The organism is Marinobacter sp. DUT-3, from assembly GCF_050379435.1.
In the GTDB taxonomy this organism is placed as follows: Bacteria; Pseudomonadota; Gammaproteobacteria; order Pseudomonadales; family Oleiphilaceae; genus Marinobacter.
The window spans coordinates 1-115,343 of the sequence record NZ_JBNRMG010000011.1 but is presented as its reverse complement, the minus strand read 5'-3'; the positions used below and the strand labels follow the sequence as shown (position 1 = coordinate 115,343).

The window sequence follows — 115,343 nt, the reverse complement described above, 5'->3', positions numbered from 1 at the left end:
CTCATTATGGGAGTATCCTGTCATATCGGTGAAAGCCCGGTTGGCATAGATCACCGGGTTGTCCTGCTCCTTGTCGGCTTTGCAGATCACGATGCCATTGCTGCTTTCCTCAATCGCCCGGTCGTAAAGTTGCAGTTGCCGTGCCCGGCTCTCCAGTTGCAGATAAAGGCTCCGGTTTTCATAGACCCGCCCCGCCATAGCGGCGTGTGTGCTGCAGAGCCATTCGTCTTCTTCGCTGAAGTTCATACCGTCCAGTTTGTTAATCAGACACACCCAACCGTACACTCGGCTTGCAGACATGATTGGCGAAATAACGCAGGAGCGAACGAGCGGGTAACCCTGAGGTAAGCCAATGTTCAGCTCTGAATGATTTTCCGCATTCAGCCTGCGTGGCATTTTCTGTCGGAAAACTTCGCCGGGAACGCCCTGGAAAAGGTCCGGGCAAGGCAGTGCCTGCTCGCTGCCCTGGTTGAATCCGCTGAGAAACAGGCGGATCTGTTGTTCACCGATGTGGCTCTCATTAAGGCAGAGGATGCCATAACTGGCGCCGAGCAGGACGCGGGCATCACGACAGATGGTTTCCAGCATGCGCCCGGCATCCTGCATACCAGAAAGCTGCAGATTGATTTCTGTCAGAGCGGAAAGCCGGCGGTTGGCTTTTTCCAATTCGTCACTTTTGCGGGAAAGCACGTCTGTCAGAACCCGGGTATGCTCGGTGTCAAAGCCCTGATCATCGACCGGAATGCAGGTATTGGATTTTTTGGTGCCTTCTTGCAGTGATTCCTCGATGGTTTCCAGTATGTCTTCCGGTATGCAGGGTTTGTATAGAATGCGCCGGATACCCAGTTGCCGGGCCAGGTTGCGGGCTTCATCCTCCCGGTAGTTGGCTGTGTAAAACATGATTTCCGTGTGCGCGATTTCCGGGTCGTTGCGCACATGCCGCACAAATTCGTATCCGTCCATAACCGGCATCAGCAGGTCGCAGATCACCAGCTCCGGATGTTCTTTGCGGACGAGCGATAGCGCTTCCGCGCCGTCTTCCGCTTCGAGCACGTCATGCCCCAGGTAGCCCGCCAGTGAAGCCACCAGCTCACGGTTTGGTTGATGATCATCAACGATGAGTATCCTTGCCACTGTGCCTGGTCTCCCTGTTTCCGTTGATTACGACTGCAAATTCGCAGGCAACCAATGTTCAACGTGACTGACAAACTGTTCAGGATCTATGGGTTTGGATATGTAACCATTGAATCCGGATGCAAGGATTTTCTGCTCGTCACCTCGCATGGAAAATGCAGTGATAGCGACAATCGGTATGTCTGAATAGGAGGCATCTTTGCGCAACTCTGCCAATAGCTGGTAGCCGTCCATTATCGGCATCTGGATATCGCTCAGTATCAGGTCAGCGCTTGGTTGAAGGTTGCGGGCTACCTGAAGTCCCTGCTTACCGTCCTCCGCCCGGTGGACTTCATGACCGGCGTGTTTTAGCAGGTAAGTGGCAAGCTCAAGGCTGGCAAGGTCGTCTTCAACAACCAGAATCACCGCGCTCATGTTAGCCACCCGGAAGTTGCAAAGTGAATTCGGAGCCCTGGCCGGGTGTGCTGGCCAGGTGTATGGATCCACCCAGTTGTCCCGCCAGTTTCTGGCTGAGATACAAACCCAGGCCGGTACCTTCTGTACGGCGGGCGGAGAGCCCTCCCCGGGAAAACGGCTGGAACAGGTTGTGCTGCACCGACGGCTCAATGCCTGGCCCGGTATCCCGGACTGACACACACACAGACTTGTCAGCAGACGGAGCCAGAGTGAGGCAGACCTCGCCATTTGGAGTGAACTTCAGAGCGTTGCTGGTCAGATTCATGAGAATCTGGCTCAGAGCCCGCCTGTCGGTTTCTATATTGATAGGCTGACCGGGAAGCTCAAGGGTCAGTTGGAGCGCCTGTTCTTTGGCCTGAAGGCAGAAGGTGCCGTGAATTTCCTCTAGCAACTGATTGAGGTTGATCTGTTCCGGGTTGAGTTCCAGTTTACCGGCATCAATTTTCGCAACATCCAGAAGGTCATTGATCAGGGACAGCAGGTGTCCCGCGCTGGACTGGACTGTTTCCAGCTGCTTTTTCTGATCCTGATTGAGAGGGCCCGGCAACCCCATCAGCAGGGTGCCGGTAAAACCGATAATGGCATTCAATGGTGTGCGCAATTCGTGGCTCATGCTGGCCAGGAACTGGTCCTTGGCCTGGTTTGCCATGGCGAGTTCCTCGTTCTTTTCCTGCAGGGCCCGCTCGAAGTGTTTGCGTTCGGTGATGTCCCTGATTGCACTGGATACCAGGATGCCTTCCTCGGTTTCCAGCGGGCTCAGGCTGATTTCGATGGGAAACTCTATGCCCCCTTTGCGCAGCCCGAACAACTCCAGTCCGACCCCCATGGGTCTTACCCGGGGATCTGCAAAGAAACCGTCCCGGTGTCCTATGTGCTGGGAGCGATAGCGCTGGGGCATGAGAATTTCGACGTTTTCCCCAACCATCTCCTCCCTGTGGTAGCCAAACAGGGATTCGGCCTGGGAATTCACCAGCACAATGTGACCATCCTGTTTGACGATAACAATCGCATCCGGAGCGGATTCCAGGAGACCCCGGAATTTCTGTTCCGCTCTCCTTCGTTCGGAGATATCGCGGACGATGGTAACCACCAGCTGGTCACCCTGTATTTCAATCGGGCTGCGAATCACCTCAACGGGAAAGGAATAGCCGTTCCTGTGCCGGCAGAAGCCATCGTTGGTTACACTGGTGTTTTCGTGCAAGCGACCAAGTATGACAGGAGTGGCATTCTGGTCCGTCAGCTGGATCAGGTCACAGAGAGACTGTCCCATGGCATCTGCCCGCGAATACCCCAGAAGCTTCTCAGCTGCCGGGTTCCAGTCACATACCATCCCCTCAGGGGACAGCAGTACCACTCCGTCGGGGGGTGGTTGTTGAATACTATCGTGCTCGCTCCCCACTGGTCTGCGCTCCATGCATGATCGATCAAATGCCTTGTCCGATCGGGAAAGTATGGTCGAAAATTGGCAAGATGCCAGTGGGACAATAATTCAGATTGCCACTGCCCGTTCAGCCACCCAGTACAGGCTCACGGCGCCGACTGTCAGCAGCATGGCGGGTACGGCGGCGCGCTCGTAGACCCGGAACCGGCCACACAGGTAAAGCGCCGGAAACAGAATCACCAGCAATCCCAGCTGACCCAGTTCCACACCCAGGTTGAAGCCAGCCAGAGCGACAACGGTCTGCGACACTCCGGACGTCAGATCCCCCAGCACACTGGCGAAACCGAAACCGTGAATCAGCCCGAATCCGAACGCCAGTTTCCAGGTCTTGCGGCCGAGGATCGGCCAGAATACGTTCAGCGCAGCAACGGCAATGGACAAGGCAATTACCGTTTCCACCCAGGCAATGGGCAGTGTCACGATCTCCAGAGCCGCCAACGCCAGGGTAATCGAGTGGGCCACGGTAAAGGCGGTGACAATGCCTACCAGCTCAAGCAGGCGGGGTTTCAGATCGTGGCCCTGGCCAGAGTGCCCGCGAGACCGGCGGGTTTTCAGCGGCAGGGTGGCCGGTAGCATCAGCACCAGCAGAAACAGGATATGGTCGAGACCAATCAGCAAGTGGATGATGCCCTCGTATAGGAAGGTGCCAAACAGTTTCAGGCTGTTTCCGAGCGCACTGGCGCCGGTGCCCAGAGACATTGTCTGGTCATCGGGCGCCAACACGCCCAAGTGTTCGCCCTGGCGGTCAGTCACGCTGACCAGTGCGCGATGCAACGGGTCCTGTTCAAACAGCAGAGCGTATTTGAGGAACTCCGGTGCCTGGTTATCCGGACACGCAATCTGGTAACGCCCGGCAGCGTATGGGCCGTCGCTGTGGCGTGACAGCCCCCATTGCCTGCCGCTCAACTGGCAGGTACCGCTGGTGTTGCTGAGCGTCAGGCCCTGATCGACCAGGCGGGTGATGGCGTCCCTCCCTGAACGGACTTCGGCGCCGCTGAGTTTGCCATCACCATTGTTGTCGAGGGGCAGGATCAGTGCGAGATCCCTCAGGGCCAGGTCGATGCGAACCTGCGACTGGGTCTGGTCCACATAGATGAAGCTGTCACTGGCCTTGTGGGCCGATGCCGGCAGCGCGAGGATCAGTAGCGCGGAAAAAACGGAAATGAATCGAAGAACTGCAGGGATCATGAGCGCACCTCCGGATAGCGGGCATCGCGCTGGTCATGTTTGTCCAGCCAGGCCCGGACGTCCGCCGCAACCGGGTCGTTACCGGCGGATTCCGCTGCGCGGAGCAGCAGGCGGGTGTCCAGGGGCTCACGCTGGTCCTGCCAGTTGGCCAGAGCGTGGGTCAGGGCCGTTTCGGCATCGCCTTCAATCTCCAGGGCGTAACGTGCGAGATCCCGTTGGTGCAGCAGAGTGCCGCGCCAGCGAGCCTCGGTAAAGCGCTCCTCCAGCATGGCGGAGAGTCGGCCGGCGTCTGTATGTTTGTGGCGCTTCATGGCGATGGCGCGGATGACGGCGAGGGAGTCGACCTGTTCATACGCATCGGTCAGTTTTATCACAGCTTTGTTTTCGCCCCGTTCCAGCAGCCAGTCAGCCAGCTGTGTCCGTGTGTAAAGATCGTCCGGGGCCAGCGCGAGTACCTGCCGCCAGTGTTGTTCTGCCTCCGGCCTGCCCAGTTGCGCGGCAATGTCGGCCAGGGTGCCCAGGGCCCAGATCTGGCTAGTGGCGTCACTGGCGGGCGATTGGCGGGTCTGCGCATGCAGGGATTGGTAAGCCGTTTCCGCATGCCCGGTTCGTGCCTCTACCTGAGCCAGGCAGCTCGCAGCAATCAGGCCGGGGAAATCGTTTGCCAGTTGTTGGCAGTGGGAATGTGCCGATTCATAGTGGCCCTGCACCAGTTCCAGGTTGGCGAGGGTCAGCCGGGCCTGGGTGACCTGCTGGCGGTTACTGTTCGACTCGTTGAGAATGTCGGTCAGTTCCTCGCGGGCGGACTCGAAACGGTGAAGGCTCTGGTTGAGCGTGGCACGGAGAATCTTCAGCCGGTCAGTCATCCGGCTTTCGGGCCAGCGCTCAAATAGTGCCTGGGCATAGCCCAGGTAACGTGGGTCGCCCTGGGAGCGTGCCTGCAGCAGAAAGGCCTGAACCTGGTCGGCAAGTGCCGGGGCAGAATCTGGTGGAGTATCGGGTGTCAGGGCCTCAGAGGGCAGTGTGATCAGTATTTCCTGATCGTCAAACTCTGTCTCAATCGCTGCGGGGGCAGCCAGTGCTGTTTCCATGGCCAGTGCTGTAACCAGCGCGACGATGGAAAAAGCCCTGCGCCGCAGCGCAGGGTGGAGGGCCGTCAACCCAGGATCGGAGTCAGACTGACGGCGGAGCCCGCAGGATTCAAAACAGGTCGTCATAGGCCTGTTCGTTGTCCTTGTCATTGAAGCTGAACTCCAGTTTGTTGATGTTAACCGCATTGCGTTCGTCGTCCGTGCGCTTGATTTCATTCTTCACAAAGGTGGTGAAATCAACCGACAGGCCCGCGCCGCGATTGCTGGAGCCGTCAGAACAGCCCGCCAGCACCAGTGCGGCAACCAGGGTAATGCCTATTCGGAGTGTCATGGCTTTCCTCCCTTACAGACCGTTAGGTGAACCGGCGATCGGTGTCGCGAGGTATGGGAAGGAGGTTTTCAACTCCGCTGGGTCCAGCTGTACACCGTCGGTGAACGGCGCATCCTTGTTGGGAGCGTCTTCGGTCAGTGCCCCCATAACAACCCTGAGCGCAATGTCGACAGTGTCATCCACAGGACGGCGTCCATTGGGGAAGCCTGCGTTGTCAGCCCCAAGTACACCCAGATCGTTCTGTGCCCCTGCCGCCGTGGTGGCGATGTTCGGGTTAAGCCGCAACATTTCCGAAGCGGTGACGCCATCCGGGCCGTTCAGGTCAGGCACACCGGTCAGGAAGGCGGTGACAAGGTCGTTTCTTGGGAAGTTGTTGGGCGCTTCAGCTCCTTCGGCTGCGAACAGAATTTCCAGTAATTCGGGCAGCGTAGGATTGGTCACATAAGTCAGGAACTGGCCATCGTCCTTGGGCTCGCTGGCGTTAAAGGCATCCTTGTCTTTCAGGCCGATAACGACTTCGTTGACCAGCGGCATGCCCAGTCGTGAAACCTGGGTGTAGGCGCCGCCTTCCACGGTTGCGCCCTTGCCGTTGGCAGCCGGCGCCGGGTTCAGCACGCGAGCCTGACGCACGCTGGCGGTGGTCCAGCCGCCAATGACAGGGTCGCCCGAGGCTGTCTGGGCAGTGCCGGTCAGGCAGGCGGTGGGTACTTCCAGAGCGAAGGACGTGGTGTTCTTGTCCGCCAGATCCCCGGCACCTTCGCCATCACGTGGGCCGAGCGGGTCAGTGTTCACCAGGTCGAAAATCTCACCCAGGTTCACTGCAAAGGCTTCCTTGCGCTGACCCACGAATACCCGGCCCTCGGTACCGCATCCTGGAATGGCGATATCAAAGATATGCTGGTTGGCATAGGCTTCGTAGTCACCGAAGGATTTTCCGCCTATGTTGTCCAGTGGTTTGGCGAAAGTTTCGGTACCGGTGGTCGCGTTGGTGGCCGCCTGACGTGTGCCAGAGCGACGGTCCCCGCGGATGACGGTGACGGTGTACTCCTGTCGGAACTGGACATTGTCATTATTGGTGGCATCACCAATGTTTTTCAGCGGTACTGAGACCATTTCGCCACCGACGTCCAGCTGGATGTCGTTGAGGACGTCCTGCATCTGGAAGCGGAAGGTAATGTCTTCCTGGGCGTTGCCAGAGTTATCGATATGAATCTCGTAGATGGCGTCCTCGTCCAGGTCGAAGTAGTTCGGGCCGCCGTACGCGTCCTGAAGCGGGAGATAGTTGGCAATCAGGGTGACGAAGCTTTCCCGACCGCTTTCGTAGCTTCGGAACATGTAGAAGTCGGTGCCATCCACCTTGGGAACTTCGGTGATGAACGGCGCCTCGCGGTGGCTGGAGGCAGAGGCTGTACCTGCAGTCAGACAGATCCCGGCAATCGCGAGGGCGAGGCCGGAGCGTTTAATTACTGTGTTCATTCCGTTTTCCTCATCTATTGTTGGTGTTGCATGGGGAGAAACGGCATGGCTTTGAAAAAAGATGCAGGTCGCAAGCAAAAAAATGACTGGGTGTAAAATCAGTGGGTGTAATTGGGCGACGGTGCATCCTGAGCGGGCCGAAGAACGTAGTAGGCAATAGGTCAGTGGAAGGACAAGGTGCGGAGAACACAATGACAAATCCAGAGGTAGAACAAGAAGAGCTGATGACGCTGCTTGTGGCTGTAGCCCGTAGCGATCGGCAGGCGTTTCAGAAGCTGTATCAGAAGATCGCGGCACGGATGTTCGGTCTGTGCTTCAAACTGGCGGGTCAGCAGGAGCTGGCCGAAGAAGCCTTGCAGGATGCGTTTGTGCAGATCTGGCATCACGCCGGGGAATATCACAGTGATCGGGGGACGCCATTGAGCTGGATGTTGACCATTGCCCGTTATCGAACGCTGGATCTGATGAGGGCCAGGGCTGTGCGCAGAACCGCCGGAGATGAACACCTTCAGCATGTGGAGGATCCCCGCAGCGGCCCCCTGGACCATTCATTGCGACGTGCCGGAGCTGAGCAGTTGACTGGCTGTCTTGATGAACTCAGTGATGTTCAGCGAGACAGTATCCTTTTGTCTTACTACCGGGGATTCACCCATGACGAGCTTGCCCAGGCGCTGAGTTCGCCCATTGGCACCGTCAAAAGCTGGATTCGTCGTGGACTGATGGCGTTAAAGAGGTGCCTGGAACGATGAGAAAGACACCGGAAAGAATTGAGAGTCTCGCGGCAGAGTATGTTCTGGGCTCGCTGAAGGGCAAAGCAAGAAGCCGCTTTGAGCGCTGGATGATGGAGTCGGGCCGGGTCAGGCAGGAAGTCTGGTACTGGGAGGAGAAACTTGGCCAACTGGGTGACCAGGTGCCGGATCGGGAGCCCCCGAAATCTGTATGGCTGGCAATACAGAAGCGGCTGTGGCCGCAGGAAGAAAGGCACTCGACTTCGCCCAAACAGGCTGCAAACCGGATTTGGCCAGTCTGGAGTCTGTTCGCGACGGCGGCGGCACTGGTGCTGGCGGTCACGCTGGTTCAGCAGCCAACGCTCGAGCCGGATTCCCGGCTTTCTGGCGCCATTGTTCAGGCAGACGTCAGTGATCCGCTGTGGCTGGTCAGTGAATCCAGTCGTGACAGTCGTCTGCGATTGAGGTCTGTGGCGGCTACCTCGGCCGAGGCCGGGAAAGACTATGAATTATGGATCGTGCCGGATAACGGCAACCCGCTGTCCCTGGGCGTGATACCGGTCGGTGATATGTATCAGGTGGAACTCACGGACGAAGCCCGTGAAACCCTGAGCCAGAGCCGTACTCTGGCCATCAGTCTGGAGCCGCGGGGTGGCTCGCCCACCGGCGCGCCCACCGGCCCGATCCTGCACGTCACCAAGCTTTACGAGCTGTAACCGGGCCTCTCAGTTGGACGCGAGCAGCGTGATGCACAATTGGGCGTTCTGGACAAAGTGGCCGAAGGCGGTCAATTGTTCATCTGAGGGCACGTAATCACCGGCGGCGTTGTCGGCATAGAACAGACCGACCAGCCGCCCCTTGGCGGTCAGCGGGCCGATCAACGCCGGCACTTTACCCAGCCAGCGATCATAGGGTACGCCTTCGTCCGCTGGGCCGGGGCTGAATACTTCACAGGCGGCGTGGGGAAGCAGGTTGCCAAGGGGGCCAGTGCCATCCTTGGCAATGACAAAGTCTTCGCGCCAGTTTTCCGAGCCTCGTCCGCCTACTTTACGGGGGATTAACTGGTGGCCGGTTTTGTCGGTCATCAGCAGGGCCACCCGTTGCATGCCAATCGCCCGGTGGATGCCCTCGATCACCAGCTGGCACACCTCGTTGATATCCGGTTTCTCGGTCAGGCTCAGGGTCAGATCCCGAAGGATCTGCAATTGCAGCGCCGGATCCATATCCGGCGCCCGGGCGGACTGGCGGTCGGCGCTGTCCTCGTTGCCCGGCATCAGGGCGGTGACCTGGGGAATACCGAGGGAAACGGCCACCCTGGCGGCTTCCTGGGCGTTGACCTTGAGCTGATCGCGGATCGCGGCCGGTGTCTCGCCGGTATCTTTACCCAATCGCTCCAGCACCTTGTCCATCTCGGCGCCGCGCCAGCCGTTTTCCGACAGCCGGGCCATTTCCACCGAGTTGCGCACCAGGCTGGCGGCCTTGGAGTTGGCCTGGCCGGGAGAGACCACATCCTTGATGAACGGCCCCAGTGCCCAGGCGTCCACCAGGCCCCGGGTGATTTCCGTGAAAGTGCTGTGCAGTACCGATTTCTGCGCCTCTACCGGTGGCTCGTCCAGGCGCAGCCGCTGCTCCAGTTCGGTGGCCTGTTCGGTCTCGCAGGACCAGAACGCCAGTTCGCCAATGTTCATCAGCAAGGCCCCGATGAAGACTTCCTCCAGGGCGTTTTCATTGCGTTTGGGCATCAGGCAGCGGGCCTGAACGGCGGAATGGATAGCCCTGGCAAGACATCGAAGCAAGTGTGGCCGGTCATTGCGTTGCAGTAGCGCATCCACAATCAAGGAAGATATGGCCATGGATTTCACGGAATCGAAGCCAATCAGGGTAATCGCACGGCTGACCGTACTGACCTGGGTCCGGGTCTGGTTGTAGAACACGGTGTTGGACAACCGCAATACCTGGGAGGTGAGCTGGGCGTCGTTGAGTATCACGTTGGCCAGCTCATTGACCGTACTGTTTGTGCTGTCGGTCAGCTCGTTGATGCGTTTCAGGGTATTGGCCAGTACCGGCAGTTCAACCTTGCTGAGATAGGTCACCCATGCCTGGGTGGAGTTCATCCTTGAGGGCGGATTAACGGTTTTTGTTGTCACGTTATTTATTCACTCTGGTGCGCGCCTCGGGATTGAAAGGTTCTTTTAATACCTGAGTTTAGCGCAGGGCGATGGAGAGTGTCGGTAACAGAACGTGTACGGGGATGTACCAAGCGTCGTGAATTCGGGTTTGGCCGGGGATTAGGCTATAATGGCCGGTTTTAACATTGCACCCACAAGGCGCTGACAAGGCTGATCCGTGATTGTATTTGACCAGGTCCAGAAGTCATACCAGGTAGGCGGGCGGGCGATCCCTGCGTTGCATCCCACCAGTATGACCATTGAAACCGGCGAGGTGTTTGGCATCGTCGGTCACTCCGGCGCGGGGAAATCCACCCTGGTTCGCCTGATTAACCTGCTGGAGCCGCCCACCGGCGGTCGCATTCTTGTTGATGATGAAAACATCACCGACTACGACGCCGCCGAGCTGCGGGCTTTCCGTCGCAAGGTCGGCATGATCTTCCAGCATTTCAACCTGCTGTCGTCTAAAACAGTGGCGGACAACATTGCGTTCCCGATGAAGCTGGCGGGCATATACTCCCGCACCGAGATTCGCGAGCGGGTGGAGGAATTGCTGGCCCGGGTCAGCCTGGCGGATCACGCCAACAAGTACCCCTCGCAGCTGTCCGGTGGACAGAAACAGCGGGTCGGTATTGCCCGCGCCCTGGCCTGTCGCCCCACCATTCTGCTGTGTGATGAAGCCACCAGCGCTCTGGATCCCCAGACCACGCAATCGGTGCTGCGTCTGCTGGCGGATATTAACCGCGAGCTGGGCCTCACTATTGTACTGATCACCCACGAAATGGATGTGGTACGCCGTGTCTGCGATCGGGTGGCGGTCATGGACGCCGGTGAAGTGGTCGAAATGGGTGCGGTCAGCGATGTGTTTCTCCATCCGCAACATCCCACCACCCGGGACTTCGTGTTCGAGAGTGAAAATATTGATCACGACGAAATGCAGGAAGATCTGCAAAAAGCCAATGGCCGCATCCTGCGCCTGACGTTCCGCGGCGAATCCACCTACAAGCCGTTGCTGGGCAGCGTAGCGCGGGAATCCGGTGTGGATTTCAGCATCCTGTCCGGTCGTATTGATCACATCAAGGACACGCCCTACGGCCAGTTGACCCTGTCCCTGGTCGGCGGTGACCTGGACGTGGCGATGCAAGCGCTGGAAGCGGCAGAAGTTCACGTGGAGGTGGTACGCTGATGGAAGCTTTACTGAGTAACGTGGATTGGGCGGAAATCGGCATCGCCAGTTGGGACACCCTGGTGATGGTGGGTATGTCCCTGCTGTTCAGTGTGTTGATCGGCCTGCCGATTGGCGTGCTGTTGTTCCTGTTTGGCAAGCGTCAGTTGTTGGAGCAGCCGGTGGCTTACGCGGTGTTGTCGTTCGTGGTGAACGTGCTGCGCTCGGTGCCCTTCATCATCCTGCTGATTGTGATGATTCCGTTTACGGTAATGCTGATCGGAACGTCCCTTGGTGTCGCAGGTGCGATCCCACCCCTGGTGGCCGGCGGTGCGCCCTTCTTCGCCCGGTTGGTGGAGACGTCTTTGCGGGAAGTAGACCGAGGCATCATTGAAGCAACCCAGGCGATGGGCGCCAACGTGAGGCAGATTATTCTCGGCGCCTTGCTGCCGGAAGCGCTTCCGGGCATCATCGCTGGCATTACGGTCACGGCGATTACACTGGTCTCCTATGCGGCCATGTCCGGTGTCATTGGCGGCGGCGGTCTGGGTGACCTGGCGATCCGCTTCGGGTATCAACGATTCCAGACCGATGTGATGGTGATTACCGTCGCACTGTTGGTCATTTTTGTGCAACTGCTGCAGATGGCCGGGGATCGCCTGGTTCTGTATTTCAGCCGTAAATAACATCAAACGGGAGAACGTGTTTATGAACTTCAAGAAAGCCCTGGTGGCCCTGGCCGCCGTTGCAACCTTCTCTTCTGCTGTCTCCGCAGAAAAGCTCTCTGTGGCGGCTACCCCGGTGCCTCACGCGGAAATTCTGGAATTTGTGAAGCCGCAGCTGGCTGAGCAGGGTGTCGAGCTGGACGTAAAAGTGTTCACCGATTACATCCAGCCGAACATTCAGGTGGATCAAAAGCGGATGGACGCCAACTTCTTCCAGCACCAGCCGTATCTGGACGAATTCAACGATGGCCGTGGTACCGACCTGGTCACCGTGACCGGTGTACACGTGGAGCCGTTCGGCGCCTATTCCAGCAAGATCGACTCACTGGAAGACCTGCAGGAAGGTGCCGTGGTGGCCATCCCGAACGATCCCACCAACGGTGGCCGCGCTCTGCTGTTGCTGCAGAAAGCCGGGCTGATCAAGCTGGAAGATAAGAGCAAGATCACCGCAACGCCGCGCGACATTGCCGAGAACCCGAAAGATCTGGACTTCAAGGAACTGGAAGCTGCCACACTGCCGCGCATTCTGGGGCAGGTGGACGTAGCACTGATCAACACCAACTATGCGCTGGAAGCCGGTCTGAACCCGTCCGAAGATGCACTGGTGATTGAAGGCTCCGAATCGCCCTACGTCAACATTCTGGTTGCCCGTCCGGACAACAAGGACAGCGACGCCATGCAGAAACTGGCGAATGCCCTGAAGTCTGACGCGGTGAAGGATTTCATCATGGAGAAGTATGAAGGTGCGGTCGTTCCCGCCTTCTGATTTTTCCTCGGGTTTCTGAAAAGGCCGGGTTCCGTTGGAATCCGGCCTTTTTTGTTTTCGGGTTGGCCGAAATGACGCTGTCGGTGTCAACCATGTCATAGAGCCGTGTTGTTTATTCGGTGTACAAGTGTTCGCGGACGTAATAACAACAATCGCAAGGAATATGACGATGACACTGACAACACCCGGCCGGGGATGGTCCCGGCGACTTGTACCTCTTTTGTTCATTTCTCTTATTGCCATGGCGTTGCCCGCCCAGGCCGGCTGGTTCGGGATTGGCCAGGACGCCAGGGACACCAACCCCGGTAAAACCCGCCCGGTGATCTTCGTGGGTAATAATTGGGAAGGCACCATCGACGTTATTGATGCACAGAGCTACAACAAGGTCGGTCGCATCAACGGCATTCCTGACAAGCGCCAACGAATGACGGAAATCGTCCTCAATCCGGTGCGTCTGGTGTTTTTCCAGGCGGTTCGGCTGTTTATCGGTGAAGGCAACGACCAGTACGTGGATGATATGTACAGCACCCCCGATGGTCGCCTTCTGGTGGTATCCCGCCCCAGCTTTGCCGATGTGGTAGGCATTGATATTGTCAGTGGCGAGATCGCCTGGCGTTTCGAGGTGGACGGTTACCGCTCTGATCATATGGCGCTGTCGCCGGACGGGACCCAGGTCGCGGTGTCCGCGTCCACCGGCAATGTGGTGCATGTGCTGGATGTGGAGACCGGCGAGGAAGTGGGCCGTTTTCCGACCGGTAATTCACCCCATGAGAATGTCTATTCCGAGGACGGCAAGCGCATCTACCACGCCAGTATCGGCTATGTGTTCACGCCTCTGGACCAGGACCTGATGGAATTTACCAAGGGTGAGCGATTGTTTCAGGTCGTGGATGCGGAAAGCCTGGAGATCATCAAGCGGTTTGACCTGAAAGACAAGCTGGAAGCGGCCGGCTACAGTGACCTGAGCCCGGCGATCCGGCCCATGGCCCATACCCCGGACGAGCGTTTCTTCTATTTCCAGTTGTCATTCCTGCATGGCTTTATCGAGTACGACATGGAGGAGGATCGTATTACCCGCCTGGCGGAACTGCCGAACCTGATTCCTGATACACCCAGGGAGTTCTATATCAACGATTCCGCCCACCATGGCATCGCCATGAATGGGGACGGTGACACCCTGTGCGTGGCCGGAACCATGAGTGATTACATCGCCATCGTGGATCGCGAGACCTTCAGCCATGAAATCCTCACCGGGCTGGGGGAGAAGCCCTACTGGGTAACCACCAACGAAACCGGAGACCGGTGCTACATATCCTGGAGCGGTACGGACCAGATGTCGGTCATTGATATTGAAACCGCCAGTGAAATTGTCCGGGTGGACGTTGGCGATCACCCTCAGCGTATCCGCGAAGGCGGGGTGCCGAGGGACTGGTAACAAAAAAAGGCCGGGCGTGTGCCCGGCCCTGGCATTGCAGAGTAGCCTGGGGGTTATTCACCGCTCCAATTGGACGTGGGGTCCGGCGTCATCCGCAGGTAGGACTTCACCGCCTTGTAACCCTGCGGGAAGCGTTCCTTGATTTCGTCTTCGTCCTGCAATGATGGCACGATGACAACATCGCCCCCGCTTTCCCAGTTGCCCGGGGTCGCCACCTTGTGGTTGTCGGTTAGCTGCAGCGAGTCAATGACCCGCAACACCTCGTTGAAGTTACGACCGGTGCTCGCCGGGTAAGTGATCACCAGCCTGACCTTCTTGGCGGGGTCGATGACGAACAGCGAACGCACGGTCAGGGTCTCATTGGCATTGGGGTGGATCATGTCATACAAGCCGGACACCTTCCGGTCATGGTCTGCGATGATCGGGAAGTTCACGGCGCAGCCCTGGGTTTCGTTGATGTCCTTGATCCACTCATGGTGTGAATCGACCGGATCCACACTCAGGGCAATGGCCTTGACGTTGCGCTTGGCGAACTCGTCCTTAAGCTTGGCGGTCAGTCCCAGTTCGGTGGTGCAAACCGGCGTGAAGTCCGCGGGATGTGAAAACAGAACCCCCCAGCTGTCTCCAAGCCAGTCGTAAAAACGGATCTTGCCTTCGCTGGAGTCCTGTTCGAAATCCGGTGCGGTATCTCCCAGACGTAAACTCATGGCGTAACCTCCTTCGGTGAAGCTTGTGACAACATTCGGTGTGTCACCGGCATGATCAATCGCCGGAGTGTTTATATTGAGTCTATACGATAATCAGTGGTGATGGATGAGGTGAATACAAGGGGCCTTGATTTGCCTCATCCATCGTTGACCAGAACAATCTAGCGGTTATTTATAACCGCTGAAGCACTGGATCAATTGTTGACTCCGAGAGCCTTCTCCTTCTCGAAGTGTTCGCGGGTCAGCTTGAACACCACCGGGCTGAGGAACAGCAATGCGATCAGGTTCGGCAGTGCCATCATGGCGTTGAGAGTGTCCGCTAGCAGCCAGATGAACCCCAGGTTGATGGTTGCGCCGACCGGAATGGCGAGAATCCACAGCACCCGGTAGGGCACAATGGCTTTCACGCCAAACAGGAATTCAACACACCGCTCCCCATAGAACGACCAGCCAAGAATGGTGGTAAACGCAAAGATGGCCAGGGAAATCGCCACCACGTAGTTACCAAACCCGGGCAGACCACCCTCGAATGCCAGTGATGTCAGCGCCGCGCCGGTTTCGCCGGACGTCCAGGCACCGGAGGTGATGATCACCAGACCGGTAATGCTGCAGACGATGATGGTATCAATGAAGGTGCCCAGCATGGCCACCATGCCCTGGGTAACCGGGTTTTTGGTTTGCGCTGCGGCGTGGGCAATCGGAGCGGAGCCCAGGCCGGCTTCGTTGGAGAAGATGCCGCGGGCCACACCAAAGCGGATTGCTGCCCACACGGCGGCGCCGGCGAAGCCGCCCTCCGCGGCAACCGGGCTAAAGGCATGTTTGAAGACCAGGGCAAAAGCAGCCGGAATCTGATCCGCATTGACTGCCAGGGCAATCAGGCCGACTAATACATAGGAAATGGCCATCAGCGGAACCAGGGAACTGGCGACCTGGCCGATACGTTTGATGCCGCCGATCAATACCAGGCCCACCAGAACCATGAGGATCACCCCGGTCATCCAGTGAGGCAGGCCAAAGTTGGCGTTCAGTACGTCCGCGACTGAGTTGGCCTGTACCGTATTGCCGATACCAAACCCGGCAATGGCAGCAAAGATGGCGAACAGCACACCCAGCCAGGCCCATTTGCTGCCCAGGCCATTGCGGATGTAGTACATCGGGCCACCAACGTGGGCACCGCGCTCGTCCACTTCCCGGAAGCGTACGGCGAGAACCGCCTCGGAATACTTGGTGGCCATGCCCACCAGGGCGGTCAGCCACATCCAGAACAGCGCGCCCGGCCCACCGAGGAAGACCGCGGTGGCGACGCCGGCGATGTTACCGGTGCCCACAGTCGCGGACAGTGCTGTCATCAAAGCCTGAAACGGTGGGATCTCACCGTCGCTTTCCTCGCCGGAACGGCCTTTCCACATCAGCCTGAAACCCGCGCCGAGCTTGAGCACCGGCATCAGTTTCAGGCCGAGGCTGAGGAAAAGCCCCACACCGAGGATCATCACCAGCATGGGCGGACCCCAGACCAGTCCGTTTACTGCACCTACAAAGTTTTCAATGGCTTCCATGGGGATCTCCCTGAGTTATTGCCAAAGACTGTCGTTATGGTTTTACCCTTGTGAGGGTTAACTGATTGAGTTTAGTTGGATATTTCTATCTGTAAACCGGTTGTCCGGGGAATTTGCCGGTTCATCGTGTGAACCTGTCAACAAAGTGATTGGATTTGACAGGATTTGCGGTAGTGTTGATCGGGTAACCCCAGTTTGTTCATGAGGAAAACCGATGTCCCAGACCGCAGTTGCGCAGGCGAAACAGCAAACCGCGAACACCGCCCGGACGATCGATCATCGTTTTGTCGAGGCCAGCGGGCTGTCTCTCTGCGTCGAGACCCGGGGCAACCCGGAGGGTGAGCCGGTGTTGTTTATCATGGGCCTGGGCGCCCAGATGACGCTGTGGCCCGAGGCCCTGCTGGATCAGTATGCTGACGAGGGGTACTACGTAATCCGCTTTGATAACCGTGACATCGGCCTGTCTTCGCGCCTGAAGGATCGGCTGGAGGGGCATCCGGTGGCGATGATGGCCCGCTCCCGGGTAGGGCTGCCAATTCCGGCACCGTACACCCTGCAGGATATGGCGGCAGACGCGATCGGAGTGCTGGACGCCCTGGGGCTGCAAAGTGCTCACCTGGTTGGGGTATCCATGGGCGGCATGATCAGCCAGCTGGTTTCGTCCCTGTGGCCGGAGCGGGTGCGCAGCGCCACCCTGATCATGACGTCCACCAACAGTCCGCGACTGCCGATGCCAAAAGCGAAACTGATCTGGCGGCTGGCCGGCGTTGGCGCCAGGGGGCATGACGAGGCCTCGGTGGTGGCGCGTTCGCTGGCGTTCTGGAAGCTGATCCAGAGCCCGGCGTTTCCTCCGGCGGAGGACGAGGTGCGTGAGCGACTGACCCGGGAATACCGGCGCAGTTATCATCCTGCCGGTATCCTGCGACAGACCCGGGCCATCCTGGCCACCGGCAGCCTGTCTTCCCTGAGCCGCCGGATAAGGGTGCCAACCGCCATCATTCATGGCAAGGCGGATCCGCTGGTACGACCGGTGGCGGCGGAACAGCTGAAATACCTGATTCCCCATGCCCGTCTGGAGCTCATTGATGGCATGGGTCATGATCTTCCGGAGCCTCTGCTGGAGCGCTTTGTGGAGACAAGCCTGTCGGTGATGCGGGCGCCGTTCTGACGTTGCGGCGGAAAGAGGTGGAACTCGCTCAATATCCGCTGCTTTGTGTTTTCATTTGTGTCTCCATTGCCTATGGTTATAGGAGAACGTATCGGTTCTGCGACGTTACTGCAGAACGATAACTGGTGAGGGATGATCCATGCGCTCATTGAAAGCTTCTGATGTAATGTGGAACCACATCGAACCCATTCGGTGTGGGGCGCCATTAACCCGGGTAGTGAAAACGCTCCTGCGGAATCATGTCACCGGTCTGCCGGTGGTGGATGCGCACCGGAAGGTGATCGGATTCATCTCGGAGCAGGACTGTATCCACGCGTTGCTTGTCAGCAGTTACCACTGCGAGGGTGATCCCATTGTTGATGATGTGATGTTCCGCGACCCGGTGACGATATCCCCGGAAATGGCGGTGGTGGATCTGGCCCAGAACCTGGGGGCCGGCAAGCCCAAGGTGTACCCGGTGGTGGATCATGGTCGTCTGGTTGGTATAGTGACCCGCACCGCGATACTGGCCGAACTGGCCAGGTCCGGCTGTGGCATCGAATTGCCAAAGTACGCTGGAGCGGAAGACTGAGCACAGCATTCATTCTCTGAACCGAGGGCACCATGGAACTGTTATCCGCCAACGTCTGTTTCGATGGAGAGCACCGTCGTTACCGCCACACCTCGGCAGCCCTGGGCTGTGACATGGAGTTTGCGGTTTATCTGCCGCCCTCGGCTGTTGGCCATAACCCGCGCCCGGCTCCGGTGCTCTACTGGCTGTCCGGACTGACCTGCACCGATCAGAACTTCATGCAGAAGGCCGGGGCCCAGAAGCAGGCCGCGCGGCTGGGAATGGCCATTGTGTGCCCGGATACCAGTCCACGGGGTCTGGGGCTGCCGGGAGAAGATGACAGCTACGATTTTGGCACCGGTGCCGGCTTCTACATCAACGCAACCGAACAGCCGTGGGCGCCTCACTACCGCATGTACGATTACGTGGTGAAGGAGTTGCCGCAGCTGGTGGAAAGCGAGTTGCCGGTGACCGAACAGCGAGCCATCAGCGGCCATTCCATGGGTGGCCACGGCGCTCTGATCTGCGCCCTGAAAAATCCTGGGCGTTATGCGTCGGTCTCAGCGTTTGCACCGATAGCCAACCCCACGGAGTGTCCCTGGGGACAAAAGGCGTTTACCGGTTATCTGGGCAATGACCAAAGCCGCTGGGAGGAGTGGGATGCCACCCTGCTGATTCCTGCTGCCAGGGAGCGACTGCCTCTGCTGGTGGATCAGGGTACGGCCGATGAGTTTCTGGAAAGCCAGCTGAATCCGGAGGTACTGGTCGATGCCTGCGAGAAAGTGCATCACCACATCGACTTGCGGATGCATCGGGGCTACGACCACAGTTACTTCTTTATCGCCTCGTTTATTGACGATCACCTCAATCATCATGCCGGGGCACTGGGACTGAAGTAGTGGCTGCCGGCCCTAGTGGAAACCCCAGAGCAGGCTGAAATCCATCGAAGGCATGACTTCAGGCTGCTCGACCGCGCGGATATTGAACTCCAGCAAGCTGCAATCACGCTCAAACGTGCCGCTGTAACGGTTGCCACGGGGACCGAGGATGGCGTTCACAAAGGGGCCAAGGTGACGATCCGGGCGCTGGGTGACCACCCCGACTTCATTATTGGCCAGCCGCACCAGAGTGCCGGGGGGATGTTCCGTCAGAACCGCCAGCAGCGCCCTGGGAATGGCCGGTCGGAGCTGGCCATCGGTGAGGCTGGCCACCAGTTTGCGTGCGTCAGTGATGTTCATCCGCTCCCGGTAGGCCCGTTTGGTGATCATCGCCACATAACGTTCTACCAGCGCCAGAATTTCAGCCTCGGGCCGTATTTCGGTGCCGCTGAGCCCTTTCGGGTATCCTGAGCCATCCGCTTGTTCATGGTGTTGCGCGATCACGTCAAACAGAGCCTGGTTATCGATACCGGCCGCGCGCAGAGCGCTGATGCTCCGCTGCGGATGTTTGCGGATCACCGCCCGCTGGTCATCGGAAAGGATCTTGCGGGAAGCATTCAACTGATCTGCCACCGGGACCAGCGCCAGGTTGGCCACCAGGGCCGCACTGGTGAGCAGGCTGGTTCGATTGCGGTCCAGTCCGAACGATTGCGCGGTGAAGTGGCTGAGGATGCCATAGAACAGGATTTGTTCGTGAATGGTGGGCTCAATGGAATACAGATGCACCAGGGCCAGGCTGGCATCCGGCGCTTCGTCACAGATACGTTCAATCAGGCGGGTGAGGCCCATCAGTCGTTTCAGGGCGCTTTCTTCGCCAGAGGTGATCGCGTTCAGAGTTGTTTCCAGGGTTTGCAACAGCACCGGATAATCCGCGAATGGATTCCGCTGGCGGTTGTCCTCAAGGATCTCCTCCTGCCCGCGTTCAATCTTGCGTGGATGAAACAGGCCCCGGTCGAACAGCTGTTCCAGCTGCATGTCGTTCTGGATCACATAGCCCTGGCGCAACAGGACGTTACCCTCAACGTCGTAGACCGTCCATGGCAGGGGTTTACCTACCACCAACGCGCCGGGTGCGATACGGACAAGATTCGACACGGATTGATTTCCTGAGTTTTGTTTTTTCTGCATTTGGCTTAACTCTACCCCTGAAACCGGGATCACTGCCAGATGCAGAGAGGGTCAACGGCGCTATTCATGGGGATTTTGCATTGTTTGACTCGTGTCTGGCGCGACAAGGTCGTGTTTTCGGACATTCAGGCTCTTGGCGCATAGAGAAACAATCGTAATCCCAGCAGGATGCTGGCGGATGCCAGCCCGCCTGTTAACCCCACCCAAAAACCAGCCGCGCCCATGGCCGGCACCAGCCAGTCGGTAAAGGTCAGCACGTAACCCAGCGGCAGTCCCACCAACCAGAACGAAAACAGCATGATAAACATGGGGATGGCGGTGTCCTTGTAGCCCCGCAGGGCGCTGATGCAAGTGACCTGAATGACATCGGCAATCTGGAACAGTGCCGCGAACACCAACAGGCTGACCGTCACCTCCCTGACCGCAGCATCGCTGGTGTACAGCGCGGCAATCTGCTCCGCGAAGGTGAACAACAGGGTGGCGAACACCAACGCTACGGTTGCTGCAAGGATCAGTGAACTGCGGGAAATCAGCCGTGCGGTGTCCGGCGCCTGCGCACCCACAAGGAAACTGACCCTGAGAGTCAGGGCCATACCGATACTCAGCGGCAGCATGAACACCAGGGAGACTACATTAAGCGCGATCTGGTGGCCGGCCACGACCACTGGTCCCAGCGGTGCCAGGAACAGGGCGATGACAGAGAACAGGCTGGCTTCCACGAAAATCGTGAACCCGATGGGCACCCCGATTTTCAGGATGTAGCGAATGCCGTCAGGGTCCGGTTTTGCCCAATCGGCCAGCAGGTGAAACCGACGGTAAACTTCGCTGCGATTCAGGTATGCCAGAAGGGCAATCGCGGCGACACCGTTGGACAGCGACGTGGCCCAGCCACATCCCACGCCACCCATGGCGGGCAGTCCCAGTTTGCCGTAGATGAATATGTAATTCAGCGGCAGGTTGAGCAGGGTGCTTAATACGGCAAAGGCCATAATCACACGGGTGTGGCCCAGGCCATCGGTCAGCCCCCGTAACGCGGTCATCAGTAACAGGGCCGGTATTCCCCAGGCAAAGGCGTCGAGGTAACCCTGGGTGATGCCGGCGGTATGGGGATCGAGGTTGAGCTGATCCAGAACCGGATGCACATGGGTCAGAAGCAGGATCATCACCAGCGACCCGGCGGCGGCGATGTAGAGCCCCTGCCAGGTGGCAGGCATGATCTTGTCGGTGGTGCGGGCGCCGTTGTAGCCGGAAATGATGGGCTGTAGTGCGCCCAGCAACCCCATGAAAAACAGGAAAAGCGGCATCCACAGGCTGCTGCCGATACCCACCGCCGCCAGGTCTTCTGCACTGGCGTGGCCCGCCATAACGGTATCGATCACACCATTGGACATCTGCGCCAGCTGGGCAATCAGGATTGGCCCGCCCAGTATCGCCAGGGTGCGCCATTCGGTGAGCGTCCGCCGGATCAGCGATTGTCGGCTGGCGGGCAGGGGCTGATGGGTCTCGTCCATGGAGTATGATGCTACCTTGGCGGTTTGGGAGGTGAACGGGTGTTGTGCCAACGGGCATGGTAACCGAACAGCGTTGCGATCGGCATACCGCTTTTCCGGTATAGGCAAATGGTCCTGCGTGGCTGTACAGACTTGTGAACGAAGCGGTAAAGTGCCGTTTTTCTGAACAACTGGCGTCGGTAATATGGGACTTCTGGTCTTTGTAACGGTTTTGTGGGCATTCTCCTTCAGTCTGATCGGTGAATTTCTTGCCGGTCAAGTGGACAGTGATTTTGCGGTGCTGACACGGGTCTTGCTGGCGGCGCTGGTGTTTCTGCCGTTTACCCGCTGGCGCGGGGTCGACTCAGGACAGAAGCTGGGGATCCTGGTCGCCGGCATGCTCCAGTTTGGTATCACCTACCTGTGTCTGTACCGGTCCTTCAGCTACCTCACCGTACCGGAGGTGCTGCTGTTCACCATCTTCACGCCGCTGTATGTCACCCTGATCGACGATGCGATGTATCGTCGGTTTTCGCCAGTAGCTTTGCTGGCAGCCGCCGTTGCCACACTGGGCGCCGGTATCATCCGCTATGATGGGTTGAGCCAGGATTTCATTACCGGCTTCCTGCTGTTGCAGGTGGCCAACTTTACCTTTGCCGCCGGGCAGGTAGGCTACAAGCACGTGATGCGTCACTACCCGTCCGATGTGCCTGCCTTTCGTACGTTTGGGTATTTCTTCTTTGGCGCGCTGATCATCGCGCTGCCTTCATTCCTGATTTTCGGTGACAGCAGCCGGCTGCCGGAAACCGGACTGCAGTGGGGCGTCCTGGCGTGGCTGGGGCTGGCAGCCTCCGGGGTCGGGTTGTTCCTGTGGAACCGTGGCGGCTGTCAGGTGGATGCGGGAACGCTGGCCATCATGAACAACGCACTGGTGCCGGCGGGGCTGCTGGTTAACCTGCTGATCTGGAACCGGGATGCGGACCTGTTCCGGCTGGCTATCGGGGGCGTGGTGATTGCGTCATCCCTGTGGCTGAACGCTCGTTTCCACCCCCGGGCTCGCCTCGCTATTACTTGAACTTTCGAACTAATGAAATCCCGTTACGGGCCGATAACTTTGGTAACCACATAAAGATAGTCGCCTTTGGTAGAAGCGTGATATTAGTCTACCTTGCAACTATCTGACAAAAAAATGCTGCCAAAGCGCCCACATAGACGGATGCCGTTATGAGAAAGAATCTGCCGGTTACCCAGAGGGAAGTAAAAATGCGTGAGGGTGGTCGTCTGATCACCACCACCGACCTGAAAGGGGTAATCACCTACTGCAACGAAGAGTTTGCCGAGATCAGTGGTTTCACCCGCGATCAACTGGTTGGCCAGGCGCACAATATTATCCGTCACCCGGATATGCCCCAGGCCGTGTTCAAGGGTATGTGGGACTACCTGAAAGCCGGTAAGGCCTGGATGGGGGTGGTGAAAAACCGCGCCGAGTCCGGTGATCATTACTGGGTCAGTGCCTATGTCACACCGATTCGGGAGAATGGCCAGGTTGTTGGCTATGAATCGGTTCGCGTACCCCCGACACGGGAACAGGTTGGTCGTGCCGAGAACCTGTATAAGCGGATCAACGCGGGGCGTTCCATTGTCGGTCTCCAGAGCCGTGTGACCTCCGTGCTAAAGTCCGGATGGCCATTCTTGTTGTCTCTGGTTTTGAGTCTCGGGGCGCTCGGTATGGGCGAGCAGACACTGGCTATTGCGATGATTGTGGCTGGTCATGTTTTGGGAGCGATTTTTACCCTGAAATCCGTAGCAGGCCGTTTGAACCGGATCCTGTCGTTTCGTCCGGACGCGTTCCGTGACCCCGTTGTGGCCCGAACATACAGTGACGAGAGCGGTCTGTTCTCGCAGCTTTCAATGGTACTGGTCAGCGAAGACGCCCGAATCCGTACGGCACTGGCCAGGATAGAGGATCAGGCGGAGCTGTTGTTCGAACAGGCACAAGCGTCCCACGGTTACATCAGCGAGGGTGCCAAGGCCATAGCGCGCCAACGCGCGGAAACCGATCAGACGGCATCTGCAATCAATGAGATGACAGCGTCCATTCAGGAAGTGGCGGAAACCGTAAACGCCAACGCCCGCGACGCTGAAGAAGCCAACAGCTTCGCAGCCACGGGTAGCAAGCGCAGTGCGGAGGCGCTGGACGCCATCGAGCAGTTGGTGACGCGCGTCAACGGCATTGGTGAAGTGATCGGTCGTTTGGGCGAATCCACCAACAGCATCGGTGAGGCTGCCAAATTGATCTCTGACATTGCTGACCAGACCAATCTTCTGGCTCTCAATGCGGCGATTGAAGCGGCCCGTGCCGGAGAGCAGGGACGGGGCTTTGCGGTGGTGGCGGATGAAGTCCGGACCCTCGCGAGTCGAACCCGTGAGTCAACCGTGAAAATCCAGGAAGTCATTGACGACTTCCGCCAACAGGTTGAGCAGGCGGTATCGGCGACCCGTGACGGTGAGGAAGTGGCTGGCCAGGGTCTGGCGAAAGTCCGCGAGGCAGAAACCTCATTGCGGGACATTGTGTCGGCTATCCAGAGTATTTCCGACAGCTTTATCAGCATGTCCGCGGCCTTTGAGGAGCAAAGCCACGTATCGGATGAGATTAACCGGCAGATCGTGAGCATTGCCGAATTGGCGGATAACAGTACCGAGCAGGCCAACTCCGCGCAGGACAGCAGTACCAGTTTGAGTGACATGTCACACGGATTGAAAGATCTGGTCACACGCTTTGTCAGTAGAAACGGCTAGTTAACAAACCGGGCGCAGCAGGCAGTCATGTGTTGCGCCCGGGTTAACTGGCATCGACGTGCGACTACTGGCAAAATCCCGCTCCAATTGCCGGAGGCCATCTCCGGCAAATCCAATATAAAGCGATTCATCAGCCAAAAGCACAGGATGAAAACATGACTGACAACAATACGGCCACAGCTCCACGCGGCATGTGGTCTTCACGGCTGGCCTTTATTCTGGCGGCGACAGGTTCCGCCGTTGGCCTTGGCAATATCTGGAAGTTTCCTTATGTAACCGGTGAGAATGGTGGCGGTGCCTTTGTCCTGGTTTACCTGCTGTGTATCGCCATTATCGGTATTCCCATCATGATGGCGGAAGTGTTTCTTGGCCGTAATGGCCGTCATAACCCGGTGACCAGCATGCGACTGGTTGCGGAGCGAAATCTGAGCTCACCGGCCTGGCGTATTTCTGCGATTATCGGCGTGCTGGCAGCTTTCATCATCCTGTCCTTCTATTCCGTGATCGGCGGCTGGGCAGCATCCTATATTGGCCACGCAGCCAGCGGTGACTTTACCGGCCAGAGTGCGGACGCCATCGGCGCCATCTTCGGTGATCTGCTCGCCAGCCCCGGTGTGTTGCTGGCGTGGCATACCCTGTTTATGGGGTTGATCATTTTTGTGGTAGCCCGTGGCCTCAAATCCGGCCTTGAGCGGGCGGTCACTATCCTGATGCCGGCCCTGTTTGTGCTGTTGCTGCTTGTCGTTGGCTATGCCGCGACAACCGATGGCTTTGGCCGGGCGGTGAGTTTCCTGTTCACCCCGAATTTCAGCGCTCTGACCGTTAACGGCGTGTTGATCGCGCTGGGCCATGCCTTCTTCACCCTGAGCCTGGGTATGGCGATCATGATGGCTTACGGTTCCTATCTCAGCCCTGATGTTTCCATTGGCCGCACAGCGGTCACGGTTTCGGTTATGGACACCGTGGTGGCGTTGCTGGCGGGGCTGGCGATTTTCCCGGTGGTGTTTGCCAATGGACTGGAAGCCGGTGCCGGTCCCGGCCTGATCTTCCAGACGCTGCCGCTGGCCTTTGGCCAGATGCCTATGGGCAGCCTGTTCGGCACGCTGTTCTTCGTGCTACTGCTGTTTGCCGCCTGGACCTCCGGTATTTCGCTGCTGGAACCGGTGGTTGAGTGGGTTGAAGAGAAGTTCTCCATGGGGCGTGTTGGTAGCGCAATCCTGGTGGGCGCTGCCTGTTGGTTGCTGGGTGTTGCGTCTATCCTGTCCCTGAACGAGTGGGCCGGTTTTGCGCCGCTGGGTATGTTCGAGCGCTTTGAAGGCAAAACCATCTTCGACTTGCTGGACTTCTTCACGGCTAACGTCATGCTGCCATTGTCAGGACTGCTGACCGCAGTATTTGTCGGCTGGTTTGTGGCGAAAGAGTCCCTGAAGGCGGATCTGGCGCTGGAGAGTGGCAGCTTCACCCTTTGGTATAACCTGATTCGTTTCGTGACACCGGTCGCGGTGGCCATCGTGTTTATATACAACCTGATGGCGTGACACTGAAAAGGGCAGAACCGCGTTGGTTCTGCCCTTTTTTATCCTGCCGTTCATCGAGCTCTGTCTTGCGGAGTTCGTCAGTCGTCCTCACCCGAGCCAGTCGCCGATCGTAGCGCCTCCATGTGTGGCCTGACTGCCTGTTTGTCTGCCTCCGGGGCCTTGCTCGCATTCTCCAGGGCGGACGTCGCATTCCCCATCATGGCCCGCATCTGTTCCTTCTGAGCCTCGGTCAGATTAGGGTTGTTGTTGATCTCATCCATTGCGCCGGCCATCTCCCGCACCATTTCAGGATGTTGATTTTCCATTTCAATGGCCATCCAGGCCTGGAACACCCGATCCCCCGTGGCGCCCCAGTCTTCCATGGAGTCAAACCCGTTGTCTTCAACGATATCTTCCATGCGGTCGTAGGCTTCGTGCCCCCGCATTTTGTTGACCGAGTCGGAAAAGATGGATGAGAAATCGGGCATTTCCGACGGATTTCCGGAGTCCGACAGTTCCTCGTTCAGCTGGTCAAAGTCGCCTTCCAGGGTTTCAGCTTCTTGCAGGGTGTTGATGAAGGCCCGGACTTTCCCGTCAGTGAGACTGTCGGCAGCCACCGGACTGGCCGTAAAAAACAGGGTGAAAGCCAGGGCAAGGCAAAGCGAAAATGCGCGTTTCATGAGTTTCCTCCGTGAGCAGGGTGTCCCCGAATCCTTGTGCCGGGGACTTGTCTACAAAATAGACGCTACTGCATGAAGCGCGCAACCTGCTCAGGCCTGCCAGGAGCCGGATCGGCTCAGAAGAACAGATCCGGCAGGTAGGTGGCGATTTCCGGGAAAATCATGATCAGTGCAAGACCGACAATCTCGACAATAACGAAGGGAATGATCGAGGAATAGATGTCTTTCATGGTGATGCTCGGTGGCACCACGCCCTTCAGGTAGAACAGGTTGAAGCCGAATGGCGGCGTCATGTAGCCGATTTCCATGTTGATCACGAACAGGATGCCGAACCAGATCGGATCGAACCCCAGAGATTCCACAATCGGCATGAACACCGGCAGGGTGATCAGCATGATGCCGACCGGGTCCAGTACCATGGCCAGCAGGAACACAATCACCATCATGGCAATGATGATGCCCCAGGGCCCGCCGGGAATCATGTTCATCAGGCTCTCGATCAGGTCCTGGGCGCCCATGCTCTGATAGGCGGCACTGAAGGCGTGGGCCGCGAACAGGATCCACATGATCATACCGGTGAGCTTGAAGGTCCGGATCGCCGCTTCCTGCAGGATGCTCCACTTGAACTGCTTGTAGACAGCAGCGGAGATCAGTGCGCCGAGGACACCCATGGCGGCGGCTTCGGTTGGCGTGGTGATGCCGCCAATGATCGAACCCAGCACCATGAACACTACGCCGATGGGCAACAGCACCGCCCGCAGGGCACGAAGCTTCTCCGGCCAGGTGCCGCGCTCTTCCTTCGGCAGAGCAGGAGCCAGTTCGGGCTGCAGGTGGCTGCGCACCAGGATGTAGATGGCGGTCAGCACCATCAGCAGAATGCCCGGCATGATGCCGGCGGCAAACATCTTGCCCACGGACACGCCGGTGATGAGGGCATAGAGAATCATCAGGATGCTGGGGGGAATAAGAATGCCCCAGCCACCGCCGGTGTTGATCACCCCCAGGGCCATCTTCTTGTCATAACCCCGTTCGAGCATGGACGGCAGGGCGATGGTGCCCATGGCGACAACCGCCGCGCCGCTGATACCGACCATGGCCGCGAACACGGCACAGATAACGAGGGTGCCGATGGCCAGGCCACCCCGCAGGCCACCGCACCAGAGGTGCATCATGCGGTACAGATCCTTGGCCACCCCGGTTCGCTCCAGGATCATCGCCATGAACACGAACAGGGGGATCGCCACCAGGGTAAAGCTTTCCATGGTGCCCCAGATCTGCGAGGACACCATGTAGAAGGAATCGAATCCCCAGGTGAAATACAGGAAGACAACGGACACGCCGCCCAGCACAAAGGCCAGTGGCAGGCCGAGCAGCAGGAAGAACAGCAGCGAGCCGAAGAAAAGCAGGGTCAGGACTTCAATACTCACAGTGCCTCTCCTTTCTCGTCTTCCTGGGTTTCGGGGGTGTAGTAACTGAAGTTGAAGGCCACTGCGATGTCTTCCAGTAACTTGACGATGCCTTGCAGAACCAGCAAACCGGTGCCCAGTGGAATGGCGGCCTTAACTGGCCAGATCGGCGGGTTCCAGGCGGAATAGGAGGTTTCCCAGCTGGCGATGGACTCGCTGGCCATGTCGTAGCCGAAATACAGCAGTGCCAGTGTGAAGATGAAAAAGACCACCGAAGTAAGAATGTCGAGGATGGCCCGGCCGCGAGGGGACAGGTGTGAATGCAGCAGATCGACATTCACGTGGCCACGGTGCGCCATGATGTAACCACCGGACATGACGGCGTAGATGCCAAACAGCATCTGGGTCAGTTCGTTGGTCCACACAGTGGGTGAGTTGAACAGGTAGCGGAAGGCCACTTCCATGATCAGGAACACGAACATGGCAAAAACGATTAGCGCTATCCCGCGCCCGATAACATCATTGAGGCGGGTAACGCCTCTCATGAATGCAGTCAGCACACCCATTGGTATTCTCCGGGAAACGGTGGGTTCACAAGCAAAGCCGGGCCAGAAAACTGGCCCGGCCGGGTTCAGCTGTCAGGCGTTTACAGGTAGCCCAGTTCTGACAGGTAGCCTTTCAGCATGTCCAGCGCTTTCTTGGCATTGTCACTGCGCTTGCCTTCCTCATCCCACAGTTTCTGGGCGGTCTGGGTCAGGCGATCCTGCACCTCATCGGGCAGGGTGTTGACCTGAACATCGTGTTCGCTGATGGCCTTGGCCAGAGTGATGCGTTCCTTGTACAGGTACTCGTTGGTACGGAACCAGAACTGCTCATCCAGCGCCTGCTTGACGGTTTTCTGCATGTCTTCCGGCAGCTTGTCCAGGGCCTTCTGGCTGACAATGATGACGTCGGTGCCGGCAATGTTCAGTGCCGGCTGCACGTGGTACTTGGCCACCTCATACAGACCCATGCTGAAGGCGCCCTGGGAAGCGCCCCAATGGGCGCCGTCGACAATGCCGGAGTCCAGGGCGGTGTAGAGTTCACTGCCCGGAATGTAGGACGCGGCGGCACCGGCTTCGGTCAGGAATGTCTGCAATGCCCCCGAGGAGCGGATTTTCAGCTTGGTGAAGTCGCCCCAGCTGTTGATCGGCTGCTTGACTACCATCTCGGTGGGATAGACCTTGTCGGTTGCCCAGTAAACGTTATGTTCGGCGGCTTCATCACGAAGCATTTGTTCAAAGCCCAGGCCCTGATGGAAATAGGCGGCTTCCCAGACATTGCGGAAGGCAAATGGCAGGCCGGAAGCAATGCCGGCAAGGGTGATCTTGTCCTGGGCATAGGACGGAGAAATGGTGCCCATTTCCAGGATGCCCCGGCTGACAGCGTTGAAGATTTCCTTGGCCTTGAACAGTGAGCCGGCTTCGTACAGCTCCAGCTCCAGGCGTCCGTCGGTGCGTTCTTCAAGAATCTTTTTGAGGCGAACCAGGCTGTCTTCATAGGAACTGCTGGAGCCCGGCCAGTGGGACTGAACCTTCCAGGTATAGGTTTCCTCGGCGGCGACCGGGGCGCTTGTCAGGGCAGCGGCCAGACCCAGGGTCAGGGCGGAGCCGTAAACAGTCAGGGTTTTTCTGGCGGTGGTTAGCATTTTCATTGCTGGACCTCAATCATTATTGTGTTGGACGTCCTTTTGTTGATTTCGCTCTGCAAAACTAACGACTGCAGAATGAATTCATGTGTCTGAATCTAACACATGCCTTGCTTTTTGCAATAGGATGGTCGTCGATATTCCGTTACCAAAGTTTAGTCCATGGGGAGGTTTTCAGTGATTAACACGCAAAATTGGCCAGGTGTCACTCACCTGATCATCAGTCGCGCGAACAAGAAAAATGCCCTGACCCGCGATATGTACCAGGCACTGGCCGAAGGCGTGAGTGCAGCGGCGGCAGACACCAGTGTGCATGCCATCGTGATCAGTGGCGAGGGCGGTGTGTTTACCGCCGGCAACGATCTTGATGATTTCCGCGCCCGCGCCACGGATGCCAACCCGAAACCCTCCGCCGCCCTGGACTTCATCGAAGTCCTGATGGCTTGTGATACACCGGTCATCGCTGCAGTTGAGGGGCTGGCGATTGGGATTGGCACTACCCTGCTGTTGCATTGTGATTCCGTCATCTCCGGCCGGTCCGCGCGCTTCAAGACCGCGTTTGTGGATCTGGGGCTGGTGCCGGAAGCCGCGTCTACCGTGACTATGCCCCTGCACCTGGGAGCCCGGCGTGCCGCGGATTTGTTGCTGATGGGGGAAACCCTGGACGGCGAGGAAGCCCGGGAATGTGGGCTGGTCAGCCGCGCGGTCGACGACGGTCAGGCGGTGGACGAGGCGCTGGCACAGGCCAGAAGGCTCGCGGCCAAACCCCGGGAAGCCCTGCGAGCCAGCAAGCGGCTGATCAAGGCCCCGTGGCGGGAAGCGGTGCGTGAGGCCTTGGAGCGGGAGCGCACGGTGTTTGCCGAGCGGCTCCGGTCGGAGGATTGCCGGGCCGCTCTGACACGGATGGAGAAGCGCTAGATCAGGCCCAGTAAGGCGCCCGCAGCTCCCGTTTCAGCACCTTGCCAATGGTGGAGCGGGGCAGTTCCGGGCGGAACTCAATCGCCGCCAGGCGCTGGGTCTTGCCCAGTTGTCCATTGGCCCAGTCCAGGATGTCCGCTTCCTCCTCCGTGCAGCCGGGTTTGCGCACCACCAGACCCAGGGGTGTTTCTCCCCATTGCTCGCTGGGAACGCCAATCACTGCGACATCGGCGACAGCGGGGTGGGCCTGCAGTACCTTTTCAAGATCCACGGCATAGATGTTGAAACCGCCGGAGATGATCATGTCCTTGCGCCGGTCCAGGATATAGACAAAGCCCTCTTCGTCGATTCGCCCCATATCTCCGCTGCGATAGAACGTCAGACCTTCGGGACTGGTCCAGAGCATCTCACGAGTTTGTTCCTCGCGGTTGATGTAACCCCGCATCATTGAGATGGCGCGGCCCACGATCTCCCCGGTTTCGCCCCGAGGCAACTCGTTGCCTTCCTCGTCAATCACCCGGACTTCCGCCCCTTCGGTCGGTGTCCCTACCGAGTCCCACTTATCCGGATGTGCAGCGCAGTCCAGGCTGGTGGAAATACCGCCTTCCGTCAGTCCATACACCTCGCGGATGTTGCCGGGCCAGCGCTCCATGGCTTCCTTGATGACCTTGGCTCCCAGAGGCGCGCTGGTGCAGAGTTTGAGCTGGAAGGCGGACAGGTCGAAGCGATCGAATTCCGGATCGGACAGGATGCGCTGATACTGAACCGGAACCAGCATGGCGTGGGTCACGCGGTAGCGTTCGGCCAGTTCGAGAAAGCGCCGGGCATCGAATTTTGCCATGAGTACCAGAGTGCCACCGTGGAAAAGGGTGGGCAGTACGGACACCAGGGTGGTGTTGGAATACATCGGCGTGGAGACCAGGTTTATGGCGTCGCCGTCCAGCCCGAAGCGGCTCATCCGGACCATCTGGCGCTGGCGGAAACGATAGTCGTGGAGAATGCCCTTGGGTGTGCCGGTGGTGCCGGAGCTGTAAATGATATTGAACGGATCATCCAGGGTAACCGGCGCTGGGTTGGCTCCGGCGTCGATGTCTCCCAGCCAGGACTCAAGATCCTGGCTTATCCCCGGGCCTTGACCATCCAGCCCTATACGCTGATCAGGCCCGAGTGTGTCGAGCTTGCCGGCCATGCCTTCAAACAGATCAAAATTCTTTCGGGACACAAACAGGAAACGGGCGCCGCAATCTTTCAGCATCAGCACCAGGCTGTCATCGCTGGCCATGCCTGAGAGCGGCACCATGCAGCCACCGGCCACCAATGTACCGAGGTACAGTGCGACGTAGTTGATGCTGTTTTCCGCTAGCCCCGCCACGGCATCGCCCTGTTCCAGTCCGGCGGACCGAAGCCGATTGGCAATGCGATTGGCGCGCCAGACCAGTTCCCGCCAGCTGACCTGAATCTCGCCATCAATGAGTGCGACATGGTCAGGGCGTTCGATCGCCAGTTGCTGGATACGTTGACCGAGGGCTTCCATGGTCTCTTCCGGCTCAATGGGAGCATGCACAGGCATTTGCTGGGTGTTTTTCATTTTTTCGCCTCTCGGTGTAGTTGTGTTTTATCTAGTGAAATTAACTTCCGAATATATTGACTCAAAACCCGGTGGCGTGACAAATTACAGTCAAGTTGAATTTTATGACGGCGCAACAAAACACAAAAAGGAGCATCGGCATGGCGCGTTTCGATAATCGGGTAGCCATCGTTACCGGGGCAGGTAGCGGCATCGGCAGGGCCACCGCAGTACGGCTGGCCCGCGAGGGCGCACAGGTGATGATGGTGGATCGCTCTGAAGCGGGTCTGCTGGATACCGAAAGCCTCATTCCTGAAGGTGCCGAAACCCTGCGCCGTATTGGCGATGTGGCGGACGAAGACCAGGTCAGATCGCTGGTTGAAGAAACGATGTCCACCTTTGGCCGGATTGACGTGTTGTGCAATATCGCCGGTATTGCCAGTACCGGCGATGGCCACCCCGACGTCACTGGAAATGATCGGGAAGAATGGGAAAAAGTCCTGTCGGTAAACCTGATCGGCACCATGCTGTTCATTAAGCATGTGGCGCCATACATGCAGGCTCGGAAACTGGGATCGATCGTCAATACCGCCTCTGTGGCGGGTATTCGCTCCGGTGCCGGTGGTAATGCCTACAGTGCGTCCAAAGCCGGTGTGATCAACCTCACCATGACCGCCGCCTGTGACCTGGGAACGGACAATGTCCGAGTGAATGCCGTGTGTCCGGGACTGGTGGAAACCGGGATGACCCAGGCCATTTTCGACTATGCCCGCGCCAACGAGAAAGCCCACAAGCTGGGGGCTCGCTGTGAACTGCGCCGCTACGGTGCGCCGGAAGAAGTTGCCGCTGCCATCCTGTTCCTGGCCAGCGATGACGCCAGCTACATCACCGGCCAGTCCCTGCCCGTGGATGGAGGCAACACCGCTTCTCTTAACCTGCCGGGGATGAAAGTGTAATGAATGATGAGAGTTTGCATATCCGTGGCGGCCAGGATCTGCCCGGGTTTCACAATCTGTTGGGGTATCGCCAGGTGTCCTGGGAAGAGAACGAGGCGGTGATTGAGCTGGGGCTGCAACCCCGTCATCTGAACCTGGGGGGCGTGATCCATGGCGGTGTGCTGACTTCCCTGCTGGATATTGTCCTGGCCGAAGCCGGTACCTATTGCCCGTATCCGGGCCGGATGCGCAAGGCCATCACCCTGTCGCTGACCACCACATTCACCGGCCAGTGTTCCGGTGGAACTATCCGTGTGACGGGCCGCAAACGGGCAGGTGGCACTCGGATTTTTAACAGCACCGGAGAAGTCCACGATGACAAGGGCAATCTCCTGGCCATCGCGGAAGGCACTTTCCGTATCCGTTCCGGCAGTGAAAAGCCGGAAGGCGTACCAATCTGATCATTGAAACAACAAAAGACGCACCGGTGTTGTCACTGCCGGCGAACGACTATCAACCAACGAGGTACTGGACATGTTTGAACTGTCTGATAAAGCCAAAAAGCTGCAGGCGCAGCTTCACGAATTCATGGATGCCCATATTTACCCGAATGAGCACAAGTACCATGAGCAGGTCGAGCAGGCGGAGAACCGTTGGGCGCCGGTACCGATCATTGAGGAACTGAAGGTCAAGGCCAAGGCCGCAGGCCTGTGGAACCTGTTCCTGCCGGAAAGCGAATTCGGCGCCGGCCTGACCAACTACGAGTACGCGCACCTGTGCGAAGTCATGGGGCGTTCGTCCATGGCTTCGGAAGTGTTTAACTGTTCCGCGCCAGACACCGGCAACATGGAAACCATTGCCCGCTACGGCAATAAAGAACAGCAGGATAAGTGGCTGAAGCCACTGCTCAACGGCGAGATCCGCTCCTGTTTCTCCATGACCGAGCCGGACGTGGCCTCTTCCGATGCTACCAATATCGCCTGTGAAATCCGCCGCGAAGGCGACGAATATGTGATCAACGGTCGCAAGTGGTGGTCTTCCGGTGCCATGACCACCACGGCCAAGATTGCCATCGTCATGGGCAAGACCGATCCGGATGCCGAGAAGCATAAGCAGCAGTCGATGATTCTGGTGCCTCTGGACACGCCGGGGGTGAAGATGATCCGCCCGCTGACGGTGTTTGGTTATGACCACGCGCCGCACGGCCACGCCGAGATTCACTATGACAATGTGCGGGTGCCGGTGGACAACATCCTGCTGGGGGAGGGCCGTGGTTTTGAAATTGCCCAGGGCCGCCTTGGGCCGGGCCGTATCCACCATTGCATGCGCACCATCGGTGTCGCCGAGCGTGCCCTGGAGCTGATGTGTCAGCGTGCCAATGCCCGCGAGGCGTTTGGCAAACCGTTGTCCAGCTTCGATTCCATCCGCAAGGACATCGCCCGCAGCCGCATCGAGATTGAGCAGGCGCGGCTGATGACCCTGAAGGCGGCGCACATGATGGATACCGTCGGCAACAAGGTGGCCCGTCAGGAAATCGCGATGATCAAGGTGATTGCTCCGAGTATGGCGCTGAAGATCATTGATCGCGCGATTCAGGTTCACGGTGGTGCCGGTGTGTCCCAGGACACTTTCCTGGCGAAGGCCTGGGCCCACGTCCGGACCCTGCGGCTGGCGGACGGTCCTGATGAGGTGCACCTGGATTCCGTGGCCAAGATCGAACTTAAGCAATATCGGTAAATATTTTAGGCCCGCGTTGTCGGGTGTCTGAACGAACGGGGAGGAGCCTGCCGGGACACGCTGTGAATACGTCCATGTACGCTCGACAAAAACATCCATGTTTTTGACGGTCCCGGCAGGCTCCTCCCCGTTCGTTCCCATAGCTCCGAGAAAGATTTTCGAGAATGAGGTGCCAGTATGAACAACCCGCTTTTTGATATGACCGGAAAAGTCGCCCTGATCACCGGTTCAACTAAAGGCATCGGCCGCTCCATTGCCGAGGAAATGGCCCGCCTGGGCGCCAAAGTCGTGATCTCCAGCCGCAAGGCCGACGCCTGTGAGCAGGTAGCCGGCGAGCTGAAAGAGCAGGGCTACGAGGCCATCGCCATTCCCTGTCACGTGGGCAAGAAAGAAGACCTGCAGAACCTGGTGGACAAGACCAACGAAGCCTGGGGTTCCATCGACGTCCTGGTGTGCAACGCCGCCACCAATCCGGTCTACGGCACCACCGCCGAAATGACTGACGACGCCTGGGACAAGATCATGGACACCAATGTCAAAGGCACCTTCTGGCTCACCAACATGGTGCTTCCGCAGATGGCGGAAAAAGGTGAAGGTGCGGTTGTTCTTCTATCCAGTATCGCGGGCATCCGTGGCAATACCACCATCGGTACCTACGGTGTCTCCAAGGCCGCCGAAGCGGCCCTGGCTCGTAACCTCGCCGTGGAATGGGGGCCGAAAGGCATCCGCGTGAACAGCATTGCCCCCGGCCTGATCAAGACCGATTTTGCCAAGGCCCTTTGGGAAGACCCTGTGCGCGTGAAGCGTGCGGAAGACAAAACCCCGCTGCGCAGAATCGGTGACCCGGTAGACATCGCCGGCCTGGCCGTTTTTCTGTCAACAAAGGCAAGTGCGTATATCACGGGACAGGTTATCGTCGCCGACGGCGGCGAAACTATTTGCTGAGGATTGCCATCAAGTGTGGGGAGGCCGACGGGTGGGGGTGCCTTTGTTCCGGGAAAAAGAACTCGCTTCGCTCAGACACCTTTGTTCCCTGCACAAAGGCACCCCCACCCGCCGGCCATCAAACTTTTTTGCGGGCCGTGACTCAATAAAGAAGGCATGAACGAACAATGAGTATGACTCCAGAGTTGGTAGACGTGCTGCCAGCCCACCAATTCGATGAAGCGCAACTCCTCGCCTGGCTTCAGAAAGCCATTGATGGTTTTGGTGCCAGGTTGGACGTGAAACAATTTCAAGGCGGGCAGTCCAACCCTACTTTTCTGCTGGACACCGACAGCGGCCAATACGTTTTGCGTAAAAAGCCGCCCGGAAAAACGCTGCCCTCGGCTCACATGGTGGAGCGGGAATACAAAGTCATGCGGGCCCTGTCCGAACACACCGACGTGCCGGTGCCTACCACCCGGGCCCTGTGTGAAGACAGTAGCATCATCGGCACACCGTTCTACGTCATGGACTTCCTCGAAGGCCGGATTGTCAGTCATCCGGCGCTGCGGGCGCTGGACCGTCAAGAGCGGATGCCGGCGCACCTCTCGGCCATTGATACCCTGGCGGCACTGCATTCGGTAGACGTAAATGCGGTGGGCCTGGGTGATTATGGTCGACCCGAAGGCTATGTCGCCCGGCAGGTAGCACGGTGGACGAAACAGTACCTGGCGTCCAAAACCGACGAGATGCCCGCCATGGACAAACTCATGGAGTGGCTGCCGAAGAATCTGCCCTCCACCGATGAGTGTGCCATCGCCCATGGCGATTATCGCTTCGGTAATCTGATGCTGGCCCCCGACAAACCCGAGGTTGTCGCTATCCTCGATTGGGAACTGTCCACGGTCGGCCACCCGCTGGCTGATCTGGCCTATTACTGTCTGCCCTACCACTTGCCATCGGACATGGAAGGTTCCCGCGGTTTGCTGGGTGAGGACCTGGAGGCATTGGGCATTCCCGATGAGCAGGAAACCATTGCCCGTTACTGCAAGCAGACCGGCCGGGATGGTATCGCCGACTGGCATGTATTCCTGGCGTTTTCCCTGTTCCGCCTGGCGGCCATTCTTCAGGGTGTCTATGCCCGCGCGCTGCAGGGCAATGCCGCGAATGCCGATGCCCTGCAAGTGGGCAAGCGTGCGAGTCAGCTGGCGGATGTGGGCTGGAAAATAGCCCGTGAGGGAGATCGTTCATGAGTGATTCCATAGCTATGGGAGAGCCGATCGTCCGTCGCATTCTGATCACCAACGACGACGGCATTAACGCACCGGGTCTGGCGATTCTTGAACGCATTGCCCGCAACCTGGCCGAGGAGGTCTGGGTGGTGGCGCCGGAGCATGATCGCAGCGGTGCGGGCCAGAGCATTTCCATCCATGACCCGCTGCGGGTGTACGAAAAAGGTGAGAATCGCTACGCCGTGTCCGGCACGCCTGCAGATTGTGTGCTGTATTCGCTGGCTCAGTGGTTTGGCGAAACCCCGCCGGACCTGGTGCTGTCCGGGGTGAACTGTGGCGCCAATATCAGTGACTCGGTGCAGTACTCCGGAACGGTGGGTGCGGTGCTTAGCGCGGAACACATGGGTATACCCGCCATTGCCCTGAGTCAGGCCTTTCTCAGTCGTGAAGGCGTGGACTGGTCACCAGTGTCGGCGTTCGGCGAGCAGGTCGTCCGCAAGCTCTGGCAACCTGGCGAGAGCCGCGCCTGGAATGTGAACTTTCCGGCTTGCGATGCCGGTGTGATCCGGCAGGCTCAATGGTGCCGTCAGTCCACCGGTTCGATTCAGCGTCCCCGCCTGCTGGCGGGGCAGGATGCCCGCAGCCTGCCTTACTGGTGGCTGGGGTTCGATCGCAACTCCCGGCACATCCAGACTCCGGATGAGGATGTCACTGTGCTACGGGAAAAAGCCATTGCGATAACACCATTGCGTCACCAGGAAGCCTTGCCTGGGGGTGTAGAAGTATTTGAGCTGGTCGCGACTGCGGCCCACTGACTTGTACGAGGGGATTACAACAATGACATTTACACGCCATCACAACGTCTGGCCCAAAGAACTGCCGAAAACCATGACGCTGCCAGACACCAGCGTTTTCACCAACCTGGAAATTTCCGCCCTGCGGTATCCGGACCACACGGCGATCATCTTTTACGACGCGCCTTTGAGCTACAGCCAATTGTTGGCTGAGGTGGAAACGATGGCCGGCTATCTTCAGGCCCAGGGTGTCAAAAAGGGCGATCGTGTTCTGCTGTACATGCAGAACGCTCCCCAGTATGTGATTGCCTACTACGCCATCCTGCGCGCCGACGCGGTGGTGATTCCGGTGAACCCGATGAACCGTGCCGCCGAGCTTGAACATTACATTGCCGATACCGGTGCGAGCGTGTGTCTGGCCGGGCAGGAACTGGCGGGGTTTATCGCGCCGTTGCTGGAAAACACGGATCTCGACCAGATCGTGGTGGCGTCTTACAGCACCTATATCAACAAGGACACCGATCTGGATCTGCCCGCGGAGGTGGCCGCTCCGGTCTGGTCAAAAGAGATGCCGGGTATCGTGACCTGGGAGCAGGCGCTGGCTGCGGACCATAAGCCGACAGCGCATACCGCCGGCCCGGACGACCTGGCGGTGATTCCCTACAGCTCCGGCACCACGGGCGCGCCCAAAGGTTGCGTGCATACCCATCGCAGTGTCATGGCCACGGCTGTGCATCGTGCGTTCTGGAATCTGAGTACGGCCAACACCGTTCAACTGGCAACGCTGCCGTTCTTCCACGTGACCGGCATGACCAGTTCGATGAACAGCTCCATCTTCAGTGGCTCGACTACTGTCATTATGACGCGTTGGGACCGCACCACTGCAGCCCGGCTGATTGAGCGCTATCAGGTCAGCGGCTGGACCAACATCGTCACCATGGCCGTGGATTTCCTGTCGAATCCGGACATTGCCAGCTACGACCTGAGCAGCCTGAACACCATCGGCGGCGGTGGCGCGGCGATGCCGGAAGCGGTGGCCGCCAAGCTCAAGACCATGACCGGACTGGATTACATCGAAGGCTATGGGTTGTCGGAAACCATGGCCGCCACCCACATCAATCCGCCGAATCATCCCAAGCCCCAATGCCTGGGCATCCCGGTATTCGATGTCGACAGCCGCATTATTGACGTAGAAACCCTGGAAGAGAAAGGCCCGGGTGAGGTCGGGGAAATTGTCTCCTACGGCCCCCAGGTGACCCAGGGATACTGGAATCGCCCCGCTGAAACCGAGGCCGCGTTTGTGGAAATCGACGGTAAGCGTTTCTTCCGTACCGGCGACCTCGCCTATTACGACGAGGAGGGGTACTTCTTCATGGTGGACCGGGTCAAGCGGATGATTAACGCCTCCGGTTTCAAGGTCTGGCCCTCCGAGGTGGAAGGGCTTATGTACCGCCACCCGGCAATCCACGAGGTGTGCATCATTTCGTCGCCGCATCCCAAGCGCGGAGAAACCGTGAAGGCCTGCATTGTGCTGACGCCGGAAGCGGATGGAAGGACCACCGAAGCGGACATCGTCAGTTGGTGCAAGGAGCAAATGGCGGCTTACAAAGTACCTGAAATCATTGATTTTGTGGATGAGCTGCCAAAATCTCCCACGGGCAAGCTGATGTGGCGCGCGCTACAGGAAGAAGAGTGGAAGAGCAAGGCGTGACGTCTTTTTGTTGCCTCCAAGTTTCGCATGGCGAAATGCAATTCTAAATATTGACATGCGAGACGATCGGTGCAATTGTTTCACCATGCCGATGCAGGGCCGCAAGGCTCTGCTCAAAACCGCATAACTCGCTACAACAACAAAACAGCGGAGGAGCACACTTGAACCTTTTCTTCCAACAAATCATCAACGGGTTAACCCTGGGGAGCATCTACGGTCTCGTAGCCCTGGGCCTGACCCTGGTCTACGGGATACTTCATATCCCGAACTTCGCACACGGTGCGCTGTATATGGTCGGCGCCTTCATGTCCTATTTCTTCATGGTGGACCTGGGAGCGCATTACTGGATCGCCATGGCCGGTTCGGCCGTTGTGGTCGCTATCCTGGCCGTGCTGTGTGAGCGCCTGGTGTTCCATCCCCTGAGACACTCGCCGCCGATTCATGACAAGATTGCCGCCATCGGTATCCTGCTGTTTCTGGAAGCGGTGGTGCAGATGTTCTGGGGCTCGGATTTCCGCCGCATGTCCTCGCCGTTTACCGGCATCCTGAATTTTGACGGACTGATCATTCCCGAACAGCGGCTGCTGATTATTGCCGGTGCCTTCGTGCTGGTGGTAGCGCTGCAACTGTTCCTGCGCAAGACCATGACAGGCGCGACCATCATTGCGATGGCCCAGAGCCGTGACGGCGCCTTCCTTGTGGGGATCGATGCCAACCGGGTGGCGATGATGACCTTCGCCATCTCCGGCGTGCTGGCCGCATTTGCCGCCACCCTCTACGCGCCGATTAACCTGGTATACCCTGCCATGGGCCATCTGGTCATCATGAAAGCCTTCGTAATCATCATCCTGGGTGGCATGGGCAGTATTCCAGGCGCCATCGTCGGCGGCATGATTATCGGCTTTGCCGAGGCGCTCGGCGGGTTCTATATCTCCACTTCCTACAAGGACATCATCGCCTTCGGCCTGCTGGTGCTGATCCTGTCCGTTCGTCCACAGGGCCTGTTCGCGAAGGGGGCGCACTGATCATGTTTAAATTCGCATCCTTGCTGATGACGCCAGCTGCCAAGTACCTGATGCTGCTCTTTGCTGTGCTGTTTCCGTTTTTCGCGGCGAACGAATACCAGGTGTACGTGATGGCTACCGCCTTCGTCTGGGCGATAGCGGTCTACGGCCTGAACATTATCACCGGCTTCTGCGGCCAGTTGAACCTGGCCCACGGTGGTTTCTTTGCCATCGGCGCCTACACGCTGGGTCTGCTGACCGCCGACTATGGCTGGAGCTTCTGGCCGGCTTTCGTGGGCGCACTGGTGATGACCGCCGTGCTTGGTTTTCTGGTGGGTATTGTCTCCTTGCGCCTGAAAGAGCATTACTTCGCCATCTTTACCCTGTGCGTGGGCTTCATCATTTACCTGTTGATCGACAAGTGGGAAGAGCTGACCCATGGCGCTATCGGCGTCCGTGACATCGCCGAGCCCTACGGCTTTGGCCTGGTGGACTTCACCGACACCACTCCGTTCTACTATCTGGTGCTGGCCTTCCTGGTGTTTGCGATCTGGTTTATGGGGCGGTTGTCGAAGTCACTGCTGGGGCGTACGTTCCTCGCCATCCGCAACGGTGACGAGCTGGCGCAGTCCCTGGGTATTAACCTGATGCGCAACAAGGTCCTGGCGTTTGTTCTGTCCACTACCTACGCCGGCCTGGCGGGTGCCCTGTACGCCGGGATGGTGCGCTTCATCGGTCCGGACGAGGCCAATATCCAACACACGTTCGACATGATCACCTATCTGCTGGTGGGCGGTATCGGCACCATCATGGGGCCGCTGCTGGGTACCGTGGGCATTGTGTGGATCACCCAGTCACTGCAGTTCCTGGAAGAGTACCGGATGATCATTTTCGGGCCGATGCTGGTGCTGCTGGTGATCTTCTTCCCCCGCGGAATTACCGGTTCCTTCCTGACCTGGATGCATCGCAAATCCCAGGCGCTGGCGCCCTCGAAGAAACGCCAGGAGCGCAGGGTAAACACCACACAGAACCGGGAGGCAGAAAGCAATGCTTAAGGTAGAACATCTGACCAAAATGTTTGGTGGCCTGGCAGCGGTGAATGATGTCTCCGTGGAGTTCGAGCCGGGCAAAATCAACGCCATCATCGGCCCGAACGGCGCCGGAAAGAGTACCTTCTTCAATCTGATTTCCGGTATGCACGAGCTGACGTCCGGTCGCATCCTGCTGGACGGTATGGATGTCACCAACCTGCCCAGTGACAAGGTGGCACGCCTGGGCGTGGGCCGGACTTTCCAGACCACCAACCTGTTCGAACAGGCCACGGTGCTGGATAACCTGATCGTGGGCCATCGCCTGCGCACCAAGTCCGGCCTTTGGGACGTGCTGATCAACAGCAAACGCCTGCAACGGGAAGAAAAATCCGCGCGGGACAAGGCGATGGAAGCTCTTGAGTTTGTCGGCCTTAGCCACGTGGCCGGGCAGTTCATCGCCGATATCACCCAGGAAGAACGCAAGCGGGTGGCCTTTGCCCTGGCGTTGGCGACCGATCCAAAGATTGTGTTGCTGGACGAGCCTGCGGCCGGGGTCAATCCGGAAGAGACCGCCGGTTTTGCCGCGCTGATGCGCAAGATGGTGGATGAGAAAGGCCTGACCGTATGCCTGATCGAGCACAAGATGGACATGATCATGAGCCTGGCGGACAAGATCATGGTGCTGGACCACGGCGAGAAAATTGCCGAGGGCACGCCGGAAGAAGTGCGCAACAATCCGGCGGTGATCGAAGCCTATCTGGGAGGTGATGAAGATGCTGCAGCTTAATCATGTAGATGTCTGCTACGGCAGCTTCAAGGCCCTGACGGATATTTCGATGTCCGTGGACACCGGGGAACTGGTGGTACTGCTCGGAGCCAACGGTGCGGGTAAAACCAGCCTGTTCAATGCCATCAGCGGTCTGGTGAAGCCGAGCGCCGGTGACATCCAGTTTGAAGACAAGCGGCTCAACGGGATTAAAGCCAGCGCCATTGTCTCCAGTGGTGTGGTGCAGTGTGCCGAAGGTCGCAAGCTCTTTCCTCAGATGAGCGTGATGCAGAACCTGATGATGGGGGCCTATGTACACCGCCGTGACCGGCAGGGCAACAAGAAGCGCCTGAACGAGGTGCTGGAGCTGTTCCCGATCCTTTCAGACAAGGCGGATGAACCGGCCGGATCGCTGTCCGGCGGCCAGCAACAGATGGTGGCCATCGGTCGCGCCATGATGAGTCGTCCCCGCTTGCTGATGCTGGATGAGCCATCCCTGGGCCTGGCCCCGTTGGTGGTCAAGCAGATGTTCGAAACCATCAAGCAGATCAACAGCCTGGGCACAACGGTGCTGCTGGCTGAACAGAATGCCTTTGCGGCCCTGAAGATTGCCCACCGTGCCTATGTTATGGAGAACGGTCGTCTGGTGATGGAAGGGGACCGGGAGACCATGTTGGGCAATGAAGAAGTCCGCAAAGCGTATATCGGGGCCTGACCGGCCTCAAACAAAAATTAGAGAGACACGCACAACACAAAACCAGGAGACAACAATGAAAATAGCCAAAAAACTGGGTCAGGCTGTCGCGGCGGCGACCCTTGGTATGAGCCTGTCCGCCGGTGTAATGGCGGGCGAAATCAATATTGGTTTCACCGGTCCGCTGAGCGGCGGCGCCGCGCTATACGGCGAAAACACCCTGTCCGGACTGCGGATGGCCGTGGAGGAGATCAACGAAGCCGGCGGTTTTGATCTGAACGGCGAAAAGACCACGGTCAACCTGGTTTCCCTGGATGATCGTTATTCTCCGGCGCAAGCTGCCACCAACGCCAAGCGACTGAAGCAGGAGTCCAACGTTGCGGCGGTATTCGTGCCTCATTCCGGCGGCATTTTTGCTCTGCAGGACTTCAACGAAAAAGACAACTTTCTGGTGATGGCCTATTCCAGCGTGCCCAGCATCACCGAGAAGGGAAACAGCCTTACCCTGCGTATTCCGCCTACTTTTGATGGCTACGTAGAAGCCTTTACTGACTATGCGCTGGAGCATCAAGGCAAGAAACTGGGGATGGGTGGCGCTACCCACGAATACGCCAAGATCTGGAGCTCCATGGTCAAGAAAGAGTGGGAATCCAAGGGGGGCGAAGTCGTTTCGGATAACCCCATGGACTACAATAAATCGGCGGATTTCTTCACCGGTGTCAGCCGCATTATCTCTGAATCTCCGGACCTGATGTTTGTGGGCGGCGCCTCCGAACCGACGGGTCTGGTGGTCCAGCAGGCGCGTCAGATGGGTTTCCAGGGTGGTTTCATCGTGATGGACCAGGCGAAGATCGACGAAGTGGCCCAGGTCGCTGGTGGTCTGGAGATGATGGAGGGCGCCATTGGCGTGGTCCCGCTGAGCGTGTATGAGACCTCGGCGGCCCAGGACTTCATCAAACGCTACCAGGCCGAGTACGACAAGGTGCCCGGCTCCGAAGCGGCTTTCAACTACCTGGCGCTGCACGCCCTGGTGGAAGCCATGGATGCAACGGATTCCACCGATCCGAAAACCCTGCGTGCAGCGGTTGACGATGCCCTGAAAAACATGGATGCCAGCAAGAATCCGTACGAAGTCGTCGGTGTGACCGAAAACGGTGGGTTCATTACTGACCCTACCTTAGCGGTGGTGAAGGATGGCAAGATTCTTCAGGTAGAGATTGATTGATCAGATCTGCCTCTTCCACCTGAACTAAAAAGGGGCCTTATGGCCCCTTTTTATCGTCTTGGCATCGACCCTCTAGGCGACATACATCACCAGATTCTCCGCCACACAGGCGGGCTTGTCCTCGCCCTGGATTTCCACGGTCGTCTTATAAGTAGCCAGTGTGCGCCGATCATCCACCCTGGATACGTCCAATAATTCCATCTTGCTGCGAATCGCCGACCCGGACTTCACGGCGGCGGGGAACCGCAGCTTGTTCATACCGTAATTAATGCTGGCGCTGGCGCCTTGCACATTGATCACGTCCTGATTCAGCAGCGGAATCAGCGACACAGTCAGAAAACCGTGCGCGACAGGGCTCTTCCAGGGCGCTTCCCGCTTTGCCCTCTCCACGTCCACGTGAATCCACTGATGATCGCCGGTGGCGTCGGCAAACGCCTGAATCATCTCCTGGCTGATGGTTTTCCAGGGACTGTGGCCAATCGTAGTACCACAAAAATTCTCAAGATCGTTTAATTCTACTGAAAGCATATCTGCGTCCATTAATTGATGGTTTGTAAGAGTTTGAAACAGAAGCCCCCTCCTTTCATGGCGCACAAGGCACAAGGTCAGACCGCGTACCCGGGATTCTTACTGTCCAAAAGCCGAACCAGAGCCGGCCACGTCAAAGCAGCTGCACCGCCGAGCGCCTGTGACTGGTCGGCAGTGGTTTGTATGGCCTGCTCCGAGGGCAGATAGGTTGGTCCACAGCTCTGGGCCTTGACCTGGATCTCACAGGCCTTCATCAGGAAATACAGATAGGTGAAGGTCTCCTGCACATCCTGTCCCGCCGTGAGCACACCGTGATTGCGCAACAGCATCATCGACTTGTCGCCCAGGTCCCGGATCAGCCGTTCCCGCTCGTCGAGATTCAGGGCGACGCCTTCGTAATCGTGATAACTCAGGTGATTCAGGCACAGCATGGCGGTCTGGCTCAGGGGCAGCAGGCCATCCCGGTGGGCGGACACCGCCACGCCGTCTGGCGCGTGCAGGTGCATCACCGCGCCGGCGTCCTCGCGACCCATGTGTACGGCGCTGTGGATGGTAAAGCCGGCCGGGTTCACACGGCTGACGTTACCGGACTCCACTACCTGTCCATCCTGGTCCACCTTCACCAGCGACGACGCGGTGATTTCATGGAACAGCAGCCCATAGGGATTGATCAGAAAGTGATGATCCGGTCCCGGGACCCGAGCGGACAGATGGGTGAACACCAGATCGTCCCAGCCGAACAGCGCCACAAGACGATAGGCGGCGGCCAGTTCGGTGCGTACCTTCCATTCGGCTTTTCTCAGGTCCTGTTGCTGTGATTGATCGCTTGTTGTTGTCATCGTGATGTCCTCAGGCTGTGACAGAACGTTTCCCGCAGTGTACTGCATAAAAAAGGGGGTGGCTGACGCCACCCCCGCAAAAGACCCCTGACTGGATAGAGAGGTCTCAGGCTCACAAGTCCGAAGCCTATTAACTTGCTTGCAGCAGGGCGGCGTACTGTTCCAGGTGGAAGTCGTCGTCGCCCAGCTGATGGTTGATAGTGATCAGCCGTTTGGCGTAGTGGGCAAAGTTGTATTCCCAGGTCATGCCAATGCCGCCATGCATCTGGATACCGCTTTCGGAAATAAACTGCCCGGCGCGCCCGATGACGTTCTTGGCTCCGGCCAGGGCACGACGACGCTCATCGTTCTGCTCACCATCGGCGACGCTGGCGGCCAGAATGGCCATGGAACGGGCCTGCTCCAGTTCCGACATCATGTCCACCATGCGGTGCTGCAGTACCTGGAATTTGCCGATGGGTACGCCAAACTGCTTGCGCTGCTTGAGGTAATCCAGAGTCAGCTCATTGGCCATCTCCATCACACCCACGGCTTCGGCGCACAGGGCGGCGACCGCGCGGCCAGCCTGATATTCGATCACTTCGGCGGCGTTGCCTTCCTCACCCAGCAGCGCGTCTGCGCCCACCTGGACGTTGCTCAGGGTAATGTCGCAACCCCTGGCCCCGTCGATGGTGGGGTAGGTGCGGCGTTCAACACCGGCGGTTTCCGGGCTCAAGGCAAACAGGCTGAGGCCGTTGGCATCGCGGGTGTCACCGGAAGTACGGGCAGACACGATGATCAGGTCGGCGCAGTGACCGCCGATCACCACCGCTTTGCGGCCATTCAGGACATAACCCTCGCCGTTTTTCTCGGCTCGGGTTTCGACGTTGTTCAGGTCGTAAAAGCTCTGGGGTTCCTGCAGGCCAGCGGCGGCTTTCAGTTCGCCACTGGCAATACCGGCCAGCCAGGTGTCTTTCTGGTTGTCATTGCCGGCCTGCCCGATCAGACCACCGCCCAGAATGACGGACTGCATATACGGCTCCAGGCACAGACCGCGGCCAAGCTCTGCCATGACGGACTGAACTTCCACGCCGCCACCGCCGAAGCCGCCCAACTCCTCGGAGAAGGGTACGGCTGTCAGGCCCAGCTCGCTGAGCTGTTTCCAGAAATCGGCACTGAAGCCCAGTTCGGTTTCGCTGAACTCCAGGCGTTTTTCAAAACTGTATTCACCGCGCACCAGACGCGCCACGGTGTCCTGCAGCATTTGCTGCTCTTCGTTGAGTCGGAAATCCATGGTCGCCTCCTTAAAGCCCGAGAATCATTTTCGACACGATGTTCTTCTGGATCTCGTTGGATCCGCCGAAAATCGACAGCTTGCGGTTGTTGAAGTACTGGGCCGACAGCGGCGCGGCGTTTTCGTCTGACAGGAATTCGCCCTCGTAGTCCATATCCATTTCTTCTTCCAGGAATGGCAGGGCGTAGGGGCCGATCGCGCGGCGGGCCAGATCGTTGATGGCCTGGCGAATCTCGGTGCCTTTCACCTTCAGCATCGAGCTTTCCGCGCCCGGAACACCGCCACCTTCAACAGAGGCGATAATCCGCAGGTTGCTGATCCCTGCCGCCGTCAGGTCAATTTCCACCTTGGCAATACGCTGGCTGAAGGACGGGTCCTCGAGCAACGGTTTGCCATCTTTCAGACGACGGCTAGCCAGTTGCTTCAGGTGCGACAGCGCCGCCTTGGACATACCAATGCCGGCGAGGCCAGTACGTTCATAGGTCAGCAGATATTTCGCGTAGGTCCAGCCCTTGTCCTCTTCACCCACGAGGTTTTCAACCGGCACCTTGACGTCCTCGAAGAACACTTCGTTGACTTCGTGCTCGCCATCCAGAGTGATGATGGGGCGCACGGTAATGCCCGGCGTGTTCATGTCGATCAGCAGGAACGAGATGCCTTCCTGGTTCTTGACCTCGGTGTTGGTGCGCACCAGGCAGAAAATCATGTTGGCGTGCTGGCCCAGGGTGGTCCAGGTTTTCTGACCATTGACGATGTAGTGGTCGCCGTCACGTACCGCGCGGGTCTTCAGTGAAGCCAGATCGGAGCCTGCGCCGGGCTCGGAATAACCCTGGCACCACCAGTCCTCGCCACTGAGGATGCGTGGCAGGTACTTCTGTTTCTGTTCTTCGGTACCGAATTTGATGATCACCGGCGCCACCATGTTCACCCCGAATGGGATGGAGCGGGGTACACCGTAACGGCAGGATTCTTCATCCCAGATGTGCTTCTGCACCGGAGACCACTTCACACCGCCGTACTCTTCCGGCCAGTGGGTGGCGTACCAGCCCTGCTCACTGAGGATCTTTTGCCACCGCTGATGGTCCTCTTTGGACAGGCGGCGGAACCCTTTTACTTTGGCGGCGATGTCCGCCGGCAGTTTCTCATCCAGGAACGCTCTTACCTCGTCACGGAAGGCAAGTTCCTCGGCCGTGTAGTTCATGTTCATCGGATAAACCTCGTCAGTGCATTACAGCGAAAATATATACCGCATAGCAGAATTACTCAATGATCATTCAAAGGTTGCTTCCCTGTCAATGATAATGAAACAAGAAAACACACAGTAATTACGACTTTCATCAAAATTTGGTTTCAAACCCTTGTTGATAGCAAATGCATCGTCTATATTCGGAAACACGGAAGCTGGTACTGCTATGCGAAACTACAAAATCACAAAATACCGCACAGTGAAACAGCGTGATTGATTTGGTGTGAGCCAGTGCCGGCACCGGAATTTCAATAACAAAGACATGCAATCAACTCCGTTAAGAGGTTTGAGATGACAACAACAACGCGTTTCCACGCACGCCCACTTGCCCGTGCCGTCGCCCTGACCAGCCTCCCGCTGATCGCTCTCGGGTCCGGATCTGCCCTTGCACAGAGTTCCGAGCTGGAGGAACTGCGTGAGCGGGTGCAACTGCTGGAAAGCAAACTGGAAGGCGCCGTATCGACGGCACCTGAACTGCAGGATGACAACCCCTATCTGCTGAGGGATGGTGACGGGATCAAAATCGGGAACACCACGATCTCATTCGGTGGCTTCATCAAGGCCGATGCTATTTTTGGTTCCAACGGCAACGGTACCCTTAACGGCTACAGTGTTGGCTTGCCGCGAACCTTTGCCAGCGCGGCGGCATCTGATGAAAATGACTGGAAAACCGGTTTGTCCGCCCGGGAGTCGCGCATCAGTATCGGTACCAAAACCGAGGATGTCGTTGGTCATACGCTGACCACCTATTTGGAGATGGATTTTAACAAGGAGATGAACGACGGTAATGAAGTTGTCTCCAACAGCTATTCCCCGCGTTTGCGCCAGGCCTATGGCTCATGGAATAACTGGGACTTCGGTCAGACCTACACTACATTCACCGATCTGGCTGCCATGCCGGAGATTCTCGATCAGGGTAAGCAGGCTGCGTTTATGTACGTAACCCAGCCGATGATTCGCTACAACATGGCTGCGCCTGGCGGTAAGCTTATGGTTTCTCTTGAGAATCCTGAGGACGGCTTCCCCGAAAACTCCTATGATGATCAGTCCTACCCGGATCTGGCCATGCGCTACCAGATTCGCGGCAATTACGGGTTCTACTCCATTGCAGGTCTGTTGCGGAACTTTGAAGACAACGCAGCGGATGAAACCAAGGTCGATGGCGCTGTGTCTCTGAGTGCTCGTATCCCCACCATTGGACGGGACGATCTTCGCCTGCAATACAGTTACGGCGCGCTTGGCCGCTACATGGGGTTATTGACCTACCCGGATGTGGACCTGGCTGCGCTGGCCATGGGAGATGTGGAGCCGCTAAAAAGCTATGGTGCCACGGCAGCATACCGTCACTTCTGGTCGCCGGCCTGGCGCAGCAGCCTGATTGTCTCCCATACCGAAATTGTTGATGATCTGGCGGCTTCTCCGGCAGGTACGTTGAGCTACTTTGATTCCTCGACGTCGGTTCACGTTAACCTGTTGTGGTCTGCCCACAGGAACCTGACGCTGGGGCTGGAATATGCCTACTGGGATTTCGGAGAGATTGCCACCAGTAGCAGTCAGCAGTACGAACAGGTCATGGCCTCTGCGAAGTTGAGCTTCTGACCGGCGAGCTGCCGAAATAATGCGATGATTCTCAGGTAATTTTGCACCAGTTGCGTTGCCCCGGAGTGTTCCCCCGCTCCGGGGCTTTTTTGTGGGTGGTCCCCCGGCCCAGGCATAAAAAAAGCAGAGCCGGAGCCCTGCTTTCGAACCTCATGGAGGAAGCGCGGCGGAATTAGCTGAAGGCCTGAATCCCGGTCTGGCCACGGCCCAGGATCAGGGCGTGGACATCGTGGGTACCTTCGTAGGTATTCACCGCTTCCAGGTTCATCACGTGGCGAATCACGTGGTATTCGTCGGAAATGCCGTTGCCGCCGTGCATGTCACGGGCAACCCGGGCGATGTCCAGAGCTTTGCCGCAGTTATTGCGCTTGAGCAGGGACACGGAGTCCGGGGTAGCAACACCGTCGTCCATCATGCGGCCAAGCTGAAGCACCGCCTGCAGGCCGATGGTGATTTCGGTCTGCATGTCCACCAGCTTTTTCTGGATCAGCTGGTTGGCGGCCAGGGGCCTGCCGAACTGCTGACGCTCCAGGGTGTAGTTGCGGGCCGCGTGCCAGCAGAACTCGGCGGCACCCAGGGCGCCCCAACTGATGCCGTAACGGGCCTTGGTCAGGCAGCTTAGCGGGCCTTTCAGGCCTTCCACATCCAGCTTGTTCTCTTCCGGTACAAACACCTCGTCCATAAAGATGGAGCCAGTGTCGGAGGCGCGCAGTGAGAACTTGCCTTCGATCTTCGGTGTTTCCAGGCCCTTGGCGCCTTCACGCTCGATCACGAATCCGGTCACTTTGCCATCAAGCTTGCCCCACACTACAAAGACATCGGCAATGGGGGAGTTGGTGATCCACATCTTGGAACCGCTCAGCAGGTAGCCACCGTCGACTTTCTTGGCGCGGGTTTCCATGCCACCCGGATCAGAGCCGTGGTTGGGCTCGGTCAGACCAAAGCAGCCAACGTACTCGCCGGAGGCCAGTTTTGGCAGGATACGCTTTTTCAGTGCTTCCTGGCCGTAGCTGAAAATCGGGTACATAACCAGAGAGGACTGCACACTCAGGGCGGATCGGTAGGCAGAATCCACACGCTCCACTTCACGGGCAATCAGACCGTAACAGACATGGTTCAGGCCGGGGCCGCCGTATTCTTCCGGCAGGGTAGCGCCGAGCATGCCCAGATCGCCCATGTCGGTGAAGATGGAGCGGTCGAATTTCTCGTGACGGTTTGCTTCGATAATGCCCGGCATCAGGCGCTGGTCACAGAAGGAGCGGATGCTGTCCCGAACCTGGCGTTCGGTTTCATCCAGTTGCTTGTCGAATTGCAGCAGGTCATCCCAGGGTGCGGAAGCCATGGTTTTCTCTCCTCAGAAAATTAGTCAGTAGCTTGTTCAATCGGGTGCTCTTTCAATTGGGTGCTCTTTCAATCGGTAAACCGTTCAATCACAGCGGCGATGCCCTGGCCGACGCCAATGCACATGCTGATCAAAGCGTAACGCCCGCCGCTGCGCTCAAGCTGTCGGGTGGCAGTCAATGCAATCCGTGCGCCGGATGCCCCCAGGGGGTGGCCAACAGCAATGGCGCCGCCGTTGGGGTTTAGCCGGGAATCGGTCGGGTCAATGCCCAGTTTGGTGGTGCAGCCGAGAACCTGGGCTGCGAAGGCCTCGTTAATCTCGATCACGTCCATATCGTTGATGCCCAGACCCGCGCGGGCGAGGGCTTTCTCGCTGGCCGGTACCGGGCCGTAACCCATAACCCGCGGTGGCACCCCGGCAATGGCTGCGGAGACAATGCGGGCCCGTGGCCGGATTCCGGCCATTTCGCCGGCCTCGCGGGAGCCAATGATCAGGGCGGCGGCGCCATCGTTAATGCCGGAGGCGTTGCCTGCAGTCACCACGCCACCGTCAAACAGTGAGCGCAAACCTGAAAGTGCTTCCACCGTGGATTGGGGGCGTGGATGTTCATCGCTGCTCACGCTGACCGGTGGTTTTTTCCGGCCCTGGGGCACCTCAATGGAAAGTATCTCTTCATTATAGAAGCCGTCTTTCAGGGCGGCGTCGTAGCGGGCCTGGCTCTGGGCGGCAAACTGATCCACTGCCTCCCGGCTCAGGTTCAGTTCCCGGGCAATGTTGTCGGCGGTTTCGGGCATGGTGTCCGCGCCGAACTCCGCTTCAATGCGGGGGTTGGGAAAGCGTGCACCAATGGTGCTGTCAAAGGCGCGGAAGTCGCGACTGAACGGGCTTTCACTCTTGGCCATGACGAACGGAGCGCGGCTCATGCTTTCCGCGCCACCGGCTACAAACAGCTCACCCTCGTCACAGCGAACCGCCCGAGAGGCGTCGATGATGGCTGCCAGGCCGGAGCCGCACAGACGGTTGACGGTCAGGCCGCCGGTTTCGACGGGCAGGCCGGCCATCAGTCCGGCATGGCGGGCCAGGTTGCGGGCGTCTTCGCCGGCCTGGTTGGTGCAGCCGGCAATGACGTCTTCGTAAGCCTCGGCGGCAAATGCGTTGCGCTCGACCAACGCCTTGATAACGCTGGCCAGCAAATCATCCGGGCGCACCTTGGCCAGCGCGCCGGCGTGTCGACCGAAGGGGGTTCTTAGCCCGTCGTAGATAAAGGCGCTCATGGCATCTCCCGTTTCATCAGCAGACAAGTCCCTATTGTGGTCCTCCTTCTATAATGAAGAAAGGTTCCAGGCTTGCCTTGTCATTAATGTTGATATAGTTTCGTATAGCGGAACTAAGTTTTGTATATTGGTTGTTAAAGACTAATCCGGGTCTGTGTGAAATGCAACCGATACCATCATCGAGGGGCGCTAATCTGTTATGAGCCGTTTTCTGGTTCCTGTCGCGGTTTTTCTGGAACTTGTGGCGCTTTGCCTCTCCAGCCCACATCTCAGTGCGTTTGCCGGCGTGTTGTTTGTACTTTATTTCGTACTGGTGCTGGGGCGGTTGCAGGCTTATTCCCGCTACCTGTTCCTGATTTCACTGCTGGTGATTGGCTATCTGGGCTTCGTCGGGCAGCTGGGCACCAAAGATCTGATGAAGGCCGCCTCCAATGCGGCCTTTTACGCCGCGTTTCTGGGAAGCCTGGGGATGATGCAGTGTCTGGTGCGACGGCTCGAGGTGTTGCAGCGTATACACGATGTCTTGCTGGGCGGTCGTCCGGCGTTGTTGTACCCGAAATACGCAGTGGTGAGCTGTGGCATTGCCTCGGTGCTGAGCTTCGGGGTGATGAACCTGCTCTGTGGCACCCTGGCGGATACCCTGCGGCAGCGGGGCATTACCGGCGCCTCGCGCCTGCGCTGGTTGCGCAGCGTGCTGATCAGTACATTGCGGGGGTTCGCGCTGGTGCCACTGGTGGCGCCCACCAGCGTTGCGGTGGCCATTATTACCCGGGAGGTGCCCACCCTGAGCTGGTCCGGCCTGCTGCCCTATGGCATTGGCAGCGCAGTACTGTTGATCCTGGTGGGGTGGGTGCTGGAGAACAAGCGCTTTCGCCTGGTCAGCAGTGAGCGTGAGCTACTGGAAACCTGGCCGGCCGGAAGTGCGCGGTTGTTGTTGCTGGTGCTGATCATTTTCACGTCCATGGGCCTGCTGGTGCAGTTCACGGAGTTGAAAGTATCGGTGGCGGCCATGCTGACGGTGCCGGTGGTAACCCTCCTTTATATGCTCTGGCACGACCGCTCAGCGACCATGGTGGTGCGGGAGGCGGCTGACAACATGCTGGGCTTGAGCAATGAGATGTCCATCTTCGCCGGTTCCGCCGGACTGGGCGTGGCGCTGGTAGCGGTGATTCCGGCGGACGCCCTGGCAGGCATGGCCTCTGGTGAACTGGGTGTGTTGCTGTTGGCGATGGCTGGGTTGTTGATGATGCCGATGCTCTCGGCCATCGGCATCATCCCGATTACTGTATTGAGTGTTCAGGCAGGCCTGATGCCGCAACTGATCGCGGAAGGAGTAAATCCATTGCCAATTGCGGTGGCCCTGGTGATCGGGTTCTCCCTGGCGATGATGCTGTCGCCGTTCGGGCCGGCGGTGATGTTGCTGTCACGGTTTGGTCAGGTGTCCCGCTGGGTGGTGGCGTTTGGCTGGAATGGAGTCTTCGTCTTACTGTCCATTCCGTTATTGCTGTTAATGTTGTGGAGTGTATTCGTGGTGGCGCCGGCCATGGGGTGATACCAACGTGACCGGCGCAATTGCCCGGCGTTATCAGTAACCCCGGGTGGTGTCCACGATGCCGGTAATTGGCTGGCCGTTATGGTGCGCGCGGATCTTGCCGGTGATCTGCTCCAGCGTGGCGTCCCGCAGGGTGCGCGCGGAAATGTGTGGCGTGATGGTGATATCCGGGCGCTGCCAGAACGGGTGGTCCGAAGGCAGCGGCTCCTGGCGGAACACGTCCAGCGATGCCCGTGCCACATGGCCGTCGTCGATGGCGCGGAGCAGGTCGTCCTCCACCAGATGTTCTCCCCGGCCAACGTTGATCACCACGGCGCCGGGCATGAGCTGGCTGAGATGCTGGTAGTTGAGGATGTCCCGGGTCTCGTCGGTCAGCGGCAGGGTGTTCACCAGCACGCGGGTCGATTGCAGGAAATCGGACAGGTTGTCGGCGCTGGCAAATGTGGTGACCCCTTCCAGCTGGTGCTCGCTACGGGCCCAGCCGTTGACCCGGTAATCCAGGTCGGCAAGGGTGCGTGCCACCCGTTTGCCAATATGGCCAAGCCCCATCACCCCGACCGGCCATTCACTGCGCTTGATCGGACGGTGAATTTTCCAGAGACCTTCACGTTGCTGTTCCCGATAGGTTTCCATGCCTCGGCTGGCTTCCAGTAATTGGTGCAGCACGTATTCCGCCATCTGCACGGACATGCCGGCGTCTTCCAGGCGCACCACGGGCAGATGGGCTGGCAGGTTGGGTACGGCCAGCAAGCCATCGATGCCGGCACCCAGATTAAACACCGCTTTCAGCGTCTTCTCACGTTCAAACAGTTCCGCTGGTGGCTGCCAGACAATGGCGTAGTCGGCATCAACGGCGGGGCCGTTGGCTTCCCACACATGAACCTCGGCCTCCGGAAGCAGCTCCTGGATGGGCACTGTCCAGCGCTCTGGCTTAGGGTCTCCTGCTACAAATAGTACCTTCATGTGCTCTCCAGGGATCGTCAGGTGAATTAAATTTGTTTACTATATTTCGCTTTGCAGAATAATATACCGAAATACATCCGTAAACCCGGGGTGGTGCATCGCACTGGTGGAAGAAAAGTGAAACATAAAGGAAGAGTGTTTCATATTTGGCACGACTTTTGATAATCGTTTGTGGTACTTGATATCTGCAGCGATTAAAATACCGCAACTTTTCTTCTTTCTGACTATTATCCGGGTATCCCCGGGCACACCGGATCAGGCGCAGCTGTTGGAGGACGCCAGTTTATGACAAAAGCAGAAACCACCAAACCGGAGTTGATGGTCGCCTCCGGTGACGGTGAGCCGGTGAAGCCGGAAAAAGACCGCAAGTTCGTAGAGGCGCTCTCCCGTGGGCTGGACGTACTCCGTGCTTTCAGTCAGGGGTCGGTTATCCTGGGCAATCAGGACATCTCCAGGCTGACCGGGTTGCCCAAGCCGACCGTGTCCCGCATGACCTACACCCTGACCAAACTGGGCTATCTCAGTTACAACGCCCAGCTGGAAAAATACCAGCTCAGCTCCGGCGTGCTGGCCCTGGGTTATGCCTACGTGTCCAACCTCAAAGTGCGCCAGTTGGCCAAGCCCTACATGGATGAGTTCGCACGCCAGACCAACATGTCCGTGGGCCTGACCTGCCGCGATCGCCTGCATATGATCTATGTAGAGAACCGCCTGCCGCCGGAAGCATCACTTCTGCGCATGGATATCGGCATGAAGCTGCCGATGGCGACCACCTCGGCGGGGCGTGCCTACTACTGTGCCATCAGCGACAAGGGCCGCAAGCTGATTGATGATGCCATGGAAGTGAAGTACGGCCCGGAAGTCTGGCCGGAGAAGAAAGAAGGGCTCGATCGTGCGATGGAGGATTTCAAGCAGTACGGCTTCTGTCTGTCCCTGGGCGAATGGGATCGCAACATCAACTCGGCAGGTGTGCCTATCCATCTACAGGACGGCACTATCATGGTGCTGGCCGCCGCTGCCCCATCCTATCTGATTTCGGGTGAAAAGCTGCGGGAGTCCATCGCTCACCAGTTGGCGATGCTGGCCAGCGATATTGAATCGCTTGGCGTTTAATTTGGCACTGGTGAAGGAGCCGGCGGGCAGGGCGTTCCGAAACACGCTGTAAATACGTCCCTGTACGCTCGCTCGGCTCCGCCCTTTAGCGCTTATTGCTCCTGCGTCGCGCTAAAGGTCCTGGGCAAGCCGTCCATGGCTTGCCCGTGAAGCGCTTTGCGCTCCACCCATGGCTCCGCACGGTTTCGGAACGCCCTGCCCACCGTCTCCCTGAGCTTCCATCGAAAAACCCCAGAATTCGTTCTGGGGTTTTTTTATGCCCGCATTTTAATTCATGGTTGAAACCTGCCGAAAACTTGTATTAAATCGTACTTATGTTTCGCTTGATAAAACTACATTCCATAGAAGGCGAGGAGAAATTATGTCTGAGGTCGTAACTTATAACCGGGAAGGCGCCATTGGCGTCATCACAGTGAACTACCCGCCCGTGAACGCGCTGGGTCACGCGGTTCGTTCCGGCCTGGTGGCCGCGCTTGAGCAGGGTCAGAACGACGCAGACGCCAAGGCCCTGTTGCTGGTTTGCGAAGGCCGCACCTTTATTGCCGGCGCCGACATCCGCGAATTCGGCAAGCCCATGCAGGAGCCGGGGCTAGCTTCCGTTATAGATCAGTACGAAAACAGCGACAAACCGATTATTGCCGCCATCCACGGCACCGCCCTCGGTGGTGGTCTGGAGACCGCCCTTGGCTGCCATTACCGGGTGGCCCTGAGCAGTGCCAAAGTTGGCCTGCCGGAAGTGAAATTGGGCCTGTTGCCCGGTGCCGGCGGTACCCAACGCCTGCCGCGTCTGACTGGTGCCCAGAAAGCCCTGGAAATGATCACCTCCGGTGAGTTTGTGAGCGCCAAAGACGCTCTGGCTCTGGGTATTGTCGATGCAGTTGAAGACGGTAGTGATATCAAGGCCGTTGGTCTGGCATACGCTCAGAAAATTGCCGATGAAGGCAAGCCGGTCCGTCGCGTGCGGGATGTGACTGACAAGGTAGAGGCCGACAAGGGCAGTGAGGTTTTCGACCAGTTCCGCGCCGGTCTGCAGAAGAAAGCGCGTGGCCTGTTCTCTCCGTTCAAGTGCGTGGATGCGGTGGAAGCGGCCTTCAACCTGCCGTTCGCTGAAGGCATGAAACGCGAACGTGAACTGTTTATGGAATGTATGGAATCTCCGCAGCGTGGCGGCCTGGTTCATGCCTTCTTTGCCGAGCGGGAAGTGTCCAAGGTGAAGGGCTTGTCCAAGGACACGCCGGTCCGTGACGTTAACAGCGTCGGCATCATTGGCGCTGGCACCATGGGTGGCGGTATCGCCATGAACTTCGCCAACGTTGGCATTCCCGTGACCATCGTGGAAGTGAAGCAGGAAGCCCTGGACAAGGGGCTGGGCATCATCCGCAAGAACTACGAAAACTCCGCCAAGAAGGGTCGCATCACCCAGCAGCAGGTTGAAGAGCGCATGGCGCTGATCAACGGCAGCCTGACCTATGACTCCTTCAAGGATGTGGACATGGTGATCGAAGCGGTGTTCGAGAACATGGCCATCAAGAAAGAGATCTTCGGCAAGCTGGACGAGGTCTGTAAGCCCGGTGCCATTCTGGCGTCCAACACGTCCACCCTGGATATCGACGAAATTGCCTCGGCCACCAAGCGTCCGGAAGACGTGGTGGGCATGCACTTCTTCAGCCCGGCAAACGTTATGAAGCTGCTGGAGAACGTACGTGGCAGCAAGACTTCCGATGAAGTGAAGGCCACGGTGATGGCCGTTGCCAAGAAGATCAAGAAGGTGGGTGTGCTGGTCGGTAACTGCCACGGGTTTGTCGGCAACCGTATGCTGCACAAGCGTGGTGCGGAAGCTATGGCACTGGTGAACGAAGGCGCCAGCCCGCAGCAGGTGGACAAGGTGCTGACCGATCTGGGTTATCCCATGGGCCAGTTCGCCATGTCGGATCTGGCGGGTATCGACGTGGGCTACCGTATCCGCGAAGAGCGCCGTAATGCCGGTGAAGATGTAGCTCCAAGCTGGATGGACAAGCTGGTGGAGATGAACCGTCTGGGCCAGAAAACCCAGGCCGGTGTCTACAAGTACGAGGAAGGCAGCCGCAAGCCGATTCCGGATCCGGAAGTGGACCAACTGATTGCTGAATTCCGCAAAGAGCAGGGCATTACGCCGCGGGAGATTTCCGATCAGGAAATCCTTGAGCGCTGCATGTACGTGATGATCAACGAAGGCGCCAAGATTCTGGAAGAAGGCATCGCCGATCGTTCGCTGGATATCGATGTGGTGTGGATCTACGGCTACGGCTTCCCGGCTTACCGTGGCGGTCCCATGTTCTGGGCGGACCAGGTTGGTCTGGACACCATTCTCAGCACCGTCAAAAACTTCCACGACACCCTGGGTGGTGAGCAGTGGAAGCCGGCGGCCCTGCTGGAGAAGCTGGTCAGCGAAAACAAGAAGTTTGGCGACCTTTAAAGACTAGCCTGCTGGTGTGGGGGCCGGTCCCGGGGCGGGGTGCCTTTTCTTCTGGGAAAAATAACTCGCTTCGCTCAGACATCTTTTTCCCGGCAGAAAAGGCACCCCACCCCGGAACCAACGTTACAACTGAGGTTGATCCCGTAGGTCGGATTAGGCGAAGCCGTAATCCGACAACTCTGGCGGAAAGCTCAACTTGATGTCGGATTACGCTTCGCTAATCCGACCTACGTGTACACCGATTACGAAGGACACTGTTATGTCTGATGCCGTTATTGTTTCCACCGCTCGTACCGGCCTCGGTAAATCCTACCGTGGCGCCCTGAACAACACCCACAGCGTGGACCTGGCTGGCCACGTTATCCAACACGCGGTTGAGCGTGCGGGTATTGATCCGGCCATCGTGGAAGATGTGATCCTCGGTGCCACGTTCCACGAAGGTGCCCAGGGCAAGAACATGGCACGCCTGGCGGCGATCCGCGCTGGTCTGCCGGTGACCACCGCCGGTGTCTCCATCAACCGTTTCTGCAGCTCCGGTTTGCAGGCCATTGCCATGGCCTCCCAACGCGTGGTTTCCGAGAAGGTGCCGGCCATGGTGGCCGGTGGTGTGGAGTCCATTTCCCTGGTTCAGAACGACAAGCTCAACAGCTTCCACGCCACCAATGAGTGGCTGATGAAGAACAAACCCGAGCTGTACCTGTCGATGATTGAAACCGCCGACATCGTCGCCCAGCGTTATGGCGTTACCCGTGAGTCCCAGGACGAATACGCGCTGATCTCCCAGCAGCGCACCGCCGCCGCTCAGGAAGCCGGCAAGTTCGACGACGAAATTGTTCCCTTCGATGCCACCATGATGGTGAAAGACAAGGAAACCGGTGAGGTCAGCCATAAAGACGTCACTCTGACCCGTGACGAGTGCAACCGCCCCAGCACGACACTGGAAGGTCTGCAGGGGCTGAATCCGGTGCGTGGGGATGATCAGTTCGTCACGGCGGGTAACGCATCCCAGCTGTCTGACGGTGCGTCCGTGTGCACGGTGATGAACTCCACCTACGCCGAGAAAAACAACATCGAGCCGATGGGCATCTTCCGCGGCTTCGCGGTCGCTGGCTGCGAGCCAGATGAAATGGGTATCGGTCCGGTATTTGCCATCCCGCGCCTGCTGGAGCGTACCGGTCTGAAGATGGATGACATCGATCTGTGGGAGCTGAACGAAGCCTTTGCTTCGCAGGTGGTCTACTGCCGCGATCGTCTGGGCATTCCCATGGAGAAACTGAACGTCAATGGCGGCTCCATCGCTGTGGGCCATCCCTACGGTGTCACCGGTTCTCGTCTGACTGGGCACGCTCTGATTGAAGGCAAGCGCCGTGGAGCAAAATATGTGGTGGTTACCATGTGCATCGGCGGCGGCCAGGGTGCTGCTGGCTTGTTCGAGGTGGTTTAAGGCGGTGAGTCTGACCACGTAACCCGACCTACGACTCATGGAAATGATCAGCGACGGATGTCAGTGGGTATAACTGTGTAGCCAGGCCGGTCATGGGGTGGGGATGCCTTTTCGGACGGGAGAAAGGTGTCTGAGCGAAGCGAGTTCTTTTCCCATAAGAAAAGGCATCCCCACCGCAGGACCAGACTCCAGACTGGCAGGCTACCGTGTTAATTCATGCCAAGGGTAATGAGGCCATGCAACAAAAAATCATCAACACCCAGGACCTTGCGTTCCAGCTGTTCGAACTCCACGAAGTCGAACAGACCCTGGGCTATGAACGCTATGCCGAGCATAATCGGGAAACCTTACAGGCGGCACTGGACCTGTCGCTGAAAGTAGCCGCGGAAGAGTTTGCGCCTCACGCCCGCCTGGTCGACGAAGAAGAACCACGATTCGAGAACGGTCGGGTGGAGATGCGTCCGGAAGTCAAAAAAGCCCTGGATGTCTTGCGCGATACCGGCCTGATGGCCGCCGGTCAGGACTACGAACGTGGCGGCATGCAGCTGCCGGCAGCGGTGGCTCAGATGTGCGTGGGCCTGCTCAAGGGCGCGAACGTGGGTACCCAGGGCTACGCCGGGCTGACCATTGCGGCAGCGAACCTGATCAAGGCCCAGGGCAACGAATACCAGCAGAAGAAATACGCGGAACCGATGATGGCCGGTCGGTTCTTCGGCACCATGTGTCTGACCGAGCCCCATTCCGGCTCGTCCCTCGGCGATCTGCGTACCCGGGCCGAACCGCAAGACGATGGCAGCTATCGCCTGTTCGGCAACAAGATCTTCATTTCCGCCGGCGACCATGAGCTGAGCGACAACATCATCCACATGGTGCTCGCCCGTTTGCCGGATGCCCCTCCCGGGGTGAAAGGCATCTCCCTGTTTATCGTGCCCAAGGTCCTGGTTAATGAGGACGGCAGCCTCGGTGAACGGAATGATGTCGCGCTCGCCGGCCTGATTCACAAGATGGGCTATCGCGGCACCACCTCCACCATGCTCAACTTCGGTGAGAAAGACGGCGCCGTCGGTTACCTGGTGGGTGAGCCCAACAACGGCCTGGCGGCGATGTTCCACATGATGAACGAAGCCCGCATCGGCGTTGGTCTGGGCTCGGTCATGCTCGGCTACACCGGCTACCTCCATGCTCTGGACTACGCCCGCGACCGCAAACAGGGCCGCCCGGTGGGGGAGAAAGACCCCAACTCCCCGCAAGTCCCGCTGATCCGCCACGCCGACATCCGCCGTATGTTGCTGACCCAGAAAGCCTACGTGGAAGGTGGCCTGGCCCTGTGTCTGCAGGGCGCCATGCTAGTGGACGAGAAAAAGCACGCTGAAACCGAAGACCAGCGCAAACTTGCCGCCGGTCTGCTGGATCTGTTGACGCCGATCATCAAGTCCTGGCCGTCCCAGTTCTGTCTGGAAGCCAACAGCCTGGCGATCCAGGTCCACGGTGGTTATGGCTATACCCGGGAATACCCGGTGGAACAGTTCTATCGTGACAACCGCCTGAATCCCATCCATGAAGGCACCCACGGTATCCAGGGGATCGACCTGCTGGGTCGCAAAGTCTCCATGGCCGGCGGCAGGTATTACGAAGCACTGATGGACCGCATAGAAGGCACCATCACCGAGGCCCGTGATATTGAACGGCTGGCGCTGTGTGCTGACCATCTGGACCGGGCCGTCAAATCCATGGCCACCGCGACGGACGCCATCAACGCCGAGAAAGCCAACGGCAATGTGGAAAAAGCCCTGGCCAATGCGTCGCTTTATCTGGAGGCATTCGGCCACACCGTCGTCGGCTGGCTCTGGCTGCGACAGGCCATCAAGGCCGTTGCCGGATTGGAAGGAAACGGCGAGCAGACAGCAGAATTCTACGAGGGTAAGGTGAAAGCCTGTGAGTATTTTGCTCGGTATGAGTTGCCGAAAGTGCTCGGCCTGTCCGGGTTGCTGAGTGCTGTGGATACTACGGCGCTGGGCATGCAGGACGCTGAATTCTAGAGGAGGTTTAGTTTGTCGGATTACGCTTCGCTAATCCGACCTACGGTTACTTGCAAGGTACCCCATGTAGGTCGGATTAGGCGCAGCCGTAATCCGACAAAACCAACGTTGTCAGAACGGTCGTGGGGAGGGGTGTCTTTTCTGACGGGACAAAGGTGTCTGAGCGCAGCGAGTTCTTTTCCCATAAGAAAAGACACCCCTCCCCGCGACCAGCCCCCAATGCTGGAGGGCTACGTAAACTGAGGAGCAAAACAGAATGGACAGAAAGGCAAAGGCAGTCGTCTGCCGCGAATGGGGCCAGCCCGTTCAGGTAGAGACCATCACCGTGGAAGGCCCCAAACGGGACGAGATTACTATCAAGATCGGTGCTTGCGGCGTCTGCCACAGCGACCAGTCCGCCACCACCGGCAAAATTCCTTACCCTGCGCCCCTGGTCCTCGGCCATGAAGCCGCTGGCGTCGTCATAGAAGTGGGCGAGGGCGTCACCGCCTTCAAGGAAGGCGACCACGTGGTCAGTTCCTTCATCTCCATGTGCGGCAAGTGCCGCCAGTGTGTTCGTGGCCGCCCGGTGCTCTGTGAAAACGCCCGCAAGGCCATGTTTACCCTGCCCGATGGCACAGTTCGCACCAAAGGCTCGGATGGCGAAGATCTCAACGTCTTCGGCGCCTGTGGCGTCATGGCGGAATACGCCACCATGCACGTGGACAACTGCGTCAAGGTGGACGAATCCGTGCCCATGCAGAACGCGGCCCTGGTGGGCTGTGCCGTAATGACCGGTGTCGGTGCCGTATTCAACACCGCGAAAGTCGAGCCCGGTTCCCGAACGGCCGTCTTCGGCATCGGCGGCGTGGGCCTGAACGCCATCCAGGGCTGCGTCACCGCCGGCGCGGAAATGATCGTCGCGGTCGACAACAACGAGAAGAAACTGGCAATGGCCCGGGAGTTCGGCGCTACCCACACCGTCAACATCAGCGAAGTGGAGGACGGCGCCAAGGCCGTGAAGAAACTCACCGGCGGCGTCGACTACGCCTTCGAATGCGTTGGCGCCGGCCCGGTGGTGGAGCAGGCCTACAAGTGCCTGGGCCGTGGCGGTACCGCCGTGGTGGTGGGTGTTTCTGATCCGAAGGACAAAACCTCGATCACCACATTGACCCTGCCCGCCGACGAGAAAACTCTCAAGGGCAGTTGGCTGGGATCCGCACGTCCACAATACGATTTCCCCCGTATCCTGGGGCTGTACAAGGCTGGCAAACTCAAACTCGACGAACTTGTCACCCAGACTTACCACATTGATGACGCACCCCAGGCGTTCGATGATATGTTGGCAGGCAAGAACGCCCGTGGCGTCATCGTCTTCGAGTGACCGTTCCAAAGAGACACAGGAGTGACCGAATGAAAGATCTCAGCAAGAACTACATAAATGGCCAATGGGTGAACTGGGCCGGGGACACCATCGACGTGCACGAAGCCGGTACCGGTGAGGTGATTGCCAAAGTTCCAGCTTCCGGCCGCGAAGAGATGGAGCAGGCCATCGCCGCAGCGGATGACGCGTTTGCAACCTGGTCCGAAAGCACTCTGGAGCAACGCATCAAGGTGCTGGAACAGCTCCACGCAGGGCTGAAAGAGCGCGCTGGCGAAATCGCCGAAACGGTGTGCCGCGAAGTAGGTATGCCGATCAAACTGGCCACTGGTATCCAGGCCGGGTTGCCGGCCACCATTACCAAGACCTACCTGAACATGCTGCCGGACTTCCCGTTCAGCGAGCAGTCCGGTAACTCGGAAGTGCAGTATGCGCCGGTGGGCGTGGTGGGCTGCATCACGCCATGGAACTACCCGCTGCATCAGGTCATCCTGAAAGTGGTACCGGCCATTGCCGCCGGCTGTACCGTGGTGCTGAAGCCCTCGGAAATTGCACCCCAGAGCGCCTACATCCTGGCAGAGATCCTGGACGGGTCTGACCTGCCCAAGGGGGTATTCAACCTGGTGTGTGGTGAAGGCCACACCGTCGGCGACACCCTGATCAAACATCCGGACGTCAACATGGTGTCCTTCACCGGCTCCACCCGCACCGGCAACCTGATTGCCCATGCCGCTGCAGATGACTTCAAGCGCATTGCCCTGGAAATGGGGGGAAAATCCGCCTCGGTGATCCTGCCGGACGCGGATCTGGCGGCAGCGGTGAAAGGCACAGTAAACAACTGCCTGCTCAACTCCGGCCAGACCTGCACCGCGTTGACCCGCATGCTGGTGCCTGCGGAACAGCACGACGAAGCCTGTGAACTGGCGGCCGCCGCCGTCGCCAAAATGACCCCGGGCAATCCGTTGGAAGAAACCACCCGCCTGGGCCCGCTGGCCTCGGCGCAACAGCGTGACAAGGTCATCGACTACATCAAACTCGGCATCGAGGAAGGCCATACCCTGGTCGCAGGCGGCCCGGAAGCGCCGGAAGGCTGTGACAAAGGCTACTTCGTCAAGGCTACCGTGTTTGGCAACGTAAAACCGGACAGCCGCCTGGCTCAGGAAGAAATTTTCGGCCCGGTGCTGTGCGTGATTCCCTACAACGATGAAGCGGAAGCCATCCGCATCGCCAACGGCACCCAGTACGGACTGTCCGGCGCGGTATGGTCAGCGGATGCCGACAAGGCGAAACGCGTGGCCAGCAAACTGCGCACCGGCCAGGTGTTTGTGAATGGCGGTGCCTTCAATCCCATGGCCCCGTTTGGTGGCTTTGGCCATTCCGGTATTGGCCGGGAGTTTGGCAAGTGGGGGCTGGAAGAGTTTCTTGAGGTGCGGTCGTTGCAGTTGTAAGGCTGATAGCAGGGTGTCGGATTACGCTTCGCTAATCCGACCTACGGGAAGTGTACGAGGGCTTTATCACGTAGGTCGGATTAGGCGATAGCCGTAATCCGACAGAAGCACCCGGTACCCCGCCCCGGGACCAGCCCCCAGCTTCTAGGCCTTCCCGCCAAGCAGAATCCGCACCGCCGTACAGGCGTCTTCCAGCTCCTCATCACGGGGCTCTCTGCCGTTGATGATGTCGCTGTACAGGCAGGATTCGGCCAGGCGCACCATGAAGTAGGACAGGCTGTTGACGTTCAGGGGCGGGTTGATATGACCGGATGCTATCTGGTCCCGAAGCGTGCGGGTATTGGCGTCCACGGTGCGGCTGTGAATGGTGGACTGGGACGAGGTCAGTATTTTCAGCGCATACTCCGGATCTTCACGGATAAAGCGCCGCAAAGCTTCGGAGTGCAGCAGAGTGGAGTTAATGTGCCGGTACACCCCAACCACAAAATCCACGCCCTGGCCTGGCGTCATGCTAAGGGCTTCCAGCCTCAGGGGTTCGTACAGTGACCAGAGCACTTCCCCCATTAGTAAGTCCTTGTTGCCGACCCAGCGAAACAGGGTGGCCCTTCCGATATTCAGTTCTTCGGACAGTGACGCCAGGTGAATTCTTTCGCCTTTCAGCCACATCTTCCGCGCACGTCGTAAGGCGTCCGCTGGCGTTGCCCTTGTTGTTGTTTTTTCTGTCACTGCAACCTCGAATCGGTATTTTATTTCATTCTAACGACAAAACAGGAAACCCGCTATGAAGACCAGAATCACCGAATTGTTTGGCATTCGCCACCCGATTATCCAGGGTGGCATGCACCATGTCGGCTATGCGGAGCTGGCAGCTGCCGTCTCCAACGCTGGCGGTCTCGGTATTATCACCGGACTGACCCAGCCTACCCCGGAAGACCTGTCCCGGGAAATTGCACGTTGTGCTGAGATGACCGATCAGCCCTTCGGCGTCAACCTGACGTTCCTGCCATCCTTCAAGGCGCCGCCCTATCCCGAGTACATCCAGGCCATCATCGACGGCGGTGTGAAGGTGGTGGAAACCGCCGGGCGCAGTCCCGAGCAATACATGTCACAGCTCAAGGCCGCCGGTATCAAGGTTATCCATAAATGCACCTCCGTGCGCCATGCTCTGAAGGCCGAAAAAATCGGCTGTGATGCGGTCAGCGTGGATGGCTTCGAGTGTGGTGGTCACCCCGGAGAGGACGACATTCCCAATTTCATCCTGCTGCCCCGAGCGGCGGAGGAACTCACTATTCCGTTCGTCGCCTCTGGCGGTATGGCCGATGGTCGCAGCCTGGTGGCGGCCATGGCTCTGGGGGCCGAGGGCATGAATATGGGCACCCGTTTTATTGCCACCACGGATGCCCCCGTTCACAACAACGTCAAACAGGCCATCGTTGAGGCGGACGAGCGGCAGACCCGGTTGATTATGCGCAACCTGCGCAACACCGAGCGGGTGATGAACAACGCCGCTGTGGAAGAAATCGTTCGCATCGAGAAAGAAAAGGGCGAGGCCGAAACCATCGACGATATCCGCCACCTGGTCACCGGCGTGAAGGGCCGGCTGGTACTGCAGGAAGGCAAGATGGATGAAGCCGCCTGGAGTTGCGGCATGGTGGCGGGTCTGATCCACGACATTCCCAGTTGCGAGGAACTGATCGGCCGCATCATGGACGACGCCGACAACATCATCCGTCAGCGTCTGCTGGGTAGTCTGGAGGAATGATGCCGGCGTGACAGATTTGTGAACTTTCCGCTATACACTGTTTAACACCCTGTGATTATCCCGTGATGGCGTGCACCCAGGATGGTTAACGAACCTGCCAGTCCGGCAGGTTTAAACACTTGGGGAGAGATTACGATGAATCAGTTCATGACAATTGTGGCAATGTGCATGTTCGGTCTGATGGCCAGTGTTGCCCAGGCTGATGAAATGGCATCCGAAGGTGGCATGATGGACGATGAAATGAAAGAGTCAATGGAGCATCCTGACATGACGAAAGATGACATGTCGGACGCCATGGACCAGGGTATGAAGGACGACGATATGTCAGGAGATGGCATGGGAATGAAGGATGATGGCATGAAGGACGACAAGGCTATGCACGATGATATGAAGGATGACGGCATGGACAAGTCGGACTCAATGAATTAACCGGGCGCTTTCGAGGAACACCAGAGCCGACAACCTATGACACGAAACGTATTGATTGTTGAGGACAATCCTGGCATTGGCGAGCTGGTGCGCATGCATGTGGCGGATCTTGGCATGACCCCCATTCTATGTGACCGGGGCGATACCGGGCTTGAGCGTTTTCGTGAAGGGGATATTGATCTGGTGGTTCTCGACCTGATGTTACCCGGAATGGACGGCCTCTCTGTTTGTCGCGAGATCCGCTCCGGCCCGGGTTATGTGCCCGTGCTGATGCTGACGGCCAAAAGCACCGAACTGGACCGGGTACTGGGCCTGGAAATGGGGGCTGACGACTACCTCACCAAACCCTTCAGCGTGGCCGAGTTGTCGGCGCGGGTGAAGGCCCTGTTCCGGCGTGTGGATGCCATGGCGGCTGCGCCTGCCGAAAACACCGGTAATGTCAGGGCGGGAGAGTTGCGGGCCGATGGTTTATGCATTGACCCCGATCGCCGTCGGGTGTTTGTAAGGGATCAGGAGGTGGACCTGACGGCCCGGGAGTTTGACCTGTTATGGCACTTTGCCAGTCACCCCGGCCGTGTATTCAGCCGTGCCCAGCTTCTGGACAAGGTGTGGGGCTACAACCATGAGGGCTACGAGCATACCGTCAACACCCATATCAACAGGCTACGTGGCAAGATCGAGAAGGATCCTGCCCGGCCGGAGTTTATTGAAACCGTGTGGGGGGTGGGCTATCGCTTCCGGGACTGAGCCATGGTGAGGACACTCTACACCCGGCTGGCTCTGGGCCTGTTCCTGCTGTTACTGGCGGTCGGCCTGCTGTACACCTTTATCAGCCTCTACTCATTGCGGGAGTACAACGCCTCGGTGAATCAGGAGCTGCACCGGGACCTGGCGAAGAACCTGGTGTCGGATCGTAACCTGGTCAATGAGGGGGAGCTTGACCGTAGCGCGCTGGAGGAGCTCTTCGCGCTGTATATGACCATCAACCCCAGTATTGAAATCTATTTGCTGGACCTGGATGGCACCATCCTTTCCTATTCCGCAGACCCGGCCAAAATCAAGCGCAAGCAGGTCTCGCTGGACCCTATCCACCGGCTTATGGACGACATGAGCCGCTACCCCGTGCTGGGCGATGACCCGCGCAGCCATGACCGGCAGAAGGTATTCTCCGTGACCCCCGTGCCATCGGCGGATAACCCGGAAGGCTATCTCTACGTGGTGCTGCGGGGCGAGGAATACGACGCCGCGGAAACCATGGCCCGGGGTGGCCAGCTGCTGGAACTGAGCGCCTGGGCCCTGCTGGTCAGCCTGGCGGTGGTGATGATTGCGGGGCTGGCGATATTCCGGCTGCTGACCCGCCGGCTGACCTTGCTGACCCGGCTGGTGGAGGATTTCGAGCACACCGACATGAGCCGTCAACCCGCCAATACCTGGCGTGACAGGCGGCCCGTGGTCCGGGACGAGATCGACTACCTGGGGGCCACCTTTGATGACATGGCCAGCCGGATTGCGTCCCAGATTGAGCAACTGACGGAAAAAGACACCCAGCGCCGCCAACTGGTGGCCCAGGTGTCCCACGACCTGCGCACGCCCCTGGCCTCCATGCAGGGTTATATTGAAAGCCTGAAACTGCGGCGGGATCGTCTCAGCCCGGACGAGCAGGACCGTTTTCTCGACATTGCGCTCAAGGAGGGGCGGCGCCTCAACCGCCTGGTGGATGAGCTGTTCGAGCTGGCGGCGCTGGAAGCCCGGGAAAAGCAGCCGGTGCCAGAACTCTTTCCCCTCGCTGAGCTGGTGCATGACGTGGTCCAGAAACACGGGCCGGAAGCCCGCAACAGGGGGCTGGAACTGGTCGTCAACGGTGATCCGGACCAGCCCCTGGCCTACGCGGACCTGGCCATGACCGAGCGGGTGCTGGATAACCTGATTGGTAACGCCATTGCCTACAGCCCCTCCGGAGGGCGTATAGAGGTGGCCTTCGGGCAGGCAGATGGCCTGCCCGAAGTCTGTGTGCGGGACAGTGGCCCCGGCATTCCGGAACAGGACCTGCCCCACATCTTCGATCCATTCTACCGCGGTGAATCTTCCGCTGGGGCTGGCGGCCATGCCGGCCTCGGGCTGGCCATTGCCCGCAGGATCATGACCCTCCAGGGTGGTGATATTGACGTTGCCAACCTGCCGTCCGGTGGCGCTTCGTTTTGTATTCGGTTACCGGTGACGCCCTCAAGCTGAACCGTGTGCATCTGCATTGATCTCTCCGGCGTTATACAAACGTAATAAACTGGAGAAAGTGGTGTGATTAATTCCGTGCAGACTGGTCACAGTAATCAAAGGGCAAGAGGTTAAGGTTATGAAACGGTATCTGTTACTGATGTCCATGGCGGCGGCCATAGCACTGACCGGTTTCCAGGTGGGTGCTTCCAACGATATGGACTCAAAATACGCCCCCGATGACCCGAATCTGGCGGTAGCCACCTTCGCCGGCGGGTGTTTCTGGTGCGTGGAGGAAATGTATGAGGAGAATGTGCCGGGGGTTGTCGAAGCGGTATCCGGGTACAGCGGTGGCGACGAGAAAGATCCCTCCTATAAACAGGTCTCTGGCGGCAGTACCGGCCACACCGAGGCGGTCCAAGTCTATTATGACCCGGATGTGATCACCTACGAAGGCCTGCTTCAGGCCCTGTGGCGTACAGCGAACCCGACGGACGTGGACGGCCAGTACGTGGACCGGGGCAGCCAGTATCGGCCCGCCATTTTCTATCACAATGAAGAACAGAAGCGCGCTGCTGAAGCATCGGTGAAGGCACTGGAAGAATCCGGCCGTTACGACGACCCGGTAGCCATTGAAATCGTGCCCTTCAAGTCTTTTTACGACGCGGAGGAATACCATCAGGACTACTACAAGAAGAACCCGGTGCGGTACAAGTTCTACACCTTCAACTCCGGCCGTTACCAGTTCATCGAGAAGGTCTGGGGTGACGAGCAGGAAGTTGATTACTCCCAGTATCAGCCGGAAGAGGGCGCCATGAAGAATGATGCGCGGGATCTGCAGTCGTTTGTTAAGCCGGACGATGAAGAGCTCAAGCGGATGCTGACCAAAGAGCAGTATTACGTGACCCAGGAAGATGGCACCGAGAGGGCGTTTGCCAACGAATACTGGGATGAAAAACGCCCGGGCTTATATGTGGACGTAGTGTCCGGAGAACCGCTGTTTTCTTCCAGGGACAAGTACAAGTCCGGCACGGGTTGGCCCAGCTTTACCCGTCCGATTGCGGATGACGTGGTGGTGGAAAAAGAGGACCGCTCCCTGTTCATGACCCGCACTGAAATTCGCAGTGCCATCGCGGACTCGCACCTCGGGCATGTGTTCAATGATGGCCCGGCGCCCACGGGTTTGCGCTACTGCATGAATTCGGCCGCCCTCCGGTTCATCCCGCTGGAGCAGATGGAAGAAGAGGGCTATGGCCAGTATATCAGTGAGGTGAAAGCAGACAGCGATAATCCGGTGGCGACGTCACAACCATAGGTCCTTTACGGCAGTCTCCAAACTGAAATTATAGTGAATCTGGGCCTGCAGTAACTCCGCCGTGGCAATGGCATCAATCAGCGCGTTATGGGGCGGGTAGTGGGGCAGCCCGTAACGGGTCCGGCTGTCAGCCAGGCGGATGGACACCGGTTTCATGCCCTTCAGCTTTTGCCACCGTGTTGGCCGGCGGTTGGGATACAGGTGTGCCTCGATCGCCATGGTGTCGATGACCGGAAAACGGATGCCTTCGTTCAGTCGCCACTTCATGGCCACATCGAAGAACGGTCGTTCAATGTTGCGATAGTGAACCACCACAATCCTTCCCGCCATGGCCGCCAGTATCTCATCCAGGACGTCACTCAAATCCGGTGCCTTGTCGATATCCGTGTGGGTGATGCCGTGAATGGTGATTGAGGTCTGATGCAGGGGGAGCTGCGGCCGGACCACCCAGTGGCGGCCTGCGCCGAGCTTGATACCATCAAGGGAAAACGGCACCAGGCCAATGGAGACAATGGAATGCTCGTCAGGGTCCAGCCCGGTGGTTTCAAAATCCAGGGCGACCAGTGGAGCTTCGGACAACGGCGTATCCGGGGCGACGCAGCCGGTTTCGTAGTAGGCCTTGAGCCGGGGGTCCCTGGACTCGCTTGCCAGTGTCCCGAACAGTTCGGGCCATGACTCGTCGGTTCCGGTGATCGGGGTTATCGGATCATCAGCCATGCCGACCCACCGGTGCGTTGTAGCGGAACTTCAGGAATTTCTGGGCGTTACTGACCACCTGGAACGCGTCTTTCAGATGACTGCGCTCGAAGGGAGAAAGGTCCTCCGGGCGGACGTTGTTGTCCGGCTCTCGTCCGGCCTCGATGGCCAGAGCCTGGTGGCGGATGCGGACGATGGAAATGAACTCCAGGGCGTCCCGCAGGTTACCCACACCGTCTTCCGGAATCAGCTTGGTTTCGGCGATGGCCTTGAGGCGATTGAAAGAATTCTGGGCCCGTGAACCGCAAGCAAGGGCATGGACACGGATCAGGTCCGAGACCGGCGCGGTACCTCGACGCTTCAGGTTGAAAGTCTTGTTCTGTTTGCCGTTCTCTTCCATCACGAATGTGCGGAAAAAGCCCAGCGGTGGTGTGCGGTTCAGGGCATTGCGAGCGAGCATGGCCAGGAAGCGCTGGCTATGGCTCGCTTTCTCCGCCACGAGGGTTTTCAACTCCTCGGCATATTCGGTTCGCCCGTAGATACCGTCCAGATCGAAGAAGATATTGCTGTTCAGCAGGGCTTCCGCCTTGGGGTTGTCAATCCAGTCCATGAAGTAGGATTTCCAGACCTTCAGGGGCTGGCGCCACTTTTCGTTGGTGGCCATGATGTCGCCGGTGCAGTAGGTGTAGCCGCAGGCAGCCAGACCGTCGCTGACGAACTTCGCCAGCGCCAGGAAATATTTGTCGTGCTCTTCCGGCACAAAGCTGTCGTCCAGGATCATGGCGTTGTCCTGGTCGGTTACCACCAACTGTTCGTCCCTCGCCATGGAACCCAGGGCCATGAAGCAGTAGGGCACCGGTGGCGGGCCCAACTTCTCTTCGCCTAACGCCAGCAGGCGCTGAGTGAAACTGCGGCCGATACCGGCCATGGCGCTGCCGATCATGTGGGAGTTGGCATCTTCGTTCACCATGCGCACAAAGCTGTCGCGAACCTCGTGGCTGATCTTTTTCAGGCCTTTGACGTCCTGCTGATGGTATATGTTGCTGACCAGGAACAGACTGCTCTGGCTCTCATACTTGACGATGTCTGAGAGGGCAATCACGCCGCGCACTTCGTCGTTTTCCATCACGGGCAGGTGGTGCACGTTGTTGTGCAGCATGGTGAGCATGGCTTCGAAGATAAAGCTTCGCGCGCGGGTGGTGATCGGGTCGTCGCTCATGATTTCGCTGATCGGCGTTTCCGAGGGTAGCGCTTCGGTTACGGCACGGGTGCGCAGGTCCCGGTCGGTGATGATGCCCTTGAGTTTCGGTTTTTCACCCTGCTCGTCCATCAGCAGCAGTGCCGATACGCCCTGGTCGGTCATGATGCGTGCGGCTTCCTGAAGACGTACGGTGCAGGGCGCGGTCACCGGTTTCCGTGCGATCAGGCGGGTGACTTTCGCGGTCATCAGTTGGTTGGACTTTTCCCGGCGGGAGAGGGCGGAGCGCAGTCGGCTTCGGCCCTCGGTGTCGGCGAAATCGGCGAAGTTCTCGTCGTTATCCCACAAATACTGAAAAACGGTGTCAGGAATCCGGTAGATCAGGCAGTCTTCAATCGCTTTGGCGGGGAAACGTACGGTCTTGTGCATCAGCAATCCGAACTGGCCAAAGAACTCGCCTTCGCCCATCCGGCTGTAAAGTTCACCAGACCGACGATAGACCTCCACGGCGCCGCTGCGCACGTAGAACAGCCAGCTATTGCGCTGGCCAATTTCCAGGATGGGCGTGCCCGCACGGAAGTAGGAAATCTCGATGCTTGAAACCACCTTATCAAGCATCTCTTCCGGCATCTCGTCAAAGGGCGCATGCTGGGCCAGATGGTTGCGGATGTCGATAAGCTCTGCCTGCATGAAGTCTCCCTGAGCAGCGGTCACGTTTGGCGTTCTCAGGAAGCAATATAGCAGTGAGGAACGGAGAGGGCCACGAAAGCCGGATGAGAACCGGGGCAGTCATTCGAGGCCGCCCCGGTGCACTCAGTTCAGCGACTGGAAGATACTGCCGTTACCGCAGGCATCGCCATTGGCGTAGTCACTGTCCACCACGTTGTTGATCCAGTAATTGATCAGCTCCACGCCTTCCATGTGGGTGACGCTGCGGGCAATGGGTGGCATGCGCCGCTGGGGATCGGCGCTGTCGGTGACGCGGCAGGAGACGATGGAACTGTCGGCGTCTCCCGGCACTACGATATGCTGGCGACCGCAGGAACCGCCGCCGGTGGCAGTGGGCTTCTTGCAGATGCCGTAGCCGGCGTCGACGTCACGGTAGTGGTCCAGGTAATACCCGGTGTTGGACGCGGCGCCGCGGTCGTTATGGCAGTGCTGGCAGTTCACCTCCAGGTAGGCCCGCAGGCGGGCTTCCACATCGGCGTCGGACCCGGCGGTTTCGCCGCTGTCCCCGGCCAGGTTCCAGTGGGGCAGGCGTTCGATGTTGGTGGCAATGCCGCGACCATCAATCTGCAGGTCCGGCACATTGGTGAGAATGCCCTGATCCTGCCAATATTTCAGCTGATTGACCCGGGGGAAGCCACCCTGACCGCTGCTGCCCATGAAGGCAGATTCCGGTGCATAAGCCCGGTTCAGGTTGCGGGGTTTCGGGCCAATGGGGGCGCTGCCGGATTCCACGTCATCGTTGCTGTGGCAGGTGATGCACTGGTTGGCGTTGGGAATGGCGTAGTTCTCCGTGCTGCCCGCCATCAGCTCGCCGGTAATCTGATCCTGGTAATGCCAGCTCACCGCGCGGGTACCGCCGCCCAGGGCGAGTTTCGCCACGGGTTTACCTTCGCTGTCTTCCTCCCAGATGTACGTAGGGCCATCCCAGAACGCCTTGCCACTCTCGCTGACCCGTTTGATCAGCAGGCGGGTTTCCACCAGTTCTTCGGTGCCCTCGCTCTCATCGGTAAAGGCGAAGGTCTTGGCAATCACGGTACCGGTGGGGAAGTGGATGCTGCCATTGACGTTGCTGCCGCCCTGACCATCCACGTAGACCGCTTTGGTGCCCGGCGGCACGAAGGCGACCCGGTATTTGGTGGCGTAGTCGGAGAACAGCTTGCTGTTGAGCACGAACGGCACGCCGCCGTCATTGGGTGTGCTGCGGGGATCGTGAGGATCGGCAAACAGGTTGTACTGGTCCAGCGTCGGGCAGTTCACTTCCAGGGCATCCCGGTTGACGCTGCCCGGCTTGCCGCGTTTGCTGCAGAGCCGGTTGACGTATTCCTCGCTGGGGGCCGGATCGATGGCGCCGCTGGGTTCGAACGGCGGGATGTCCACCCGGGGCAGCGACGGCAGTACCTTGCCAAAGCGAGCCTGGCAGTCGTGAACCGACTTGTCGGTGTCGGCAACGACGCCTGTCAGCCCTTCCAGCACCGATTGCAGGCCTTCGAGAGTGAGAATGCTGGGGTCCTGTTCAGCCGCCGCCAGTACCAGTTCCAGCCCCTGGGTGCCGTGGAAGTTCATGTAGGCCTGGCTGTCCGCGGCCAAATCGTTATCGTGGAAGCACGAGCCCCACTGAGGCAGCTTGCGCTCGCCGTTGGCGTTGAACTTGTAGGCGTTGTAGTGGCACGACGGGTTCGGGTGCTCATTGGTGTGGATCGGTTTGCCGTTCTCATCCGCCGGGACGGGATCACCGTTGGCATCCACCGGGTAGGGGCAGTCCTCGTCCAGATCATCCAGCAGGCCGTCCCAGATGATGTGGGCGCCCTTGCCGGGGTTGGTGATGTTTTTCAGGCCGATCAGGGTGGGCAGCACCGTTTCCACCTGGCCTTCCAGCAGCACCTTTTCAAAGTTGGGCGGCGGCAGGTCGTAACCGGAATTCCGCATCACGTTGTTATGGATATGAAGACCTTCGGTGTACGGGTCCAGTTTCTTGTCCGAGGTTTTGTCCTTGCCGTCGATCAGCTCGTAGCTGGTATAGATCACCGCTGCGGTGCTGTGGTCCTCGAAGGTGTTGTTGAATACTTCGATGTTGTCATAGCCCAGGGTGATGAAGCCGGTGCCCCGGGGCACGGCGGACACCAGGCCACTGTGGGCAAAGTTGTAGGTGTTGTTATTGCGGGCCAGGTTGTTGAGCATCACCGAGGTGTCGCCGTACTGGGTGATGTTCTCCAGGTCGTAGATCAGGAAGCCGCCGGTGTTGCACTCGGCGAGGTTGTTGTCGTACTCACCACCCTGGACGTTCTCGATCTCGAAGCCCATGACGTTATACACGGCGCGACTGTTGCGGATGATGGCGGTGTTGGTCTGGCCGACGTAGATGCCGGCATCGGACGCGCCTACGGATTCGGAGTTATCCACCAGGATGTTCTCGGACTCCACCGGGTAGATGCCGTAGCGACCGCTGGCGGAGCTGGGGATGTAATCCGGTGTCGGGTCGCCTTCGTTTAGCGGCGGCTTGGTGCACTGCACGTGCAGCCGATCCGTGTAGTTACTGGCGGTGATGGGGTCGCCACCGCCGGACCAGATGGCGCGCACGTTGAGCAGCGTGCCCCATTTCACGCCCTTGAGTTTGAAAGCGTCCCCCGGTGAGTCGGCAATGGTCAGATCCTGCACGGTAATACCGCGCACGTTGAGGGCCTCCAGACCGGTGACGTTATCGCTGTCGCGGAAGGACAGCACGGTGCTGTCTTTGCCACACCCCTTGATCAGCACATCTTCGGTGGCCTGAATCAGCAGGCCGTGGTTCAGTTCGATAAAGCCACAGCCGAACGCCAGGGTGTCGCCGGGGCGGAGCTGGATCATGGCGTTGACCATGTCGTGGGTGGCATCCGGGCCGGGTTCTACCCGGAAGGTGCGACCATCGCTGAAGCGGTCAACCTGGTCCCCGGCCACGTTGTTGCCGGAACCGTCGCTGGCTGATGCCGAATCCGATGATCCGCCGCTGCCGCCGAGACAGCCGGCAAGCAGCAGCGTGGCCGTCGCCAGGGGAATCAGGGCGGAGCGCCAGGGGCGTCTGTGGTTTTGAGGTGTTGTAGATGTCATGGCTCTGTCCTTGTTCTTTTTGTTGTTTTTAAAGCGGCGCGCGTTCAATCCGTTCCCACATCCGCAGATAGGCTTCGGCGGAGGTGAACAGCTGGTTGATGGCGTCATCTATCTGCTGGGGATCGGCATCGCTGTTGCGGATCATGTCTTCGATCTGGTCCGGGTACAGGCCGTAATGGGCCACGCCGCGGCCATCGTAGAGGCTGAATTCCCGATCCCCGGTGCGTTGCACATCGAAGCGGACTCGCCCGTCGATGGAGGTAAACGGGTAAAGGCTGGCTTCGTCCTCGGTGGTGCCTGGATTGGCCGCCAGCTGTGCTATGCCGTTGACGTCCGAAGCAAAGCCGGCGCCACCGAACGGGCCGACCTTGAGATCGTCATGGCGCGGACGATTGCCATCCCGGGTCAATTTGCGTACCCAGTCTTCACGGGTGCCGCCAAAAGAGGCGGTAATGCCGCCCTGGGCCGCGATACGATCCCGCAGCGCTTCGGTGCCGCCCCAGCTGCCGTGGCTGTTGATCACCGGGTAGTCCAGCGACCGGGTAATCTCCAGGATCCGCGCGGCGGCCTTGCGGCTGATGTGGTCGGTTTCGATCATCATCTTGCGGCGCACCAGTTCCTCGATCAGGAAGTCGCCAAGATCGCTCAGACCGCGCCGGTTACAGAGCTGATCGGTGCCACGGCGCGGATCGAGTGCCGCCATTTCCTCCGGGGTTTCCGGAAAACGCTCGCCCAGGTAGTCCATCTGGTACAGCAACTGATCGAACAGGCCGAAAGGCTGAAGGTCGGCGTTCTGGTCCGGCTCGCCTCCGGTGTATTCCACGTTCTCGGGGCACTGCTCGAACTCCACCGGGTGACCGGTTTCCAGCATATTCCCGGCATAGAGAATGGGGCCGATACCAATGCCGGTGGAGAGGTCCGGCAGGTGTCCACCGAAGGCGTTGTCGAACTTGTGAACCGGGAAGATGTTGCGAACCCCCAGCTGGTAGAACTGATCCAGCCGTTCCACGATCTCCTCCCGGGTGCATTCGGCCACGCCGAGGAATTCGCCGCACTTGAAGACCTTCGACATCTCAATGCCGAGCACCACGGCCAGTTTGCCGTTATCGATCACCTCACGGGCCTGAGCCGGGCTGGTGACGATCTGGAACCAGCCTGCGCCCGGGCCGCCATGCTGGGCATCGATGTAGTCCTGCATCTCGTACATGCGCTGGATCTGCAGCAGGATGGATTCCATGGGGTCACAGTCGTTCTCTTTCTGGGGGTTGATGCGACAGAGAATCTCGTTGTGCACCAAGTGGTTCACCAGGATTTTCATGCCCGCCAGGTGGGCTCGCTCCATCCAGCGGTAGTAACTCTGGTGATGTTGCAGGGAGTTGTACCTGGGCCAGTCATTGAACGTGGGCCAGCCCTGGGTGTCGTGCAGGCCGATACCGCTGGTAGCCAGCTCCACAAAGCCGGTCGCGCCCCAGGGGCCATGGACGGCTTCACAGTCGTGCAGCGCGTGAGTCACCCCGAAGCGGTGAAAGGGAGCGCCGTAATTGACCCGTCCGCCGATGAATTCATAGGCCGAGATGTGGGAATGGGTGTCGACAAAACCGAAGACATCGTCCTTGTCGATGCCTTTCACATTCCGGAAACGGTCCACCTCTTTGAGATAGGTCGCAGGCCCCTGCGAATCGAGAATTTCTGCGTTCAGTTCCGCTTCCGGGTAGGTGTCGCAGCCGGAGGCTTCCGTGAGGGAAAAGCTGCCGGACTTATCAATGGCCGAGGGGGAGACCAGTGCGAGCCCGTCATCCCGGGCGGACAGCATCAGGCCGGTGACATCGGACGCCAGGGTGTATTGTTGCTCCTCTCCCTGGCGCTGGAGTTGCCAGACCGCCAGATCGCTGGGGGCGTTTACCATCGCCAGCGCGGGGTTCACGGTGGTGTCCCCAATCTGGTCGCCGGTGAATTCCAGGCTTTCACCAATGGCGCGGAGCGCGTCACCCAGCGGAGAAACCGGGTCGAGCACCAGGTTCGTGGTATCACCCAACCCGGCGACCAGGTAACTGATCTCGCCGATAAAGTTACCGGCGTCATCCAGAAACTCGCCCGCGGGATCGCTGATCCCCAACAGTTCGAACTGGCCGGTTTCACCGCCGCTTCGTTGGTATCCGGACATCAGCAGGTAGGCCCCGAGCCGAGTCGGGCGCAGCCGGAACGCGGCAGCCTGAGAGGCGTCCGCGGTGACAGAGTAGTGGCCAGTTTGAGGGTCGGCGCTCAGGTAGTTGCCTTCGGCTTCCAGGGTGTAGCAGCCGTTGGCGAAACTGTAGCGGTCAAGAGTGGGGGCTTCCCGGAAGGTATCCTGATCGGAAGCGACGGTTGAATCTTCGGGGGATGTCGATGGTCCCTGGGCTGGGTTGGCATCGTCGCTGCCACCGGAGTCGCCGCCACATCCGGTGATCAATAGCGCGCCAGCCAATGCCCATGCTGTACGCATGGGGCGTTTCTTATTGTTCATGTGAACCTCTCATTCGTCGTCATTACCGGTTGCCCGGCAAATCGTTTTTTATTGTTGAGGCATTTCAATTATTGTTGTGGTCGCCCGGAAAGACCCTTCTCCGGGATAACGTGATAGTTTGTAGCATATTGAATAAATGTGAACTGCGTCACATTGGGCCATTTTTTGATCACATCTACGGATTCGAAGGAGCATGCATGGGCGTATCAAGAACTCTCGTTATGGGAGGCATTCGCTCGGGAAAAACCGCGCTGGCGGAGCAGTTGGCCACCGAATCCGGCGGTGCGGTGGTCTACGTTGCCACGGCCACGGTGGGGGATGAGGAAATGGCGCAGCGGGTGAAACGGCATGTGGACAGCCGCCCGGATCACTGGGGGCTGGCGGAAGCACCGCTGCGGCTTGCCAGTGTCCTGGAGACCCACAGGGGCGAGATCTCTCCACCTTTCCTGTTGATCGACTGCATGAGCCTTTGGGTCAGCAATCTGCTGTTTGCCGGCGAGGAGACCTTCAACCGCGAGCGCGAAGCGTTTCTGGAGGCGTTGCGGAGCTATCCCGGCAGTGTCGCCATTGTCAGCAACGAAGTGGGGCTGGGCACCATCGGTATGGACCCGCTGACCCGCCGGTTCTGCGATGAGCTGGGCTGGCTGAACCAGGCGCTTGCGGCCACCTGTGACCAGGTAGTGATGAGCGTTGCCGGGCTGCCGCTGTGGTTAAAGGAGCTCGAGGAGTAACGGGCGTCAGACCCCGTGGCTCTGCAGGCTGCTGAGTACGCCGTGATCGGAATGATCAATGCGTACGCGGCTGCGGCAGGCATAGGGAACCGCCAGGACCGAGAAGGAGCGCGTCAGGGGGATGCCCATAACCTCGGCCAGTATCATACGGATCACGCCACCATGGCACATCACCAGAACACGCTGTCCTGCAGCTTCACGACACCAGTGATGCCACGCCTCTCGGACCCTGGCGTGAAATTCCGCCATGGGTTCGCCGCCGGGGGGCGGATGCGCGACCGGGTCGCGCCAGAACCGGGCCAGCGCCTCCGGGGCGCCAGCGAGGATGGTGTCGGCGGTCATGCCTTCCCAGGCTCCGAAACTGATTTCCCGCAGGCGTTCGTCCTGCTCCAGGGGAATCCCCCGTTCAGATGCCAATTGCTCAGCGAACTCGCGGCACCGCATCAGCGGTGAGGTAATGATACGGCTCCAGGTATCGTTCTCTGAAAGGGCGCCACGCATCTGTTGCCAACCCGTTTCACTGAGTGGATCGTCCTGACTTCCCCGGAACATCGGGCCACCGGCGGGCTCGCCGTGGCGGATCAGATCAATGATCGTGGTGATTCCGGTGTTCATAACGCAACATCCTTATTGGTCACGCCGGCATCGGCAAAACTCGCCATGTGGTTGTGCAGGGCGCAGGCGGCCCTCAGCAGGGGCACGGCTACTGCCGCGCCACTGCCTTCGCCCAGGCGCATGCCGAGATCCAGCAGGGGCTTCGCATCCAGAGCTTCCAGAACCCTGGCGTGCCCGGGCTCCGCCGAGCGGTGGGCGAACAGTAGCCAATCCCGCAGCGCGGGCTGCTGATGCACTCCCAGCAATGCGGCAACCGAGACAATATAACCATCCACCAGCACCGGAATGCCCCGCGCCGCGCAACCCAGAATCGCGCCGGTCAGCGCGGCAATCTCAAAGCCGCCAAGAGAGGTCAGTACTGTCAAAGGATCGGTGCTGTCACCGTGTCGTTTCAGTGCCCTGGCCACCACCTGACTTTTGCGGGAAATCCCCGCCGTGTCCAAACCTGTTCCGGGACCGACCAGTTGTTCTGGAGCTTCGTTCAGCAGAGCACAGGCCAGGGCAGCGGCACTGGTGGTATTACCAATGCCCATGTCGCCGCCAATAAACAGCCGGCATCCGGCGTTGGCGGCACGTTCGGCCGCCGCGTCGCCACTGGCCAGCGCGGCACACACCTGGGCCTCGGTCATCGCGTTGGTCACCGCCAGGTTGGCCGTCGCCGGGGCGATCTGTTCGTCCCGGACACCGGGTAACACTGGCACCTCGCCCACAGTGCCCAGATTAACTACCTCCAGCGACGCATCCAGCTGTTTTGCCATCACGCTGATGGCCGCGCCACCGCCTGCGAAGTTGCCGATCATCTGTGCTGTCACTTCCTGCGGGAACGCAGACACGCCTTCCTCGCACACGCCATGGTCGCCGGCAAATACGGTGATTCGTACGGGATCCACCGTTGGTTGTTCAGCTCTCTGCAGACCAGCCAGTTGTACCGCCAGTTGTTCCAGTTGCCCCAGAGAACCCGGTGGCTTGGTTAGAACCTGCTGGCGATCCGTTGCTTGTCGGATCCGGAGCGTATCTGGTTTCGGTGGCTGCTGGGTCCAGCTTGGAGGCAGAGAAGGCATGAATGATTCCTAGCCAATGAAAACAGGGAATGGTCTACCCCACTCGAAAAGGTGTCAAGGCCGACGGTGACTCGGGTAAACTCCTGCCTGATCAAGAACGCCCATAGTCTGGGGAATTGGTTGGGTAGGGCTCTCCAAAACCCTGCGGAGCCATGGATGGCGGAGCGGAGCTTACAGGGATGTATTCACAGCGTGTTTTGGAGAGCCCTACCCAACCAATTCCTTGCTCCCAAGTTTGTCTATTTAAGAGAGATGCCGCCAATTTGAACGCCTTGGTATTCCCCATGATTGTTTGCCTTATTGCTGTGCTTCTGGATCGCTGGCTTGGCGAACCTCGCCGTTGGCATCCGCTGGTAGGGTTCGGACGTCTGGTGGGATTGGTGGAACGGTGGTTGAACCGGTCGCCGATGCATAAAGGTCGGTCAATATCATGGGGGCTGCTGGGCGTATTAATCCTGGTGCTGCCAGTGCTGATGGTGGCCGAGCTATTGCGATGGACGCTGAATGGATGGGTGTATCTGCTGCTGCAAACTTTGGTGTTGTACCTTGCACTGTCGATCAGAGGGCTGATGGAGCATGGTCGGGCGGTGTCGGATGCGTTGCATAGCGGCGACCTTGAGCTTGCACGAGAACAGGTTGGCCGGATTGTCAGCCGTAACGCGAGTGCGTTAGATGAACAGGGCGTGGCAGCGGCGGCAAGCGAGTCGATGCTGGAAAACGGGGCGGATGCGGTGTTTGCCAGTTTGTTCTGGTTTCTGGTGGCGGGCATTCCCGGGGTATTGCTGCATCGGATGGTGAACACGCTGGATGCCATGTGGGGCTATCGCAATGAACGTTATCTGTATTTCGGGCGGGTGGCCGCCCGCCTGGATGATGTCATGAACTGGGTGCCCGCCCGGCTGACTGCGCTGACCTATGCCTTGCTTGGCAACACCCGCCTGGCCTGGCGATGCTGGCGGACCCAGGCCCCTCAGTGGGACAGCCCGAATGCCGGGCCGGTGATGGCCGCCGGTGCCGGAGCCCTGGCGGTGTCATTGGGCGGCCCTTCGCCTTATGCGAATGGCGTAAAACAGCGACCGGTGCTGGGACAGGGACCGGCGGCCAGCGCGGACACAGTGGACGGTGCGCTCCGCCTGGTGTGGTTGGGTGTCTGGCTGTGGCTTGGCGTGCTTGCATTGTTTGCCGTGGCAGGCGTTCTGTGGAGCGTAGGGATATGACCATGACGCCACCGGAACATGGCGGACGACTCAATGCAGCGGCAAAACGCTGGGGCATTCCCCGCGATCAGTGGCTTGATCTGTCTACGGGTATCAATCCCCATGGCTGGCCGGTGCCGGATCTGCCGCCGGAGGTCTGGCAGCGGTTGCCGGAACCGGACGATGGCCTGGAAACCTTGGTGCGGCAGTGGGCGGGCGCTCCCGCTGACGCTGCCTGTGTACCGGTGGCTGGCAGCCAGGAGGCGATCATGGCGTTGCCCCGGTTGCGAGCCCCGTGCCGTGTGGGCGTTCCTAGCCCCGGCTACCGGGAGCACGGTCATAGCTGGTCCTGTGCCGGGCATCAGGTGGTCAGCCTGGATTGGACACAGGTGGCCGGTGAGGACGAATCCTGGCTGGACGATCTGGATGTGCTGGTGTGCATCAACCCCAACAATCCCACCGGAGAGACCGTCGAACCGGAGCGTCTGCTGCGCTGGCACCAGCGGCTGCAACGCCGGGGCGGATGGCTGATCGTCGATGAGGCGTTTGTTGACGGCTGTCCGGAGCTGAGCCTGGGGGCTGCGACCGGACGGGAAGGCCTGGTGGTATTGCGTTCTCTCGGTAAGTTCTTTGGTCTGGCGGGTGTGCGGGCTGGCGCGGTGCTGACCGGGCCGGAACTGGCTGAACGCCTGCGAAGCACGATTGGTCCCTGGACGGTGAGTGGTCCCGCCCGTTACGTGATGCGGCTGGCCCTGGCGGATGAACGCTGGCAGGCCTCGACTGCCGAGCGATTGTTGGCAGACAGTCAGCGGCTGGGGCGGTTACTGGCGTCTTATGGGCTGCATGGCTCCAGCGGTACGCGTTTATTTCGATATGTTGAGCACCCACGCTCGGCGGAATTGACGGATGGGCTGGCCAGGCACGGCATCTTGGTGCGTCGGTTCGATCACCCGCCGGCTCTGCGGTTTGGGCTGCCTGGTTCCGAAGCGGAGTGGGAACGACTGTCGCAGGCCTTGGCGGCTTGCCGAATGTCATTGACCAATCGTTAACCGATTGCTAGCCTTCCCGCACTTTTTCAGGTGCCCCGTGCAAAGCGACACAGGGGTGAAACGGGAAGCCGGTGAGAGTCCAGCGCTGCCCCCGCAACGGTAATTGAGTTAACGGTGATCGAATGCGCCACTGTACCCCCTGAGGGTATGGGAAGGCGATCACCCGGGTCTGTCTGAGGCAGACCGCTCATAAGCCCGGAGACCGGCCTGGAATTGCCAGATGTTGCGGTGGGCGACAGTGTGGCAGGTGCCGGCTACTCCAACCCGACCTGGATGCTCCCCGACCACCTGCTTCTTCTCCCGTTACCCGATTGCCTGCCCCGACGTCATTACCCAATCCATTCGTGCGGGCGTGCACGAGTATGAGGACGTTGAGATGAAGTACGCACTATCGACCGCTACCCTGTCTGCGGCAACCCTGTTGATCACAGCCCAGCCCGCCCTGGGGGATGAAGCTTCCGAATCCACGCTGGACCCGATTGTGGTCACCGCGACTCTGGGCCCGAAAACCCGGGGCGAAAGCGATTCCTCTGTTACCGTGATCGATCAAGAGGCCATCGAACGCCTGCAGCCCCAGACGTTTGAGGAACTGCTGGTAGGTCAGCCGGGCCTGGACATCACCAGCAATGGCTCTTTCGGCAAGAACATCAGTGTGTACACCCGGGGTACCGGCAGCGAATCCACCGTGTTCATGGTGGATGGCGTGCGCCTGCGCTCGGCCACCAGCGGCAGTGCCGCCTGGCAGTATTTCCCGCCGCAGATGATTGAGAGGGTGGAAATTGTGCGGGGCTCCCGCAGCAATCTTTACGGTGCCGATGCCGTTGGCGGCGTTATCCAGGCGTTCACCCACAGTGCGCCGACCGGTCATGAGGGTTGGGTTCAGGCCGGTGGCGGCAATTTCAACACGCAGGAGTATATTGCCGGAGCCGCCGGTACCGAAGGCCGGATGAAATACAGCCTGAGTGCAAGCCATCTGGAAACCGACGGCACCGCGATCGTGGAAGGCGGCGAAGACAAGGGTTTTCGTAACACCTCTGCCCTCGCATCCGTCGCCCACCAGTTTGACTCCGGCGGTGAGGCTGGCATTGTCCTTATGCGCGCCCAGGGCAATACCGAATTCGAGGGCGGTGATACCGACTTCGCCATCCAGACCCTCGGTTTCCGGTTGGACACCCCCATCAGCGATTACTGGCGCAGCCGCATCCTGCTGGCGGAATCCCTCGACGAATCGGATAACCGCGACTCCGGCAGCGAAAGCACCTTTGATACCAAGACCCGCAGCGCCCGCTGGGAAAACCAGATCAGCATTGGTCGTCACGAGTACATCGTGGGGGGCGAGCTGTTGGTGGATGAGATTGACAGCACCAGAGAATACGACGAATCGAGTCGAACAAACGCTGCTGTTTTTGGTCAGGCCCTGCTGAACTTCGGTCCGACCGACTTTCAACTGAGCCTGCGGGCGGACGACAACGAGGCCTTCGGTCGCGAGGAAACCGGGGCCGTGGCCATGGGCGTTGACCTGGACCGGAACCATCGGGTCCGGGTGAGCTACAGCACGTCCTTCCGCGCCCCTACCTTCAATGACCTCTACTTCCCCGGTTTTGGTAATCCGGACCTGAAACCGGAAACCGCCGGCAGTGCGGAACTGGGTATCGGCGGGCAGTATGCCAACTGGTTCTGGGATGCTGCCATTTATCAGACCGACGCCGATGACCTGATTGTGTTCACCACAATAGACGGACGATCTGCCCCGTTCAATGTAAACGAAGCGCGCATCCGGGGTGCCGAATTGAGTGGTGGGCTGGAGCTGGATGAATGGACTGTGCAGGCTGCCGTTTCGGTCACTGACCCCCGTGACAGGGAGACCGACAACCGGATCCGCCGCCGCAGCGCCAAGCAGTTCCGGGTGGACGTGGACCGGGCCTTTGGCCAGGTTTCCCTGGGTACCACAGTGAAGGGACAGGGCTATCGCTACGACGATGCCGACAACGATGAGCGTATCGCCGGCTTCGCCACCTGGGATCTGCGGGCGAAATGGCGGATTGATAGCCATTGGACCACCAATGTGTCGCTGGATAACGTGTTGGATAAAGAATACGCCACCGCACAGCGCTTTGGTGGAAGTAAGTACATTTCTGCGGGCCGTACCGCGATGCTGACCATACGCTACGACATCTGATCGACCACTGAGAGGCAAGGGTATGAACAACACACGGCCAGATCGGAACATTCACCGCCCGGTATTCGCCTTTCTGCTGGGCCTGGCAATGCTGTTCTCGCCTCCGGTGTCCGGTGCCACGGTTGTTGGCGTGGTCTCTGAACGCTCGGCGGCGGAGATGGCCGCCGGGGCGGAGCGATTCCTGGCCGCCAATCCGGATCACCGGGTGGTACTGCGAACGCCGGAACAACTGGCTGCCCTGGACAACCAGGCGCTGGATGAACTGGTCGGCCGTGCTGATGCGTTGCTGCTGGCTGCGGTATTTGGCGACCAGGTGGGCCGGCTTGAGCAGGCGGTTCGGGATCAGGCGAATGATCGCCGGTTTCCTATTCTGGCCGTCAACGGTGACCGTACTCTGACCCGTTTGTCCCGCCTGGAGGGCCGGACTGTGCTGGACGGGCTGGATGCCTCCTCCCTCAACGACCTGATGAAAGCCCCGGAGCCGGGAGCCGATGTGAAGGCCCACCGGAAGGCTTTGCGCCAACAGTTCCCGCAACAGGTCCCCTGGCTGGACGGACGAGCCCTTTATCAGGGCCGCACGCCCCAACATCTGGATGGCCTGTTGCGCTGGTTGCTGGTGCAGGCTGGCCATGACCTGGCCGTGCCTGAGCTACCACCGCGGGCACTGATTCGCTACTACCGTAACGGGGAAGCCTTGGAGGACGCCGGGGATCTGGAGCTGCAAGCCGGTCCTGTGGTGACCCTGCTGGACCTGGACAGCGGCGACCGCCCCGGAGACCGGGCCCTGCTGGATGCCACCTGTGCTGCCCTGGAATCCCGGGATATCCAGTGCTTTGCGATATTGTCCCGCTGGGGCGGGGCCAGCCTGGAAGCGGTACGTACCCTGGATAACGCTGTTGGGCCGGCTACTCTGTCCGGCATCATCAGCCTGCAGGATTTCACCATTGGCGGCGGTGAGGGCCGGCGCCAGGTGACCGAAGCACTGACCCAGCTGGATGTGCCGGTCATCAAGGGCCTGCGACTGGCCTCCCGCACCGCCAACCAGTGGCAACTGTCGGTTGATGGCATCCCGGCAGACAAGGTGCACTACAAACTGGCCATGCCGGAACTTCAGGGTGTCAGCCAGCCCATGGTGCTGGCCACGGCCGAACCGGAAGTGATTGACGAACACACCGGCGTGGCCCTGACCCTGACACAACCGGTGCCGGACCGGGTGGCAGCCGTGGCTGATCGCCTGAAGCGCTGGCAGGTTTTGCAGACCAAAGACAACGCTGACAAGCGCGTGGCCATCATCTACTACAACCACCCGCCGGGGCGCCAGAACATCGGCGCGGACAACCTGGATGTGCCCGCCTCCCTCTACGAAATGCTGACCTGGCTCGAGGATGAAGGCTACGACACCGGCCCGCTGCCGGACAGCCCGGAAGCGCTCACAGACCTGATCCAGCAGCGCGGCGTGAGCCTTCCGGATGATCCCCGGGCGCTGAGGGAGATGGCCGGGCAGGTGGCCTCCATGGACAGCGACACCTACCGGCGCTACCTGGAGACCCTGCCGGTGGTAGTCCAGCAGGAAATGGTCCACGGCCCCCTGGGCTACCTGCACGAGCGACTGGAACAGGCCCATGGCATGGGTGAGAAAGATCTGGCGACCGGGCTGCTGAACCGTGGCATCCGCGACCTGCGCCATCTGATCGAGCACGTCCAGCACCCCAACCGCAAGAACGCCCTGACCCGGCTGGATGAATACGAAACGCTCTGGCAGCGTCGGCTGAACGAAGGTGGCCACCAGGATGAACTGAAGGCCCGTCGTGATGCCCTGGCCAATACCGGGATACCCGGCCTCAAAGGCTGGGGCGAGGCGCCGGGGCAGTCCATGGTGGTGGACGACCGGCTGATCTTCCCCGGCCTGCGATTTGGCAACATCTATATCGGCCCGCAACCGCCCCGGGGCTGGGAAGTGGACGAGGAACTGCTGCACGCCAACACCACCTTCCCGCCGACCCATCAATACGTGGGCTTCTACCACTGGCTGCGGGATCACTATCAGGCGGATGCCCTGGTGTACGTTGGGCGCCACTCCACCCGGGAATTTCTTCCTCGTCGCCGTGCCGGGCTGACCGGGGACGACTACCCGGATCTGCTGGGTGGCGACCTGCCACTGATCTACCCCTACATCGTTGATGGTGTGGGCGAAGGCATACAGGCCAAACGCCGGGCCCTGGGGGTGATGATCAGCCACCTGACGCCGCCGCTGGCGGCCACCGAACTCTATGATGACTTGCTGGAATTGCGGCAGCTGGTGGAAACCTGGGAGTCCGCCAACGAGCCCGACAGCCCAACCCGGGAGCGGGCGCTGGATATGCTGCGGGAGAAAATCCGGATACTGGACATCGGCGAGGACCTGGAGCGGGAAATCGCTGGCGAGATGGGACTGTCGGAGGACGAAGTGTCCGTGGACGAACTATCACCCGACCTGTTGGTGCACGAAGCGGGCCACTACGTCACTGATATGCAGGAACACTTCATGCCTCTGGGGCTGCACGTGTTCGGCCGCGACTGGAGTGCGGATATGGTGGACACCATGCTGGACTCCATGGCCGGCAAGGCTGGCACTCCTGAGGCGGATTGGCGACAGAACCTGAAGGCTTCCCCGGCTGCGGAACGGCAAAGCTTCCTCGCTGCGCTGGACGGCCGCTTTGTGGCGCCGGGGCAGGGTAATGACCCATTGCGAACTCCGGCGGTATTGCCCACGGGCCGCAACTTCCATGCTCTGTCTGATGACCTGATTCCCACACGCGTGGCCTGGTCACTGGCGACCGAGCTGGCGGAAGAAGCCATGGCTGACAACAGCAAACAGCCGGGCGAGAGCGATGCCCTGGTGCTCTGGGCTTCCGACACTGTACGGGACGAAGGGGTAATGATCGCCTTTGGCATGAAACTGCTGGGTATTCGCCCGGTGTGGAACAGCCGGGGGATCGTGAAGGGGCTGGAACGTCTGCCCGCCGGACCGGAGACCGACACGCCGGTTCGACGCAACGTGGTCTTTACCACCTCCGGTTTGTTCCGGGACCTCTATGAGAGCCAGCTGGAATGGCTGGACCTGGCCTCCCGCTACGCCCTGGCCGGGGCGGCGAACACCATCGAAGCGGAACACCCGGACATGGTGGAAGCGTTGGATCAGGCCCTGTCGGATCTGCCGGTGGACATGCGCGAACGCGGTAATGAAACCCTGGCAGTCAACGGCGTCGCGGCCCGCTGGGTCGCGGATGCTCGGGTGCTGATGGCCGCGGGTGCCTCCGCGCGGGATGCCGGTGCCGAGGCCGCCCATCGGGTCTTTGGCACCGCACCGGGAGCCTACGGCGCCGGCGTGAACCGGCTGGCCACCCGCACTGGCGCCTGGCAGGACCGCTCACAACTGGGCGATGCCTACCGCCGTCGCATGGGCCACGTCTACGGCAAGGGCAGTCAGGGCGAGCCCGCTCACCAGGCCTTTGATCGCCAGCTGCACACCGTCAATCACACCTACCTGGGGCGGGCCAGTCATCTCTATGGCCTGCTGGATAACGACGACGGTTTCGACTTCCAGGGTGGTCTGTCCAACGCGGTGGAACACCTGCGCGGCGAGCCCCCGCAGAATCGCGTGTTGCAGTACGCCGACCCGAAGAATCCGCGTGTGGACTCGCTCCAGCGCGCACTGCAGGTGGAGCTGCGCGCCCGCAACCTCAACCCGCAATGGCTGGCGCCATTAATGGAGCATGGTTATGCGGGGGCCCGCACCATGGGCAGCGATTTCCTCGACAATCTCTGGGGTTGGCAGGTCACCAGCCCCCAGGTGCTGCGCTCCAGCATGTGGGACGAGATCAACGAAGTGTACTTCCAGGATCGCCATGACCTGGGGCTGGATGAGTTCCTGGCCGAGGGGCACAATGTCCACGTCAAGACTCATATGCAGGCCATTGCGTTGCTGGCGGCCAAGCGCGGGTTCTGGGAGGCGGATGTATTCACCCGTCGCGCCCTGGCCCGTGACTTCGCCGGCAATATCATCGACCATGGCCTGCCCGGCAGCGGCCATACCCGCCCCGACCATCCGCTGATGGACTGGGTGGCGGACCAGCTCGAGCCGCAACAGCGGGAAGCCTTTGAGTCCGCCCGCAAGGGTGGCTCGGCGGCTTACCCCCTAGGGGCCGCTGCCAATGACGATTGCCAGAATCAGACTAACCGGACAGCCTCATGCTGAATGTCTCCAGACCATTGGCGCTCTTCGGCGCAGCCGTGCTTGCCTTGTGGCAGGCGCCTGTACTTGCCGCCGAGGTGTGTGCTGTTGATGATACCGGCAAGGAGGTTTGCCTTGAGCAGCCGGCCAGCCGTATCGCGGCGTTGTCTCCCGGCGCCACCGAACTGGTCTGGGCCGCCGGTGCCGGAGAAAAAGTGGTCGCGGTGGTGTCCTTCAGTGATTATCCGGAAGCCGCCAAAGAGGTTGCTTCCGTGGGCAGCCATACCCGGATGGATCTGGAGCGGCTGATGGAACTGCAGCCGGACCTGGTGATCGGCTGGGTTACCGGCAATCCGCCGGAGCAGCTTGAAGCGCTGGCAGACCTGGGGTTACCGGTGTTTTCCATTGAGCCCCGCACGTTCGAGGCGGTGTCACACACCATTGAACGGCTGGCCACCCTGGCTGGCACCGAAGAAGAAGGCTTCGCCGAAGCCGAACGCTTCCGCCAGGGCATCGCCAAACTGGAACGCCAATACCGTAATGCGGAGCCAGTGCCGGTGTTCTATCAGGTCTGGGACGAACCGCTGATGACGGTGAACGATAAACACCTGATCGGCAAGGTGATCACCCTGTGTGGTGGCGTCAATGTGTTTGGTGACCTGGAACGACTGGTGCCTCGGATCAGCCCCGAGGCGGTGATCGGCGCCAACCCGGAAGCCATTCTCGCCGGTGGCATGGGGGAAGAGAACCGACACTGGCTGACCCGCTGGGAGGCATTCCCTGGTATTGATGCTACGGCCAAGGACAATCTTTATTTCATCCCACCGTCCCTGGTGCAGCGCCCGACACCCCGCATGCTGGAGGGTTCACAACTGTTCTGCCAGAAACTGGACGAAGCCCGTGCCAAACGCTGATCGGAGACGGCACCGGTGAGCCGGCCATTGCTTAAGCCGCTGCTGATCCTGGCGTTGGCCAGCCTGGCGGCGATGGTGTTGTCCGTGGGCACGGGCAGCGTCAGCGTGGCACCGGGGCAGGTGCTGGCGGTGCTTCTGGGTGAGGGCAGTAACCTGCAACAAACCCTGGTGCTGGAACTGCGCCTGCCCCGAACCCTGTCCGCGTTTGCCACCGGCGGGCTGTTGGCCGTGGCCGGAGCATTGATGCAGGTCCTCCTTCGCAACCCGCTGGCAGATCCCTATGTACTCGGCCTTTCCGGCGGCGCTGCCGTGGGCGCGTTGTTGGCCATGCTGGCCGGGCTGGGCGGTTTGATCATTTCCGGTTCGGCCTTTGCCGGCGCCCTGCTGGCCACCCTGATGGTGTTCGGTCTGGCCCATGGCACCGGCAGCTGGACGCCGTCACGACTATTGCTGACCGGTGTGGTGGTGGCAGCCGGCTGGGGCGCGGTGATTACCCTTATGCTGGCCATCAGCCCGGCCCAGCGCCTGCCCGGGATGCTGTACTGGCTGATGGGGGATGTGTCCTACGCCCGTTCGCCCTGGCCGGCTCTGGGCTTCCTGTTACTGGTGTGCCTGCTGGTGGTGCCGCTCGGCCGCAGCCTGAACGTACTGGCGCGCGGACCTATGCAGGCAGCCGCTTTGGGGGTTGCGGTGCGACCGCTGGAGTGGACGATCTATATCCTCGCCAGTCTGCTCACTGCGACCGCTGTCACCATGGCTGGCAGTATCGGTTTTGTCGGCCTGGTGGTGCCCCACATGTTGCGACTGGTGCTGGGGAACGACCAGCGCCTGATCCTGCCTGCCTGCGCCCTGGGCGGAGGTGCCCTGCTGGTGCTGGCGGATACCCTGGCGCGGGTGGTTATTGCGCCGGAACAATTACCGGTGGGTGTGATTACCGCCCTGCTGGGGGTGCCCACATTCCTTTACCTGTTGTACCGGAGCCGCTGATGAATCCGTTACGGGCAAAAGAACTGGTCATTGATATTCCCGACCGGGGCGACGGCCAGCCCCTGGACTTCACGGTGAAACCGGGGCAGATGTGGGGCGTGCTGGGCCCGAACGGCGCTGGCAAGACAACACTGCTGCACACCCTGGCCGGCCTGCGGGCGCCGCGCCATGGGGAAGTCCGTTTGGGTGAGCACTCACTGACCGAGCTCCGGCGCCGGCGGATTTCACAACAACTGGGGTTGGTGTTTCAGGAACGGCAGGATGGCTTTCCTGCCACGGTACTGGAAACCGCGCTGATTGGCCGCCACCCCTGGCTGTCGCCCTGGCAGATGGAATCGGGGGAGGATGAGCGCTTTGCGCGGCAGGCACTGGAACAACTGGATGTGGGCCACTTGAGCGACCGCCTGGTGAACACCCTTTCCGGTGGCGAGCGTCAGCGTGTGGCCATCGCCACAGTGCTGACACAGGCGCCCGATACCTGGCTGCTGGATGAACCCACCAACCATCTGGACCTGCACCATCAGGTGTCGGTATTGCAGTTGCTGACGGAGCAGGCTCGCAGTGGGCGCTCGGTATTTATGTGTCTGCACGACCTCAACCTGGCTGCCCGCTGGTGTGATCACCTGTTATTGCTCTTTCCAAACGGCGAAGCGTGCTGGGGGGCAGCCGAACGGATGTTGGTGCCGTCTGCACTCGAAAGACTTTATGACCAGGAGTTGTTGGCGGTGGAGGTAGACGGCACGCCACTCTTTGTGCCCAGGAAAGGCTAAACACAGGATGCGATTGCGGTAGCCAAACCGATGGTTTAGCATGCTCCATTGGAAGACAGGTGCCCCTAACGTCAGGGGATAATCGGGAAGTGTGGTTAGGCCCCAGGCCAATCCCACGGCTGCCCCCGCATCGGTAATAAAGGTTAAACCCTGCTATACCACCGGCTACGGCTGGGAAGGAGCAGGGCTCGATGGCGCCATTGCTGCGCTGTCGCCCTTTGAGCCCGAAGACCGGCCTGTTATTTTATCAATCCTTCAACGGTGCGGCGGGCACTTGGGGAATTATATGTCTGCTATTGTCTCATCTGCAAAGGCGAGGCCTAAGGCCTCTCTGATCAACGTTTCTTCTCTTCTGCAACAAGGGGCGGTTGTCCTGTTCGGCGTTCTTATCCTTTTCGCCGTTGGGTTTGTGCCTCTGGATGTCGCGCACAACGCGGCACACGATACCCGCCACAGTTTTGTGTTTCCCTGCCACTGAACATCAGTGTGTCGTAGGGGGATCTGTCCCTGCGAGTGAAATACAGCGTTGTTAACCAGAAGTTGAAGGAAATTCTAATGTTCCGTTCGCTAATTTTCGGCGCCTGTTTGATTGGCGTTATTACCGGTCTGTTGCTCACCGCTGTTCAGTCGGTTGGGGTGACACCGACGCTTTTGGCTGCAGAGCAGTTTGAAAGTAGTGAGGCGCCAGCAGAGGTTGCGCACACTCACCATAATCACACTCATGGCGAAGGTGAGAGTGCAGATCACCATCACGATCCTGATGTCTGGGCGCCCGAAGAGGGTACTGAGAGGTGGCTGTATACGGCGCTGTCGAATGTGCTGGCGGCGATTGGTTTCTCCGCGATCATGCTGGTGGTTATGAATCAACTGTATGTTCGCGGTCGCCTACGACTAACGCCGGCCCACGGTTTGTTTGTCGGGGCGTGCAGTTATCTTGTGGTGTTCGTTGCGCCTGCCATCGGGTTGCCCCCGGAAATTCCCGGTACGGCCAGTCCCGCACTGATGTCCCGCCAGCTGTGGTGGGTATTCGCCGTGTTGTCGGTTGCCATTGGATTGGGTGTGCTATTTTTGGCACGACGCTGGAAAAAAGTGCTCGCATTCCCTTTGTTGGTCCTGCCTTATGGGTTTGTACCCGTACACACCGGGCCGTTATTCGAGAACCCCGACGCGACGGTCGTCGCATCGCTCATGGCTTTGCACAGCGACTTCATCTGGATATCAGCGATTACTAATCTGTTTTTCTGGTTATCGGTCGGATTGTTATGCGCCCTGATACTGCAACGTTCATACAAGACAAGTCAGATCGGTAATGAGCAAGCGCCAGCCTGAGTTTCCGTTTACCGCAATCGTTGGGCAGGAGCCGCTGAAAACCGCGTTGGTGCTGAATGCAATCAACCCCCGGATTGGCGGCGTCGTAATTTCGGGCCCACGCGGGAGCGCCAAGTCGACGCTCGCACGGGGGCTGGCAGATGTATTGCCGATCACCGAGCGGAAAAGCTTGCCGTTTGTGAACCTTCCTTTGAGTACAACGGAGGATCGCCTGGTGGGCAGTTTGGACCTTCAGCAGGTTCTGACCCAACAGGAAACCGCTTTCCGACCCGGCCTATTTGCCGACGCAGACGGCGGAGTGCTGTATGTGGATGAAGTCAACTTATTGCCAGACAACCTGGTCGATTTGCTTTTGGACACAGCCGCGCGTGGCATTAATGTGGTTGAGCGCGACGGTATCAGCCATAGCCACAGTGCCCGGTTCATGCTCATCGGTACGATGAACCCGGATGAAGGTGATTTACGCCCCCAGTTGCTGGACAGGTTTGGGCTGTGTGTGGAGTTGGCGCACACCATGCCCAGGGATCAGCGTGTGGCCATCGTTCAACAATGCGAGGCCTTTGAACGCGACCCGGATGGCTTTTGTGCGGATTTTGCGCCGGAGCAGAAAGCGCTGGCGGAACGCATTCGAACGGCGCAGTCGCTCTTGCCGGGCGTTGTTACCGATCCGTGGGTGTACCAGTACATCGCAGAGGCCTGTGAAGCCGCCCAGGTTGAAGGAGTGCGAGCGGATGTGGGCTGGCACCGGGCGGCGCAGGCTCATGCGGCCTGGCGGGGCAGCGACACCATTGCCCGGGAAGATCTGGACGCCGTGGAGGAATGGGTGCTCGTCCATCGTCGCAAGATGGCAGCCGAGCCGCCTGATTTCCCCCCGCCCTCATCGCCGCCTCCATCCAAGGGTTCTTCAGGGGCATCCCGGGTGGATAGTCAGAAGTCAGAAGCCCGAAACGGGCAAGGCTCTAGTGCCTCAGAGAGTACGTCCGAACAGGGCCAGTGGGGCGCCATGCCACCAATAGCAGAGAAGACGCTCCCACTCGATCAGGGCATTCATAATCGATTGCCGCAATTGCAGTCAGCGCTGGCGCATCGCATGCAAAGCCCTGTGTCAGAGGCCAGCAGCAAACGCAAAGGCCGCCAGAGCGGGCAACGTTCCCGTTTACAGGGGGCCGAAAAGCCAGATTGGTTTGCCACTCTGGTGGCTAGCCGGGGCCGATGGCCGTTAACCTCAATCCGCTTTCAGAAGGAACGCGTAGGGCAGCCGACGGTGCACTTCGTGTTACTGGATACGTCTGGCTCCACCCTGGGTGGGCGCCTGTTCGGTCAGGCCAAAGGCCTGGTCCAGGCGTTGGCGACCCTGGCCTATGGCAAGCGCGATCAAATGGCGGTCCTGGGGTTTGGTAATGACCGGATCACGCCGCTGCTTCAACGCTGTCGGGCACCCAAGGCCATGCTTTCACGGCTGGATGCCTTAAGCGGGGGCGGAGGTACGCCTTTGCGTGAGGCTCTCGCTCAGGCGTCCCGACTGATTCGTCAGTGGCACAAACGGGAGCCTGGGCTCAGGGTGAAAACCTACCTGATAACCGATGGCCGAACTCGCCAGTCTCTGGTCGGCTTACCGCCTCTTGGCGACTGCGTGGTGGTGGATGTGGAACGGGGCCCGGTCAAACGGGGGCGGGCCCAGCGAATTGCGCAACAACTCGGTGCCGTCTATCTGCCCGGGTCTGTTATGGGAGTCGAAGCCGGATGAACCCCACCGATAAAAACGCGATCACTGAATCGGTAAGTTGCCCCGCGGTTTTTATTGCTGCGCCCGCATCGGGCCAGGGTAAAACCACCATCACCGCCGCTCTGGCGCGACTGTTGCGTAACCAGGGCAAAGTAGTGCGGGTGTTCAAAACTGGCCCGGATTATCTTGATCCACAGGTGCTGGCCCAGGCCTCCGGGCAGCCGGTAGATCAGCTCGACCTCTGGATGGCTGGTGAGACCTATTGCCGACGACGGCTTTTCGAGGCAGCTCGCAGCGCTGACGTGATTCTGGTGGAAGGCGCCATGGGGATTTTCGATGGTGAGCCGTCAAGTGCCGACCTGGCGGCCAGGTTCGGTTTGCCCATGTTGATCGTGATGGACGTTAAGGGCATGGCCCAGACGGCCGCTGCCTTGGTATCCGGCATCGCCAACTTCCGCGATGATGTGTCGGTGGTCGGTCTGCTTGCCAATGCTTGTGCTTCCGCGCGTCACCGAGAGCTGATCGAACTGGCGCTGCCCAAAGATGTTCCGCTGTTGGCGGCGTTACCCCGTGATTCGAGTCTGGCCCTGCCGGAACGTCACCTGGGTCTGGTCCAGGCTTCCGAAGTGCAGGAAGATCTGGAGCTCCGGTTTGAGGCCGGGGCAAAAGCACTCGCCTCCGAAGCGCTGGCAGAGGCTTTGATGCGCCTGCCTCCGGTAGTGTTTGAAGCACCGTTTGAGGACCCCTTCGTTGAGCTGCCTTCCATGGCCGGTATAACGGTGGGCGTAGCTCGGGATCCGGCTTTCAGCTTTGTTTACCAAGCCAATCTGGATCTGCTGCAGCAGATGGGGGCGGAGCTTTGTTACTTCTCGCCTATTGCGGACAGTTGCCTCCCTGAGTGTGACGCGCTGTGGCTGCCCGGTGGTTATCCCGAACTCTATGCCAGCTCGCTTGCCGGTAATCGCAGTATGAAAGCGGCGCTTCTCGGCTTTTTTGCCGCCGACAAGCCCATTCTTGCCGAATGTGGCGGCTTGCTGTATTGCCTGGAGACCCTGACGGACTATAACGATCAGACTCACGAAATGCTGGGCCTGCTACCGGGGGAGGGCGCCATGCGCGGCCGCCGCGGGTGCCAGGGCATGCAAACCGCCGACCTGCCGGAAGGGCCGGTACGGGCGCATGCTCACCACCGTTCGATAAGCCAGGGAACGCCCGAACCTATCACCCACGGGCGCCGACAGCGACACCCCGCACCCGGCGAACCAATCTATCGTGCCCGTCGCCTTACCGCCTCCTATCTCCACCTGTTTTTTCCAAATAATCCCACAGCGGTGGCAAGGCTGTTCTCCCCGGAGCCACAGCTTCAAACCTGCGACCAAAGTGATTCAAGGAGCCTGTCCGATGCAGTTGAATAAGATTCCGGCCACCGTTGTAACCGGCTTTCTCGGTAGCGGTAAAACCACGCTGCTGGCGAGCATCCTGCAACAGGCGTCTGGTAAGCGCATTGCCGTGATAGTGAATGAGTTCGGTGAGCAGGATATCGACTCCGACCTACTGCGCAGCTGCTCACTGGGGTGCGAAGAAGAAAGCGTAACCGATTCGGACGACGGCATTTATGAGTTGGCCAACGGCTGCATTTGTTGCACGGTGGAGGAAGAGTTTCTGCCGGTCATGAAAAAACTGGTGGAGCGGCGCCAGGACATCGATCATATCCTCATTGAGACCAGTGGCCTGGCATTGCCGAAACCCCTGGTTCAGGCTTTTAACTGGCCGGACGTCCGCCAGCACTGCACCGTGGATGCCATCATCACGCTTGTTGATGGGCCCGCTGTGGCGCAGGGCCGTTACGCCGATGATGTGGATAAGGTCGATGCTCAACGGCGCGCGGATGAAAATCTGGACCATGACGCGAGCTTGAGAGAACTGTTGGACGATCAATTGGGTGCGGCCGATCTGGTCATTGTCACCAAGACCGATTTGCTCAGTTCTGAACAGAAGCACGATGTTGAGCGCATCGTCCAGCAGCGGGTTCCCGCCGCCGTTAAAACCCTTTTTATCGATAGAAATACTTTGACGGAAGACACGGCCCAGCTGAAGGCACTGATGGGCATGGCCGCTGCCAGCGAACAGACGATTGATCAGGTTGAAAATCATCACGACCGCTATCACATGGAGGGGGCGCACCACGACCATGCTCACGATCATTTCGATTCTTGTGTGGTGACGCTCGGAGAGGTGGACGCGGATCGTCTGGCAGAAGGGCTTCGGGAATTACTGCAGACAAATCCGATCTATCGCGCCAAGGGCTTCGCGGCTCTGCCCGGCAAGCCGATGCGCCAGGTGATACAGGCCGTTGGCAAGCGCCTCGATAGCCACTTTGATCGGCTCTGGCGACCAGGCGAGACACGGCAGACCCAGTTGGTGATTATTGGTAAACATCTGGACCCGGCCCAAATCCAGGCCACCTTGGCCAGGGCGGAGAGGGTCCAGGCCTAGCCTATGCACCTTTTTGCGGCCAAACCCGGCGGGTTCGTGGACGACGAGGGCATCCTCGACCTGCAACAGACGCCCGGCGATATTGTTGTTCTTTCCGCGGCCGACAGCAGCTTGTCGGCATTGGCCCAGGGTGCCGAGCGGTTGGGCGAAGACTATCCCCGGGTGCGGCTGGCCAATTGGATGAACCTGCTCAAACCAGCCGCTTATGACCTCTATGAAACTAAGGTGCTGGAGCAGGCACGCCTGGTCGTTCTCTCGTTGCTGGGCGGCACGGGCTATTGGGAATATGGCTATGAACGGCTTTTGGCCTGGGCCGAGGCGGCTCCGGGGCGGCAGCTTATTGTGGTGCCCGGCTGTGAAGACCCGGACGAGGGGTTGCTCAAAGCCTCATCCGTGTCGTTTGAGACCGCCTGGTCTGTTTGGCGCTATTTGCGTGAAGGCGGTGCCGATGGTGCAGAGCAACTGCTGCGGTTTATCGCCGATCAATGTCTGCAGCTCGATTACCCCTGGCGCGAGCCCAAAGCCATCGCCAAGGCGGCGCTTTACCGCCCTGCTTCTGGCGGCGGTACCCATGAGACCACGCTGGCGCAGTGGCAGGAGTCCCGGCAATCCGGTCAGCCGGTTTGCATTCTGGTCTTCTACCGCAGCCACTTGCAGGGCGCCAACACGGAGGTTGTCGATGGCCTGATCCAGGCATTGCACTGCAAGGGGCTCAGCCCGTTGCCGGTGGTCGTGTCTTCGCTGAAAGACGATGATTGCCTGACCTTTATCAACCAGTTGATAGAGCAAACGGGCGCGACTTTAATCGTCAATACCACGGGATTTTCGATCAACCGGTCTCCAGGGGATGTGGATGCCCTGTCGAGCCCGGAAGGCGAGAGCACATTTGTCGGCAGGCCCGTTGTGCTGCAAGCAATGCTCTCAAGCAGTACGGAAGAGGATTGGCAGAGCCAGTCAGGCGGTTTGCGCAGTCGGGATGTGGCCATGCAGGTGGTGCTGCCTGAAATGGATGGCCGTGTGATCACCCGGGCCGTGGGCTTCAAAACCGAAGCCCACTACAGCGAGCTGTGCCAGTTGTCGGTTATCCGCCACCAGCTGAATCCGGAGCGGGCGGACTTTGTGGCCGAGCTGGCCCGACGTTTTTGCGTGCTTCGCCACACCCCCAACCATAAAAAACGTGTAGCGCTTATTCTGGCCAATTACCCCAACCGCGACGGGCGAATTGGCAATGGTGTTGGCCTGGATACGCCTGCTTCCACGGTCCGGATTCTGCGGAGTCTGAAAGCGTCAGGCTACCCGGTGGCCGACATACCAGCCGACGGCGCCGGTCTGATTGAGGCCCTGCAGTCAGTGGTGACCAACGCCGCGGATAGCATCGACCAGCGCGCCTGCGGGCAGAGCATTGCGGTAGAAGATTATCTGACCTGGTTCCAGACTCTGCCGTTGGCTCTGCAGCAATCGGTGTGGTCGCGCTGGGGGCACCCCCGCCAGGATCCCAAATGCCGCGCCGGTCGGCTGATGATTGCCGGCATTCGCCTGGGCGAAACCTTTGTCGGTATTCAGCCTGAACGAGATCTGGGCGAAAACCCAACGGCGACCTATCACGATACCGAACTGGCGCCACCCCACAGTTACCTGGCCTTTTATCTCTGGCTGCGTGAGCACTACCGCGTGGACGCGGTGGTCCACGTGGGTAAGCACGGCAACCTGGAATGGTTGCCAGGCAAGAGTACGGCCCTGTCCGCCGAGTGCTGGCCCGACATTGTGCTGGGCCCTATGCCGCTGTTCTATCCGTTCATTGTCAACGATCCGGGTGAGGGCGCACAGGCGAAGCGCCGCACCCAGGCGATTATTGTCGATCACCTGATGCCGCCCATGGCCCGGGCAGAACTCTATGGTGCCATGGCTGAACTGGAGGCGCTGACCGATGAGTATTATCAGGCGCTGGGGATGGACCCGCGCCGCGAGGCGCTGTTGCGTCAGTCGATTGTCGACCATCTGCGCCAGGCTGGCATCGACCAGGAGCTAAGCCAGGGCGTTACGGACGACGCCGAGGACAACGATGAAGCACTTCTCAATGAGCTGGATGGCTACCTCTGTGAGATCAAAGAATCCCAGATAAGGCACGGTTTGCACGTGCTGGGGGAGCTTCCCGAAGACGATAAACTCGCCGGTACCCTGGTGGCTTTGCTGCGGCTGCCGCGCGGGAGTGAGCCCGCCTATCGCGGTATTCTGCATAACCTGGTGGCGGATCTGGGCCTGGCCCTGGCCCCTGCGAGCCCGCCCGACGGCAGCAGCTTTGACCCGCTGGTCCCCGGGACAGGTGCCTGGGAGGGACCCCGCCCCGAGGCATTGCTAAAACTCAGCGACAGCCCCTGGCGCAGTGGGGCTGATACCCGTGATCGCCTGGAAACGTTGGCACACCAGATTGTGCTGGACCACGTCGTACAGGGTGATGTGAGTGAGGCGCTGGCCGCTGCCTACCCGGCTACAGCCGAGCAATGCCGTTACGCCCGCGACACCTTGCTGGCGGCCCTGAAGCGGGGCGTCCATATGGAAATCCAGTCACTGCTGGATGGTCTCAGCGGCTATTTTATTCCCCCTGGCCCGAGTGGCGCGCCTACGCGCGGGCGCCTGGATACCCTGCCCACCGGGCGAAACTTTTTCACGGTCGATAACCGGGCCATTCCTTCGCCTGCTGCCTGGACCCTGGGGGAAAAGTCCGCCCAGTCATTCATCGAGCGCTACCTGCAGGATAACGGTGACTTCCCCAAAAGCCTGGGCCTGTCTATCTGGGGTACGGCGGTCATGCGTACCGGTGGCGACGATATTGCCCAGGCGCTGGCGCTGATGGGCGTCAAGCCGGTGTGGTCCCTGGGTTCGCAGCGGGTGGTGGATGTTGAAGTTATTCCCACCATGCTGCTTGGCCGTCCGCGGGTGGACGTCACCCTGCGCGTGTCCGGCTTCTTTCGCGATGCGTTTCCCAATGTCATGCGGCTGTTCGATGCCGCTGTTCAGGCTGTCGTTGAGTATGAAGAGCCCGGCAACGAGAACACCATCCGCGATGCTGTGCTTGCGCGGCAGGCGGAACTTGAGGGACAGGAGCTTTCCGCTACCGAAGCCAGACGCCAGGCGAGCTACCGTATATTCGGCAGCCGACCAGGAGACTACGGCGCCGGTCTGAATCGTCTGATGGAGAAGCGCAACTGGCAGTCCCGGGATGATCTGGCCGAGGCCTATATTCAGGCCGGAGCCTATGCCTATGGTCAGTCCTCCGAATACGGCGTATCGGCCCGGTCGGACTTTGAACACCGGCTGGCGGGTATGGATTCGGTCCTGCATAACCAGGATAACCGGGAACACGACATTCTGGATTCCAATACCTATTTTGCCTTTCAGGGCGGCATGGCAAACGCCACCCATAGCCTGAGTGGCGCCATGCCGAGTACTTTTCATGCCGACCACGCCAACCCCGCTCAGCCGCGTATCCGCACGCTCAAAGAAGAGATTAACCGTGTTGTCAGGTCACGGGTGCTGAACCCGAAGTGGATCACGGCCATGCGTGAACACGGCTACAAGGGTGGCTTTGAAATGGCAGCGACAATCGATTCTCTGGTCGGGTACGATGCGACCACCGACCTGATCGCCGACTACCAGTACGAACAGGTTACCAATACGTTGCTGACCGACCCGAGCAACCAGCAATTCTTGCGCGACTACAACCTGTCGGCCCTGGAAGATATGGCGGAACGGTTGTTGGAGGCCGTACAGCGGGGCTTATGGAAAGAGCCCGGAGCTTACGCAGAGGTTTTACAGGACTTGCTACTCGATCTGGACGAAACGCGGGAGCGTGCCGGGACCACCGTCGGTAGAGGTCCCCATGGGGGATAAGGCCCAGATTAAAGGCTGGTGCCCCGGTGCCTGGCAACCGATGGCCTCCGGCGATGGTTTAATCGTGCGGGTGCGCCCCCGGCATGCGGAACTCACCCGACGGCAGATGCTGGCGCTCTGTGAGGCGGCCCAGCGTTGGGGGAGTGGGGTGATCGACCTCACCAATCGCGCCAACCTCCAACTGCGTGGCGTCCGTGAAGAGGCTTGGCACCCGCTCATGAAGGCATTGGTTCAGGCGCGTCTGGTTGAGGATGACCCCTCACTGGAGGCGCGTCGGAATCTGTTGGTGGCACCGGATTGGCAGCCGGGTGATGCCACACACCAGGCGACCACCGCCTTGCTGGACCAGCTCGCCGAGTTACCGGACTTACCCGCTAAGGTGGGTTTTGCCGTTGATGCAGGTGAAAGCCCTGTTCTGGCGGCGCATTCCGCGGACTTTCGCATTGAGCGTGCGGCGACCGGCCAACTGCTGGTTCGGCTTGACGGCCGTCAGAGGGGCACGCCGGTAGAGTCGCCTGCCGCCGCAGTGGCGCTCATTATCCGGTTGGCCCATTGGTTTGCCGAGTCCGGAGGGCTCCAGTCGGGGCGAATGCGACGCCACGAAGGCCTTTTGCCGCCTTGGGCGCCGGAATCTTTGCCGCCGGCAAAGTCCCGCCCGCCATTTGCCTTGGGGAACCATGCGCTGGGGGCGGTTTATGGGCTGCGTTATGGCCAAGTGAACGCCGAAACCCTGAGTCAACTACTGAAGACCAGCGACGTTGAATACATTCGAGTGACGCCCTGGCGTCGCTTTCTGGTCACCGGCGTTAAAGCCCGCTTTCTGGACGGCCTGTTGATCGATAACCAGGCACCAGAGCTAAAGATTGATGCCTGCCCCGGTGCACCTTATTGCGAGCAGGCCACCGTTGGTACGCGGCTACTGGCAACGCATCTGGCGGGCGCAACGAACGGCTCTCTGCACGTCTCCGGTTGCCCCAAGGGTTGCGCGCGGCGTCTGCCTGCGGACGTTTGTATTGTCGGCCGACACGGTCGTTATGACCTGATTTTTCGCGGAAGTGCTGATGGGACACCCCATGTCACTGGCCTGACGGAATCTCAGGTACGCCACTATTTTGGAGTTGAATAATGCTTCACACCTATGAAACAGACGGCTCTGCCATTTACCGGGAGTCCTTTGCGATTATCCGGGGCGAGGCGAATCTCGACCATTTTTCCGAAGACGAAGAGCCGGTGGCAGTGCGCATGATTCATGCGTTGGGCATGGTAGAGCTGGCTCCGTCGATATTATTCGGGGATCAAATGGTTTCCCGGGCACGGGCCTCATTGGAGCAGGGAGCGCCAATCCTGTGTGACACCCGCATGGTCGCCGAGGGCATCACCCGGAAAAGACTACCGGCGGATAACGCTATCGTCTGTACCTTAACCGATGACCGGGTTCCGGCGCTGGCGAAGGAGATGGGCAATACCCGTTCGGCGGCGGCGCTGGAGTTATGGCGGCCTTTCCTGGACGGTGCCGTGGTGGCCATTGGTAACGCACCCACGGCCTTGTTTCATTTGCTCAATATGCTGCAAGACCCGAGCTGTCCGCGACCGGCGGCAATTATTGGCTGCCCGGTTGGCTTTGTGGGTGCGGCGGAATCGAAGCAGGCACTCTGGGACAGCGGCGCCGCGCCTTGCTGTATTGTGCGGGGCCGTCTGGGAGGCAGCGCGGTCACCGTGGCCGCCGTCAACGCTATAGCGGATCGAACAGAATGAAGAAGGGTACAATCTACGGTGTGGGCCTGGGCCCGGGGGCTCAGGATTTGATGAGCGTGCGCGCAGACAAGCTGATCCGGCAGGTCCGCCATATCGCCTATTTCCGTAAAAAAGGGCGCAAGGGCCATGCGCGTAGCATCGTAGAAGGCATGCTGGCGGACTCGGTCATAGAGCTGCCCATGGAATACCCGGTGACCACCGAAATTCCCGTTAGTGATCCGCGATACAACGAGTTATTGTCTGGCTTCTATCAGTCCTGTGTTGATCATCTGACCAGGCTGACCCAGGCCGGGGAAGATGTGGTTGTCCTGTGTGAAGGGGACCCGTTTTTCTACGGCTCTTTCATGCACCTTTTTACGCGTCTCAAAGACAGAGTGCCGGTTTCGGTGGTGCCCGGTATTACCGGTATGTCCGCTGCCTGGACGGCGACAGGGCAGCCATTCACATGGGGCGACGACGTGATGACTGTCGCTATGGGGACTTTACCCGAAGCCGACCTGGCCCAGCGGATAGCGGAGACCGATGCGCTCGTGGTCATGAAAATTGGTCGCAATCTCGCTAAAGTCCGGCGTGCGCTGGATCTGGCCGGGCGGATTGATCAAGCCTGGCTGGTCGAATACGCCGCCATGACGGAGGAGCGCGTCTTGCCCTTCCGGGAAGCCGGGGACATTGCGCCTTACTTTTCGATTTTGCTGATCCATGGCAATGGGAGGCGACCATGACCGGTTCACTCGTCATCGCCGGATTGGGACCGGGCGCGGCGGAACTGGTGACCCCGCAAGTGAGTCTCGCACTGCAGGAGGCAACCGACGTGGTGGGTTATGGCTCCTATGTGGAGCGCGTTCCGCCCCACCCAAATCAGGTTCGGCATATTTCGGATAACCGCGAGGAGCTGGATCGGGCTCGGCATGCGCTGCAACTGGCGGCAGCGGGCCGCAAGGTGGCGGTGGTATCGTCCGGTGATGCCGGAGTGTTTGCCATGGCATCGGCTCTTTATGAGGCGCTGGAATCTGGCGACCCCGCCTGGCGTTCTCTGGATATACGGGTTTTACCGGGCATCTCCGCCATGCTGGCGGCCAGTGCCCGGGTTGGCGCTCCGCTGGGGCATGATTTTTGTTGCATTAACCTGTCAGACAATCTCAAGCCCTGGGATCTCATCGAAAAGCGGCTACGCCTGGCGGCCGACGCGGATTTTGCCATGGCGCTGTACAACCCTCGCTCGAAAGCGCGTCCAGAGGGTTTCGCTCGTGCGCTCAAGGTGTTACTGGAGGCCTGCGGGCCCGAACGGGTCATGATATTTGCCCGGGCCGTCTCGACGCCTGAGGAGCAGGTTCTTATCACCACTCTGGCCGATAGCAAGCCGGAAATGGCCGATATGCGGACCCTGGTTATGGTCGGATCAAGCCTGACCCGGGTCATTGACCGAAATGGGCAAGCCTGGGCTTACACACCGAGGTCCACCGCATGACGGAGCCAGTGCAAAGCCTGGTCGACATCGTGCACTTCATGGCGGGTGGCGAGAGCAGGACGATTGATCATCAGCACCGGCAGCCCCAACTGGCGAGCCGCCACCAGCTTGGCCGCCGCGCCCTCGCCGCCGGCGTTCTTACTCACGATTCGGTCGATACGATGGCGCTTGAGCAGAGCCAGGTCGCCTTTCGCCGTGAAAGGTCCCCGATCAACAGTGACGGTACAGTCAGGAAGCGGCAAGGGACCCGCGGGCTCGTCGACAAGCCGCAACACATAGTGATGCTGCGGTTGTGCCTGGAACGCCTCAAGGTGTTGACGGCCGATGGCCAGCATGACTCGCTGGCGAGGGCCCGCCAACGCCTGAACCGCCGCCTCGACGTTGGCAACCTCTTGCCAGTGGTCGCCTTTGACAGGTTGCCAGGGCGGGCGGGTGAGTGCCAGCAAGTGAATACTGCTCTGTGCGCTGGCCAGGACCGCGTTCCGGCTTATCTGTTCGGCAAAGGGGTGGGTGGCGTCAACCAGATGCGTGAAGCCCTCGGCGCGCAAAAATTCTGCCAATCCTTCAGGCCCGCCGAATCCGCCGGTACGAACCGGTATCGGTTGAGGCTTTGGCGATCTGACTCGGCCTGCATAGCTATACAGCGCCGGCACACGAGCATCAGCCAGGGCCTTGGCCAACACCCCTGCTTCCGTCGTACCGCCAAGGATCAGGACTTTAATCATGGTTAATCCTGGGAACGCCCATTGGCTGACTATTATAGGGTGGGGCGAGCGTGGCACATCGGGCATTACGCCGGCAAGTCTGAATGCCCTGGAACAGGCGGAGATTATTTTCGGGGCCCACCGGCACCTGAAGGTTTTGTCTGGTGTTGATGCCGACGTTCGTGAGTGGCCGGTGCCCTTTGCAGAGGGTGTTCCAATGCTCCTGGCTGAACGGGGCCGGCGGGTGGTCATGCTGGTCTCGGGCGATCCGTTCTGGTTTGGGGCCGGGACCGTGCTCGCGCGACATCTGGACCCGTCGGAATGGGCTATATACCCAGGACCCTCCACCTTTAGCCTGGCTGCGTCGCGATTGGCTTGGGGGTTGGAGTCGACCCAGTGCCTGGGGCTGCACGCTGCGCCGCTTACCCGCATTCGCCCCTTTCTTCAGCCAGGTCAGCGGCTGCTGGTCCTGTTACGCGACGGTGGGGCGGTAGCCGAGCTTGGCCGTCAAATCACTCAATGGGGGTTCGGGCCCACCGTGATGCACATTCTTGAGGCACTGGATGGTCCGGGGGAACGCCTTCGCAGGATCAATGCTGATCAGAGTCCGCCGGACGATGTTCAACACCCGGTTGCCCTGGGGCTTGAGGTGGCTGGCGAGGGGCCGCCCTTACCGTGCACAGCTGGCATACCCGACGATTTTTTCGAACACGATGGCCAGATTACCAAGCAATCGGTTCGTGCCTTGACCCTGTCGGCGTTGGCGCCGAAGGCGGGCGAGAGATTGTGGGACATAGGGGCCGGTTCTGGTGCTGTTTCGATCGAATGGCTGCTTGCTCACCCGGACAACCAGGCCATTGGCTTTGAGGCATCGGTGGAACGAGCGGCCCGGGCTGCCCGAAATGCCCGGTCGCTGGGCGTGGACTGGCTGGCGCTGGTCGAGGGGCAGGCGCCGGAGGTGTTAGCCAATCAACCCCTGCCAGATGCCGTGTTCATCGGCGGTGGCTTGTCACAGGCTCTGCTTCAGGCGCTTTGGGAGCGCCTGCCGCAAGGGGTTCGAATCGTGGCCAATGCGGTGACACTGGAATCGGAAAGCCTGCTGATGCAATGGCATCAGGCCCGAGGAGGAGAATTGGTCCATCTGGCTTTTTCATCGGCCGGGCCAATCGGACCCCGGCGTGGCTGGAAGGCTCAGTATCCCATCATTCAGTGGCGGGTGACGACATGACGGTAGCGGGGTTTGGTCACCGCCGGGGAGCGCAGTTATCCTCTCTGGCCGAAGTCCTGGAGCGACTGATCCAGCACTATGGCCAGGTGGATAGACTCGTGGCGCTGGCCGACAAGGCCGAGCTGGTTCAGCTACTGGGCGCTGAGCGGGGGCTTCCCGTGGTCCTTATAGAAGGTGATGTCTGTGTGGGAGTCGAGACACTCACGCGCTCGCGACACAGTCAGCACGCTAAAAATACCGGCAGCGTCGCCGAAGCGCTGGCGTTGCTTGGGGCGGGGCAGGATTCACGCCTGCTTGGGCCCCGTCAGATCTCGGCAGATCGAATGGCCACCGGCGCTATAGCGGAACACATAATCTTATGACGGTACATTTTATTGGCGCCGGCCCCGGCGCCCCGGATTTACTCACCCTGAGAGGCCGCGATTTAATCACGGCCTCGCCGGTTTGTCTCTTTGCCGGCTCGCTGGTGCCGGAGGAAATACTGGCCCATTGTCCAGCCCATGCACGGGTCGTTAATACGGCGCCTCTGGCTTTGGATCAGATTATTGAGGAAATCCAGCGGGCGCACGCGGAGGGCCTGGACGTTGTTCGTCTTCACTCTGGCGACCTGTCGGTCTGGTCCGCCATGGGCGAGCAACTCCGGCGCCTTGAACAATTGCAAATCCCCTATTCGATCACTCCCGGAGTTCCCTCGTTTGCCGCGGCCGCAGCCAGTCTTGGCAAGGAGCTCACCCTTCCGGGTATCGCCCAGTCCGTTGTGCTGACCCGCACCCAGGGGAGGGCCAGTGCCATGCCAGAGAATGAAACGCTGGCACATTTCGCTCGCACCCAGGCCACGTTGGCCATCCATCTTTCCATTCATAACCTTTCCCATGTGGTGGAAGAGTTGAAACCATTCTACGGTGATGACTGCCCCGCCGCGATCGTCTGGCGTGCCAGCTGGCCGGACGAGCGGATAGTCCGGGGCACTTTGGCTACGCTGGAGCAGGCGGTGGGTTCAACGCTTACCCGCACCGCACTGATACTGGTAGGCAAGGCGCTGGCAACCAACGATTTTCAGGAAAGCCGCCTGTACGCTGTAGGCTACGATCGACGCTTCCGGCCGCAATCGGCAGACTCGCCATTTGCCGACGAGGATGGCCATGATTGAGCTGGCCCTGATCGGAATTGGTACCGGAAATCCGGACCATGTCACCTTGGCTGCGGTTCGCGCTTTGAATGATGCTGATCTGATTCTGTTGCCGCGCAAAGGAGACTCTAAAGCAGACCTGGTGGACCTGCGTCGCCTGCTCTGCGAGCGACTGCTTGAGTCAGACCGCCCAGCCAGGATAGTCGAGTTTGATCTGCCGACCCGTCAGGACAGTTCTGACTACCTGAAGGCGGTGGAAGAGTGGCATAGCGCCATAGCCGCCGTGTGGGGAGATATGGTCGATACCCACCTGCCTGATGGCGGCCGCGTTGCGCTGATGATCTGGGGCGACCCATCGTTGTATGACAGCAGTCTGCGGATTGCCGACCGTTTGAGTGAGCAGGGTAAACCCGTTGAGGTCCGCGTGATACCGGGCATTACCAGCCTGCAGGTGCTGACGGCGGAACACCGTGTTCCGCTCAATACCCTCGCGGAACCGGTGTTGATCACCACGGGGCGACGCCTGCGGGAGCGCGGTTGGCCGGCGGACGTACCCAGTGTCGCGGTTATGCTCGATGGCGGCAGTGCTTTCAGCTCTGTCCCCCCTAAAGACATTTATATCTGGTGGGGAGCCTATCTGGGAATGGACAAGCAGTGTTTGATGGCGGGCTGGTTAAGCGAGACTGGCCCTCAGATTACACAGCGCAGGGCGGAACTCAGACAGGAATTCGGCTGGATAATGGACATTTATTTACTGGCGAAGCAATAGCTACGCCCGCTCACCGTTAAGGAGCCTGATCATGCGTGAACGCGCCAAAAACCCCGAACGCCATGCCCGCCGCATGGAAGCCAAACAGAAAATCATGCAGGAGCGTATAGCTAACGCCCAGAAAGAGCAGGGCGTGTTGCTGGTGCTCACCGGCCCCGGCAAGGGCAAGAGCAGCTCCGGCTTTGGCATGGTGGCCCGGGCACTCGGCCATGGCATGAAAGTGGGCATTATCCAGTTCATCAAGGGCGCCTTCAGCACCGGTGAGGAAGCCTTCTTCCGGGACCTACCCAATGTCGACTACCACGTCATGGGTCAGGGCTACACCTGGGACACCAAGAACCGGGAGCAGGACGTGGAAGCCGCCAATGCCGCCTGGGATGTGGCGGCCGCGATGCTGAAGGACGACAGCTACGACCTGATCCTGCTGGACGAACTCAACATCGCCCTGAAATACGACTACATCGACCTGGACCGGGTGCTGGATGATCTGCAGGCCCGGCCGGAGATGCAGCATGTGGTGGTCACCGGTCGTTCAGCGCCGCAGGAACTGGTGGATCTGGCGGACACAGTGACGGAAATGGGCATTGTGAAGCATGCCTTCAAGGATCAGGGCGTGAAGGCCCAGAAAGGCGTAGAGCTGTAACAGGCGGGAACCCATGACCACACTGATGATACAGGGCACCACCTCCGACGCCGGCAAAACCACGGTGGTGGCCGCCCTGTGCCGGTGGCTGGCGCGCCAGGGCATTTCCGTGGCGCCGTTCAAGCCCCAGAACATGGCCCTCAACAGCGCGGTTACCGTGGATGGTGGCGAGATTGGCCGCTCCACCGCCCTTCAGGCCCTGGCCTGTGGCCTGGAGCCCCACAGCGACATGAACCCGGTATTGCTCAAGCCCCAGAGTGATCGGGGCGCCCAGGTGATCCTGCGGGGCAAGGTCCATGGCAATATGGATGCGCTGGATTACCACGCCTACAAGGCGGAGGCGATGACCTCGGTGATGAACGCATGGCGCGATTTGAGCGCCCGTTATGACGTGATCATTGCTGAAGGCGCTGGCAGCCCCGCCGAGATCAACCTGCGCACCAATGATATCGCTAACATGGGTTTCGCCGAAGCGGCGGACTGCCCGGTGCTGCTGGTCGGCGATATCGACAAGGGCGGCGTGTTCGCGCAACTGGTGGGCACCCTGGAACTGGTTTCCGACAGCGAACGGGCACGCACCAAAGGCTTTATCATCAACCGTTTCCGGGGCGATATCGCCCTGCTGGAACCGGGGCTGGACTGGCTGGCCGAACGCACCGGAAAACCCGTAACCGGCGTACTGCCTTACCTGCACGGACTGGTGATCGACGCCGAAGACAGCGTGGGCACCAGTGGCACCAGCAAGGCCGGCGCGCTGAACGTGATCGTTCCGGTATTGCCCCGCATCAGCAACCATAACGATTTCGATCCCCTGCGCCTGCACCCCGGAGTTAACCTCCAGTTCATCGGCCCCGACCAGTCCATCCCCCCGGCGGACCTGATCCTGCTACCCGGTAGCAAGAGCACCCGCCACGACCTGCAGTGGCTGAAGGCACAGGGGTGGCCTGCGGCGATCCGCAAGCATCTGCGATACGGTGGCAAAGTCTTCGCCATCTGCGGCGGTTTTCAGATGTTGGGTACCGAGGTACAGGACCCGGACGGACTGGAAGGCGAGGCCGGTAACACCGAAGGCCTGGGCCTTCTGGACATGACCACACGCATGGTGGACGGCAAGCAGCTGAAGAACGTAACCGGCACACTCGCCATCGGCCCGGACAAAGCCAGCTTCACCGGCTATGAAATGCATAACGGTGTCACCACCGGGCCTGCTCTGGCATCCCCCATGGCTGAACTGAATGGCAGACCGGACGGCGCCATCAGCGTGGATGGTCTGGTAGCGGGTACCTACGTTCACGGCATCTTCGATCAACCCGAAGCCTGCACCGCGATCCTACACTGGGCGGGCCTGGGTGCCGACACAGAGCTGTCGGGCGAGGCGGTGAATTACCAGCAACACCGCCAACAACAACTGGACCGGCTGGCAGACCTGGTGGAAGACCATCTGGACACGGATTGGCTACGCAACCTGCTGGGCCTCGGCAAACAGGACACACAAAACCGATGACCGACCACAACCGCCCTTTCAGCGATAATGAACGCGATGGCCTTTACCGAGCCATCTACGAACGGCGGGATGTCCGATCCCAGTTTCTGCCCGACCCGATCCCGGCGGACGTCCTGGCCCGCCTGCTTAGCGCCGCCCACCACGCCCCATCGGTGGGCTTTATGCAGCCCTGGGACTTTATCGTTATCGACAGCACCGAGGTGCGCCAGTCCGTCCTCGACATCTTCGAGGAAGAGAACCGCAAGGCCGCCGATAACTACAGCGGCGAGCGCAATACCCGCTACAAGAGCCTGAAGCTCCAGGGCATCCTTGAAAGCCCCATCAACCTCTGCATCACCTGCGATCGCAGCCGCGGCGGCACCCACGTGCTGGGCCGCAACTCGATTGTGGAAACCGACCTGTTCAGCACCTGTCTGGCAGTACAGAACCTGTGGCTGGCCGCCCGCGCCGAAGGCATAGGCGTGGGCTGGGTCAGCATCCTGGATCAGCAGAAGCTCGCTAGCACGCTTAACCTGCCGGAACAGGTTTATCCGCTGGCCTACCTGTGCCTGGGCTACGTCAGCGAATTCCTCGACCAGCCGGAACTGCAGGCCAAAGGCTGGCGCTCACGGTTGCCGATTGAGGAGCTGGTGCATGGCAACGGCTGGGGGCAGCCGCAGGAAAACGTCGAGCTGAAGGTGGCACTAAAAAAACAGGAGCGGAATTGAGGGCAGTCAGGCATCTAGTGGGCTGCTGATGCCGCGCTCATGGGTGCCGACCACATGAGTGTATATTTGAGTGGTGCTGAGGTCGTTGTGGCCCAGTAATTCCTGAATGCTGCGAATGTCTGTGCCTCGCTTTAACAGATTGGTTGCGAAGCTGTGGCGGAAAGTGTGACAGCTGGCTTTCTTTCGTATACCCGTTGCCCTGATCGCGTCATTTACTGACCGACGAATATGCTGTTCACCGACATGATGCCGTCGCCGAACCCCTGAGCGGGGATCAATCGACAGGCGCATTGCCGGGAAAACGTATTGCCAGCCAGGACTACGCGCTGCTTTGGGGTACTTTTTGGCTAGCGCACCAGGCATGTAGACCTCGCCAAAACCATCTTCCAGATCCTGCCGATGGAGAGAGAGGGCGAATTCCACTTGATTCTTCAGGCTCTCACAAATTGAGGCTGGCAGGATTGTGCGTCGCCATTTGTCACCCTTGGTTTCCCGTATAAACAGACACGGTTCCGAAAAATCCACATCCTGCACCCGCAAGCGCGTTGCCTCCATCACCCGCAAACCAGAGCCATACATCAGGCTGGCTACCAGCCTGTTAGTGCCCTGCATATTCGACAACACCGACATCGCTTCATCATGACTAAAAACCGTTGGTAACTTGCGGCCACGATTTGTGTTGGTGAACTGCAGGTTGCCCAGTTCTCTGCCGAGAAACTGGTGATACATGAAAACCACCGCATTCAACGCTGTTTTCTGCGTGTTGACCGCCACGTTGCGATTGTTCGCCAGATGACTTAACCACGCATTCACCTCCTCTGCACCCATGGATTCCGGATGGCGTTTTTCGTGGAACCGGATAAATTCCCGTACCCAGTTGCAGTAGGTTTTCTCGGTGCGATAAGCCAGGTGCCGGGCGCGAATAAATGCGCGGAAACGATCCATGAACCGGGTCGGGATAGCTGGCAGTGGGACTGGAATGTCATCCATGAATACAAGTCCTTTTGGTGCTGTATATGCATACAGTTTATGTAGGGCTTGCGGCGTTGGCAACTGGAAAAATGATCATTGCGACCATGAACTGGGTGAGTTTGTAGAAACCTGTAAGTTTCCTTTCTAAATCAGTGGTATGGAAGGGTGGTTGAAAAAGTGGATAGTGGTCTTTGTGATCATTTTTGTTTGGGACGGCGGTCAGGAAAACAGCCAGAACTTATTGACCTGACGGGATTTTCTGCCTAGTTTTGGGAAACTGTTGAATTGAGATATGAGTCAGTGGAAAAGTGATCATTCAGACTCATATACAAATGTTATGCACCACATGGATGATGAGTCGTGAGTAAGATTTTGTATTTACTGATGCTGTGTATTTTGGTGGCTGGGTGTAGCAGCAAAGCCGTGTATGACAATATGCAGCGGAACAACCGACAAGAATGCGTCAGTGTGCCACCCGCTCAGTATGAAGAATGCATCGAACGTTCCAGTAAGTCATACGAAGAGTACAAGAGAGATCGGGCAGAAATGCTCAAGTCCGAATAATAGAGCCGCGGGCCCTCAAGAATCGGGCTCATAGGCCTGCAGAGCGGTAGCGGCGGCATAACAAGGCGCATCAATACGCGGCCGAGGGCCGCCGGACGCCCTTTCCATTGCGGCTGCGCCTCCATTACAAGGGCGCCGTTGAGCGCTGGCGTTAAGCTCTAAGGGGTACAACGTGCAGTTTTTAAGTATGTTGGGGAAAAAGCTCAAGTCTGATGATGTCATCGAATTACTTGAGCACTTCGATATTGATGTTGTGTACGACTTTGATCGACTGCACGAGGGTATGGAGGACGCCTATTGGGCCTCTGCTCACCAGCAAGGTTTTCAGTTCAGATTTGATGAAGAGCAGACTTTAGACGTTATTTTTTTGTACATGGCAGAACGACATGGCTTCGCGCCGATTAACGAAGCTGAGATAGAGGTTCCAATTTATCCCTCCTTCGTTGCTGCAAAAGAAAGTTTTGAAGCTTCAGGGAAGGAGTACACCAGCAGCCCGAGCGATGATCCAAGCAGTGAGCTTTACCAACGCTGGATCAAGTCAATGTCCGATAGTCACACTGTGCACTATGAATTCGTGGACAAAAGGCTGCGGATGATAACTATGAGTTTGGTCAAGTGAGCGAGAAAAGCTTAACAATCAGCTGTTGTCGGACGCACCTACGCTGCGCTCCGGTGCGCCGCAAAGCCAAGCGTTATGTGGGAGAGATGATCGTCAGAATACTAATGTTGTTGATCTTAATTTCAGCTACCTCTGCAGCGGCTGAAGATTTCACAGGCTCTTGGAGTATCGTCTACCCACAAAATGGGATTGAACAGCATGACGATTACTTTGAGCTCTACCTGATCCAGCAAGGTAACGAAATTTGCGGTTTGCATTTTGGGTCTGCTAGAGGCTCCGCGAAAATTGATTCAAGCTTCGGCTCAGAGCCAAGCCCTACAGTGTCAGGCGAGGTCGAAAAGAACATGGCCAGGATCGAAATAAATAGCTCCCAATCTGTTGCACCAATAGACGGAGTTTTCGTCCATCATGGCGTTTTTGGCAGTTGGAGAGTAAACGATCCTGGGAAAGATAGACCGATAACTATTCCCGCGAGTGCAGAATTAAAGTCTGTGCCGCCGGTCGACTTAGGATCGATAGATTTGAAGGAATTGTGCGCCCAATAGCACATAACAATTCACAGCACTCGGACGCCACGTGCGTGGCGCCGGTGTGTTACGCGTTAAAGGCCTGGCTGTCGTGTTCTTGGGCATGGTGTTTGGGGCCTGCTTCGGTGTTTGGCCTCGGCAGAAACACATCCCCTGGTTTGCCATCGGCGTTGGCTGGTCATTCAGTGCAAATGTCGCGGGGCCATCCGGTTTTACGTCGGACAAAACCCACTCATTCGGTGCTCTGGTTCCTGGCGCTATGGGTCAAGCTGGTACAAAGTAACGGGAGTCGGCATTCGGTATTGGGTGCCAATACAAAACAACGGGTAAACGGCCCTTAACCAGGCGGTCAACCGGACACCATATCCCTTGCGGGCTATGGTTCCCTGCGCTTCGCTCCGGTGCCGGTTACCGCTAGCGTTATGTTTTAAGGAGTAGTCGTGGATCGAGCCATTCTTAGAATTGCATCAATGGTTTATTGCGCATCGTTAGCGGTCTACTTCTGGCTCGTTTTCAGCCCACAAAGCGACCTGCCTCAGGAGGTTCTGTGGTATATGCAATGGTGGTATTCACAGCCGAGCACGCAACTTCAGTCTTTATGGGCAAATGTAAGCACAGCCCTGCTAGCCATGGCCTTTATTTCAGCGATTTTTTTAGCGTTCTTGAAAAAGTGGGCGGGGTATGTCTTTTTGGGCAGTAATTTGATTGTTCTGGGCGCCCAGTGGCTCATGGCAGACTATGCACCACAGACAAGCCTGCTTGCCAGCATTGAAAATCTGACACTCATATCGGTAGGTTGTATTTTGGCCGTGTTTGTCTTATCGAGTCGCCTCGGCACGTTTAAAACATAACCAGGCCAGGCACGGCGACGCCTTTTTCGTTGCGGCTTCGCCTCCACTACAAAGCCGCGCGTGCTGAGCGGCGTTA

99 protein-coding genes, 1 pseudogene and 2 riboswitches (1 of these 102 running past the window's edge) are annotated in these 115,343 nt (G+C 59.2%); of the genes and pseudogenes, 67 read left to right on the top strand and 33 right to left on the bottom strand.

Features of this window, described 5'->3' with window-relative positions; translation table 11 throughout:
• The 7 genes from ACQUWM_RS15795 to ACQUWM_RS15765 all read right to left on the bottom strand — a co-directional run.
• On the bottom strand, positions 1 to 1,134 hold the beginning of the coding sequence (locus ACQUWM_RS15795) for an EAL domain-containing protein (RefSeq protein ID WP_428922791.1). The gene continues 1,536 nt to the left of window position 1, outside the view; only the first 1,134 of its 2,670 coding nucleotides appear in the window; its start codon is at positions 1,132 to 1,134; its stop codon lies off the left edge, out of view.
• A 27-nt stretch (positions 1,135 to 1,161) separates the two neighbouring features.
• On the bottom strand, positions 1,162 to 1,548 hold the full coding sequence (locus ACQUWM_RS15790; protein ID WP_407001851.1) for a response regulator: 387 nt from the start codon (positions 1,546 to 1,548) through the stop codon (positions 1,162 to 1,164).
• Between the two features lies 1 nt (position 1,549).
• Positions 1,550 to 3,004: a PAS domain S-box protein gene (locus ACQUWM_RS15785; RefSeq protein ID WP_428922790.1), complete on the bottom strand. Its 1,455-nt coding sequence runs from the start codon at positions 3,002 to 3,004 to the stop codon at positions 1,550 to 1,552.
• Positions 3,005 to 3,079: 75 nt separating this feature from the next.
• The gene (locus ACQUWM_RS15780) at positions 3,080 to 4,219 is read right to left on the bottom strand and encodes a HupE/UreJ family protein (protein ID WP_428922789.1); all 1,140 of its coding nucleotides are present in this window, start codon (positions 4,217 to 4,219) and stop codon (positions 3,080 to 3,082) included.
• Entirely contained in the window at positions 4,216 to 5,436 is a 1,221-nt protein-coding gene (locus tag ACQUWM_RS15775; protein ID WP_428922788.1) for a tetratricopeptide repeat protein, read from the bottom strand. The genes ACQUWM_RS15780 and ACQUWM_RS15775 overlap by 4 nt, the downstream gene beginning before the upstream one ends.
• Positions 5,420 to 5,641, bottom strand: coding sequence for a hypothetical protein (locus tag ACQUWM_RS15770; protein ID WP_407001856.1), 222 nt, complete (start codon positions 5,639 to 5,641; stop codon positions 5,420 to 5,422). The genes ACQUWM_RS15775 and ACQUWM_RS15770 overlap by 17 nt, the downstream gene beginning before the upstream one ends.
• A 12-nt stretch (positions 5,642 to 5,653) precedes the next feature.
• Positions 5,654 to 7,117 carry a DUF4331 domain-containing protein gene (locus ACQUWM_RS15765; RefSeq protein WP_407001857.1) on the bottom strand — a complete coding sequence of 488 codons (1,464 nt, stop codon included), beginning with the start codon at positions 7,115 to 7,117 and terminating at the stop codon, positions 5,654 to 5,656.
• A 191-nt stretch (positions 7,118 to 7,308) separates the two neighbouring features.
• Here ACQUWM_RS15765 and ACQUWM_RS15760 point away from each other — a divergent pair, with 191 nt between their 5' ends.
• Both ACQUWM_RS15760 and ACQUWM_RS15755 read left to right on the top strand, forming a co-directional pair.
• Positions 7,309 to 7,866 (top strand): sigma-70 family RNA polymerase sigma factor, encoded by a 558-nt coding sequence (locus tag ACQUWM_RS15760; protein WP_407001858.1) that lies wholly within the window; start codon positions 7,309 to 7,311, stop codon positions 7,864 to 7,866.
• Positions 7,863 to 8,561, top strand: coding sequence for an anti-sigma factor (locus tag ACQUWM_RS15755; protein WP_428922787.1), 699 nt, complete (start codon positions 7,863 to 7,865; stop codon positions 8,559 to 8,561). Before ACQUWM_RS15760 ends, ACQUWM_RS15755 begins: the two co-directional genes overlap by 4 nt.
• Positions 8,562 to 8,570: 9 nt before the next feature.
• Here ACQUWM_RS15755 and ACQUWM_RS15750 read toward each other — a convergent pair whose 3' ends face one another.
• Entirely contained in the window at positions 8,571 to 9,992 is a 1,422-nt protein-coding gene (locus ACQUWM_RS15750; RefSeq protein WP_407001860.1) for an HDOD domain-containing protein, read from the bottom strand.
• Positions 9,993 to 10,191: 199 nt separating this feature from the next.
• Between ACQUWM_RS15750 and ACQUWM_RS15745 the strand changes: the two genes are divergently transcribed.
• From ACQUWM_RS15745 to ACQUWM_RS15730, 4 genes are all read left to right on the top strand, one after another.
• A complete protein-coding gene (locus ACQUWM_RS15745) occupies positions 10,192 to 11,199 on the top strand; it encodes a methionine ABC transporter ATP-binding protein (RefSeq protein ID WP_407001862.1) in 1,008 nt (335 codons plus the stop codon).
• Positions 11,199 to 11,864 carry a methionine ABC transporter permease gene (locus ACQUWM_RS15740; protein WP_406986635.1) on the top strand — a complete coding sequence of 222 codons (666 nt, stop codon included), beginning with the start codon at positions 11,199 to 11,201 and terminating at the stop codon, positions 11,862 to 11,864. The genes ACQUWM_RS15745 and ACQUWM_RS15740 overlap by 1 nt, the downstream gene beginning before the upstream one ends.
• A 22-nt stretch (positions 11,865 to 11,886) precedes the next feature.
• Positions 11,887 to 12,669 (top strand): MetQ/NlpA family ABC transporter substrate-binding protein, encoded by a 783-nt coding sequence (locus tag ACQUWM_RS15735; RefSeq protein WP_407001863.1) that lies wholly within the window; start codon positions 11,887 to 11,889, stop codon positions 12,667 to 12,669.
• A 169-nt stretch (positions 12,670 to 12,838) separates the two neighbouring features.
• A complete protein-coding gene (locus ACQUWM_RS15730; RefSeq protein WP_428922786.1) occupies positions 12,839 to 14,104 on the top strand; it encodes a YncE family protein in 1,266 nt (421 codons plus the stop codon).
• A gap of 53 nt (positions 14,105 to 14,157) precedes the next feature.
• Here ACQUWM_RS15730 and ACQUWM_RS15725 read toward each other — a convergent pair whose 3' ends face one another.
• Positions 14,158 to 14,811, bottom strand: coding sequence for a peroxiredoxin (locus ACQUWM_RS15725; RefSeq protein WP_407001865.1), 654 nt, complete (start codon positions 14,809 to 14,811; stop codon positions 14,158 to 14,160).
• A 194-nt stretch (positions 14,812 to 15,005) separates the two neighbouring features.
• On the bottom strand, positions 15,006 to 16,367 hold the full coding sequence (locus ACQUWM_RS15720) for an alanine/glycine:cation symporter family protein (RefSeq protein WP_407001866.1): 1,362 nt from the start codon (positions 16,365 to 16,367) through the stop codon (positions 15,006 to 15,008).
• Between the two features lie 214 nt (positions 16,368 to 16,581).
• Between ACQUWM_RS15720 and ACQUWM_RS15715 the strand changes: the two genes are divergently transcribed.
• The 3 genes from ACQUWM_RS15715 (at position 16,582) to fghA (ending at position 18,984) form a co-directional block, all read left to right on the top strand.
• Positions 16,582 to 17,535, top strand: a complete 954-nt coding sequence (locus ACQUWM_RS15715; protein WP_407001867.1) for an alpha/beta fold hydrolase — start codon at positions 16,582 to 16,584, stop codon at positions 17,533 to 17,535.
• A 139-nt stretch (positions 17,536 to 17,674) separates the two neighbouring features.
• Positions 17,675 to 18,106, top strand: coding sequence for a CBS domain-containing protein (locus ACQUWM_RS15710; RefSeq protein WP_407001868.1), 432 nt, complete (start codon positions 17,675 to 17,677; stop codon positions 18,104 to 18,106).
• Positions 18,107 to 18,138: 32 nt separating this feature from the next.
• Complete coding sequence (gene fghA, locus ACQUWM_RS15705) at positions 18,139 to 18,984, top strand: S-formylglutathione hydrolase (RefSeq protein WP_428922785.1); 846 nt, start codon at positions 18,139 to 18,141, stop codon at positions 18,982 to 18,984.
• 12 nt (positions 18,985 to 18,996) lie between these two features.
• Here the strand turns inward: fghA and ACQUWM_RS15700 are convergent, their stop codons facing one another.
• Positions 18,997 to 20,118 carry an HD-GYP domain-containing protein gene (locus ACQUWM_RS15700; protein WP_428922784.1) on the bottom strand — a complete coding sequence of 374 codons (1,122 nt, stop codon included), beginning with the start codon at positions 20,116 to 20,118 and terminating at the stop codon, positions 18,997 to 18,999.
• Between the two features lie 158 nt (positions 20,119 to 20,276).
• On the bottom strand, positions 20,277 to 21,662 hold the full coding sequence (locus tag ACQUWM_RS15695) for an MATE family efflux transporter (RefSeq protein ID WP_428922783.1): 1,386 nt from the start codon (positions 21,660 to 21,662) through the stop codon (positions 20,277 to 20,279).
• Between the two features lie 184 nt (positions 21,663 to 21,846).
• Here ACQUWM_RS15695 and ACQUWM_RS15690 point away from each other — a divergent pair, with 184 nt between their 5' ends.
• The 3 genes from ACQUWM_RS15690 to ACQUWM_RS15680 all read left to right on the top strand — a co-directional run bounded on the left by ACQUWM_RS15690 (position 21,847) and on the right by ACQUWM_RS15680 (position 25,978).
• A complete protein-coding gene (locus ACQUWM_RS15690) occupies positions 21,847 to 22,716 on the top strand; it encodes a carboxylate/amino acid/amine transporter (protein WP_428922782.1) in 870 nt (289 codons plus the stop codon).
• 149 nt (positions 22,717 to 22,865) lie between these two features.
• The gene (locus ACQUWM_RS15685; protein WP_407001873.1) at positions 22,866 to 24,440 is read left to right on the top strand and encodes a methyl-accepting chemotaxis protein; all 1,575 of its coding nucleotides are present in this window, start codon (positions 22,866 to 22,868) and stop codon (positions 24,438 to 24,440) included.
• 155 nt (positions 24,441 to 24,595) lie between these two features.
• Complete coding sequence (locus ACQUWM_RS15680; RefSeq protein ID WP_428922781.1) at positions 24,596 to 25,978, top strand: sodium-dependent transporter; 1,383 nt, start codon at positions 24,596 to 24,598, stop codon at positions 25,976 to 25,978.
• Between the two features lie 77 nt (positions 25,979 to 26,055).
• On the opposite strand, the gene ACQUWM_RS15675 is transcribed toward ACQUWM_RS15680, so the two are convergent.
• The 4 genes from ACQUWM_RS15675 to dctP form a co-directional block, all read right to left on the bottom strand.
• Positions 26,056 to 26,637 (bottom strand): hypothetical protein, encoded by a 582-nt coding sequence (locus tag ACQUWM_RS15675; protein ID WP_428922780.1) that lies wholly within the window; start codon positions 26,635 to 26,637, stop codon positions 26,056 to 26,058.
• Between the two features lie 116 nt (positions 26,638 to 26,753).
• Positions 26,754 to 28,064, bottom strand: coding sequence for a TRAP transporter large permease (locus ACQUWM_RS15670; protein WP_407001877.1), 1,311 nt, complete (start codon positions 28,062 to 28,064; stop codon positions 26,754 to 26,756).
• Positions 28,061 to 28,609 carry a TRAP transporter small permease subunit gene (locus ACQUWM_RS15665; protein WP_428922779.1) on the bottom strand — a complete coding sequence of 183 codons (549 nt, stop codon included), beginning with the start codon at positions 28,607 to 28,609 and terminating at the stop codon, positions 28,061 to 28,063. The genes ACQUWM_RS15670 and ACQUWM_RS15665 overlap by 4 nt, the downstream gene beginning before the upstream one ends.
• Before the next feature lie 80 nt (positions 28,610 to 28,689).
• Positions 28,690 to 29,736 (bottom strand): TRAP transporter substrate-binding protein DctP, encoded by a 1,047-nt coding sequence (dctP, locus tag ACQUWM_RS15660; RefSeq protein ID WP_428922778.1) that lies wholly within the window; start codon positions 29,734 to 29,736, stop codon positions 28,690 to 28,692.
• A 171-nt stretch (positions 29,737 to 29,907) separates the two neighbouring features.
• Between dctP and ACQUWM_RS15655 the strand changes: the two genes are divergently transcribed.
• Entirely contained in the window at positions 29,908 to 30,648 is a 741-nt protein-coding gene (locus ACQUWM_RS15655) for an enoyl-CoA hydratase/isomerase family protein (RefSeq protein ID WP_407001880.1), read from the top strand.
• Position 30,649: 1 nt separating this feature from the next.
• Here the strand turns inward: ACQUWM_RS15655 and ACQUWM_RS15650 are convergent, their stop codons facing one another.
• Positions 30,650 to 32,236 carry a class I adenylate-forming enzyme family protein gene (locus ACQUWM_RS15650; RefSeq protein WP_428922777.1) on the bottom strand — a complete coding sequence of 529 codons (1,587 nt, stop codon included), beginning with the start codon at positions 32,234 to 32,236 and terminating at the stop codon, positions 30,650 to 30,652.
• A gap of 140 nt (positions 32,237 to 32,376) precedes the next feature.
• Between ACQUWM_RS15650 and ACQUWM_RS15645 the strand changes: the two genes are divergently transcribed.
• The 12 genes from ACQUWM_RS15645 to ACQUWM_RS15590 all read left to right on the top strand — a co-directional run bounded on the left by ACQUWM_RS15645 (position 32,377) and on the right by ACQUWM_RS15590 (position 44,268).
• Positions 32,377 to 33,171 (top strand): SDR family NAD(P)-dependent oxidoreductase, encoded by a 795-nt coding sequence (locus tag ACQUWM_RS15645; protein ID WP_407001882.1) that lies wholly within the window; start codon positions 32,377 to 32,379, stop codon positions 33,169 to 33,171.
• On the top strand, positions 33,171 to 33,611 hold the full coding sequence (locus ACQUWM_RS15640) for a PaaI family thioesterase (RefSeq protein ID WP_428922776.1): 441 nt from the start codon (positions 33,171 to 33,173) through the stop codon (positions 33,609 to 33,611). The genes ACQUWM_RS15645 and ACQUWM_RS15640 overlap by 1 nt, the downstream gene beginning before the upstream one ends.
• A gap of 73 nt (positions 33,612 to 33,684) precedes the next feature.
• Positions 33,685 to 34,887 (top strand): acyl-CoA dehydrogenase family protein, encoded by a 1,203-nt coding sequence (locus ACQUWM_RS15635; RefSeq protein WP_428922775.1) that lies wholly within the window; start codon positions 33,685 to 33,687, stop codon positions 34,885 to 34,887.
• A gap of 177 nt (positions 34,888 to 35,064) precedes the next feature.
• Complete coding sequence (locus ACQUWM_RS15630) at positions 35,065 to 35,832, top strand: SDR family NAD(P)-dependent oxidoreductase (RefSeq protein ID WP_428922774.1); 768 nt, start codon at positions 35,065 to 35,067, stop codon at positions 35,830 to 35,832.
• A 167-nt stretch (positions 35,833 to 35,999) separates the two neighbouring features.
• A complete protein-coding gene (locus tag ACQUWM_RS15625; protein ID WP_407001887.1) occupies positions 36,000 to 37,064 on the top strand; it encodes a phosphotransferase in 1,065 nt (354 codons plus the stop codon).
• A 14-nt stretch (positions 37,065 to 37,078) separates the two neighbouring features.
• Entirely contained in the window at positions 37,079 to 37,858 is a 780-nt protein-coding gene (gene surE, locus ACQUWM_RS15620) for a 5'/3'-nucleotidase SurE (RefSeq protein ID WP_407001956.1), read from the top strand.
• A 22-nt stretch (positions 37,859 to 37,880) separates the two neighbouring features.
• A complete protein-coding gene (locus tag ACQUWM_RS15615) occupies positions 37,881 to 39,548 on the top strand; it encodes a long-chain fatty acid--CoA ligase (protein WP_428922773.1) in 1,668 nt (555 codons plus the stop codon).
• A 161-nt stretch (positions 39,549 to 39,709) separates the two neighbouring features.
• Positions 39,710 to 40,573, top strand: a complete 864-nt coding sequence (locus ACQUWM_RS15610) for a branched-chain amino acid ABC transporter permease (RefSeq protein ID WP_428922772.1) — start codon at positions 39,710 to 39,712, stop codon at positions 40,571 to 40,573.
• Between the two features lie 2 nt (positions 40,574 to 40,575).
• A complete protein-coding gene (locus ACQUWM_RS15605) occupies positions 40,576 to 41,607 on the top strand; it encodes a branched-chain amino acid ABC transporter permease (RefSeq protein WP_428922771.1) in 1,032 nt (343 codons plus the stop codon).
• Positions 41,600 to 42,370: an ABC transporter ATP-binding protein gene (locus ACQUWM_RS15600; protein ID WP_428922770.1), complete on the top strand. Its 771-nt coding sequence runs from the start codon at positions 41,600 to 41,602 to the stop codon at positions 42,368 to 42,370. The genes ACQUWM_RS15605 and ACQUWM_RS15600 overlap by 8 nt, the downstream gene beginning before the upstream one ends.
• The gene (locus ACQUWM_RS15595; RefSeq protein ID WP_428922769.1) at positions 42,357 to 43,064 is read left to right on the top strand and encodes an ABC transporter ATP-binding protein; all 708 of its coding nucleotides are present in this window, start codon (positions 42,357 to 42,359) and stop codon (positions 43,062 to 43,064) included. The genes ACQUWM_RS15600 and ACQUWM_RS15595 overlap by 14 nt, the downstream gene beginning before the upstream one ends.
• A 55-nt stretch (positions 43,065 to 43,119) precedes the next feature.
• Positions 43,120 to 44,268: an ABC transporter substrate-binding protein gene (locus tag ACQUWM_RS15590; protein ID WP_428922768.1), complete on the top strand. Its 1,149-nt coding sequence runs from the start codon at positions 43,120 to 43,122 to the stop codon at positions 44,266 to 44,268.
• 72 nt (positions 44,269 to 44,340) lie between these two features.
• On the opposite strand, the gene ACQUWM_RS15585 is transcribed toward ACQUWM_RS15590, so the two are convergent.
• From ACQUWM_RS15585 to ACQUWM_RS15570, 4 genes are all read right to left on the bottom strand, one after another.
• Positions 44,341 to 44,796, bottom strand: coding sequence for a MaoC family dehydratase (locus tag ACQUWM_RS15585; protein ID WP_428922767.1), 456 nt, complete (start codon positions 44,794 to 44,796; stop codon positions 44,341 to 44,343).
• Between the two features lie 77 nt (positions 44,797 to 44,873).
• Complete coding sequence (locus ACQUWM_RS15580) at positions 44,874 to 45,635, bottom strand: class II aldolase/adducin family protein (protein WP_428922766.1); 762 nt, start codon at positions 45,633 to 45,635, stop codon at positions 44,874 to 44,876.
• Between the two features lie 130 nt (positions 45,636 to 45,765).
• Positions 45,766 to 46,908, bottom strand: a complete 1,143-nt coding sequence (locus ACQUWM_RS15575) for an acyl-CoA dehydrogenase family protein (protein ID WP_428922765.1) — start codon at positions 46,906 to 46,908, stop codon at positions 45,766 to 45,768.
• 10 nt (positions 46,909 to 46,918) lie between these two features.
• The gene (locus ACQUWM_RS15570; protein ID WP_428922764.1) at positions 46,919 to 48,115 is read right to left on the bottom strand and encodes an acyl-CoA dehydrogenase family protein; all 1,197 of its coding nucleotides are present in this window, start codon (positions 48,113 to 48,115) and stop codon (positions 46,919 to 46,921) included.
• Positions 48,116 to 48,445: 330 nt separating this feature from the next.
• On the opposite strand from ACQUWM_RS15570, the gene ACQUWM_RS15565 reads away from it, so the two are divergent.
• Positions 48,446 to 49,753: a DcaP family trimeric outer membrane transporter gene (locus ACQUWM_RS15565; RefSeq protein WP_428922763.1), complete on the top strand. Its 1,308-nt coding sequence runs from the start codon at positions 48,446 to 48,448 to the stop codon at positions 49,751 to 49,753.
• A 172-nt stretch (positions 49,754 to 49,925) separates the two neighbouring features.
• Here the strand turns inward: ACQUWM_RS15565 and ACQUWM_RS15560 are convergent, their stop codons facing one another.
• Entirely contained in the window at positions 49,926 to 51,095 is a 1,170-nt protein-coding gene (locus ACQUWM_RS15560) for an acyl-CoA dehydrogenase (protein ID WP_428922762.1), read from the bottom strand.
• A gap of 68 nt (positions 51,096 to 51,163) precedes the next feature.
• Positions 51,164 to 52,369 (bottom strand): 3-oxoadipyl-CoA thiolase, encoded by a 1,206-nt coding sequence (locus ACQUWM_RS15555; protein ID WP_428922761.1) that lies wholly within the window; start codon positions 52,367 to 52,369, stop codon positions 51,164 to 51,166.
• A 199-nt stretch (positions 52,370 to 52,568) separates the two neighbouring features.
• On the opposite strand from ACQUWM_RS15555, the gene ACQUWM_RS15550 reads away from it, so the two are divergent.
• The gene (locus ACQUWM_RS15550) at positions 52,569 to 53,921 is read left to right on the top strand and encodes a hypothetical protein (RefSeq protein WP_428922760.1); all 1,353 of its coding nucleotides are present in this window, start codon (positions 52,569 to 52,571) and stop codon (positions 53,919 to 53,921) included.
• Between the two features lie 33 nt (positions 53,922 to 53,954).
• On the opposite strand, the gene ACQUWM_RS15545 is transcribed toward ACQUWM_RS15550, so the two are convergent.
• Positions 53,955 to 54,884, bottom strand: a complete 930-nt coding sequence (locus tag ACQUWM_RS15545) for a 2-hydroxyacid dehydrogenase (RefSeq protein WP_428922759.1) — start codon at positions 54,882 to 54,884, stop codon at positions 53,955 to 53,957.
• A gap of 285 nt (positions 54,885 to 55,169) precedes the next feature.
• Here ACQUWM_RS15545 and ACQUWM_RS15540 point away from each other — a divergent pair, with 285 nt between their 5' ends.
• From ACQUWM_RS15540 to ACQUWM_RS15515, 6 genes are all read left to right on the top strand, one after another.
• Positions 55,170 to 55,997: an IclR family transcriptional regulator gene (locus ACQUWM_RS15540; RefSeq protein ID WP_407001906.1), complete on the top strand. Its 828-nt coding sequence runs from the start codon at positions 55,170 to 55,172 to the stop codon at positions 55,995 to 55,997.
• 361 nt (positions 55,998 to 56,358) lie between these two features.
• Positions 56,359 to 58,452, top strand: a complete 2,094-nt coding sequence (locus tag ACQUWM_RS15535) for a 3-hydroxyacyl-CoA dehydrogenase NAD-binding domain-containing protein (RefSeq protein WP_428922758.1) — start codon at positions 56,359 to 56,361, stop codon at positions 58,450 to 58,452.
• Between the two features lie 259 nt (positions 58,453 to 58,711).
• Positions 58,712 to 59,896 carry an acetyl-CoA C-acyltransferase gene (locus ACQUWM_RS15530; RefSeq protein WP_428922757.1) on the top strand — a complete coding sequence of 395 codons (1,185 nt, stop codon included), beginning with the start codon at positions 58,712 to 58,714 and terminating at the stop codon, positions 59,894 to 59,896.
• Positions 59,897 to 60,132: 236 nt separating this feature from the next.
• Positions 60,133 to 61,935, top strand: coding sequence for an acyl-CoA dehydrogenase (locus ACQUWM_RS15525; protein ID WP_428922756.1), 1,803 nt, complete (start codon positions 60,133 to 60,135; stop codon positions 61,933 to 61,935).
• 256 nt (positions 61,936 to 62,191) lie between these two features.
• Positions 62,192 to 63,298: a zinc-binding dehydrogenase gene (locus ACQUWM_RS15520; protein ID WP_407001910.1), complete on the top strand. Its 1,107-nt coding sequence runs from the start codon at positions 62,192 to 62,194 to the stop codon at positions 63,296 to 63,298.
• Between the two features lie 29 nt (positions 63,299 to 63,327).
• Positions 63,328 to 64,743: an aldehyde dehydrogenase family protein gene (locus ACQUWM_RS15515; protein WP_428922755.1), complete on the top strand. Its 1,416-nt coding sequence runs from the start codon at positions 63,328 to 63,330 to the stop codon at positions 64,741 to 64,743.
• 144 nt (positions 64,744 to 64,887) lie between these two features.
• Here ACQUWM_RS15515 and ACQUWM_RS15510 read toward each other — a convergent pair whose 3' ends face one another.
• Complete coding sequence (locus tag ACQUWM_RS15510; protein ID WP_428922754.1) at positions 64,888 to 65,469, bottom strand: QsdR family transcriptional regulator; 582 nt, start codon at positions 65,467 to 65,469, stop codon at positions 64,888 to 64,890.
• A 55-nt stretch (positions 65,470 to 65,524) separates the two neighbouring features.
• Between ACQUWM_RS15510 and ACQUWM_RS15505 the strand changes: the two genes are divergently transcribed.
• From ACQUWM_RS15505 to msrB, 5 genes are all read left to right on the top strand, one after another.
• A complete protein-coding gene (locus tag ACQUWM_RS15505) occupies positions 65,525 to 66,505 on the top strand; it encodes an NAD(P)H-dependent flavin oxidoreductase (protein WP_428922753.1) in 981 nt (326 codons plus the stop codon).
• A 147-nt stretch (positions 66,506 to 66,652) separates the two neighbouring features.
• Positions 66,653 to 66,934, top strand: coding sequence for a hypothetical protein (locus ACQUWM_RS15500; protein ID WP_428922752.1), 282 nt, complete (start codon positions 66,653 to 66,655; stop codon positions 66,932 to 66,934).
• Positions 66,935 to 66,970: 36 nt separating this feature from the next.
• Positions 66,971 to 67,681 carry a response regulator transcription factor gene (locus tag ACQUWM_RS15495; RefSeq protein WP_428922751.1) on the top strand — a complete coding sequence of 237 codons (711 nt, stop codon included), beginning with the start codon at positions 66,971 to 66,973 and terminating at the stop codon, positions 67,679 to 67,681.
• A 3-nt stretch (positions 67,682 to 67,684) separates the two neighbouring features.
• Complete coding sequence (locus ACQUWM_RS15490) at positions 67,685 to 69,166, top strand: sensor histidine kinase (RefSeq protein WP_428922750.1); 1,482 nt, start codon at positions 67,685 to 67,687, stop codon at positions 69,164 to 69,166.
• Between the two features lie 118 nt (positions 69,167 to 69,284).
• Positions 69,285 to 70,460 carry a peptide-methionine (R)-S-oxide reductase MsrB gene (gene msrB, locus ACQUWM_RS15485; RefSeq protein ID WP_428922749.1) on the top strand — a complete coding sequence of 392 codons (1,176 nt, stop codon included), beginning with the start codon at positions 69,285 to 69,287 and terminating at the stop codon, positions 70,458 to 70,460.
• Here the strand turns inward: msrB and ACQUWM_RS15480 are convergent.
• From ACQUWM_RS15480 to ACQUWM_RS15465, 4 genes are all read right to left on the bottom strand, one after another.
• On the bottom strand, positions 70,449 to 71,177 hold the full coding sequence (locus tag ACQUWM_RS15480; RefSeq protein WP_428922748.1) for a 3'-5' exonuclease: 729 nt from the start codon (positions 71,175 to 71,177) through the stop codon (positions 70,449 to 70,451). The two genes, msrB and ACQUWM_RS15480, sit on opposite strands and share 12 nt — an antisense overlap.
• On the bottom strand, positions 71,170 to 73,044 hold the full coding sequence (locus ACQUWM_RS15475; protein ID WP_428922747.1) for a putative nucleotidyltransferase substrate binding domain-containing protein: 1,875 nt from the start codon (positions 73,042 to 73,044) through the stop codon (positions 71,170 to 71,172). The genes ACQUWM_RS15480 and ACQUWM_RS15475 overlap by 8 nt, the downstream gene beginning before the upstream one ends.
• Positions 73,045 to 73,167: 123 nt before the next feature.
• Complete coding sequence (locus ACQUWM_RS15470) at positions 73,168 to 76,167, bottom strand: parallel beta-helix domain-containing protein (protein ID WP_428922746.1); 3,000 nt, start codon at positions 76,165 to 76,167, stop codon at positions 73,168 to 73,170.
• A gap of 28 nt (positions 76,168 to 76,195) precedes the next feature.
• Entirely contained in the window at positions 76,196 to 78,670 is a 2,475-nt protein-coding gene (locus ACQUWM_RS15465; protein ID WP_428922745.1) for a hypothetical protein, read from the bottom strand.
• 197 nt (positions 78,671 to 78,867) lie between these two features.
• Between ACQUWM_RS15465 and cobU the strand changes: the two genes are divergently transcribed.
• Positions 78,868 to 79,401, top strand: a complete 534-nt coding sequence (gene cobU / locus ACQUWM_RS15460) for a bifunctional adenosylcobinamide kinase/adenosylcobinamide-phosphate guanylyltransferase (protein ID WP_428922744.1) — start codon at positions 78,868 to 78,870, stop codon at positions 79,399 to 79,401.
• A gap of 6 nt (positions 79,402 to 79,407) precedes the next feature.
• Here cobU and ACQUWM_RS15455 read toward each other — a convergent pair whose 3' ends face one another.
• Both ACQUWM_RS15455 and cobT read right to left on the bottom strand, forming a co-directional pair.
• Entirely contained in the window at positions 79,408 to 80,016 is a 609-nt protein-coding gene (locus tag ACQUWM_RS15455) for a histidine phosphatase family protein (RefSeq protein WP_428922743.1), read from the bottom strand.
• Complete coding sequence (gene cobT / locus ACQUWM_RS15450) at positions 80,013 to 81,068, bottom strand: nicotinate-nucleotide--dimethylbenzimidazole phosphoribosyltransferase (RefSeq protein WP_407001959.1); 1,056 nt, start codon at positions 81,066 to 81,068, stop codon at positions 80,013 to 80,015. The genes ACQUWM_RS15455 and cobT overlap by 4 nt, the downstream gene beginning before the upstream one ends.
• 293 nt (positions 81,069 to 81,361) lie before the next feature.
• Between cobT and cbiB the strand changes: the two genes are divergently transcribed.
• The 18 genes and pseudogenes from cbiB to cobJ all read left to right on the top strand — a co-directional run bounded on the left by cbiB (position 81,362) and on the right by cobJ (position 105,050).
• Positions 81,362 to 82,294, top strand: coding sequence for an adenosylcobinamide-phosphate synthase CbiB (gene cbiB / locus ACQUWM_RS15445; protein ID WP_428922742.1), 933 nt, complete (start codon positions 81,362 to 81,364; stop codon positions 82,292 to 82,294).
• Positions 82,291 to 83,322, top strand: a complete 1,032-nt coding sequence (gene cobD / locus ACQUWM_RS15440; RefSeq protein WP_428922741.1) for a threonine-phosphate decarboxylase CobD — start codon at positions 82,291 to 82,293, stop codon at positions 83,320 to 83,322. Before cbiB ends, cobD begins: the two co-directional genes overlap by 4 nt.
• 11 nt (positions 83,323 to 83,333) lie before the next feature.
• Positions 83,334 to 83,547: riboswitch (cobalamin riboswitch) on the top strand.
• On the top strand, positions 83,543 to 85,501 hold the full coding sequence (locus ACQUWM_RS15435) for a TonB-dependent receptor plug domain-containing protein (RefSeq protein WP_428922740.1): 1,959 nt from the start codon (positions 83,543 to 83,545) through the stop codon (positions 85,499 to 85,501). (Overlaps the previous riboswitch by 5 nt.)
• Positions 85,502 to 85,523: 22 nt before the next feature.
• Positions 85,524 to 89,738: a cobaltochelatase subunit CobN gene (locus ACQUWM_RS15430; RefSeq protein WP_428922739.1), complete on the top strand. Its 4,215-nt coding sequence runs from the start codon at positions 85,524 to 85,526 to the stop codon at positions 89,736 to 89,738.
• Positions 89,732 to 90,628 (top strand): cobalamin-binding protein, encoded by an 897-nt coding sequence (locus ACQUWM_RS15425; protein ID WP_428922738.1) that lies wholly within the window; start codon positions 89,732 to 89,734, stop codon positions 90,626 to 90,628. Before ACQUWM_RS15430 ends, ACQUWM_RS15425 begins: the two co-directional genes overlap by 7 nt.
• Positions 90,629 to 90,700: 72 nt before the next feature.
• On the top strand, positions 90,701 to 91,615 hold the full coding sequence (locus tag ACQUWM_RS15420) for a FecCD family ABC transporter permease (protein ID WP_407001960.1): 915 nt from the start codon (positions 90,701 to 90,703) through the stop codon (positions 91,613 to 91,615).
• Positions 91,615 to 92,385, top strand: a complete 771-nt coding sequence (locus tag ACQUWM_RS15415; protein WP_428922737.1) for an ABC transporter ATP-binding protein — start codon at positions 91,615 to 91,617, stop codon at positions 92,383 to 92,385. Before ACQUWM_RS15420 ends, ACQUWM_RS15415 begins: the two co-directional genes overlap by 1 nt.
• Positions 92,386 to 92,425: 40 nt before the next feature.
• Positions 92,426 to 92,639, top strand: a riboswitch (cobalamin riboswitch).
• Positions 92,640 to 92,671: 32 nt separating this feature from the next.
• The gene (locus tag ACQUWM_RS15410) at positions 92,672 to 92,863 is read left to right on the top strand and encodes a CbtB domain-containing protein (protein WP_407001929.1); all 192 of its coding nucleotides are present in this window, start codon (positions 92,672 to 92,674) and stop codon (positions 92,861 to 92,863) included.
• A gap of 77 nt (positions 92,864 to 92,940) precedes the next feature.
• The gene (locus tag ACQUWM_RS15405) at positions 92,941 to 93,714 is read left to right on the top strand and encodes a CbtA family protein (RefSeq protein WP_428922736.1); all 774 of its coding nucleotides are present in this window, start codon (positions 92,941 to 92,943) and stop codon (positions 93,712 to 93,714) included.
• A pseudogene (locus ACQUWM_RS15400) lies at positions 93,695 to 94,723 on the top strand (ATP-binding protein); the annotation flags it as partial. The gene ACQUWM_RS15405 and the pseudogene ACQUWM_RS15400, both read left to right, overlap by 20 nt.
• Positions 94,718 to 95,461: a vWA domain-containing protein gene (locus ACQUWM_RS15395; RefSeq protein WP_428922817.1), complete on the top strand. Its 744-nt coding sequence runs from the start codon at positions 94,718 to 94,720 to the stop codon at positions 95,459 to 95,461. The pseudogene ACQUWM_RS15400 and the gene ACQUWM_RS15395, both read left to right, overlap by 6 nt.
• Complete coding sequence (locus ACQUWM_RS15390; RefSeq protein ID WP_428922735.1) at positions 95,458 to 96,855, top strand: cobyrinate a,c-diamide synthase; 1,398 nt, start codon at positions 95,458 to 95,460, stop codon at positions 96,853 to 96,855. The genes ACQUWM_RS15395 and ACQUWM_RS15390 overlap by 4 nt, the downstream gene beginning before the upstream one ends.
• Entirely contained in the window at positions 96,842 to 97,936 is a 1,095-nt protein-coding gene (gene cobW / locus ACQUWM_RS15385) for a cobalamin biosynthesis protein CobW (protein WP_428922734.1), read from the top strand. The genes ACQUWM_RS15390 and cobW overlap by 14 nt, the downstream gene beginning before the upstream one ends.
• A 3-nt stretch (positions 97,937 to 97,939) precedes the next feature.
• Entirely contained in the window at positions 97,940 to 101,827 is a 3,888-nt protein-coding gene (cobN, locus tag ACQUWM_RS15380) for a cobaltochelatase subunit CobN (protein ID WP_428922733.1), read from the top strand.
• On the top strand, positions 101,817 to 102,953 hold the full coding sequence (locus ACQUWM_RS15375; protein WP_428922732.1) for a cobalamin biosynthesis protein CobG: 1,137 nt from the start codon (positions 101,817 to 101,819) through the stop codon (positions 102,951 to 102,953). The genes cobN and ACQUWM_RS15375 overlap by 11 nt, the downstream gene beginning before the upstream one ends.
• Positions 102,953 to 103,582, top strand: coding sequence for a precorrin-8X methylmutase (locus ACQUWM_RS15370; RefSeq protein WP_428922731.1), 630 nt, complete (start codon positions 102,953 to 102,955; stop codon positions 103,580 to 103,582). Before ACQUWM_RS15375 ends, ACQUWM_RS15370 begins: the two co-directional genes overlap by 1 nt.
• Positions 103,579 to 104,304 carry a precorrin-2 C(20)-methyltransferase gene (gene cobI / locus ACQUWM_RS15365; protein WP_428922730.1) on the top strand — a complete coding sequence of 242 codons (726 nt, stop codon included), beginning with the start codon at positions 103,579 to 103,581 and terminating at the stop codon, positions 104,302 to 104,304. The genes ACQUWM_RS15370 and cobI overlap by 4 nt, the downstream gene beginning before the upstream one ends.
• Entirely contained in the window at positions 104,301 to 105,050 is a 750-nt protein-coding gene (gene cobJ, locus ACQUWM_RS15360) for a precorrin-3B C(17)-methyltransferase (RefSeq protein WP_407001938.1), read from the top strand. Before cobI ends, cobJ begins: the two co-directional genes overlap by 4 nt.
• Here the strand turns inward: cobJ and ACQUWM_RS15355 are convergent.
• Positions 105,026 to 105,775 (bottom strand): cobalt-precorrin-6A reductase, encoded by a 750-nt coding sequence (locus ACQUWM_RS15355; RefSeq protein ID WP_428922729.1) that lies wholly within the window; start codon positions 105,773 to 105,775, stop codon positions 105,026 to 105,028. The two genes, cobJ and ACQUWM_RS15355, sit on opposite strands and share 25 nt — an antisense overlap.
• Between ACQUWM_RS15355 and cbiE the strand changes: the two genes are divergently transcribed.
• The 7 genes from cbiE to bluB are packed head-to-tail and all read left to right on the top strand — an operon-like array spanning position 105,774 to position 111,734.
• Positions 105,774 to 106,982: a precorrin-6y C5,15-methyltransferase (decarboxylating) subunit CbiE gene (gene cbiE, locus ACQUWM_RS15350; RefSeq protein WP_428922728.1), complete on the top strand. Its 1,209-nt coding sequence runs from the start codon at positions 105,774 to 105,776 to the stop codon at positions 106,980 to 106,982. The two genes, ACQUWM_RS15355 and cbiE, sit on opposite strands and share 2 nt — an antisense overlap.
• Complete coding sequence (locus tag ACQUWM_RS15345; RefSeq protein ID WP_407001941.1) at positions 106,979 to 107,344, top strand: cobalamin biosynthesis protein; 366 nt, start codon at positions 106,979 to 106,981, stop codon at positions 107,342 to 107,344. Before cbiE ends, ACQUWM_RS15345 begins: the two co-directional genes overlap by 4 nt.
• Positions 107,341 to 108,132, top strand: coding sequence for a precorrin-4 C(11)-methyltransferase (gene cobM, locus ACQUWM_RS15340; protein ID WP_428922727.1), 792 nt, complete (start codon positions 107,341 to 107,343; stop codon positions 108,130 to 108,132). Before ACQUWM_RS15345 ends, cobM begins: the two co-directional genes overlap by 4 nt.
• Positions 108,125 to 108,880: a precorrin-6A synthase (deacetylating) gene (gene cobF / locus ACQUWM_RS15335; protein ID WP_428922726.1), complete on the top strand. Its 756-nt coding sequence runs from the start codon at positions 108,125 to 108,127 to the stop codon at positions 108,878 to 108,880. The genes cobM and cobF overlap by 8 nt, the downstream gene beginning before the upstream one ends.
• Positions 108,881 to 108,911: 31 nt before the next feature.
• Positions 108,912 to 109,523, top strand: a complete 612-nt coding sequence (cobO, locus tag ACQUWM_RS15330) for a cob(I)yrinic acid a,c-diamide adenosyltransferase (RefSeq protein WP_428922725.1) — start codon at positions 108,912 to 108,914, stop codon at positions 109,521 to 109,523.
• A 13-nt stretch (positions 109,524 to 109,536) separates the two neighbouring features.
• Positions 109,537 to 111,027, top strand: a complete 1,491-nt coding sequence (locus ACQUWM_RS15325) for a cobyric acid synthase (protein ID WP_428922724.1) — start codon at positions 109,537 to 109,539, stop codon at positions 111,025 to 111,027.
• Positions 111,024 to 111,734, top strand: a complete 711-nt coding sequence (gene bluB, locus ACQUWM_RS15320; RefSeq protein ID WP_428922723.1) for a 5,6-dimethylbenzimidazole synthase — start codon at positions 111,024 to 111,026, stop codon at positions 111,732 to 111,734. Before ACQUWM_RS15325 ends, bluB begins: the two co-directional genes overlap by 4 nt.
• Before the next feature lie 6 nt (positions 111,735 to 111,740).
• On the opposite strand, the gene ACQUWM_RS15315 is transcribed toward bluB, so the two are convergent.
• Positions 111,741 to 112,724: an integron integrase gene (locus ACQUWM_RS15315; protein WP_428922722.1), complete on the bottom strand. Its 984-nt coding sequence runs from the start codon at positions 112,722 to 112,724 to the stop codon at positions 111,741 to 111,743.
• Positions 112,725 to 113,442: 718 nt separating this feature from the next.
• Between ACQUWM_RS15315 and ACQUWM_RS15310 the strand changes: the two genes are divergently transcribed.
• From ACQUWM_RS15310 to ACQUWM_RS15300, 3 genes are all read left to right on the top strand, one after another.
• Complete coding sequence (locus ACQUWM_RS15310; protein ID WP_428922721.1) at positions 113,443 to 113,889, top strand: hypothetical protein; 447 nt, start codon at positions 113,443 to 113,445, stop codon at positions 113,887 to 113,889.
• Positions 113,886 to 114,434, top strand: coding sequence for a hypothetical protein (locus tag ACQUWM_RS15305; RefSeq protein ID WP_428922720.1), 549 nt, complete (start codon positions 113,886 to 113,888; stop codon positions 114,432 to 114,434). Before ACQUWM_RS15310 ends, ACQUWM_RS15305 begins: the two co-directional genes overlap by 4 nt.
• Before the next feature lie 422 nt (positions 114,435 to 114,856).
• Complete coding sequence (locus tag ACQUWM_RS15300) at positions 114,857 to 115,267, top strand: hypothetical protein (RefSeq protein ID WP_428922626.1); 411 nt, start codon at positions 114,857 to 114,859, stop codon at positions 115,265 to 115,267.
• Positions 115,268 to 115,343 lie beyond the last annotated feature (76 nt).

Bases quoted from the DNA above. Each gene is read 5' to 3' on its own strand.
- ACQUWM_RS15585 (WP_428922767.1), bottom strand. From the start codon at position 44,796: ATGCTTTCAGTAGAATTAAACGATCTTGAGAATTTTTGTGGTACTACG.
- ACQUWM_RS15530 (WP_428922757.1), top strand. From the start codon at position 58,712: ATGTCTGATGCCGTTATTGTTTCCACCGCTCGTACCGGCCTCGGTAAA.
- bluB (WP_428922723.1), top strand. From the start codon at position 111,024: ATGACCGACCACAACCGCCCTTTCAGCGATAATGAACGCGATGGCCTT.
- ACQUWM_RS15625 (WP_407001887.1), top strand. From the start codon at position 36,000: ATGAGTATGACTCCAGAGTTGGTAGACGTGCTGCCAGCCCACCAATTC.
- cobO (WP_428922725.1), top strand. From the start codon at position 108,912: ATGCGTGAACGCGCCAAAAACCCCGAACGCCATGCCCGCCGCATGGAA.
- cobI (WP_428922730.1), top strand. From the start codon at position 103,579: ATGAAGAAGGGTACAATCTACGGTGTGGGCCTGGGCCCGGGGGCTCAG.
- ACQUWM_RS15725 (WP_407001865.1), bottom strand. From the start codon at position 14,811: ATGAGTTTACGTCTGGGAGATACCGCACCGGATTTCGAACAGGACTCC.
- ACQUWM_RS15770 (WP_407001856.1), bottom strand. From the start codon at position 5,641: ATGACACTCCGAATAGGCATTACCCTGGTTGCCGCACTGGTGCTGGCG.
- ACQUWM_RS15775 (WP_428922788.1), bottom strand. From the start codon at position 5,436: ATGACGACCTGTTTTGAATCCTGCGGGCTCCGCCGTCAGTCTGACTCC.
- ACQUWM_RS15535 (WP_428922758.1), top strand. From the start codon at position 56,359: ATGTCTGAGGTCGTAACTTATAACCGGGAAGGCGCCATTGGCGTCATC.
- ACQUWM_RS15715 (WP_407001867.1), top strand. From the start codon at position 16,582: ATGTCCCAGACCGCAGTTGCGCAGGCGAAACAGCAAACCGCGAACACC.
- ACQUWM_RS15675 (WP_428922780.1), bottom strand. From the start codon at position 26,637: ATGAAACGCGCATTTTCGCTTTGCCTTGCCCTGGCTTTCACCCTGTTT.
- ACQUWM_RS15375 (WP_428922732.1), top strand. From the start codon at position 101,817: ATGGGGGATAAGGCCCAGATTAAAGGCTGGTGCCCCGGTGCCTGGCAA.
- ACQUWM_RS15525 (WP_428922756.1), top strand. From the start codon at position 60,133: ATGCAACAAAAAATCATCAACACCCAGGACCTTGCGTTCCAGCTGTTC.
- msrB (WP_428922749.1), top strand. From the start codon at position 69,285: ATGAAACGGTATCTGTTACTGATGTCCATGGCGGCGGCCATAGCACTG.
- ACQUWM_RS15425 (WP_428922738.1), top strand. From the start codon at position 89,732: ATGCTGAATGTCTCCAGACCATTGGCGCTCTTCGGCGCAGCCGTGCTT.
- ACQUWM_RS15435 (WP_428922740.1), top strand. From the start codon at position 83,543: ATGTTGCGGTGGGCGACAGTGTGGCAGGTGCCGGCTACTCCAACCCGA.
- ACQUWM_RS15635 (WP_428922775.1), top strand. From the start codon at position 33,685: ATGTTTGAACTGTCTGATAAAGCCAAAAAGCTGCAGGCGCAGCTTCAC.
- ACQUWM_RS15505 (WP_428922753.1), top strand. From the start codon at position 65,525: ATGAAGACCAGAATCACCGAATTGTTTGGCATTCGCCACCCGATTATC.
- ACQUWM_RS15370 (WP_428922731.1), top strand. From the start codon at position 102,953: ATGCTTCACACCTATGAAACAGACGGCTCTGCCATTTACCGGGAGTCC.
- ACQUWM_RS15550 (WP_428922760.1), top strand. From the start codon at position 52,569: ATGAGCCGTTTTCTGGTTCCTGTCGCGGTTTTTCTGGAACTTGTGGCG.
- cobM (WP_428922727.1), top strand. From the start codon at position 107,341: ATGACGGTACATTTTATTGGCGCCGGCCCCGGCGCCCCGGATTTACTC.
- ACQUWM_RS15390 (WP_428922735.1), top strand. From the start codon at position 95,458: ATGAACCCCACCGATAAAAACGCGATCACTGAATCGGTAAGTTGCCCC.
- cobJ (WP_407001938.1), top strand. From the start codon at position 104,301: ATGACCGGTTCACTCGTCATCGCCGGATTGGGACCGGGCGCGGCGGAA.
- ACQUWM_RS15555 (WP_428922761.1), bottom strand. From the start codon at position 52,369: ATGAGCGCCTTTATCTACGACGGGCTAAGAACCCCCTTCGGTCGACAC.
- ACQUWM_RS15600 (WP_428922770.1), top strand. From the start codon at position 41,600: ATGCTTAAGGTAGAACATCTGACCAAAATGTTTGGTGGCCTGGCAGCG.
- ACQUWM_RS15720 (WP_407001866.1), bottom strand. From the start codon at position 16,367: ATGGAAGCCATTGAAAACTTTGTAGGTGCAGTAAACGGACTGGTCTGG.
- ACQUWM_RS15315 (WP_428922722.1), bottom strand. From the start codon at position 112,724: ATGGATGACATTCCAGTCCCACTGCCAGCTATCCCGACCCGGTTCATG.
- ACQUWM_RS15470 (WP_428922746.1), bottom strand. From the start codon at position 76,167: ATGACATCTACAACACCTCAAAACCACAGACGCCCCTGGCGCTCCGCC.
- ACQUWM_RS15475 (WP_428922747.1), bottom strand. From the start codon at position 73,044: ATGCAGGCAGAGCTTATCGACATCCGCAACCATCTGGCCCAGCATGCG.
- ACQUWM_RS15645 (WP_407001882.1), top strand. From the start codon at position 32,377: ATGGCGCGTTTCGATAATCGGGTAGCCATCGTTACCGGGGCAGGTAGC.
- cobW (WP_428922734.1), top strand. From the start codon at position 96,842: ATGCAGTTGAATAAGATTCCGGCCACCGTTGTAACCGGCTTTCTCGGT.
- surE (WP_407001956.1), top strand. From the start codon at position 37,079: ATGGGAGAGCCGATCGTCCGTCGCATTCTGATCACCAACGACGACGGC.
- ACQUWM_RS15480 (WP_428922748.1), bottom strand. From the start codon at position 71,177: ATGGCTGATGATCCGATAACCCCGATCACCGGAACCGACGAGTCATGG.
- ACQUWM_RS15730 (WP_428922786.1), top strand. From the start codon at position 12,839: ATGACACTGACAACACCCGGCCGGGGATGGTCCCGGCGACTTGTACCT.
- ACQUWM_RS15590 (WP_428922768.1), top strand. From the start codon at position 43,120: ATGAAAATAGCCAAAAAACTGGGTCAGGCTGTCGCGGCGGCGACCCTT.
- ACQUWM_RS15565 (WP_428922763.1), top strand. From the start codon at position 48,446: ATGACAACAACAACGCGTTTCCACGCACGCCCACTTGCCCGTGCCGTC.
- ACQUWM_RS15410 (WP_407001929.1), top strand. From the start codon at position 92,672: ATGTCTGCTATTGTCTCATCTGCAAAGGCGAGGCCTAAGGCCTCTCTG.
- ACQUWM_RS15615 (WP_428922773.1), top strand. From the start codon at position 37,881: ATGACATTTACACGCCATCACAACGTCTGGCCCAAAGAACTGCCGAAA.
- cobD (WP_428922741.1), top strand. From the start codon at position 82,291: ATGACCATGACGCCACCGGAACATGGCGGACGACTCAATGCAGCGGCA.
- ACQUWM_RS15665 (WP_428922779.1), bottom strand. From the start codon at position 28,609: ATGGGTGTGCTGACTGCATTCATGAGAGGCGTTACCCGCCTCAATGAT.
- ACQUWM_RS15490 (WP_428922750.1), top strand. From the start codon at position 67,685: ATGGTGAGGACACTCTACACCCGGCTGGCTCTGGGCCTGTTCCTGCTG.
- ACQUWM_RS15765 (WP_407001857.1), bottom strand. From the start codon at position 7,117: ATGAACACAGTAATTAAACGCTCCGGCCTCGCCCTCGCGATTGCCGGG.
- ACQUWM_RS15575 (WP_428922765.1), bottom strand. From the start codon at position 46,908: ATGGATTTCCGACTCAACGAAGAGCAGCAAATGCTGCAGGACACCGTG.
- ACQUWM_RS15405 (WP_428922736.1), top strand. From the start codon at position 92,941: ATGTTCCGTTCGCTAATTTTCGGCGCCTGTTTGATTGGCGTTATTACC.
- ACQUWM_RS15430 (WP_428922739.1), top strand. From the start codon at position 85,524: ATGAACAACACACGGCCAGATCGGAACATTCACCGCCCGGTATTCGCC.
- ACQUWM_RS15690 (WP_428922782.1), top strand. From the start codon at position 21,847: ATGGGACTTCTGGTCTTTGTAACGGTTTTGTGGGCATTCTCCTTCAGT.
- ACQUWM_RS15735 (WP_407001863.1), top strand. From the start codon at position 11,887: ATGAACTTCAAGAAAGCCCTGGTGGCCCTGGCCGCCGTTGCAACCTTC.
- ACQUWM_RS15545 (WP_428922759.1), bottom strand. From the start codon at position 54,884: ATGAAGGTACTATTTGTAGCAGGAGACCCTAAGCCAGAGCGCTGGACA.
- ACQUWM_RS15395 (WP_428922817.1), top strand. From the start codon at position 94,718: ATGCCACCAATAGCAGAGAAGACGCTCCCACTCGATCAGGGCATTCAT.
- ACQUWM_RS15420 (WP_407001960.1), top strand. From the start codon at position 90,701: ATGGTGTTGTCCGTGGGCACGGGCAGCGTCAGCGTGGCACCGGGGCAG.
- cbiB (WP_428922742.1), top strand. From the start codon at position 81,362: ATGATTGTTTGCCTTATTGCTGTGCTTCTGGATCGCTGGCTTGGCGAA.
- ACQUWM_RS15630 (WP_428922774.1), top strand. From the start codon at position 35,065: ATGAACAACCCGCTTTTTGATATGACCGGAAAAGTCGCCCTGATCACC.
- dctP (WP_428922778.1), bottom strand. From the start codon at position 29,736: ATGAAAATGCTAACCACCGCCAGAAAAACCCTGACTGTTTACGGCTCC.
- ACQUWM_RS15465 (WP_428922745.1), bottom strand. From the start codon at position 78,670: ATGAACAATAAGAAACGCCCCATGCGTACAGCATGGGCATTGGCTGGC.
- ACQUWM_RS15580 (WP_428922766.1), bottom strand. From the start codon at position 45,635: ATGACAACAACAAGCGATCAATCACAGCAACAGGACCTGAGAAAAGCC.
- fghA (WP_428922785.1), top strand. From the start codon at position 18,139: ATGGAACTGTTATCCGCCAACGTCTGTTTCGATGGAGAGCACCGTCGT.
- ACQUWM_RS15345 (WP_407001941.1), top strand. From the start codon at position 106,979: ATGACGGTAGCGGGGTTTGGTCACCGCCGGGGAGCGCAGTTATCCTCT.
- ACQUWM_RS15650 (WP_428922777.1), bottom strand. From the start codon at position 32,236: ATGAAAAACACCCAGCAAATGCCTGTGCATGCTCCCATTGAGCCGGAA.
- ACQUWM_RS15520 (WP_407001910.1), top strand. From the start codon at position 62,192: ATGGACAGAAAGGCAAAGGCAGTCGTCTGCCGCGAATGGGGCCAGCCC.
- cobN (WP_428922733.1), top strand. From the start codon at position 97,940: ATGCACCTTTTTGCGGCCAAACCCGGCGGGTTCGTGGACGACGAGGGC.
- ACQUWM_RS15570 (WP_428922764.1), bottom strand. From the start codon at position 48,115: ATGAACATGAACTACACGGCCGAGGAACTTGCCTTCCGTGACGAGGTA.
- ACQUWM_RS15710 (WP_407001868.1), top strand. From the start codon at position 17,675: ATGCGCTCATTGAAAGCTTCTGATGTAATGTGGAACCACATCGAACCC.
- ACQUWM_RS15760 (WP_407001858.1), top strand. From the start codon at position 7,309: ATGACAAATCCAGAGGTAGAACAAGAAGAGCTGATGACGCTGCTTGTG.
- cobU (WP_428922744.1), top strand. From the start codon at position 78,868: ATGGGCGTATCAAGAACTCTCGTTATGGGAGGCATTCGCTCGGGAAAA.
- ACQUWM_RS15740 (WP_406986635.1), top strand. From the start codon at position 11,199: ATGGAAGCTTTACTGAGTAACGTGGATTGGGCGGAAATCGGCATCGCC.
- ACQUWM_RS15605 (WP_428922771.1), top strand. From the start codon at position 40,576: ATGTTTAAATTCGCATCCTTGCTGATGACGCCAGCTGCCAAGTACCTG.
- ACQUWM_RS15695 (WP_428922783.1), bottom strand. From the start codon at position 21,662: ATGGACGAGACCCATCAGCCCCTGCCCGCCAGCCGACAATCGCTGATC.
- ACQUWM_RS15595 (WP_428922769.1), top strand. From the start codon at position 42,357: ATGCTGCAGCTTAATCATGTAGATGTCTGCTACGGCAGCTTCAAGGCC.
- ACQUWM_RS15680 (WP_428922781.1), top strand. From the start codon at position 24,596: ATGACTGACAACAATACGGCCACAGCTCCACGCGGCATGTGGTCTTCA.
- cobF (WP_428922726.1), top strand. From the start codon at position 108,125: ATGATTGAGCTGGCCCTGATCGGAATTGGTACCGGAAATCCGGACCAT.
- ACQUWM_RS15755 (WP_428922787.1), top strand. From the start codon at position 7,863: ATGAGAAAGACACCGGAAAGAATTGAGAGTCTCGCGGCAGAGTATGTT.
- ACQUWM_RS15515 (WP_428922755.1), top strand. From the start codon at position 63,328: ATGAAAGATCTCAGCAAGAACTACATAAATGGCCAATGGGTGAACTGG.
- ACQUWM_RS15640 (WP_428922776.1), top strand. From the start codon at position 33,171: ATGAATGATGAGAGTTTGCATATCCGTGGCGGCCAGGATCTGCCCGGG.
- ACQUWM_RS15540 (WP_407001906.1), top strand. From the start codon at position 55,170: ATGACAAAAGCAGAAACCACCAAACCGGAGTTGATGGTCGCCTCCGGT.
- ACQUWM_RS15785 (WP_428922790.1), bottom strand. From the start codon at position 3,004: ATGGAGCGCAGACCAGTGGGGAGCGAGCACGATAGTATTCAACAACCA.
- cbiE (WP_428922728.1), top strand. From the start codon at position 105,774: ATGGTTAATCCTGGGAACGCCCATTGGCTGACTATTATAGGGTGGGGC.
- ACQUWM_RS15325 (WP_428922724.1), top strand. From the start codon at position 109,537: ATGACCACACTGATGATACAGGGCACCACCTCCGACGCCGGCAAAACC.
- ACQUWM_RS15780 (WP_428922789.1), bottom strand. From the start codon at position 4,219: ATGATCCCTGCAGTTCTTCGATTCATTTCCGTTTTTTCCGCGCTACTG.
- ACQUWM_RS15495 (WP_428922751.1), top strand. From the start codon at position 66,971: ATGACACGAAACGTATTGATTGTTGAGGACAATCCTGGCATTGGCGAG.
- ACQUWM_RS15560 (WP_428922762.1), bottom strand. From the start codon at position 51,095: ATGGCTTCCGCACCCTGGGATGACCTGCTGCAATTCGACAAGCAACTG.
- ACQUWM_RS15685 (WP_407001873.1), top strand. From the start codon at position 22,866: ATGAGAAAGAATCTGCCGGTTACCCAGAGGGAAGTAAAAATGCGTGAG.
- ACQUWM_RS15500 (WP_428922752.1), top strand. From the start codon at position 66,653: ATGACAATTGTGGCAATGTGCATGTTCGGTCTGATGGCCAGTGTTGCC.
- ACQUWM_RS15455 (WP_428922743.1), bottom strand. From the start codon at position 80,016: ATGAACACCGGAATCACCACGATCATTGATCTGATCCGCCACGGCGAG.
- ACQUWM_RS15355 (WP_428922729.1), bottom strand. From the start codon at position 105,775: ATGATTAAAGTCCTGATCCTTGGCGGTACGACGGAAGCAGGGGTGTTG.
- ACQUWM_RS15415 (WP_428922737.1), top strand. From the start codon at position 91,615: ATGAATCCGTTACGGGCAAAAGAACTGGTCATTGATATTCCCGACCGG.
- ACQUWM_RS15790 (WP_407001851.1), bottom strand. From the start codon at position 1,548: ATGAGCGCGGTGATTCTGGTTGTTGAAGACGACCTTGCCAGCCTTGAG.